Genomic DNA, 82,810 nt, shown 5'->3' on the forward strand with positions numbered 1-82,810 from the left:
CGGCCTTTACTTCCCACACCCACGTGTAGAAGCCTTCCTTGGGTGCTGCGCCCGCGTTAGCGGTAATCACCGTTTCGGGTCCTTCTGCCTTGACGGTGACGGACTTGATTAGCTCTGCGCCTTCTGGCACGGTATCGCTCTGTTCTCCCGGAGCTAGTTCGGAGACGTAGTAGACGCTTGCACGGTAGTTCACGGGCACGTCAGTGCCATCAATGTTGAGCCACTTGCCGTCCCCGTAGTTCGGGTCAGCGTTTGGAGTGAACGTGTCAGTTAGTTCAGCGCCACTGTCGATGACCTTAGCGGTATCCACATTGGACACGCCTTGTGGGCGGAAGTCGAAGATGACATCCCACGTCGGAGACTGAACAGTCTTAGCAGTGAGCTTCTCAATATCGAAAATCACATCCTGGTTACCACCACCAGGTGATGCTTTACCAAGAACAGGCGCAGGAACGTTGCTATAAGTAACCTTTGCGAATACTGAACCATTGCCGGTTGAGTGCCACTTGATTCCGTTGACCGGAGTATTGGCCGTCGTGCCAGTGTAAGTATCCGTGCCAGTTGCATCGAATACGGCCGGACCCGTGAGCTTAGCAACGAACGGATAGCCAGCTACAGGCGAGTTACTTGAGTTGAGTACCTGAATTCCGTTGAACGTACCATACATGTGGTCGGTGGTTTCAGGTTCGCCTGCCTTCCAATCAACAATGCTCTTAGCCTTGGCTTCCGCAACCATCTGGCGGGCGCGGTTTTGCACGTTAGCGGGCGCTAGCTGGAGCAACTCATTCACGTTCTGCTGAGAGGCAGCCGCCCCGAACTGTGAGTTTTCAAAGTTCACGTGTGCAAGGAAGCCAGTAGCCGCCGCGTCCACGTCAGTATCGGAATACTCTAGGGATTTCGGAGTCCACTTCTTCATGATGTAAGCCATCTGAGCAATGTTCACACTCAGATCGCCCGGACGGTTAAGACTGGGCTGGCTAGTCAGTTCTCCCGGAGTGGCGGCAACCGCCGCCGAAGGGTTTACCGCGTCGGCCTGGATACAAAGACCAGGCACAGGCTGGCCTTGGTAAGGAATCCAAGTGCCAAGCCATCCAACACTTCCGCCAATAGGCACGCCTCGCACCCAAGAGCCTGCCGCTTGAGCAGGTAGGGCATTTAGAGAGCCCGCAAAGACAAGAGCAAGCGCTGTAAAGGCCAGAGCTAGCCGGTAGGCCAGTCCTCCCTTACGGGCGCTAGGTGCGCCTTGAGCTTGCGTGGTTATAGGAATACTCATTACTACTCCACTTTCAAATAGGTTTAATGATCGATCATTAAAAGGCTCGAAAGCCCTTCACCTATTACGTAGAGTGTGCGCGCACAAAGTAGGGTGGGCACCCGATTGGGTGCCCACCCTATGAAAGCCGATTCGCAAGGTGCTAGTTACATCCAGCTATACATCCGTGATCGTTCGTCCATTTCCCGTCTTCATCGGGTTGCACCTGGTGGTGCCAGCTTCCGTCCTGGTCAGATTGGATCCATTCGGGGAAGTTTGGGTTGTAGCAGTACGGGCCGCCCCCGCACACGTCTGTGCTACCGGAGCTACTATTGCCGCCAGTGTTCCAGTCACTGTAACCGCCGCCACTGTAGCCCTCGCCGCTGTAGTCATTGCCACTGTAGCCGCCGTCGTATGCTTGTTCGTAACCACTTGAGCTTTGCTCTTGTTGTGCCTGCTGGGCTTCTGCCTTGGCTTTCGCTGCGTCATTTACGGCCTTGGTTGCTTCGTTCAAGGTTTTAGCACTCTTACTTGCCTCGTCAGCGCGAGTAAACGCGGCTTCAATGTCGGCCACGGCTTCTAGTGTTTCTGGCTTGGCCGGGTCGATTGCTTTAGCTTCTTTCAGAGCAGCGTCTAGCTTGTCGGTCACGCTCTTTTCTACGCCTTCACGGTTAGCTTTACCGGCCTGCTCGATTGCCTCGTTAAGGGTTTTCACTGCCTGGTCAAACTCGCTAGTAGCTTTGCCTGCGACTTCTTCGCGCACGTCCTTGAACGAGCCGGTGAGCTTGTCGAGCACGTTTTGAGCCTGCTCTTGCGCGCTCTTAACCGCGTTTGTGGCTTCCTTGGCTTTTTCGCGTCCTAGCGTGGATGCGTCCTTTGTCTCAATGCCTTTGAGGTTGTCTGCTTCTTCTACCGCTTCGGCAAGGGCCTTAGTGTCCGTGTCTTTTGCGCGCTGCGCTGCGAGTTCGATAAGGCCCGCCGCTTGCGTCTTGGTCTGGTCTAGTTCGGTGAGGGTTTGCTGGTAGCTCGCTTGGGCTGTTTGGTATTGCTCGCGCGCGTTCTTAGTATCTGCCTGGGTTTTCCATGCCAACCCAACCGCTACTAGCACGGCGATTAGCGCTACTGCGATAGCGGCAATAATGGGCGGGCGCTTATACCAAACCGGTTTGACCGCCAAGGCTTGCTCGGTTGTTTCTTGTGGTGGAGTGCTGGGCTGGTTCGTGCTCATGATGTTTTCCTTTACTTGCTGGTGTTGAGTCTAGTTGATTGGTCCGCGTGGTCCGACTGGTAGGGTGCCGATCTCGCGCGGTGGGACTGGTGTTTGTAGTCTTGTTCGGACTTGCTTGTTGTAGGCGATTAGGGCTTGTTCCACCCATTTGCTCCATGTGGTTGGTCCATCGTTGGCTAGGTCGGCTATGAATAGTCCGCGTGCTTCGTCTGCCACTGTTGCATCTACGCGCACAGTGATCTTTTGGTTACGCTCTTTCTGCGGTGTTGGTGTGGACTTGTTGCCTTGCGGTTGCGTTGCGGTCTGTCCGATTACGCTTTGTCCGGCTAGGGCGCTGCGCCTGGGTTGTGGCTTAGTCATTGGCTTGTCTTTCTGCGAGTTTTTGCATGTGTTTGCGTAGCCTGTTTATGGCTTGCGCGGTTTCTGATAGGCGGGTTTCCAGTTGGAGTATTTGCTCAAAGTCTTTCGTGTCTAGCACTTGTTTGACTTGTTCCCGCCACGTGTAACACCCCGCTAACATTCGTTCTGGTCCGATCCAGTATTGGAGGAAGTTAGATGTTCTTACCGTGTCGTTGTAAAGCAACTTAAGGTAGATTTCTTTATCTTCAAGACTTGCCTGGTTGTATGAGGCTAAGACTTGTTTGTTACTGACTCGACTCATTGCTTGCCTGCCTGGTGGTTTTGGATTGCGTGTAGATATTGGGTGTAGATATCGGCTAGTTCCGCTGCTTCTTGTGTGGGCCATTGTTCTAATGGCTTGCTGGCTTCCACACTGTCTGCGATTGCTACTCGCTTAGGGATGGGCGGGTTGAAGATTGTTAGTCCGCGTTGTTCTACTTCGTTGGTTAGCTCGTTCATCCAATGTCCACCACTTGTGGTGCGGGCTTCGTGTTGGTTAATGATGATTCCCCCGATTGTTAGTTCCGGGTTGTAGTAGATGCGTATCTGGTCGATGGAGCTGAGTAGTCGGGCTAGTCCGTTAGCGCTCCAGAGTTTGGAGTGTGTGACTATGAGGGCTATGTCAGTGGCGGTTAAGCCGTTAATGGTGAGTTGATCGAGTGATGGCGGGCAGTCGATGAGGCACAAGTCGTAGTCGTGGCTGATTGTGTCCAGGGCGGCGCGTAGTCTGCTTTCGCGTCCGGCTCCTGCTACTACTAGCTCGTCTCTTATTACTGGTAGGGCCTCGCCCGTGGTGGGCACTAGGTCTACCCCGTCCCATAGGCCAGGTACGGTGACTTCGCTTATGGGTAGTTGGGTGCGGCTGGAGAGCACGTCGGCCAACCCTGCAGCGTCCTCGTCTACTGGTTGGCTTGCGAGGCTACTGGTGATGTTGCCTTGCGGGTCGAGGTCTATGATTAGCACGCGCATGCCTTCGAGAACGGCGGCGCGGGCTAGGTGGTAGGTGGTAGTGGATTTACCTACCCCACCTTTTTGGTTACAAAGCGAGATGGTAAGCATGGCTTTCTCCTTGGGTGTAGAGGTCTATTAGTTGCTGGCATTGCCATAGTTGCCAGCAATGCCGGCATTGCTGGCAGTTAGAACAAATAGTTGTTGAATACGTTTGGTAGTAGGTCTAGAGCTTGGCGTTGTAGGCGTACTGAAACGTTCATGTATAGCGCGGTTGTTTGTAGGTTTTCGTGGCGCATAAGGGTTTGAACTACGCGCGCGTCTACTCCTGCTTCGAGTAGTGCCGTGGCGAAATAGTGGCGTAGCTGGTGGGAAGTCATTGTGATTCCCACTCGCGCGAAGGCGTTAGAGATGCTTGAGCCTACGGCTCTTCGTTCTACATGCGTGTTAGGGCACGTGGGGGAGGGGAACCACCAACCTCGTAGAGGATATTGCTCGGCCTCATGCAAGATGATGGGATGTACCGGCAGTGTGGCGGTTTTATCGCCTTTTCCAACCACGGTTATCATTCCGGTTGCGTGATCGAGGTCTTGTCCGCGTATCTTTGCTATCTCGTGGACTCGTAGCCCGGCAAAGGCAGCTAGCATGATGCGGGTGCGCGTTGCGTTACGCAGAGGTGACGCGAGAACTGTTCGGAGTTGTTCATCCGTGATGGGGCGCGGTTGATACTTGGGACGCTTGGGTGACGCTACACGGGACATAGGATTATCCTCACGGTGATCGCTAATCACTAGCCATTGGTAGAACGCGCGCAGATGCACGTAGTACGTATGGCGCGTGATCGCAGATGGCAGCGCGGAAAGCCACAATGTAATGTCCTCGAAATTGGCTACTTGGGCGTTCACTCCCGTTTGTCGAGTGAATTGGTCTACCACTCGCAATCGTTCATCAATCGTCCTGGGCGATAGGGAACGTGCGGACATTTCTACAGTCCATAGTCGTGCTAGTTGTTCGAAGGGAATAACAGTTTTGAGCATGACTAAAGTTTCGGTCATTAAGGCTGATAAACATGCCCAATCGCTGCAGTTCCGGGCATTGCTGGCATTGCCATCATTGCCGGCATTGCCATAGTTGCCATCATTGCCATAGTTGCCGGCAATACGGGCAAAAAGAAAAGCGAAGGGCAGGGTCAATGCAGATACGATGCCGAGAATGAGTGGGTTCTTGTGTCCAACTTGTAATGAATAGGTCGTGGGTTCGATTCCCACAGGCGGCTCTGAGCTGGCCCCCGCGAAAGCGGGGGCTTTTTGTTAACGCGTCTTTAGCACATCGTGGCACTCTGTCCACTTGCGTGACCGGATTGTGACGGCCCTGAACTCTTTCTTCCCAAAATTGTTATCTTGAAAAGCACCATCGTCGATTTACTGTTGAAGGAGGAAAGATGGCGATTCGTACCACCCATGTCGGCTCCCTGCCGCGTACCGAAGAACTGCTCAACGCAAATTTGAGGAGAAAGGAAATGGGAGAGACCATGTTCGCCCAGATCCTTCAGTCTTCGGTAAATGATGTTGTTGCAAGGCAACAAGAGATCGGAATTGACTGGGTTAATGACGGTGAGTACGGCCACGTAATGACTGAAAAACTCGATTTCGGTCCGTGGTGGTACTACTCGTTCTCGCGTTTTGCGGGGCTCGAAATGACTGACAAAGAGTATCCGCTTGCGCCGCCTGCACCCGGATCAAACATCCGTTTGGTGGAGTTCGAGCAGCGTCGAGATTGGGTGAAGTTCAAAGACGTTTATTCCGATCCGGAAGCTGCGGTAATGCCAGGCGTGAAACAGCTCTCTGAAGAGGAACAGACAAAGCAAAATTTCCCCGTTATTACAGGGCCGATCGAGTACATCGGTCATGACGCTGTAAAGCAGGATATTGATGCGCTGGTCAGTGCTCTTGAGGCTAACGGAATTGATCGCAAAGACGGGTTTATAGCTGCGGTTTCTCCCGGCTCGGCAGCCCGGCTGTCTAACGCCTTCTACGACAATGATGAAGAGGTCGTGCAGGCGTGGGCGCAAGCCCTTCGCGAAGAGTACCGCGCCATTACGGACGCGGGCCTCACCGTGCAGATCGATGATCCGTCACTGGCGGAGTCATGGGATCAGATCAATCCTGCGCCCAGTTTTGATGACTACAGGCGTTATATCCAGGTGCGTGTTGATGCGATTAATACCGCGCTGGATGGGATTGATCCTGATCTGGTGCGCCTGCATCTTTGCTGGGGTTCTTGGCATGGGCCGCACACCACGGATATTCCGTTGAAGGAAATCGTGGACAACGTTTTGACCGTCAACGCCAAATACATTTCGTTCGAGGGAGCCAATGCGCGCCACGAACATGAGTGGACGGTTTGGCGTGAAGTCGACCTGCCTTCGAACCTGGTTTTGGTTCCTGGCGTTGTCAGTCACTCTACGAACGTTGTGGAACACCCTGAGCTGGTAGCTCAACGCATTTCCAGATTCGTGGACATCGTTGGCCCAGATCGGGTGGTGGCATCCACGGACTGCGGCTTCGGGGGACGTATTCATCCCTCGATCGCGTGGGCGAAGTTGAAGTCATTGGCTGAGGGCGCGCAACTAGTTTAAGATCGCACAGAAACGAAACCTCCGCGAAAGCGGAGGTTTCGTCATGTAAAACCACGATTGCGCGAGGCAAAACTTAACAAGTAATTCGGTGCGGCAACACTGGAATCCGCGCGTTTTACGGCTTCTCTAAATTTAGTGGCCTGGGGCTCACTTGTCCGACACGGATCGTTCCTGGCCGCGACACCTGCCGTTAACTTTGCCTCCCTACAGTTTCACGCATGTGGTCGATTACGTCTGCCAAAGAACGGCGTGACACGCTGCAAAAACGCTCAGACCGGCCTGACCGGAACGAGTGGTGGCTAGCAGCAATCTTGCTTGTTCCCAATCTGATTTTCCTCGCGGTATTCACCTACCGTCCCCTTGCCGATAATATCCGCCTATCGTTCACCAACTGGAACATCTCCTCACCGACTGCGGAATATATCGGATTTGCTAACTACAAAGAATGGTGGAGCCATCCAAATACTTGGACAGTGGTCACCAACACCGTAGTCTTCACAGCGGCAACCGTGATCGGATCGTTACTACTGGGCCTGGGCCTTGCCCTTGTGCTCGACCAAAAGCTAAAGGGTCGAAATTTTGTTCGCTCGGTAGTGTTTGCGCCATACATCATCTCTGGAGCTGCAATCGGCGTTGCCTTCCAGTTCGTGTTCGACCCCAGCTTCGGCCTCATTGCAGACGTTTTTATTCGCCTAGGAAGCCAGTCACCGGACTTTTACCAACGGCCCGGCTGGGCCCTCTTTATGGTGACCTTGACTTACATTTGGAAGAACTTGGGTTACAGCTTCGTAATCTACCTTGCTGCCCTGCAAGGCCGGCGCAAAGACTTGGACGAAGCGGCAGAAATCGATGGAACCTCTGCGTGGAGGCGCCTCACCCGCGTGCTTCTGCCCCAACTGCGCCCCACAACGTTCTTTCTGTCAATCACCGTGCTACTCAACTCGATGCAGGTCTTCGACATTATCAACGTGATGACTCGGGGTGGCCCGCAGGGCACTGGAACGACCACGATGGTCTACCAGGTTTACCAAGAAACATTTGTGAATTCTCGTGCAGGATACGGCGCAACCGTTGCAACCATCCTGTTCCTCATCCTGCTGGTCGTCACCATGGTTCAAGTGCGTTACATGCAGCGAGGTGAAAAGTGAGCGCTCTACGCATGCCTCTTCGAAGGAAGAACAAGAAGAACAGTGACTCTCACGAAGAACTCAACTACGTGGGCCAGCACTGGGGATTCAAAGTCCTTGGCTACGCGGCCATGGCCCTGTCCCTAGCCATCATCCTCGTGCCCATCTACTGGATCGTGATTGCTGCGTTCAAAACTCCGGGTGATATTTACACCCATCCGGCCAATTACTGGCCTAACCCGTGGACGCTGGACAACTTTGAGACGGTTCGCAGTGACCTCGCGTTCGGAAAATACCTGCGCAACTCAATCATCATTACCGCGGTTCTCTCGGCCATCAAGATTGCGCTGGGAGTCGCCTCAGCTTACGCCCTTGCGCTTCTTCGATTCCCCGGACGCAACCTCATATTCCTGTTTGTGATCGCGTCCTTGATGGTGCCTAATCAGATCACCGTCATCTCCAACTACTCGCTCATTGCAACCATGGGTCTGCGCAACACCTTCATCGGCATAATCATGCCTCTTGCAGGCACCGCGTTTGGCACATTCCTAATGCGCAACCACTTCATGTCACTACCCACCGAAGTGATTGAGGCGGCAAGAATGGACGGAGCGCGTCCCATGAAACTTCTGTTCCGCATCGTGCTTCCGATGTCGTGGCCCACGCTGTCCGCGTTCGCCCTCATCACCATCGTCAACGACTGGAACGAATACCTCTGGCCGTTCCTCATGTCGGACGACGAGTCCACCGCACCCCTCCAAATCGGCCTGACCTTCCTCCAAAACAACGAAGGTATGACCAACTGGGGGCCCGTGATGGCCGGAACCGTACTAGCTGTCATCCCCGTACTCATCGTCTTCCTGATTCTGCAGAAGAACATGATCAAGGGGCTAACATCCGGCGCTGTCAAGGGGTAATCCCAAAACGCGCCACCAACATCTGATCCATCCCAAAACAACAATCACCTGAAAGGTAGAAAATGGACATTCGACGCATTGGCATCGCCGGCTTCGCGGCCGTCGCGCTTGGCCTTGCAGGTTGCGCCGGAACGGGCAGCGCCCCAACTGACAACGGCGCAGACAACTCCGGCGCTGACCAAGCTGGTGTTACCACCATCGAGTTCTGGTCAAACCACCCCGGATCTTCGAAGGCTCTTGAAGAAGAGATGATCGCAGCTTTCGAGGCTGAGAATCCCGACATCAAGGTTAAGCTGACCGATGCGGGTAAGAACTATGAGGAAGTGGCCCAGAAGTTCAACGCTGCGCTTTCGGGTGGACAGGTGCCTGACCTCGTTGTTGCATCCGACGTGACCTGGTTCAACTTCGCGCTGAACGATCAGCTCGCTCCGCTAGATGAGCTATTGGACCCGGCAGACACCGCTGACTACGTTCCCAGCCTTTACGACGAGTACGTGCTAAACGACAAGCACTTTGCCGTACCTTACGCGCGCTCCACGCCGCTGTTCTACTACAACAAGGACATGTGGCAGGCAGCCGGTCTGCCTGACCGCGGCCCGAACACCTGGCAGGAATGGAACGACGAGTTCGCTCCTAAGCTTGCGCAGGCCAACCCGAACGTGGCTCCGCTGGTGATTCCGGATGGTTCCTCCTACATGGACTGGTACTTCCAGGGAATGATCTGGTCAATGGGTGGCGCGTACTCCAAGGACTACACCATGTCCATGTCTTCGCCGGAATCTGTGAAGGCCGGCGAGTTCCTTAAGTCGCAGTTCGACCAGGGCTACTTCAAGGCGGTTAAGGAAGCCACCGCTCCGTTCGTATCCGGTCAGGGTGCGGCAATGCTCGAATCCACCGGTTCGCTTAAGGGTGTGAGCGAGGATGGCAAGATCAACGTAGGTACCGCCTTCCTCCCCACGCCCGAGGGTGTTCCCGGATGTCCTACCGGTGGTGCTGGCGTTGGTATCGCAGCCAAGTCTGAGAAGAAGGAAGCCGCAGCTAAGTTCCTCGCCTTCCTCACTAACACGGAAAACACGGTGAAGTTCTCGCAGTCCACGGGCTACATGCCGGTACGCGTCTCCGCTAAGGAGACCGATGAGGCAAAGAAGTACTTCGAGGAGAACCCGAACTTCAAGACCGCTGTAGACCAGCTTGAGTTCACCCAGAAGCAGGATGCAGGACGCGTCTACGTTTCCGGTGGTGGTATGCGTATTGGTGCAGCGCTAGATAAGATCGCGCAGGGCGCTGACGTTGCGCAGACCTTCAAGCAAATCGATGAGGAACAGCAGGGAATCATCGACTCCGACATCAAGCCAAAGCTCAAGTAGCGGCTTGGTAAATCGAACTATTTTGGCCTCTTCAATAAGCAGAGCTTAGCTCTGCGGCCGTGCCCCACTTAGCGGGGAGTGCAAGTGGGGCACGGCCACCCTAAGAGGCCAACAATATGGACCTAGATCCAAGTTAGATAACTACTGAAGGACAAACCGTGGCTAGTGTGACTTTTGAATCCGCAACCCGAGTCTTCTCTGGCGCCTCCAAGCCCGCAGTTGATTCGCTCAACCTCCAAATAGAAGACGGCGAATGCGTTGTACTGGTTGGGCCTTCCGGATGCGGGAAATCCACCTCGTTACGCATGGTTGCAGGCCTGGAGCCCACCACGTCTGGTCGCGTCCTTATCGGTGATAAAGACATGACAGGTGTGCGTCCTCGTTCGCGGGACGTCGCCATGGTTTTCCAGTCTTACGCTCTGTACCCCAACATGACCGTGGCGCAAAACATGGCATTTGCGCTAGAGAACATGAAGGTATCTAAGAGCGAAATTAAAGAACGCGTACAGTGGGCTGCCAGCATGCTAGAACTCGATGAGCTGTTGGAGCGTAAACCCTCCGCGCTATCTGGCGGCCAGCGTCAACGCGTGGCCATGGGGCGCGCAATCGTGCGCAAACCTACCGTGTTCTGCATGGACGAGCCACTATCCAACCTCGACGCTAAACTACGCGTCACGATGCGCGGCGAGATCGCGAACCTTCAGCGCAACCTGGGCGTAACCACGGTGTACGTGACCCACGACCAGGTGGAAGCCATGACCATGGGAGACCGCGTTGCCGTAATGCGGGACGGCCAGCTCCAGCAGGTTGATACGCCCGAACACCTCTACTCCAACCCCAACAATGCCTTCGTTGCCGGATTCATTGGCTCGCCCGCAATCACTCTTTTCAACACGACCGTGGATGACGGCCGAGCCCTCCTGGGCAGCAACGATGTGCACCTCCCGCGAAATGTCGCCGAGGCCGCCGGAGCGCAGGTAATCGTTGGCGTGCGCCCCGAAGCATGGGATGTGGTTGCGCCCTCTGAAGGCGGAATTCCGATCCGTACCAGCCACGTTGAACTCCTGGGCTCACAAGCTTTCCTCTACGGCGAAATGGTAGATGCAAACGGTGTTGTTACCGCTCCTGAACGAGTTGCGGTAATGCTTCACCGCAAGGCGCGCCCCCAGCCTGGCGACATTGTTTACGTGCGGCCACAGGAAGATGAGATCCTCTTCTTCGACGCTGAAACCGAACACGCGATCCGCTAGGCCAGGCTGCGCTGGCAACCGCTTAGTGAGTCGACATTTTGCATCTGCCGGTGTGCGCTCTCCCAGAAGAATAAGCAACAGAAAATTTGCGCTGCGCTTTCGTAATATGAAAGCAAAGAATAAGCTGCGTAGTTTTCTGGAAGTGTTTGATGGACGAGCCTTTCGACCTGCCGCCCGGCCTATACGAGACGATTATTGACGCCGGTCTCGAAGCGGCCCTGCACAAGTATGGACAGCGCGTCGTAAGTGAAGCCATTGACAACGCGGACTTCCCCTACGTCATATCCAAATACATAGCGGAACGATTTGAAAACTCCCTCTTGAAAACCAAAGGGCAACGCGAGAGGTTCCTCCTAACAGACCGAGTTCTGGAGGTCATTAACGGCGGAAACAGCGCAGACAAACCGATTGCCTTGAGGGACGGCAGAGCGCAGCTACTTACGGAAATCAAAGTTTTTGACAACTCGGACAAAACCGTGAGGCCCGATACTCCGCTTACTGACGCGGCGCTACTGACCAACGCCGAGTATGACCCCTCTATTCAAACGGAGCTTAAGAAGGAGTTTCGTTCTGCGGACCGTGTAGATGCCCTCATCGCATTCATTAAATGGACGGGGATCCGCACTATTGCTGAAGAACTCGCTGATCTCAAAGCTCGTGGGGTTCCTATCCGTATCATTACAACCACGTACATGGGGGCTACAGATCGCAGAGCTCTTGACCGCCTCGTTCGCGATTACGGCGCTCAAATCAAGATCAACTACAACACCAAATCCACGCGCCTGCATGCGAAAGCCTGGCTGATTCACCGCAACACTGGCTACCACACCGCATTCGTAGGCTCCTCCAACCTGTCGGCTGCCGCTATGCAGGACGGCCTGGAATGGAATGTGCGTCTGGCAAAAAATAACACTCCCGCGGTATTTGAAAAGTTCGAAACTACCTTCGACTCATACTGGGCCTCGCCCTCGTTTGAAATTTACGATCCAGATCGCGACGCGGCAAAACTTGACCGGGCGCTCCAAGATGGGCGTGGTTTCGAGCAGAAATCTGACGCCGAGATTGACTTCACCGCACTCGACATACGGCCCTATCCCTACCAGCAGATCATGCTGGACGACCTCGAGTATGAACGAGCGATGGGGTGCCACAAAAACCTTGTTGTGGCTGCCACGGGCACCGGGAAGACCGTTGTGGCGGCGCTCGATTACAAGGCGCTACGCGAACGCATGGCCAGCGAGCTGGGCCGGCCCCCTCGAACACTGTTTGTGGCCCACCGCAACGAGATTTTGAACCAATCCATGAGGACCTTCCGCGATGTAGTGAAGTCGCGGCAGATCATCTGGTCCACCTCCGATGGCTACAGTCTGGCACAGCTCAATGACGCTACGCTGAACCGCTACGACAACATCGCTTTCGCCTCTATCCAGTCACTTCGCCCAGACGTGCTGAACGAAATTCCGCGAGATTTCTTTGACATCATCATTATCGACGAATTCCACCACGCTCAAGCCGCCAGTTATCAGCGCCTGATGCGCCACTTCAATGCACGCGAGTTGGTGGGCCTGACCGCAACCCCTGAGCGCGGTGACGGCGTGAACGTTGCCCTCGAATTCTTCAACGGGCGTGTGGCAAGCGAACTGAGGCTATGGGACGCACTAGAAGAAGGCCTGCTGTGTCCCTTCCACTACTTCATTCAATATGACGACACGGACTTATCCGGCGTAAAAATGGTGCGCGGTGACTACGTAACCAGTGAGTTGTCGAATGTCCTGACCGGCAATGACGCGCGTGTGCGTCAGATTGTGCAGGCCATGCGCGACAAGATCTTAGACTTAGAGGGCATGCGTGCACTTTGCTTTTGCGTGGACATTGATCATGCAAAATACATGGCGCGCTCGTTTAGAAAGTTTGGCCTCAAAGCCGAGTACGTCACCTCCGCTGAATCCTCTATGGAGCGTGACAAGGCGCTTGGAGCCCTCGCTAGCGGCCAAATTCAGATCATTTGCTCAGTAGATATTTTCAACGAGGGCGTTGACGTGCCGAGTGTAGACACGGTGTTGATGCTACGGCCAACCCAATCCCCCACGGTGTTCTTGCAGCAACTAGGCCGCGGCTTGCGGCTGTCGAATAACAAGACGGTCTTAACTGTTTTGGACTTTGTGGGTAACCAAAACGAGGCCTTCCGCTTCGACCTTAAGTTGCAGGTGCTTACGGGTACGTCGCGCAAGAATCTCATGGCAGCTGTGGAGAAGGGCTTTAGTCATCTGCCTGCCGGATCGCAGATTTTCCTCGAAGAAAAGTCGCAGAAGGTAGTCCTGCAATCAATAAAGAACAATCTGAACGTATCCACGCAGAAACTACCGGCCGAAATTCGGAACGCGGCCCTTGCCGCGCGGGTTGACGCGCAGGACTACCAACTCACGGATTATTTGAAAGACTCCCACCGCGACATTGCAGACATTTACAGTCGAAAAGACTTCAGAAAGCGCCCCATTTCGTGGAAGCGTTTACTGCACGTGGCGGCCACGGGTAGCGATCTCGCCGCGGATGCTTATGAGGACGTTCGCCGCAGGCTTCGCGCTTTCGCGCACGTGTCTGACCCAGAGCGGATCGAAATCTACCTCAAGATTCTTTCCACGCCACACTACCGTTACGAGGCGATGACGGCGCGCGAAAAGTTCTACGCGCACATGCTCATGTACTCGTTTTGGCCCAGCGGTAAACGTGACGAGAAAAAGATCGCGTCCATCGACTACGCCTTGCAAGTTTTGAGATCCACACCGGACCTCGTTGATGAACTGAGGCAAATATTCGTAGCTGTTAGTGATCGTACGAAGAAGCTATACCAGCAGCCCGCTGGCGAAATGGGGCTGTGGTCACCGCTTAAAGTGGGCGCGGTGTACACGCGCGAAGAATTGCTGGCTGGCATCGGCGTTGGATACGAGTTTCAAGGCCAGGCGCCCGGCGGCGTGCGTGAGGGGGTTAAGTACTGCGAGTACACCAACACGGAAGCCTTGCTGGTGACACTTGTAAAGTCGGAGGCTGACTATTCACCTAACACTCTGTACCGCGATTTCGCGCTTACACCCACGCTATTTCACTGGGAATCGCAGTCTAGCGCAGGACCGCACACCAAGGCGGGCATGCGGTACCTGGAGGGGGAATCCAACATCGCCCTCTTCATCAGAGAACACAAGAAGGACGCGTTGGGGGAGGGCGCGGCATACACATTCGCAGGGCCAGCGCATCTGGTTGAAGCCAAAGGGGCGCGGCCGATGCAGATCACGTGGGAGCTTGACTACCCGCTGCCCCCAGACCTTTACATGTCCGCCCGGGCGGTAGCTTCCTAACTTAGCGCCACAAACCGGGTAGGCTGTCCAAACCCGCATATAATCTTGAAGGCGCACGTGACAGGGAGGAGGCGGCGTGAGCAGCAGGTTTGAGACCCAGCAGCGACTCATTGATGCAACGCGCGAGATCATAATCCTCGAGGGGGTAGAGGGATTCACGCTGGATAACGTGTGCCGCCGCGCGGGTTTTACCCGGGGCGCGTTCTACTCAAACTTTTCTACCAAGGAATCGTTGCTCGCGGCGCTCGCGGAAGACGAGTACGCAGATCTGATTGAGCGCCTTGACATGCAGGTTGAAAAATGGCGTAGCGGTGACACGGCAAAGCCAGCACAAATCGACTCCCTGTTGTTTGACGCGATGGACGCGATTGGGGTTAACCGCACTCTTTACGCCCTCCACACAGAAATGCAGGCCCGTTCGGTGCGAGATCAAGAATGGGGCGCACGCCTGGCCGACCTCAATGAGGAGTTTTTAACCGCTTTGGGGGGAGTTCTTGAAACCATCCTCGAGGCTGCAAGGCGTAAACCCGAAGCGCCGATGCGCGTGATCACTCACGCGGTGATCGGAATTGTTTTGAGGGCCGCCGCGGTTGATGCCCTAGTGGAGAGCTATAAGGAACACCAGAGCCAGGCTCGAAGCCGCATGGTTGGTCCGGCCTCACCGCCGCGGATCGAACGCACGGTGCCACAGCACCTTCCCATTGCGCAGTCGCCTGCTAAACCGATTGTTGAAACGATCATTCCGCTTCTGTACGCGATGTCGAAACCGATTTGAGCGAAACTTCTCGCCAAAGAATGTTTCCTCAATGAAGACGCACAACAATCGGCGGAAAATAGGGGGAAACGAACCACGAGTTGGAAGTTTATTGACCAAAACCAGGCTTAACCTAAAGACATTGATCGCCAGACATGGGATAATGAAGCCATGGCTTTTAAACTGATTCTGCTCCGTCACGGGCAAAGCGATTGGAACGAAAAGAACCTGTTCACTGGATGGGTTGACGTTCCGCTGACAGAACTAGGTAAGGAAGAGGCCGTTCATGGCGGCGAGCTTCTTAAGAAGGAAGGTGTCCTACCGGACATCCTCTACACGTCCCTACTTCGCCGCGCAATCTACACGGCAAACCTGGCGCTAGACGCTGCTGACCGCCACTGGATTCCGGTTAAGCGTTCCTGGCGTCTAAACGAGCGTCACTACGGTGCGCTGCAGGGCAAGAACAAGAAGGAGATCCGCGACGAGTACGGCGAGGATCAGTTCATGCAGTGGCGCCGCTCCTACGACGTACCGCCACCGGCAATCGAGGCTGGTTCGGAGTTTGCTCAGGATGGCGATCCGCGTTACGCGGGCGAGCCGATTCCGGCAACCGAGTGCCTAAAGGACGTCCTCGAGCGTCTGCTTCCGTACTGGGATGAGCAGATTGTTCCAGACATCAAGAGCGGCAAGACCGTTCTGATTGCAGCGCACGGCAACTCGCTACGCGCAATCGTGAAGCACCTTGATGATGTTTCCGACGAGGACATCTCGGCAGTGAACATCCCCACCGGCGTTCCGCTACTTTATGAGCTTGACGAAGAAACGCTCAAGCCCATCAAGAAGGGCGGCACCTACCTTGATCCCGAGGCTGAGGCGAAGATCGCTGCTGTAGCCGCGCAGGGTAAGTAAGCAAACTACAAGAAGGGGCGATGACCGCAACGGTCATCGCCCCTTCTTTGCGCTAAGAACAGTAGGGAGCGCCTCTAACTAGCAGGGACACGTAGCCTAGTCAGTGAGGAAGCGTTCACCCTCGATCAGGTACATGACATTGCGGCCAACATTGGTGGCGTGATCGCCAAAACGCTCGTAATAGCGGCCAACCAGCGTCAAGTTAATGATCTGCGCGGGGGTGAGCACAAAGCTGGGATCCAAAAGCATGCGGTGGAGCTGCACGTGCAGGTCATCCATCACGTCATCATCGGTCTGCATTTGATTTGCGAGGTCGGTGTTGGGATCCTCCATCAGCTTCGCAGTGTTCTCGCCCGCGATTCGCGCCTGTTCGCCCATCTTCGTAACAATCTCCGCGATCTCGGGCGGCAGTGCGTCGGTGTGTGCCTGCTGGCGAGCAATAACCGCAATGTTGCGCGCAAGGTCGCCCATGCGCTCTAGCGTCTTGGTCATGCGCAGGCCGGTAACGATCAGTCGCAGATCGCGGGCAACAGGAGCTTGCAGGGCCAGAAGCTGCGTGCACATCTCATCGATAATGTAGGCGAGGTCGTCAATCCGCTCATCCGCATCGATAGTCTGTTCTGCCAGTGCACTGTCATTCTCATCGAGTGCGCGTGAGGCGCGGCCAACAGCTCGTGACACCTGCCCCGCCATACGTGAAAGTTGGTTGCCGAGCTGGGTGAGCTCCTGGGTGTACATCTCCCGCATTCTTATTCCTCCAATGTGGTGCTTGAGGCCCAAAGGGAGGGCCTACTTATAGCCGAAAGTAATAACACCATGCGCGGGTGTCCCGGCTGGATGCAACAGGTTAACGAACGGTTAACGGATGCCGGATGTTTAGTGTAATCACGACAAGCGCCGGGTTTTGGCCCTATTGTCTATATTGTGGGTGGTGTAGAGACCAGTTTGCTAATTTTGGTGGCTCTTGTTGGCCTATTCGTGGGGGCCGGAGCGGGGCTTGCATTTCGCGTATCGCAATCCCAGATTCGTGAATCATCACAGGACGAGGAATTTGAGCCGCCTGTGAATCCTGAGCTTAAGTCGGCCCTCACTGCTATGGCGTCAAGCTCTGTCATTGTGGACAGTGAGAATCATATTGTGCGGGCGGACGCCCAGGCGTACACCCTTGGCCTCGTTCGTGACGAAGAGATCGCGCACAAACAAGTGCTTGAAATGGTTGAGGACGTGCGTAAAAACGGGGTGACACTGCGAAAGAAGATGCAGCTACCTCGCTCGCGATACTCGTCGGATTCCCCCATTTACCTAGATATTCGCGTGGCGGCGCTCCTTGGCGGGCGCGTGCTGATTTTGATCGACGATGAGACGAAGCAAAAACGGGTTGACGCGGTTCGCCGTGACTTCACTGTAAACGTGTCCCACGAGTTGAAAACCCCGATCGGTGCGATCGGTCTGATTGCTGAAACTCTGCAAGACAGTGACTACGATCCCGAAGTGGTTCGCATGTTCACCCCCAAGATGGCAGCGGAGGCCGCGCGCCTATCCACCCTCGTGCAGGATCTGATTGAGCTTTCGCGCCTCGAAACCGGTGATCCTCTGATGCGGGCCCAGCGGATTAACATTGACGAGGTTGTGTGGGAAGCCGTTCAGCTGGAGAGCAACCGGGCGGCCGCCTCGCATATTGATATAGAGGTGGGGGAGCCTTCTGGTGGCATCGTGTGGGGTGACCATAACCTGCTTGTCACCGCGGTTCGCAACCTGGTGGATAACGCGATTCGTTACTCGGATCCGCACACGCGCGTGAGCGTGAAAAGCTCGGTTGTGGATGACCTGGTGCGCGTGGCGGTTGTGGATACCGGAATCGGTATGGACGAGGCAGAGAAGGAACGCGTGTTTGAAAGGTTTTATCGTGTGGATCCGGGCAGGTCGCGAAATACTGGCGGATCGGGCTTGGGCTTGTCTATTGTGAAACACGTTGCTGCAGATCATGGTGGAACTGTTTCGGTGTGGTCCAAGAAGGGCCACGGTTCCACATTCACACTGGTGATTCCGCAAGCCGAGGGCGAAGAGAATGTGGATTCTGAGGATTCGGAAGAGAGCGAGGAACGCTAATTGAAGACGATTTTAGTTGTGGAGGATGAGGAATCGTTGCGCACTCCTCTTGCTTTCAGTCTGCGCAGAGACGGGTACGAGGTGCTAGAGGCGGAAAGCGGCGAGGTTGCTCTTGCAACTTTGGAGGCCGCTACTCCTGATCTGATCTTGCTTGACCTGATGCTTCCAGGAATCTCGGGCACGGAGGTGTGCCGCCAGGTGCGCCGCACTTCGAAGGTGCCGATCATCATGGTGACGGCTAAAGACGATGTGGTAGATCGCGTGGTGGGCTTGGAGCTCGGCGCGGATGATTATGTGACAAAGCCGTACTCTTACCGCGAATTGCTTGCACGCATTCGTGCGGTGTTGCGCCGGCGCGTACCCGAAATTGAAAGCGGAGACGAGGAAGATGTCCTCACTGTTGGTGATGTGCTTGTGCGCGTTGACCGACACGAAGTTGAGGTGGGTGGAGAGCCGGTTCACTTGCCGCTTCGCGAGTTTGAACTGCTTGAGCTTTTGATGCGCAACGTGAATCGCGTGCTTACGAGGACGCAGATTATCAACATCGTGTGGGGCCCGGATTACGTGGGGGACACGAAGACGTTGGACGTGCATGTAAAGCGCTTGCGTTCGCGCATTGAAGCAGATCCTTCTAATCCGCAACTGTTGCAAACTGTGCGCGGACTGGGATACAAGATGGTGGATCCCCTCGAGTAAGTGCACGTAATTGCTGGTAAAATAGGGGTGTTGAGCTAACATCAGGAGTTTTACAGCAATGACATTCAAAGTGGGCGAAACCGTTGTGTACCCACATCACGGCGCTGCCACAATCGAAGAGATTTCTACGCGCAAATTTGCTGGCAAGGACAGAACTTACCTTACTCTTCGCGTGACTACGGGGGATCTGACTATTCAGGTTCCTGCAGAGAACGTGGAGCTCGTGGGGGTTCGTGACGTGGTTGACGAAGAGGGTTTCGAAGAGGTCATGGATACGCTCCGTGAGGAGAACACGGAGGAGCCTTCAAACTGGTCGCGCCGTTACAAGGCAAACCAGGAAAAGATTGCGACCGGCGATATTGTTCGCGTTGCAGAGGTTGTTCGTGACCTGTCGCGTCGCGACGCCATGAAGGGCCTATCGGCCGGCGAGAAGCGTATGCTCTCAAAGGCTCGCCAGATTCTGACTTCCGAATTGGCTCTCTCGCGTGAGGTTGATGAGGACGAAGCGAGCGATCGCCTGGATGAGATCCTCGCGGAGGGAATTGACGAGGCGGAAGAAGAATAAACTGATCCTGCGATTTTGAGGCCGCACCTGCGGCCTCAAACTTTATGCGGGGCCGGCGTGAGAAGCTTTGGAGTGTCCAAATGGGCTGGCTGGCGCAAGGATTAGTGCGGGTGGTTTTGAGTAATGGGCAGTGTTTCCACGGTGCGAGGAGGCGTGATGAGTAGTTCGGTTTTTGCAGTCGTTACGGCTGCAGGTTCGGGATCGCGGCTTGGCCATGACACGCCGAAAGCGCTGGTGCAGCTAGCTGGAGTGTCCTTGGTGCGCCGAGCTGTGGATGGTATTCGCGTTGCGGGTGTGGATGGTGTTGTGGTGACTGCCCCGCCAACTCACTTGGGCGAGTTCGAACAGATTTTCGCTCAGGAACCAGATGTGGCTGTGGTTCCAGGCGGCAACATCCGCCAGGATTCGGTGTATAACGGCCTGCTCGAAATTCCGCGCCTCGCCAAACGGATTGGCAAGGAATTGGATGAGCGCACGCCCGTGCTTATTCACGACGCCGCCCGATGCCTCACCCCCAAGCGCGCCATTAGAGACGTCATTGAAGCGCTGGAGAGCGGGTTAAAAGCTGTCATTCCGGCGGTTCCTGTTACCGACACACAGAAGGTTGTGGAGCCGGTGGGGGCCTCCTCGAAAATTGAAAAAGTCGTTGGGCAAGTTGATCGCGCGCAGCTGCGCGGAGTTCAAACCCCGCAAGGTTTTCACTGGGAAACCGCTATGCGCGCACACGAGGCGGGCCGCGAACTGCTGGCCCAAGGTGTGGAACTAACCGACGATGCCGGGCTTGTGGAAGCTCTTGGCGAGGATGTGCATGTGACGCCGGGTAGCGCGCTGTCCATGAAGATTACAACCAAACTAGACCTGGTGGTTGCCGCAGAAATCCTGGCCCGGCCAGACCGGTATCAGAGCCTGTTGGAGGAATAACATACCGCCAACGAAACTAAATGGTCTTTAAATCCATAATTTTCTGATTTCGGGTTAAAGTCAGAAGCGTGACTACTTCATCAACTAATCACAGCTTTGGCAACGAGGCCCCCGCTAAAAAAGAAAGCATCCTAAATAAGACCGTTCTTGCATGGTCGCTTTGGGACTGGGGTTCGGCCGCATTCAACGCGGTTGCCACCACATTCGTATTTTCTGTTTATTTGACTTCCGGCATGTTTGCCGACACGGATAAGTCATCAGAGTCGCTGAGCCTTGGCCTCACTATCGCGGGTTTTGTGATCGCGCTCCTCGCGCCGATTACCGGCCAGCGTGCAGACCGGCGCGGTAAAGGCACGTTCTGGCTGGGTTTCAACACTTACGTAGTGGTGATGCTGACCGGCATGATGTTTTTTGTCCACCCCGAGTCGGTGTTTGGCCCGCTCGGCGCAATGTGGCTTGGCATCGCGCTACTTGGCTTCGGAAACGTTTTCTTTGAGTTCGCGTCCGTGAACTACAACGCGATGCTCGCGCGCGTGTCCACGCCCAAGACTATGGGCCGCGTGTCTGGCCTTGGCTGGGGACTTGGCTACGTGGGCGGCATCATTTTGCTCCTGATCCTCTACTTCGGTTTTATCGCCCCCGAGGTGGGCCTGTTCGGTGTAACGGCCGAGAATGGCCTGAACGTTCGCGTATCTATGCTGATTGCCGCGCTCTGGTTCGGGCTTTCCACAATCCCCGTGTTAATCGCGGTTCCCGGCCGTAAGGTTGCAGGCGCTGACGAGGCCGGACACGAGTCGATCATCGACTCCTACAAGCTTTTGTTTAAGACCGTAAAAGACCTATGGAACACGTCGCCGCACACAATCTTCTTCCTGATCGCGTCGGCCATCTTCCGTGATGGACTTGCGGGCGTGTTCACGTTCGGCGCTATCATTGCGGCCGGCACGTTCGGATTCAGCGCCGGTGACGTGCTGATTTTCGGCATCGTGGCAAACGTTGTAGCGGGCATCGCGACTATCGGATTTGGCGCGTTGGACGACAAGATCGGCCCGAAAGCCGTCATCTTGATCTCGCTTATCGCAATGGTGATAGATGGCATTTTGATCTTCATCCTCCACGACGCCGGCTCCGGCACGTTCTGGGTGCTCGGCCTGATCCTCACCGTGTTCGTCGGCCCCTGCCAGTCGGCTTCACGCACCTTCCTCGCCCGTCTCATTCCACAAGGTCGCGAGGGAGAGGTATTTGGCCTGTACGCCACAACCGGCCGCGCGGTGTCCTTCCTCGCACCGCTGTGCTTCGGCCTATCCGTGCGGCTTGGATCCAACTTCGTTCCCGAGGGCGCCTCGTCGCAGTACTGGGGCATCCTCGGCATTGTCCTCATCCTGTTTGTGGGCCTCATGCTGATCCTGCCGGTTAAGACCGAGCAGGCACATCTGGGTGCCTTTGAGGACTGAACGCTATGAGCGAGCCGCAGCCGCCCGATAAGGAACAGCCGCGTTTCGAAGGTCACGACCTGCACAGTCCGCAGTATCGAAAGATCTCGATCAGCCTGTTTCTAGCCGGCTTGGCAACGTTCGCTTTGCTTTATGACACGCAGCCCGTTTTGCCGCAAATCAGCGCGCATTACGGGCTGCGTCCCGATCAGGCGGCCCTGTCCATGTCCATCTCCACTATTGGCCTGGCGCTGGCGTTACTGATCGTGGGGCCCATATCCGAAGTACGGGGCCGCACCCGCATCATCTTCATCTCCCTTTTTGCGGCAGGCGCCGTGGCAATCTGCGTAGGACTCGCACCAACGTGGGAGCTGATGCTTCTGCTGCGCCTCATACAAGGAATTTCCGTGGCGGGCCTACCCGCAGTGGCTATGGCATACCTAACCGAGGAAGTGCACAGGTCTGCACAAGCCCGCGCCGCCGGCCTCTACATTGCGGGCACAGCGCTGGGCGGCATGACGGGGCGCCTCGGCGTATCCGCATTCGCGGAGGTAGTGGGGTGGCGGGGCGGCCTCATCGCAATGGGAGTGGTAGCGCTGCTCTGCGCAATCCCGGTATGGCGGTTTCTGCCCCGGTCTCAGGGGTTTATTCCCGGCGAGTCAGGGCTGGCCAACCTTGCGCATCAAACCTCCGCAATCATGCGTGACCCGGTACTACTCGGCCTGTTTTTCATTGCCGCGGTGGGAATGGGCTCATTCGTTGGTGTATTTAACATCATGGGGTTTCGGTTAGAGGCCGCCCCATACGGCTACTCTGTTGGCGTCGTAGGCCTGATCTTCCTGGTGTATGCGCTCGGATCCTACTCGTCAGCCTATGCTGGGAAACTCGCGCAAAAATGGGGACAACGCAAAGTTGAACCCTACGCGATCAGCGTGATGATCTGTGGCCTGCTCCTCACGCTCGCCGCACCCATATGGGTCATCATCATCGGCCTCGCCATCTTCACCGCTGGCTTCTTCGCCACCCACGGAGTCGCATCCGGATGGGTGGCCGCCCGCGCCCGCGCCGGCGTTGGCGCAACCGGACAAGCCTCGTCGGCCTACATGTTCTTCTACTACCTGGGCTCATCCATTTTTGGTGCGCTCGCGGGAACTTTCTGGCATTGGAACACCTGGCTCGGCGTGGTACTCATGGCCGGCGTGCTACTGTTTACCGGCTTGGGAGTGGCGCTTGTACTTAGGCGGGTCAAGCCCCTCGGAGCGCGCTAGTCTACGCGCTGCACCAGCGCGGACGCGATGCCCGCAACTCCCTCGCTCCGCCCGGCAAAACCAAGCTTGTCGGTGGTTGAAGCGCCAAAACTTACCGGAGCTCCAACAACCTCGCTCATGCGTTGTTCCGCCTCAGCCCTGCGCTCCCCGATGCGCGGGCGCTCCCCGATGATTTGCACGGACACGTTCACAATCGCGTAACCGGCCTGCTCCACCAGGCGTACCGTTTCGCGTAGGAGCGCCTCGCCGCTCGCGCCCGACCACTCTGGTCTTGACGTGCCAAAGTTTGTTCCCAGATCGCCCAGGCCTGCCGCCGCAAGTAAAGCATCGCAGCACGCGTGCGCGGCAACGTCAGCATCGGAATGGCCTTCCAAACCAACCTCGCCGGGCCATTCAAGGCACGCCATCATCATCTTCCGCCCCGAATCTGCGGGCGCAAAAGCGTGCGTGTCAAAACCAATACCGGTGCGAATAGGTAAAAGCGAAGTCATGGGGCCAGTTTAACGCCGCGCGTTGAAAACGTTATGCCCCATGCGTTCAGGCTGGGTAGGCTAAAGGCGTGAATCTTCATCTTTATGACACCAAAAGCCGTTCCCTCCAGCCACTGAAGCCCGTTCACGAGGGCGAGGTTGGCATCTATCTGTGCGGAGCCACCGTGCAGGGTAGCCCCCACATCGGGCACTTGCGATCCGCGGTAGCGTTTGACACGCTGATCCGCTGGCTAAAGAAGAACGGCATGAAGGTCACCTACATCCGAAATATCACGGATATTGACGACAAAATCTTGAACAAGTCCGCCGAGGCCGGGCAGCCATGGTGGGCATGGGCATCCAAGTTTGAACGCGAGTTCGCCCAGGCTTACGACGCTCTTGGGCTTATTCCGCCCACGTTTGAGCCGCGCGCAACCGCACACATCCTGGACCAGGTCCAGCTGGTCCAACGGCTCATCGATCGCGGACACGCATACCCGGATGGGGCCGGCAACGTCTATTTCGACGTGCATTCGCTAGATGACTACGGTTCGTTAACCCACCAGGATTTAGCGCAAATGCGCACCACGGAAGACGAGTCGCAGATCGATTCTAGTGTCGAGGCTGGAAAGCGCGACCCGCGTGACTTCGCCCTATGGAAGGCCGCTAAGCCGACTGAGCCGAGTACTGCTTCCTGGCAGTCCCCGTGGGGGCTAGGCCGTCCGGGCTGGCACTTGGAGTGTTCCGCAATGTCGCGCCGCTACCTGGGGGAGGCGTTCGATATTCACGGAGGCGGCATCGACCTGCGTTTCCCCCACCACGAGAACGAGCAGGCGCAGTCCCATGGCGCTGACTGGCCGTTTGCAAGCCTGTGGGTGCACAACGCGTGGGTGACGATGAAGGGGGAGAAGATGTCGAAGTCGCTCGGCAACTCCCTGGTGGTTGCAGACATCTTGCAACGCGTGCCCGCACCGGTGTTGCGTTTCGCTCTAGGCACGGTGCACCACCGCTCTACCGTGGAGTATTCCGAAGAAACGATCCACGCTGCAGCCGCCGCTTGGGAGCGTATTTCCGGATTCGTCCAGCGCGCCGGTGAGGTAGCGAGTGTGACCGTGAGCGAGGTCGCCGAGCGAGCTGTACCGCAAGCCTTCGCGGCTGCCCTCGACAATGATCTGAATGTGGCGGGCGGCTTAGCCGTGGTTTATGAGCGCATGAAGGCCGGTAATCAGGCCCTCACGGATGGCTCCGAGGGGGAGGCGCGCGAGGCGTTGCTGGATGTGCGCGCAATGCTCGACATTCTTGGCTTGGATCCGGCATCGCCGCAGTGGGCCAGCGATGATGCGGAGGCCGGTGGAAAAGACAAGGCTCTGGACGTCCTTGTGAATCACTTGATTGAGCAGCGGGAGCAGGCGCGTACCGCGAAAGACTGGGCTACGGCCGATTCGATCCGAGATGGCCTGGCTGCCGCTGGCGTTGTTGTTGAAGATGGAGCTGATGGCGCCAGATGGCATATCGGCTAGATCCGCGCGTTCAAGAGGTCGTGCCTCGCGGGCGCGGCCCTCTTTTGGAGCGTCTTGCCGGCCCGCTGGGCGTGGTCTTGCTCGTGTGGGTGGCATTTATCCTGCAACCGCTTGGAGGCCGGGAGTTACTGCTTAACTTTGGCGTTCCCGCACATGATTTCACGAGGCCGTGGACGTACTTTACGTCCATATTCCTGCACGGCTCCGTAGCGCATGTAAGTGGTAACACCACATTTCTTGCGCTCCTCGGGGTCCTAATCGGGCTGGAGGGGAGGCGGCGCTGGCTGGCCGTGTTCGTGGGGTCTGCAATCGGGGCGGGCCTGTTTATCAGCGCGTTCACGCCGGTGGGCCTCACTATTGGTGCGTCTGGAATCGTGTTTGGCTACTTCGGATACATTCTTGCGGCCGCCCTCGTGGAGCGAACCCCGTGGGTCAAACTGGTGCGGATCGTGGTTGCGATTATGCTTCTGAGTGCCTACAGCGCCACCATTCTCGTTGGTTTCTTACCATCTGGGGGAGTGTCCTGGCAGGCACACGTTGGTGGTTTCGTAGGCGGCATCGTGGTTGCGGTAATAGCGGAGAAGGTTGTTGAACCCAGATCCGAAAACGCCGCGCGGCGCCCTTCAAATCCCTATTAAGTCATGGCTCAGATCTTCGCTACAATAGGCGCCAGTAAATCAAGCAAAGGCAGGTAATCATGGCGGTTGATGGCGGCGCTCGCGGACGCAAGCGTGCAGGCAAAGGACCAACCAAGGGAAGTGGAGGTCAGCGTCGGCGCGGACTGCGCGGCAAAGGTCCAACCCCGAAGGCAGAAGACCGCGAATACCACGTAGCGTACAAACGCAAGCAGGAACGCGAGGCCGAGCTGGCTAAGCAACGCCAACGCGAAGCACACCGCAACCGCACTTCCATTAAGATCGCTCGCGGCCACGAACTCATTGTGGGACGCAACCCCGTGTGGGAGGCCGTCGAGTCGGGCATCGAAATCGTGCGCGTATTCATTGCTGGTGACCCCACTGATGATCGCGTGGCCAGCGTTCTCCGCGCCGCCTCTACCCAGGGCGCTTCCATTATGGAATGCACGCGCCGGGACCTCGAAAATGCGTCGGGCGAAACCGCACACCAGGGCATCGGCATTGAAGTTCCCGAATACGAGTACGTGACTGCCGCCGACCTTCTTCAGATTGCCGAGGACGACTTCAAAACTCCACTGATCATTGCTCTCGATCAGGTAACCGACCCGCATAACCTGGGTGCCGTGCTACGTTCGGGCGGCGCATTTGGCGCTACCGGCGTACTGATCACTGAAAGGCGTAGCGCCTCCGTTAACGCAACCGTGTGGAAAGTGTCTGCCGGCGCCGTTTCGCGAGTGCCCGTTGCGCGTGAGACAAATCTCGTGCGGTCGCTACGCGCATTAAAAGAGGCAGGATGCTTCGTCATCGGCCTCGACGGTGGGGCGGACGTCAGTTTGCGCGACGTTGAACTGGCAAATGAACCACTCGTTGTAGTTACCGGAGCGGAAGGTAAGGGACTCTCCCGCCTAGTGCGCGAAACCTGCGACCAAATCGTGTCTATCCCAATCAGCTCTGCAGTTGAATCCCTCAACGCAGCTGTCGCTACCGGCATCGCGCTCTACGAGATTTCGCAAAAACGAGCCGCGCAGAGCTGATCACAGTTCGTAGTCCGAGTGGCCGGCCGCTAGATGAACGGGTTGTAGAACCGTCCTCCATTAACGGTAATGAGCCAGGCAGCCAGGGCAAGCAAAGCAACCGAAAGCGCGATGGCTACCCAGTCGCGGGCAAGTAGTGGGCGACTGGTGTACCACGTGCGCGTCTTGTGTTTGCCAAACCCGCGTAGCTCCATCGCGGTAGAAATCGTTTCAATACGTTCCAGGGAGGACAGCAATAGGGGGAACAGGATGGACGCGCTGTTTTTGACCCGCGTGCCAAACGACACGTCCTTGGACGTGTCGACCCCGCGAGCCTGCTGCGCTTGAGAAATCTCGCGGTATTCGCGCTGCACGTCCGGAATGTAACGTAGCGCTAATGCAACCGAGTAGGAAGCTCGGTAGGGAACTCCGATTCGATTGAGCGAAGACGCGAACTCGGATGGGGACGTGGTGACAATGAATAGTAGCGCTACGGGTAGTACCGCAAAATATTTCAGCGTCACGTTCAACTGGTAGAACAGTTGCTCTGCAGTGAACGTGTAGCGGTTAGTCAAATGCCAAAGCGGCGTGCTGGTCCCATAAATCTCGGTGCCGTACTGCGGGGCGAAGACGAAAATCATGATGTTGTTCAAAATCATGAGGACGAAAATGAACCACAGCACGATCTTCAGTTTCGACAGCTCAATTTTTGAAGAGATCCACAAGAACACGGACACGAACACCATGAGCACTAAGAAGCGCGTATCAAAGCCCAGCATTGCCGCGATGGACGCGTTGATCATCATGATGAGTTTTGTGGTCCCTGTTAGCGAATGCATAAACGATTCGCGGGGAATATAGCCTAAAACGGCAGTTCTTTCAGCCACTGTTATCGCCCCGTTCCCAAGTGCTTAGCGAGGACTGCCTCACGCCACTCGTTTTCACGCACAATGAACTGCTCAATGAACGCGGTTGGGTCAAGTGTGCTTTCTGCCTTCGCACCGGAGCACTCGTTGGCATTATCGAGGAGGCCTCGCTGCGCTCCGATTCGAACAGCCAGGTCATAAAGCGAGGTGGTTCGCAGAGACGCCGCGTGGGTTAGCTCGGGGTCTGCTAGCACGGAGGCGGAAGAGCGAGCGGCAATCACCTTGCCGTCAGACATGACGAGTGTACGTTCGGTGTATTCGAGCGCCAGGTGCATGTCGTGCGTAATCAACACAACCGTGATGCCAGAGTCGTTCAAGCCCTTTAGGAACTCCATGATTTCGGTGTAGTGCGCCCAGTCTTGCCCGGCTGTGGGCTCATCCAAAATGATGATTTCTGGAGTTGTGACCATGACCGACGCTATCGTGACGCGCTTGCGCTGCCCGTAGGATAGCGCAGATATGGGCCATTCCCGATATGCCCACAGGCCGCACGTGCGAAGCGCTTGCTCAACGCGCCTGTTCTTCTCTTCGGCAGAAATATCGAGGCCTTGCAGGGCCAGGGAAACCTCTTCAATGATCAAGGTTTTTGAGATCATCTGATTGGGGTTTTGAATGACGAACCCGATGCGCCGGCCGCGGCGCGTAATGGGATCGTCAGTGATGTCCTCGCCATCTAGGTAGATACGACCAGAATCTGGCTTTTCGAAACCGCAAATGAGTTTGGCAAGAGTGGACTTTCCCGCCCCATTGGTGCCACAAATAGCAACTACCTCGCCGCGATAAATCTCGGTTGAGACCCCTTTGATGATTTCAACTTCGTTAATCCCGAAATTGATGTTCTCCAGCTTCAAAATCGGGTCGGGCTTGCGCGGAGTCTTGCGTGGTTCGCGCGCCCACTTTGCAAGTTCGGCCCGCGCGTCATCGCGAATCCGCACGGAGTGTACAGATTCGGGTTCGTCCGCAGCGGTGACGTTGTGGCCGGCCATGCGCAGAGCCGTAATGTAGAGCGGTTCGCGAATCCCATGATCGGTCAATACTCGCGAAGCAATAATTTCGTTCGGAGTACCGTCCGCTACGATCTTCCCGCGATCTACAACAATTATGCGGTCCACGTGTCGGTGCAAGACGTCCTCTAAACGGTGTTCGATGATGATGACGGTTGTGCCCTCCGGCGGGCGCTGGTGCAACGCATCAATCGTCTCAATGGCCTGCTGGCCAGAAGCGGGGTCAAGGGAAGCAAGAGGCTCGTCAAAAAGCAGAATCTGCACGTCGTCTACGAGCACGCCGGCCATGGACACACGCTGTTTTTGGCCGCCTGACAAGTCTTGAGGGGAGGCCTCTAGGCGGCTTTCAATACCAACGACGGAAGCCGCCTGTTGCACTCGTGAATGCATCTGGGTTTGCTCCACCAGGTCGTTTTCTAGCGAGAAAGCAATGTCTTCTGCAACTGTTAGTCCAATGAACTGGCCGTCTGGATCCTGCAGTACAGTGCCCACGATTTTAGAAAGCTCGTGCAGGGGAGTTTGGGTTGGGTCAATGCCGGCAACCTTCACCGTGCCGGAATGTTCCCCGGGGAAGCGGTAGGGGATGAGCCCGTTGATGACGTGTGCCAGTGTGGACTTACCAGAGCCAGACTGGCCTACAATCGCAACTTTCTCGCCACGGTTGATCGTCAGATTGATACCCCGAAGAGTGGGAGACGATTGCGCGCGATATTGAAAAGTGAAATCACAAAACTCAATGATGGGTTCAGGCGCAGTACCTGATGAGTTCGGTTGGTCCTGTGTCCGGGCGGCTTCCGAACTCGAGCGAGGTACAGTGCCCGTGTTAGGGGCGTCATTCGCGGGGCGAGCCTGCACGCCCGCAGCACTTGCCGCACTGCCGGCGCTTAGGCTCGCCCCATCCGAATGAAACTCAGTCACAGGAGGCTTATTCCTTTTCCTCAAGCGAGCCGGCGGACGTGCGGGTCTTCGCGTAGGCAATCACAATCAAGGAGCCAATGATAGCGGTGGTGAGGATGTTAGAAACACTCGCGACCGCTCCCTGAGTGAACACCTTCGAAGCGGGCTCAGAGTAGAACAGGATGTCCAAAAGAGGGGCTGCGATGCCCCACGACACAGCGTGCGCTACCACCACGGCAACGTTGAAACGTACCAGGCCGCCACTGTTGATTGGGCCGTCCTGCACGTTATCTTTCAGCATCATTAGGCCCATGATTAGGCCGGCAATAGCCGAAGCCACGATCCAGGACCACCAGGGGCCGTAGGAGGTGGCGTCGATCAGGAAGTGACCAATCAACCCCATAAGGCCGGCAACCACCGGTCCGTAAAGCAGTGCGAACACGGCTAGCAGCGCGTACTGGATGTTAATGGTCGTGTTTGGAATCGGCGTTGGGATTACAAGAAAACGGCCGAGTACAAAAAAGAGGGCCGCGCCAATACCCGTAGCTACCACAGCAGTGGTTGGCGAAGTCTTATTAATCATTGTTTTCCTTCTACTTGAATTTGTACTGAACGGGATGAGGGGGATTAGGCGAGGGGCGCATCATCTGGCGGATACTCAAAATCCACCTTCCACTGCGTTCCCTGCCCAACCGAGTACGCCATTGCGAACGAACCGCGGTTAATTGCGATAGCCATGTTGTCCAAAGAGTTCGTATAAATGAGCGGTTCACCAACCGACACGTCCGCAAACGAGCGTACGTACTTAAGCGGAGCTGAATAGACGTCGCCGTGCTGGTTTTCGATGTGTACGCGAACGTACTCGCCCATTTCCACACCAAGTTCAAGGAACAGTTCTCGCGGAATGTTTGTCCAAAGAGACCCGTATCGAACGTCGTGCGTGTCAATAGTGCCGAAAGCCTTGTTGTGCTCAATTTTCGGCTCCATGACGGGCAGCTTGATGGCCTTTTCAACATCGAGGGCGGGGCCGACCTCCTCGAAAGTGATCTTGCCGGATGCTAGCCGAGCACCCGTGTATGCGTAAATGTCACGTCCGTGGAATGTGTAGGAGTGACCCGAACCCGGCAGTCGGTTAACGGACTCGTCAATCTCACGAAGCTCATCCAAACCGTACGTAACCGCAATATGAGTCAGTGTCCCGTTGTCAGGCGTTACAACAAAATGGCCAGACTTGGTTTTTGCCACTACGGATAGGCGATCCGAGCCAACTCCGGGGTCAACAACGGAAACAAACACCGAACCCGCGGGCCAGTACGCAAGAGTTTGCGCGAGCCTACAAGATCCCTCCCACACGTCGTAAGGAGGAATGTTGTGAGTGAGGTCCTCAATAGGAAGACTCGAGTCCACGCCGTACGCCACGCCGTGCATGGCTGACACGGCGCCATCTGAATATCCAAAGTCAGACTGCAAAATTAGGGGCTTCATGGGTTTCCTGAACGTAGGGATCTGGGAACGGGTCCATCATACGTGCATACACGGACAGCAACTTCACGCGATCTCATAATGGACGCGTATCGTCGCGCGGCGCTCTACAAGCGCATTTGCGTGCAAATGTCCTGTTATAACGCCAATTTCTTAAAAGTGACCGAAACGTGAGATCAACAGAGAGTCAAATGTCACGAAAAGATAACGAGTCTTGACATCGAGGTTCTTCGTCGCGGATTGTTAGGTTCACTGAAAACTGCCCAAAAGGAGGATACCCGCATGTCGACGACGACATACCAGGCAATCGCCATGATCATTTACCTCGTAGCTATGATCATGATCGGCCTACTCGCCTACAACCGAACGAGTGACTTTGACGATTACATGCTCGGCGGTCGCAAGCTCGGCCCAACAGCTGCGGCCCTATCCGCTGGCGCATCCGACATGTCCGGCTGGCTCCTCATGGGCCTTCCCGGAGCGATCTACCTGAACGGTCTCATTGAAGGGTGGATCGCAGTTGGTCTAACCATTGGCGCCTGGCTTAACTGGAAGTTCGTGGCGCCGCGCCTACGCTCCTACTCGCAGGTGGCGTCCGATTCCATCACCGTTCCCTCATTCCTTGGTCAGCGTCTGCGCGACCGTTCGCACCTGATCCGCATCGTTGCGGGCATCATCATTTTCATCTTCTTCACGTTCTACGTCTCGTCCGGCATGGTGGCCGGCGGTGCCTTCTTCGAAGCGTCGTTTGGCATGAACTACCACCTCGGTCTCGTCATTGTTTCTGCAATCGTTGTGCTCTACACGTTAATCGGTGGCTTCCTTGCCGTGTCGTGGACGGACGTAGTGCAGGGCCTAATGATGGTTACTGCGCTCGTCCTCGTTCCAATCGTTGGCATCGTGCACGTGGGCGGCTTCTCCAACATGGTTAGTGCCATCAACGAGGTTGATCCCACCATCTTCTCCCTCTCCGGTGGTGCCGCTGCGGGCGTGGCCGCGATGGGCATTATCTCCGCGCTTGCCTGGGGCCTCGGATACTTCGGTCAGCCCCACATCATCGTGCGCTTCATGGCCCTGCGTTCTGCGAAAGAATCTGCTACCGCTCGCCGCATTGGCATCGGCTGGATGCTACTTGCGGTTATTGGCGCCGGCATGACTGCCCTCGTGGGTGTAGCAGTTTACAAGCACGACGAGGCTCAGCTCGCTAACCCCGAGTCGGTATTTATCTCGCTGGGCCAGCTCCTAATGCACCCGCTTATTGCAGGCTTCATGCTTGCCGCTATCCTCGCGGCCATCATGTCTACCATTTCTTCGCAGCTACTGGTCACGTCTTCTGCGGTTGTTGAAGACATTTACCGAGCTTTCACTAAGCGCGACCTATCGGGCAATGATGGTGTGCTCGCGGGCCGTGTCGTTGTGGCAGTCATCGCGATTCTGGCTGGAGCCCTCGCTTGGCCGCGCTCGGACACCATCCTTGCCCTCGTTGCATTCGCGTGGGCCGGCTTTGGAGCATCGTTTGGCCCCACCGTTCTGCTCTCGCTCTACTGGCGCAAGTTCACCTACCAGGGAGCCATCGCCGGCATGATTGCTGGAGCGGTCACGGTTGGTATCTGGGGCAATGTTTCGGGCGGCATTTTCGACCTGTATGAAATCCTTCCCGGCTTCCTTCTGAACCTGCTGTTCGCGGTCATTGTTTCTAACATGACGTACAAACCGAACGACGAGATCGAGAAGGAGTTTGACGACGCCCTCGCGGGGGTCTCGGCAGACTAACCCACATAAGTAGCGTAGCTCTTGCAAAGTGCAAGAGCTACGCTCACGTGTGCACCAGGTATCGCACGCTAAAACGGATGAAATAATTCGCGTAAAAGATATAAATTGCTTTTCCTGTGCACCAGAAGAATTCCCCAATATAGTTAGAGCAAAACCTCGCATAGCCTCGCATGCGTAAAGTCAATCAAAGGAGATCAAATGACTGCGCCGGAAGTAACGGACTTTTCCCAAATCGCAGAACGGGCGCTCATTCGGGCGCGCAAATGGGCAGACGAATCAACGAAATACCCCATTGATCCGGCCGCAAAACTCCTTGCAGACGTCCTCGAAAATGAGGGCGGCCTGGACTACACCGTCTCGTTCGTTGACGGGGTTGTGAGGCCCGAAGATCAGCAGGTGGCGGCAGACCACCTGGCTGAAACCGGTAAGAAAAACCCGGATTTCCTCCCTTGGTATCTGCGTACTCCTGCCCTCATTGGTGGAACCGTCGGCAAGTTTGTTCCAGAGGTTTCCGTGCCGGCCGCACGCCGCGTATTCCGGCAGCTGGTGGGAGACCTCGTTGTTGATGTAACTGACGACAAACTCGGCCCCGCAATCCAGCGCCTCAAAGCAGGCGGCGCCTCGCTCAATGTAAACCTTCTTGGCGAGGCCGTTCTGGGTGACAAGGAAGCCGCGAAGCGTCTAGCCGACACCAAGCACTTGCTTGAGCGCGACGACATCGACTACGTTTCACTGAAAGTTTCAGCCGTAACCGGTCCGCACAACCCGTGGGGTTACGACGACGTTGTAGATCACGCGTTCACCGAACTGCTGCCGTTGTACAAGTACGCCGCCGCGCACCCTGCCCGCAAGTTCATCAACCTGGACATGGAAGAGTACCGCGACCTGCACCTCACCATTGACGTGTTCAAGCGCCTGCTCGAGCAGCCGGAAATGAAGAACTACTCGGCAGGCATCGTGCTGCAGGCCTACCTACCGGACACGCTCAACGCTATGAAAGACCTGCAAGCGTGGGCAGCAAAACGCGTTGAAAATGGTGGAGCGCCCATCAAGGTGCGCGTGGTGAAAGGCGCGAACCTTGCCATGGAGCGCGTTGACGCCGCCATGCGGGGATGGGAACTAACCACCTGGGAATCTAAGCAGGCCACCGATGCGAACTATCTGCGCATCCTCAACTGGGCGATGACTCCGGAGCACCTTCAAAACGTCAAGCTCGGCGTTGCCGGACACAATTTGTTCACCATTGCAGCGGCTTGGGAGCTCGCCCTCGAGCGCGGCGTGCAAGACAAGATTGAAATCGAAATGCTCTCGGGCATGGCTACCCAGCAGGCTTCAGCCGTTCGCGAGGACGTAGGCAACCTCCTGCTGTACGTCCCGGTTGTGAACCCGGACGAGTATGACGTGGCAATCTCTTACCTGGTTCGCCGGTTGGAGGAAAACTCGGCGGATGAAAACTTCATGGCCTCCATTTTTGACATCGGCACCGACCTTGGCGCATTCGACAAGGAGAAGAAACGCTTCCTCGCCGCCGTTGAGCAGATGGAGCGTGAAGGTGACCGTCGCGTGGGCGCGAACCGCCACCAGGATCGCAGTACGGAAACGGCCGAAGACATTGCGAAGCCCGTGACTACTCCCGCGGGAGGCTGGACGTTCAAGAACACTCCGGACTCTGACCCGTCGCTACCCGAAAATCTGCAGTGGGCACGCGACATCGCGGCTCGCATCAAGGACTCCAAGCTCGGTAACGAAACTATCGAAGCCGCAGTAATTGACACCGAAGACGCACTGAATGAAATGCTCGATCGGGCGGTCGAAGGAGGCCGCGAATGGGCGGCACACAGTGCTAAGGAACGCTCCGACCTCCTCCACAAAGTTGGTGTGGAACTGGGTAAGCGTCGCGGTGAGCTCATCGAGGTGGTCGCATCCGAACTCGGCAAATCGCTTCAGCAAGCTGACGTTGAAGTCTCTGAAGCTATCGACTTTGCCCACTACTACGCAGAACGTGCCCTTGACCTCGAGAATCTCCAGGGTGCTAAGTTCGAACCGGTAGATGTCACCCTTGTGACTCCGCCGTGGAACTTCCCCATTGCTATCCCAACGGGCGGCACTATAGCTGCGCTCGCGGCTGGATCCGCCGCCATTTTGAAGCCGGCCTCGATCGCTCGTCGCACTGGCGCAGTATTGGCCGAATGTATCTGGGCTGCAGGTATACCTGAAACCGCCTGCATTCTCGCTTCCGTTGGTGAACGCCAGCTGGGCCGCGAGTTAGTGACTGACAAGCGCGTTGGCCGCGTCGTTTTGACGGGCGGTGTGGAGACCGCGCGGATGTTCCGTTCTTGGGATCCCACCTTGCGCATCATGGCTGAAACCTCGGGCAAGAACGCTATCGTGATCACTCCGTCAGCCGACCTTGACCTCGCTGTTAAGGACGTGATCGACTCCGCTTTCGGTCACGCAGGCCAGAAGTGCTCGGCAGCCTCGTATGTGATTCTCGTGGGATCAACCGGCTTCTCCAAACGCGTGCGTAACCAGCTGGTTGACGCCGCGAAGTCGCTGCACATCGGTTGGGGAGACGACCTCTCGGCAGAAATGGGGCCGCTGTCTTCCGAACCTGGCGAGAAACTTTTGGCCGGCCTGACCACCCTAGATGAGGGACAAAAGTGGGTGCTCAAGCCGCGTCGTCTTGACGACACGAACAGGCTGTGGAGCCCCGGTGTACGCGTGGGCGTGGAGCCGGGATCTGAGTATCACATGGTTGAATACTTCGGCCCGATCCTTGGCGTCATGCGCGTTGACACGCTTGAAGAGGCCATTGCAGCGCAGAACATGGTGGACTTTGGCCTCACCGCTGGCTTGCACTCGCTTGACCCCGATGAGATCAACTACTGGCTCAACAACGTAGAAGCGGGCAACGTGTACGTTAACCGCGGTATTACTGGCGCAATCGTGCAACGTCAGCCGTTTGGCGGATGGAAGCGCTCCGCGGTGGGCGAAACCACCAAGGCGGGAGGCCCGAACTACCTGTACGGATTTGGCGATATCAAACCCGTTGAGCCTGCCTCGGAGGGCGAGCGCGACGCCGCCTACCCGCCGGCTGTTGAACACGAAGCCAATGTGAAGGCTCCGCAGTTGCGTGAGCTCCTAGAATCTGCAAAGCGTCTGCTATCAGAAGAGGACTACGCGCGCCTCGCGATTGCCGTCGAGTCTGACCAACACGCGATCGATACCGAGTTTGGGCGTCTGCACGACCCGTCGAAGGTCGGCGTGGAACGCAACATCTTGCGCTACCTGCCCGTAGGCGCGCAGATCCGTGTGGGCAAGGACGCCTCTCTCTACGAGGTGTTCCGCGCGGTCTCTGCAGGTATCGCCCTGGGGGAGATCGTGAAGGTAGATCCGGATGACGAGACCTCGTTTATCCGCGAACTTCCAGCCGGTGCTTACACAGGCATGGACCTTACGGTGTCAACGGAAACGTTCCTCCCAACCGATCCGTCGATCATGCTGGGCAATCTTGGCGTTGACATCCTCGTTGAAAACAAGCGCCAGTTTGCTGAGCGTGTTCAAGCTGAGGTGGAAGCCGGCGAGAACCTCGACATTCGTATCCGCATGATTGGCGAGGACGGCGACGAGCTGCGACGCGCAGTAGACGGATCGATTGACGTTGCCATTTGGGATGGGCCAGTCACTACGTGCGGTCGCGTGGAGATTCTGCCGTTTGTGCGCGAGCAGGCAGTCTCGATCACCAACCACCGGTTCGGCAACAAGACCCCGCTCTCTACCCAGGTGCTGGTGTAGTAGGCGAGCGGTTTAGCTAGAAGTTTGGGCGGTCACCTCTTGGGTGATCGCCCAAACTCTTGCTCTGGCATAAAATCAGACGCTTATAGCGCGTACCAAACCGTCGAGTTTGGCGCGGCCTCGTTACTCGAAACATTCGCGGGAGCGACCTCATCAGTAGACAGCAAGATGCGTGCGTCCTCGGGAAGCGCCACGGCCTCATCAAATGCCATAACAATGTGCACGTCAGCGCGGCCAGGAAGCCGAGATATGTAGTGCAAATGGGCCTCCTGCGCGTCCAGAAGTTCAGCCCGGCCAAGTCCCAGATCTTCACGCAGGCGATACATTTTCTTGAAGAAATTCAAGGATGAGGACTCCTCGGCTTCCTGCACGTCCACGGCAAATGTCTTCCAACTTGCAGGCTGGGGGAGCCACGTGGAGCCGCCGGGAGAGAATCCGAAGCCCGGGGCGTTCGCTTCCCACGGCATGGGGACACGGCAGCCGTCACGGCCGGCTTCACGCCCCTGAGTGCGGTAGAAGGCGGGGTCCTCGCGCAGCTCGTCGGGCACGGCCATGTGTTCGGGTAGTGACAGCTCTTCGCCCTGGTAGATGTACATGGAGCCGGGCAGTGCTGCTTGAAGGGCATGAGCGGCAAGGGCGCGGCGCCGACCTAGTTCGGCGTCCGGTTGCTCCTCAAATGGGCGGATGCCATTAGGTCCCTTACCCGTCCTGGATAGTCCAAATCGGGAGGCGGCACGCACCACGTCGTGGTTTGAAAGCACCCAAGTGGTTGGAGCACCCACGGTGTCCATTTCTTGCAAAGAGTGGGCGATAACCCGACGGTAAGATTCGGCGTCTACAGGTGAAGTGAGGAAGTCGAAGTTGAACGCTTGGTTCATCTCGTCGGCACGTACGTAAAGCTCCGCGTCCTCGGGCCTGTTTAGCCACGCCTCGGCAACCAGCGCCCGGTCGCCTTCGTACTCGTCCAACACCTGCCGCCATTCGCGGTAGATGTCGTGTACGCCAGGCTGGTTCCACTGGGGAGGTTCGGGAACATCCTCGGGTAGCATGTTTCCACCCGAAACCATGTCCCAGTGGTACTGGTAGTTTGGCAGATCAGGATCTTTTACGAGGCCGTGTGCCACATCTACGCGAAATCCGTCCACGCCTAGATCCAGCCAGAACCGCAGGATGCTGCAGAACTCTTCGCGCACCCGCGGATTGTCCCAGTTGAGGTCCGGCTGGGAGGAATCGAACAGGTGCAAGTACCACGATTCATCGTTTTCCCAAGCGGAGCCAGGAGCGTCCGCGCGATCTTTCACGCGCGTCCACGCCTTCCCACCAAAAACGGAAAGCCAGTCGTTGGGCTCTTGAGGGCTCTCGCGAAACCAGTAGAGGTCACGCTCTGGCGCATCCGGTCCGCTCGCAAGAGCCTTTTGGAACCATTCGTGTTGGTCGGAGGTGTGGTTAGGCACGAGGTCAACGATTACGCGAAGCCCAAGCTCGTGGGCTCGCGAAATTAGGGCGCTAGCGTCGTCTAAGTTTCCAAACAGCGGGTCGATAGCCCGGTAATCGGACACATCGTAGCCACCATCCTTTTGCGGGGACGCATAGAACGGGGAAATCCAGACGGCGTGGGCGCCTAGATTCGCAATGTGGTCAAGGCGCGAAGTGATTCCGGCGAGGTCTCCGATCGATCCGGAGCTGGAAGCAAAGGAGCGGGGATAAATCTGGTAGATGACAGCCTCGCGCCACCATTCGAGTGAGGTGTTTGCCGGGTGAAGAATCTGCATGGGTTCGCGGGCCCCTATTCGTTTATGAGGATGTGGCCTGCTTGGCCGGAGCGGTGGTTTCACGCACCACCAGTTCTGGTTTGAACGTTGTGAGCGTCATTTCGTTTGGTGTTCGTTTGATGCGAGAGACGAGGGTGGTTACCGCTGCCTCACTTATGGCGCGTACGGGTTGACGAACGGTTGTGAGCGCGGGGGAGAGGAAGGGCATCATTGCGGAGTCGTCGAAGCCGATGATCGAGACATCTTCGGGAACGCTCATGCCCTGGTCGACGATGTAGCGCATGGTTCCAAGCGCCATGATGTCGGAGGTGCAGATGATTGCGGTTGCGCCCTGATCGAGAACGGCCTGCGCTGCCGCCTGCCCGCCCTCTACGGTGAACAGCGTTTCGGAATGGATTGGCGCGGAGTCGGGGAGCATCTGTTCCACACATTCGAGGTAGCGTTCGAACTTGATCTGTGCCGGACTGAAACGAAGCGGGCCGGAAACAAATCCGATGTGTTTGTGTCCTAGGCCCACCAGGTGACGCATGGCCTGAGTGATGGCGTCCGCGTCGTCGGTGGAGAAGTCAGGCGCATCAATCTTGGAGTTGGCCCCATTGATTGTGACGAATGGGATGTGGCTTTCGATTAAGTTTTGATAGCGCTGCGTGTTTGCCGTGAGGTCGGCGTGCAGGCCAGAAACGAAGACGAGGCCAGCAACGCCTTGGCTCATAATGGCTTCTACGAGGGAATCCTCGGTTGAGCCGGCCGCAAACTGGGTTCCAAACAGCGGGGTGTAGCCCTGCCGGAGCATTTCGGTGGATAGGTGTTGCACGAACTGCGGGAAAATGGGGTTGGTGAGCTCTGGAACGATCAATCCGATGAGCCCGCCGGAACGTGCTCGAAGTTTTTCTGGGCGTTCGTATCCGAGGAGGTCGAGGGCGCGCAGAACCGCTTGGCGAGTGTCTTCGGCAACCTCTGATTTCCCGTTGAGCACTCTTGAGACCGTTGCGGTAGATACACCGGCTTGTTGCGCAAGGTCGGATAAGCGCAGTCGCTCAGCCATCGCCACTCCTTTGTAGGCTGCTCTTACGTACATGTTTGAAAATGTTTTGCAAAAATTTGCGGGTTACATAAAACACTACATGAGGCATGGGAAAAATGAGAAAAGATTAAGCTGGTTGTCTGGAAATGCGCCTGTTCAACCCCTCTTTATAAACATCTGATTACATTCCTTACAGAAATCTCTGAAAACTCTTGCAAAAACCTGAAAGCACGTTACAATCAGGAGTGTCTAGATCGCTTGTGTGACAATGACGAACACAGTTTTAGGTTGAATCTCAAGGAGAAAAGAATGCGAAGGGGCATTGCACTAGCAACAATTGGCGCTCTGTCTGTTCTTGGGCTTTCCGCATGTGGCGGCTCAGGTACCACAGAGGTAGAAACTGACGGGTCGGCGGCAGAGTCCACCGGCCAGGGTCTAACCGTTTGGGTTGATGCCAACCGCGAGGCCGCGTTTAAGAAGGCCGCGGAAGCATACAAGAACGCTACTGGTAACAACGTTGAGCTGGTTGTTAAGGATAACGACCAGATGCGCACCGAGTTTTCCACCCAGGTTCCAACCGGTCAGGGCCCGGACATTGCGTTTGGCGCTAACGATTGGATCGGCGAGTTTGTGAACAACGGCCTCGTGGCTCCCGTTGAGCTTGGCGACAAGGCAGGGGACTTCTCGGAAGGCTCCGTTGCAGCGTTTACGTTTGACGGCCAGGTTTACGGCGTTCCTTATGCGGTTGAGAACCTTGCAATCATTCGTAATGCCGACCTCGTTGATGCAACGCCTGCCACTTTTGACGAAATGATTGAGAAGGGCAAGGCTGCGGGCACCGAGTACCCATTCGTCATCCAGGTTGGTGACGAGGGCGACCCGTACACCATGTACCCGTTGCAGTCTTCCTTCACCGGCCCGGTGTTTGAGCAGAACGCTGACGGTTCCTACACCTCGAATCTTTCCATTGGCGGCGCAGAGGGTGAAGCCTTCGCTAAGTGGCTGCAGGAGAAGGGCAACGAGGGCGTCATTAGCCCCTCCATTTCTTACGACGTTGCTGTTGATGCGTTCAAGAACGGCAAGTCGCCTTACATTCTCGGCGGCCCGTGGATGCTCGCTGACTTTGAGGGCATGAACATCGCGGTTGATCCGATTCCGTCCGCAGGCCCGAACAAGGGTGTCCCCTTCCTGGGTGTACAGGGTGGCTTCATCTCGGCTAAGTCTGAAAATGCTCTGCTGGCTAACGACTTCCTCGTTAACTACGTAGGTTCGCAGGAAGTTCAGGACGAACTGTTCGCAATCGGTAACCGCCTCCCGGCTCTGACCGCTTCGGCTGACAAGGCTGCGGCTGATCCGCTAATCGCTGGCTTCCAGGCAGCATCTGAGGGTGGCTTCCCGATGCCGAACATTCCAGAAATGGGTGCCGTCTGGACCTTCTGGGGCAAGACTGAGGCTCAGATCCTAAACGGCTCCGATCCGGCTGAGACCTGGAACAAGATGATTTCTGACATCCAGGCCGAGCTGGGCAAGTAGTTCACTTAAAAAGGTGCGGCTGATTCTTCCGGCCGCACCTTTTTAATAACAGGAACCGATGCTGATATGTCGCAAATGTTGAAAGAAACCGACGCAACACGTCGGAGGAAAGAGCGCCGCGCTGAACGCCGTAAGCGCGATTCTGTGGCGACCTCGTGGGGGCCGGGCTCCATTGTGAAGCTCATCCTCATGGCGCTTGTTAACGCGCTTGGCATTTACATTGCCGCAACCGCATTGAGTGGCGGGTCCATGGTGCTTGGCATCGGAATGCTGCTCTTGCTTGTTGCCGTTGACTGGATCTATTTCTCTAAGCGAGACAGTCTAATTCCCGCGAAGTACTTGGCTCCCGGCCTTGTCTTCCTAATCATTTTTCAAGCGTTCACGATCGTTTACACCGGTTACATCGCGTTCACTAACTACGGTCACGGTCACATACTCACGAAGGAAGCGGCAATCGAGTCGATCCTTCTGCAAAACAACACGAAGCGAGTGGAGGGTTCGCCCGAATACCCGCTCGCCATTGTGGAGCAGGGTAACGAATTAGGTTTTGCCGTTTTTGATGGGACGGAAGTGAAGGTTGGTAGCGCCGAGCAGCCGCTTGAAAAGGTGGGCGCGAAGGTCTCCAACGGGCGCATTACCGAGGTTGATGGGTGGAAGGTTCTTTCCATCGCGGAACTGGGGGCGCGACAAAGCGAGGTAACACAGCTTCGGGTGCCACTATCTGAAGACTTGAACGAGGGTGCAATCGGTACCCAAAACGGTATGACAGGCTTCGAGTTCACCTCGACCATCCAGTATGACCAGCAGACTGACACGATGGTGAACACGGAGAACGGCACCGTTTACAAGGCCGATGACACGGTGGGTTCGTTCATTTCAGAGGACGGCAGCGCCCTGGGCGTTGGCTGGCGTGTTGGCGTTGGATTTAAGAACTTCGTCGACGGGTTCTCGGATGCACGCTATGCGCAGCCATTCCTCAATGTGCTGGTATGGAACGTGATCTTCGCGTTCATGTCCGTGCTTACCACGTTCTTGCTGGGCATGTTCCTCGCGATCGTGATGAACGATGATCGCATGCGCGGGCGCAAGGTTTACCGAACCATCATGCTGCTTCCGTATGCTTTCCCCTCATTTATGACCGCGTTCTTGTTTGCGGGCATGATGAACGAAAAGTACGGCTTCTTTAACCAGTTGCTTGGAGCTTCCATCCCGTGGCTCACCGATCCGACGATGGCTAAGGTTTCGGTGCTTCTGGTGAACTTGTGGATGGGCTTTCCCTACATGTTCCTGATTGTTACGGGCGCACTCCAATCGATTCCTCACGACCTCATTGAGGCCGCAGAGATCGACGGTGCGAGCTCGATGGAAGTGTGGCGTCACGTGACGCTCCCGCAGCTCATGATTGCCCTCACTCCGCTACTTATTTCATCGTTCGCGTTCAACTTCAATAACTTCAACCTGATTTACATGTTGAATGGCGGCGGCCCGGCAATGTCGGACGCTTCCGTTCCGGTTGGACATACGGACATTTTGATTTCGATGGTTTACAAGATTGCCGGCCTAACCGGCGAGGCGCTGCCAAACTACGGTCTAGCCGCAGCCATGTCGCTGGTTATCTTCCTGATCGTTGGCGCAGTGTCCATGTACTCCTTTAAGAAGTCGAATGCCATGGAAGGAGTGGCGTGATGAGTGCTCAAACAGTTACTGCAAGTGCGAAGCCGGCTGCAACGAAGAATCGGATGCCGTTTGGCAAGTGGTTCCGCGGTATTGGTTTCCGTCACGTCGTGGGTGTCCTCGCAGCGATCTACGCGGCGTTCCCCATTCTGTACGTGTTTTCAGCGGCTTTTAACCCGAACGTTAAGACAACACTCACGGGTGCGAACTCGCTGTTCTCATCGGTTTCAACCGAGAACTTCACAGAGCTGTCCGACACGATGTTCTGGACTTGGTTTGGCAACACGATCATCATCGGCGTGGCCACATCGATTGGAACCGTATTGATGGGCGCTGCGGCGGCATACGCGTTTTCTCGCTACCGCTTCTCTGGTCGCAAGGTTTCGCTTCAAGCCCTGCTGATCATCCAGATGTTTCCGCAGCTGCTGACGTTCGTAGCTATCTTCCTGCTTCTAACCACGCTGGGTGAGGTCATTCCGGCGCTCGGTATTAACTCGAAGATGGCGCTGATCTGCGTCTACTGGGGCGGCGCGCTAGGCGCAAACACGTTCCTCATGTACGGATTCTTCAACTCCATCCCGATGGATCTAGACGAGGCCGCGAAGATCGATGGAGCTTCCCATGCTCAGATCTACTGGACCATTGTTCTACCGCTGGTCATTCCGATTCTTGCAGTAGTGGGCCTGCTGTCCTTCATCTCGGCGTTTAATGATTTCGTGCTTGCGCGCACGATCTTGACCTCACAAGAGAACTGGACGCTGGCGATCGGCATGAACATTTGGGTCGGTGGCAATGAGAAGAACTGGGATTGGTTCGCATCCGGCGCTGTGATTGCGGCTATCCCAATCTTGCTTCTGTTCCTGTTCTTGCAAAAGTACATTGTTGCCGGTCTGACCGGTGGCGCTGTGAAGGGTTAGAAGTTTCCCTGTGGTGGGGTGCTCACTTGGTTGAGCGCCCCACCATTTTTGTGCTGAGTTGCGTTGAGGGCGAGGCGGGTTGGGTGCACATGAGGCTCCGTCCTCAAATGTGGGACGAACTGTGAGCAAAGTATCGTCTTTGCCACACTTCACGTAGACTCTGGGAGGTAGAAGCTCCATTCTGCTCAGGGCAAAAGCCTTGAAAAAACGAGTTGTGCGAGGGGCAGGACCTCGCATGGAGGGTAAAAATGCCAGCGGTAATAGTCGTCGGAACGCAGTGGGGCGACGAGGGCAAAGGCAAAGCAACCGACCAGCTAGGCTCTGGGGTTGACCTGGTTGTTAAGTTCAACGGTGGAAACAATGCGGGTCACACTGTGGTGGTTGATGGAGAGAAGTACGCACTTCACCTTCTTCCCGCGGGCATCCTCACTGAGGGCGTAACGCCGATCATTGGCAACGGCGTGGTGGTGGACCTTGAGGTTTTGTTCCAAGAGATGGATGAGCTGGCTAGTCGCGGCCGAGACACCTCTCGCCTGCGCATTTCCTCGAACGCGCACATCATTCCCTCGTATAACCGCCTTATGGATCGCACTACTGAGAAGTTCCTGGGCAAGCGGCAGATTGGCACTACGGGCCGCGGTATTGGTCCCACCTATGCGGATAAGATGAACCGCATCGGCCTGCGCGTACAAGATTTGTTTGACGAGTCGATTCTGCGCCAGAAGGTCGAGGGGGCGCTGGCGAACAAGAATCACCTGCTGGTGAAGGTTTTCAACAAGCGTCCTGTTGATGTTGACGAGGTGGTGGCAGAGCTGCTGTCTTACGCTGATCGCGTTCGTCCGATGGTTGTAGACGCCTCTCTGCTGGTTAATGACGCGCTGGATGAGGGTAAGACGGTGCTGTTTGAGGCGGGTCAGGCAACGATGCTGGACATCGACCACGGCACCTACCCGTTTGTGACATCCTCGAACGCGACTGCGGGTGGTGCCTGCACGGGCGCTGGCGTGGGCCCCACGCGCATCACTTCGGTGGTTGGCGTTACGAAGGCTTACACAACGCGCGTTGGCGAAGGCCCGTTCCCCACGGAGCTTTTTGGCGACGAGGGTGACGAGCTACGCGAACGCGGCGGTGAGTTTGGTGTGACCACGGGACGGCCTCGCCGTACCGGATGGTTTGATGCCGTGGTGGGCCGCTACGCAACCCGCGTGAACGGTTTGACGGATCTGGTTGTGACTAAGCTGGATGTCCTCACCGGATATGAGCAGATTCCTATCTGTGTTGCGTACGAGGTGGATGGCAAACGCATGGATGAGATGCCTATGAATCAGTCCGACTTCCACCACGCGAAGCCCATCTACGAGTACATGCCCGGCTGGAGTGAAGACATCAGTGGTGCGCGCACGTTTGAAGAGCTGCCGGCCAATGCGCAGCGTTACATCGAGCGGCTTGAGGAGCTTTCTCGCGTGCGCGTGTCGGTGATCGGGGTGGGTCCGAGCCGTGATGCGGCGATTGTTCGCCACGACCTCGCCGCGAAGTGAAACCAAGGCGGTAAAACTGCCTTTGCTTTTACGCCGGTCCGCTTGGGCCGGCGTAAATCGTCTTACCGGCATTTGCAGATCGGCAAAAACCGCCATATTGCACAAATATGCGTTTGTATATGGCTATTTCGGACATATTTGGCTCGTCCAGAACGTGCAAAATCTTGTTAAATAAGCCATAATTAAAGGCAGTGGCCAAGACCCCTAAATGGGGTCTAGTCGATACCTTTGGGTGCATACGGCACCCAGGAAATACAACGCCCAGGAGGCTTAGGTATGACCGTAACGATTGAGGATATCAAGTCGGCTGCCCCGGCTAATGTTCCCGAAGAAGTTATCAAGTGGGTTGCTGAGATCGCTGAGCTCACCACCCCAAAGTCAGTTTATTTCTGTGACGGATCCGAGGAAGAGTGGGATCGTCTCACTTCCGAGATGGTTGAGTCCGGAATGTTCACGAAGCTGAACGAGGAGAAGCGCCCAAACTCTTTCCTTGCTCGCTCCAAGCCGTCTGACGTGGCTCGCGTTGAGTCCCGTACCTTCATTTGCTCCGAAAAGGAAGAGGATGCAGGCCCGACCAACAACTGGGCTGATCCGAAGGAGATGAAGGAGACCCTGAAGCACGTATTCACCGGTGCTATGAAGGGCCGCACTCTTTACGTAGTTCCGTTCTCGATGGGCCCGATCGGTGGCCCGATCTCCCAGCTGGGTATTGAGCTTACGGACTCCCCGTACGTTGTTGTCAGCATGCGCATCATGACTCGCATGGGCAAGGCTGCTATGGACCTCATTGCTGAAGGCAAGCCTTGGGTTCCGGCTGTTCACTCCGTTGGCGTTCCGCTAGAGGACGGCGAGAAGGGTGACTCCTGGCCGTGCAACGACGAGAAGTACATCACCCACTTCCCGGAGACCAACGAGATTTGGTCCTTCGGCTCGGGCTACGGCGGTAACGCACTGCTCGGTAAGAAGTGCTACGCCCTGCGTATTGCTTCGACCATGGCACGCCGTGACGGCTGGATGGCTGAGCACATGCTCATCCTGCGCCTCACCCGCGAAGAGACCGGCAAGCAGTACCACATCACCGCGGCATTCCCGTCGGCTTGTGGTAAGACCAACCTCGCTATGCTTCAGCCGACTATTGACGGCTACAAGGTCGAGACCGTTGGCGACGACATCGCGTGGATGCGCCCCGGTCCGGATGGCACGCTCCGCGCCATCAACCCGGAGGCAGGCTTCTTCGGTGTTGCACCGGGCACGTCTTACAAGACGAACCCGATGGCTATGGACACCATGCGCGCGAACACGATCTTCACGAACGTTGCACTCACCGATGACGGCGACGTCTGGTGGGAGGGCATCGACGGTGACGTTCCCGCACACCTGATCGACTGGCACGGCAATGACTGGACGCCGGAGAGCGGCGAAAAGGCTGCTCACCCGAACTCGCGTTTCGCAACGCCTGCTTCGCAGTGCCCGATCATCTGCCCCGACTGGGAAGCTCCTGAGGGTGTTCCGGTAGACGCAGTCCTCTTCGGTGGCCGCCGCGCTACCAACGTTCCGTTGGTTGCCGAGCAGTTCTCGCCGGAGCACGGCGTGTTCATCGGTGCAACGGTTGCTTCCGAGCAGACCGCTGCGGCTGAGGGTGCTGTTGGCTCGCTGCGTCACGATCCGTTCGCAATGCTCCCGTTCTGTGGCTACAACATGGCTGACTACTGGGGCCACTGGATTGAGATGCAGAAGGAGCTTGGCGACAAGTTCCCGAAGGTATACCAGGTCAACTGGTTCCGTAAGGACAAGGACGGCAACTTCATGTGGCCGGGCTTCGGTGACAACGCTCGCGTTCTCGACTGGATCGTTCGCCGTCGTGCGGGCGAGGTCGAGGCGATTGAGGGCCTCACCGGCTACTACCCGAAGTTCGAGGACTTCAACCTCGAGGGCCTCGACATCGACGAGAACGTTTGGGCACAGCTGTTCGAGACCGATCCGGTAGCTTGGGAAGCTGAGCTTGCTGACACGGAGAAGTACTTCGAGCAGTTCGGCGACAAGGTTCCTGCACCGGTCGTTGAGGAGCTCAAGAAGTTCCACGCTCGTATCGAAGCTGCTAAGTAATCCAACTTAGTTAAACGGGGGTCTGCGCTTTGCGCAGGCCCCCGTTCACTTTTGCGTGCAATCGGGGCCGTCTTTTGGGCGCCTACCCATTTCAGTTTTAAAAATTGGCAGAATGGAGGAGTATTGCACCGCAACAATGAGGGCGAAACCATGAACATCTTGCTGCTTGGATCCGGAGGGCGCGAGCACGCGCTGGCACTTGGACTCGCACGTAACAACACCTTGTTTATTGCTCCCGGAAATCCTGGTACTAAACACGTTGGTACCAACGTGTCTATAAATCCGAATGATCCGGATGAGGTGACGAAGTGGGCAACCAGCAACGGCATTGATCTTGTGGTGATTGGTCCAGAAGCGCCCCTCGTTGCGGGTGTGGCAGACGCAGTGCGTGCGGCGGGGGTACCTGCCTTTGGGCCGTCACAGGCGGCAGCCATGCTGGAAGGGTCAAAAGCGTTTGCCAAAGACGTGATGGAAAGCGCAGGTGTTGACACTGCCGCATCGGTAGCGTGCAAGACAATGAGCGAGGCCCAGGCCGCGCTGTCTCGCTTCGAGCCTCCGTACGTGGTGAAGAACGATGGGTTGGCAGCCGGCAAGGGAGTTATTGTTACTCCCGATATCGATGCCGCTCTAGCACACGCGAGAGGTTGCTTGGAAGCCCCCGGCGGAGCGCTGCTTGTAGAAGAGTTTATGGACGGCCCCGAGGTATCTCTATTTTGTGTGACTGACGGCAAGACTGTGGTGCCACTTTTGCCCGCGCAGGATTTCAAACGTGCTCTCGACAATGATGAAGGGCCAAACACGGGAGGAATGGGCGCTTATTGCCCGCTTCCATGGCTACCGGAAGGCTTTGCTGATGAGGTTGTCGCAAAAGTAGCGCAGCCGGTGGTTGATGAGATGGCTCGCAGAGGCACGCCGTTTGTGGGCTTGTTGTACTGCGGCCTGGTGGTGACGAGCCGCGGCACGCGGGTTATCGAGTTCAACGCGCGCTTTGGTGACCCTGAAACGCAGGTGGTGCTCTCCCTACTTGAAACGGATCTAGCGGAACTATTGTTTGCCGCAGCTACCGGCACTTTGGCTGACTTTGAATCACTGCGATGGAGTGGGGCCGCCGGGGTAGGCGTGGTTGTGAGCGCCGAAAACTATCCGGCAACACCGGTGCTTGGTGACCTCGTGGAAGGAATAGACGAGGCTGAATCGGATCCGAACACTCGCGTATACATCGCGGGCGTGAGCGAGGGCGAGGACGGCCTTGTTACGAATGGTGGCCGCGTGCTCATGGTCAGTGCCACGGGCAAAACGCTAGCGCAAGCTCGCGAACGCGCGTACGAGGGCGTAGCTAGGATCTCGATCCGCGGTTCACACCATCGCACCGACATTGCTGCTCGCGCCGAGCGGATCCGTATTCCCAGCTGAGCTTAGGCGCCAAAGCGTACAGGCGGTAGGCTAAATGAGTTCAGGGAAGGGGAGCGCCTACATGACATGGAATGGCTCTGGTGAGCAGGGCGAAAATGCAGATAACGCTTCGCGCAGTTTAGATAGGTTGTTGCGTGAAACGCGGCGCCGACTCTACGCGGCGGCAGCAAGCGCGGATTCCGAGGTGTTTGGGGAAGTCCAGGCGCTTCCAAACTCTGAGGTTGAGGCTATGGAGCGGCGCTTGCGCGGTGGTCTGCGTTCGGCTGAGCTTGACCACCGCCGGGCAGTGGCTCGCCTTGCCAGCCCTGAAACTCCCTTGCCGTTTGCCGATGCGGCCTCGGAATTCGAATCTCCTGGCCGTATCAGTGGTCGGATTGGTACTCAGTATTCGCGAGAAGCGAGCGTGGATGAGGGGGAGCGTTCGCAGCTTTTGGGCGCAAGCCTTGGCAAGCTGGGGCTTTCCGAACTGGGGTTCACAAAGGGTTTGCCGGTGGGCGAACTGCCGCGTTTCAGTGTGAAACCGGGCCAGGCAGTGGTGGTGATTGGCCAAAATGGTCGGCCCGAGGATGCTCTAGACGTGGCAAGCCGCCTGGGTGCGCGCATGAATGCTCCGTATGAGATTGTTCTGGCGGGTGCGCGAACGGTGAATCCCGGATCAGGACCGCGCGCTCGTTCGGCTGAAGAATTTGCGCAGATTCGGGAGGAGAACCCGGACGCGGTAGTGATCCTCTCGGTGGTTAACTCGTCTGTTGAATCGCATCAGCGCAACGCGGCTCGCATCATTTCTTCGACCGAGTTTGCAGCTGTGTGGGCGGTTATAGATGCGCGATCCGACATGGGCAACGTGACGCGGGCGGTTAATGACCTTCCGGGCGAGGTTGAAGCTAGCATGATCGCTCTAACTCATGTTTGGGAGGCCGCAAAGCCTGGCCAGGTGCTCGAATGTGGAATCCCCGTGGGCCTAATTGACGGGGCTCCAGCCTCAACGGCGCTGTGGTCGCTTGTTGCAGATGACGCGTATATTCGGATGGTTTCTAAGAACAAGGAGCAGTAGTGCAAAACATCGCGGGGTTCAAACACGTTTCGTCGGGCAAGGTTCGCGACCTTTACGTAAATGAGGCCGATGAGAATCAGCTTCTCGTTGTGGCCTCTGACCGTATTAGCGCCTATGACTACGTGCTGTCCACACCGATCCCGGACAAGGGCAAGATCTTAACGCAGCTTTCCGCATGGTGGTTTGAGCAGTTGGGCTTTGATAACCACGTGATTTCGATGGACGTGCCCGCAGAGGTTGCTGGCCGCGGCATGCTTTGTGAGCGTCTCGCCATGTTCCCGGTGGAGTGCGTGGCGCGCGGATATCTGACCGGCTCGGGCCTCGCTGAATATCGCGAAACCGGTGAAGTCACAGGGATTGCGCTTCCCGAGGGGCTTACCGAGGCCTCCAAACTGCCTTCGCCAATCTTCACGCCGGCAGCTAAGGCGGAACTTGGTGAGCATGACGAGAATGTCCCGTTTGAGCGGGTTGTGGAAATGGTTGGCGAGGATGTGGCGGCAGCGCTACGCGACGCTACGCTGATGATCTACTCGCGTGCGGCCGAGATTGCGGCCGAGCGCGGGATTATTTTGGCTGATACTAAGTTTGAGTTCGGCGCGCGAGAGGACGGTTCCCTGGTGCTTGCAGACGAGGTCCTCACCCCGGATTCTTCTCGATTTTGGCCGGCAGACCAGTGGGTGGAGGGCCGGGTGACTCCATCGTTTGATAAACAGTACGTGCGTGATTGGCTGACTTCCGACGCTTCGGGGTGGGACCGCGCGAGCGGCGCGCAGCCGCCAGCTTTACCAAGCGAAGTCGTGGAGCGTACGCGCGAGCGTTACATTGAAGCATTTGAGTTGCTGACCGGCACGAAGTTCAGCGCGTAGAGCGCGCATAAGAGAGTAAATAAGTGGCTCCGCAAGCCCGGTAGGCAGCGGAGCCACTTTTTATTCTAATTACAAGATTTTGCCGTAAAACCTGGCCGCTTCAAAATAGCGTCCAAATACCGCTCGCCCCCTGTTTTCCAAGGGCGGCGCTTGTAGCATTAATTTGTAAGTCAACCGCTTCGACTTACGTCGGGAAGGAAGAAGTGATGGGACGCATCAAAGTCGAAATTCTGCCAAAGTTCGAGATTCTGGATCGTCAGGGTAAGGCCGTGATTGCCGCGCTTGCGCGCGTCGATGTCACGGCCTTTAAATCTGTCCGTCAGGGGAAGACGTTCTACCTTGAAACTGAAGGCCCTGTTACCGAAGCTGATCTGGAAGTTGCGCGTGAAGTTGCAACTTCTGTTTTGTCTAATCCGAATATTGAGGACGTCGTGAGCGTTGAGGCGTTGGAGGACGAGCGGTGAAGGTTGGTGTTGTAACTTTCCCGGGCACGCTCGACTCGGCGGCTACAACTCGTGCCGTTGAACTTGCGGGCGGGCAGCCGGTAGCTCTTTGGCATGCCGATAGCGACCTGCACGGCGTGGACGCCGTGATTTTGCCGGGCGGCGCTACTTATGGCAACTACGTTCGCCCCGGTGGCCTCGCCGCGCTATCACCCATCATGACCGCCATTGCGGCGGCTGCCGAGCAGGGCCTACCCGTCCTCGGTATTGGAAATGGGTTCCAAATTCTTTGCGAGGCGGGCATTTTGCCGGGCGGTTTTGTAAGGAATGAGGACGGCCGGTACATCTGCCGCGATGAGTCGTTCAAGGTAAACGCAGATTCTGCTTGGACATCCAAGTATGAACAGGGCGAGGAAATCACGCTTCCGCTACGCACGGTTACGGCTCTTTACGTTGCTTCTGACGAGGCTCTCGAGGAGCTGGAAGAGAAGAACTTGGTTGTGCTCCGTTTTGCCCAAAACCCCACTGGTTCTGCCGCTGATATTGCGGGTATTCGGAACGAGGCTGGGAACGTGGTTGGTGTAATCGCAAGCCCCGAGAACGCGGTTGAGGCCGGTTTTGGCCCAGAAACTGCATCCGGGCCGGCAACTGGCACGGACGGATTGCGGATTTTTACCTCGGTTATCGCTAAGTAGCCCAATCTCAAAGAGTTACACGCGAGGGATTCAAGTCGGGAAGATTTCGCTTCTATAAGGCTGTGAAAAACTCGTTTTCTTAACAGCTCCAAACCCGGGTTATCCACAGGTTCGTGGAAACCTTGAAAATTCAATACACAGCTGTGGACAACTTGGTGGATAACCTGTGGATCAATGCGGCGAACGCATTTGACCTCGCAGAAAATTCGCCGGGAAATAACAACAATCACGTTAAACAGTGGCTGATATCACTAGGCGTGTTTTGTTTGTACACATGTGTAATAGGCAAGACGGAATGGCAATGGTGAACAAGGAAGAGAATATGGGCGCGCAGACCATCTCTAACGTCATTTTTGAAAACCCCCGCCCAAGTGGGGTGCCCGACACGGTTGAGAACGCGAAAGCGACTCCCAACGAGGAAATGCCGTGGCACTCGCTTGGTCTTAAAGAAGATGAGTACAAGAAGATCGTTGAGCTACTCGGACGCCGCCCCACGATTGCGGAGCTTTCCATGTATTCGGTTATGTGGTCCGAACATTGCTCCTACAAGTCCTCAAAAAAGCATTTGAAAGAACAGTTCGGTTCTAAGACCACCGAGGAGATGGGTAAGAACCTCCTGGTCGGTATTGGCCAGAACGCCGGTGTTGTGGATGTTGGCGACGGTTGGGCTGTCACGTTCAAGGTTGAGTCGCACAACCACCCGTCTTACGTTGAGCCGTACGAAGGTGCGGCAACGGGCATTGGCGGCTGTGTTCGAGACATTATTTCGATGGGTGCTCGCCCGATCGCGGTTATGGACGGCCTGAACGTTGGTAATCCTAGCCACCCCGACACTGCTCGCGTGGTCCGTGGCGCGGTTGACGGTCTAGCTGGCTACGGCAACGTTCTGGGTGTTCCTGCCATTGGTGGGGAGACCACGTTTGACTCCTCCTACCAGGGCAACCCGCTTGTAAATGCGGTTTGTGCAGGAGCTGTGCGTCACGAACACGTGCGCCTTGCCGATGCGAAGACGCCGGGCAACATAGTGGTCCTCTTTGGCGCCCGCACGGGTGGAGATGGCATTGGCGGCGCGTCGATCCTCGCCTCCGAATCATTCGAGGATGATGAGTCGATCGCACGCCCCACGGTGCAAGTTGGCGATCCGTACATGGAAAAGCAGATCATCGAATGCTTGATGGAGCTGTTCGAAGAGGGCGTGATTGAAGCTATCCAGGACCTTGGTGCGGCGGGAGTTTCCTGTGCAACCTCGGAACTGTCTTCAAATGGCGGCACGGGCATGCACATTCATCTTGAGAACGTGCTGCTACGTGACCCCACGCTGACGGCCGGTGAAATCCTCATGTCTGAATCGCAAGAACGCATGATGGCAACCGTTGCCCCGGAAAACATGAATGAGTTTTGGCGAATCGCAACCAAGTGGGGAGTGGAAGGCTCGGTAATTGGCGAGGTCACCGATACGGGACGCCTGATTATTGACCACTTCGGACACCGCATTGTTGATGTGGATCCCAAGACGGTTGCCCACGACAGCCCGGTTTATGACCGTCCATACGCGAGGCCCAAGTGGCAGGATGCGCTACAGGCGGACACTTCTGAAAATCTTGCTCGCCCGACTTCGGGTGAGGAAATCGCCGAGCAAATCAAGACGATCATCACTTCCGCTAACGGCGCTTCGAAGAAGTGGAAGACGGACCAGTTTGACCACTACACGCTGGGCAACACCGCGATGGCGGCTCCCGATGATGCGGGTGTTGTGCGGGTGGATGCAAGCACAGATCGCGGTATCGCAATGGCGATCGATTCTAATGGTTGGTTCACGAAGCTTGACCCGTACGAGGGGGCAAAGCTCGCATTGGCAGCCGCTTACCGCAACGTGACGGCTGTGGGAGCCAACCCGATTGCAATCTCGGATGGCCTTAACTTCGGTAACCCGGAGGATCCGGATGCGATGTGGCAGCTCGTGCAGGCTATGACCGGTTTGGCCGATGGATGCAAGCAGATGAGCATTCCGGTAACCGGCGGTAACGTGTCTTTGTACAACTCTTCGGGCACGCAGATGAGCCATCCGGACTCGTCTATCAACCCCACGCCAATGGTTGTCATGCTGGGTGTAATCGACGATGTTAAGCGCGCTCGCCCGTCCGGTTGGTTCGAGCAAGGCATGGCAATCTACCTGCTGGGCGATACTGCGGAAGAGCTGGACGCTTCGGCGTGGGCGCGAGACGTGCACGGTCACTTTGGCGGTTTGCCTCCGAAGGTGGATCTGGACGCAGAGATGGCGCTTGGGCGTGTAATCCACGCCCTCGTAAACACTGACGGTCCGGATGGTCAGCCTCTGATTCACGCCGCGCATGACGTGGCTGAAGGCGGTCTAGCGCAAGCATTGATCGAAATGGCAACGCGCCGCGGAATTGGCGCCAGCATCGACCTGTCGGCCTACGTAAAGTCGCAGAAGATCAGCGACTTTGTAGCGCTGTTCTCCGAGTCGACGGGCCGCATGGTTGTTGCGCTTCCCGAGGGGGCAGTTCCGGCCCTCACCGCCGCGGCTGAAGCCGAGGGCGTCAGCTGCACGCGCATAGGCCTGTCGGGCGGTACGCTCCTCACCATCGCTGGCTTTGACCAGTTGGGCGATGCGGGCGGTTTTGATGCGCAGGTGCTCGCTGAGGTTTCAGGTGAGGACATTCCGGACGGCGTGGGCCAATCCGGTCCGATCGTGTTCCGGGTGCGTGAACTTGCCGAGCAGATGGGCGCGGTGATTCCGGGCCTGTTCGCCTAACTCGTTGAACCTACAAGAGAGGGGGTCTGTGGCTTTTGCCGCAGGCCCCCTTAGGTCGACCGGTTCCGCAGAACTAAGCTGACAACTTTTCTTCGCGGCGGCCCGAACCTAAGTTCAAGTATTTACGACTGCGGCGCCGAGTGCAAAATTTTCGCTATCTATAAGTGTTTTCGCGTGTAGCGCACGAGTTACGCGGGTAACGAGCTTTCTGTCCGTGCTGGGCGCTACTATGAACGCATGAGTGACATGCCAGATCTGGAAGCGTTGAAGAAGGCTGCTGAGGCAGCAGCAGAGCAGGCCGCTGCCGCCCAAGCTGCGCTTGAAGCCGCGATGACAGCCGCCACTTCGGATGATTCCGCTATCGGCCAGATTGTCAGTGGATACCGGTTTGAGGGTGAAACCCTACCGCTCGGTGTTGCGCTAGATGATGGCGAGCCGGTGCCGGCCGCTAAAGTGGGGTTGCCGCTGGCGATGATGAATCGGCACGGCCTCGTTGCTGGAGCTACGGGTACGGGTAAAACCCGAACGCTGCAGCTGATGGCAGAGGGGCTTTCCGATGCGGGCGTGCCCTCGTTCGTAATGGACATCAAGGGCGACCTTACGGGCCTGCTTGAACCGGGGACCTCCTCGGAAAAACTCCTTGAGCGCACGGGTGGCCTTGGCCAAGAGTGGCAGGCAAAGTCATTCCCCGTAGAGCTTTACAAGCTTGGTGAGGGTGGGGTTGGGATACCAATCCGCACATCTTTGTCGGACTTTGGGCCGCTACTGTTGGCGCGCGTGTTGGATTTGAATGAGACGCAAGAGTCCACGTTACAGCTGATCTTCCACTGGGCGGACATGCAACATTTGGCCCTCATTGATGTGAAAGACCTGCGTTCCGTTGTGGGTTACTTGACGGGGGAGGGCAAGGACGAGCTCAAGGAGATTGGTGGTATTTCTGCTGCGACCGCTGGGGTAATCCTGCGCAAGGTTGCTGCGCTGGAGGCTCAGGGAGGTGACGTGTTCTTTGGGGAGCCGGCTTTTGATACCTCGGATCTGTTGGAAACCAGGGGCGGAGCAGGCGTTATCTCTGTGTTGGAGCTACCTAATGTGCACGACCGGCCGGCATTGTTCTCTACATTTGTGATGTGGCTATTGGCCTCCCTGTTCCAGACCTTGCCGGAGGTGGGGGACCAGGAAAAACCGAAGCTCGTGTTCTTCTTCGATGAGGCCCACCTGCTGTTTAACGGCGCTTCAAAGGCATTCTTAGCAGAGGCCCAGAAAACCGTTCGATTGGTTCGCTCAAAGGGCGTGGGCATCTTCTTCGTTACTCAAACACCTAAGGACGTTCCAGAGGATGTCTTAGCTCACCTGGGGGCCCGCGTGCAGCACGCATTGCGCGCATTCACTCCTACGGATGCGAAGAAGCTGAAAGAGGCGGTTTCTACATTCCCTACCTCCCCGTTTGATCTGGGTAAGATTCTCACTTCGCTGGGCACAGGCGAGGCCGTGGTAACCGTGCTGGACCGCAAGGGCCGACCAACTCCGGTTGCTCCAACGCGCTTGTACGCACCGGCTGCGAACATGGGTGAGGCGGATGCGACGGTGGTGCAGCAACATGTGGATTCCTCGCCAAATCTGGCGAAATACAAGGATGCGGTGGACCCCGAATCCGCTTTTGAACTTCTTGAACAACGCCTGGAAGCCGAAGCGCGTGCCCGCGAAGAAGAACAGCGAAGGATGGAAGAGAAGAAGGCGCTGGATGCTAAGGCTAAGGAGCTAGAAAAGGAGCTTGCCCGGCAGGCGAAAGAGCGAGAGCGGGAATATGAGAAAGCGCGGCGTGAAGCGGAGCGTGCAGAGCGCGCGGCGCAGGCGAGGCGCGAGCGGTTTGCAGACGACCTTATGCGAACAGCCGGACGCACTCTAACTAGGGAAATCACCCGTACACTTTTTGGTACGCGCAGGCGCTAACTTAGCCGCGGCCTGGATCAGCGGATCTCTTTGAAGCGTGACTGGTGAAAAACAAGAGGCTTGGCGTGCGGATCGACGTCGAAGTCGGTGACCTCGCCAATCACAATAATGTGGTCGCCGCCGTCGTAGGTGGCCCACGGCGTGGCGGTGAAGTAGGCGTGGGAATCGTTTAGGCGCGGCGCGATACCAGACGTGTTCCAGTCCGCAACAAAATCCTGATCTGATCCGCCTGCAAACTGCATTGCGGTGGGTAGCTGGCTTTCGCTAAGCACGTTCACCGTAAACGGTTTGCTGCTAAAAACGTGAGCAGCCTTTGATCCGCGGCGAATGTTGAACAGTACTAACGTTGGGTCAAGCGACAAAGAGGTGAATGAGCTTACCGTAAGGCCAAGCGGGCGATCTTCGTGTTCGTACGTAACTACGGTGACGCCCGAGGCAAAGGCGGCAAACGCGTCGCGCAACGCCCTGATGTCTACCTTTGTATCGACACTGCTAGTCATTTCAACCTCCGCACCGAGCCTAAAACATCATGTATGACTTCGCATAGGATCGTGGTCACTTTGAGAAAGTGCGACGAGCCAGAACATTGCGCCCATGCGTGCGAGGCGGATCAGAAAGGGAAGATTTGTGCGTGGGCGTAACGTATACCACTACCGGAAAATGAGAAGAGAAGCATAGAAGTTTCTACGCGAAGGTCTAGATGGTGTTTACTGTTTTATGACTGAGTTTTTCCTATTTGGAGATTCATTCGTGTGTGGCGGAAGGCTGCGCAGGATAAGAGGGAGACGAAAATGAAGAGAATCGAAGAGGTCTACGAGGAAGTCCTAAAGCGAAATCCCGCAGAACCCGAGTTCCACCAGGCAGTACACGAAGTGCTGGAAACCCTCGCCCCCGCTATTAAGAAGCACAGCCGCTACCAGGATTACGCCCTCCTTGAGCGCCTGGTTGAGCCGGAGCGCCAGATTATTTTCCGCGTCCCGTGGATTGATGACGAAGGCAAAGTCCAGGTGAACCGTGGCTACCGCGTTGAGTTCAACTCTGCGCTCGGCCCCTACAAGGGCGGCCTACGCTTCCATCATTCAGTGAACCGAAACATCATTAAGTTCCTCGGTTTTGAACAGATCTTCAAGAACGCCCTAACCGGTCAGGGAATCGGTGGAGGCAAGGGCGGCTCTGACTTCGACCCGCACGGCAAGTCCGATAATGAGGTCATGCGTTTTTGCCAGTCATTCATGACGGAGCTGTACCGTCATATTGGTGCGCAAACCGACGTGCCGGCCGGTGATATTGGTGTAGGTGCGCGAGAGATCGGTTATCTGTTTGGTCAATACAAGCGCCTGACTAACCGTTTTGAAGCCGGCGTGCTTACGGGTAAGGCCCTGGGTTGGGGCGGTTCGCTGGTGCGTACAGAAGCAACCGGTTACGGCGCAGTCCTGTTTGCGCAGTCGATGTTGCAAACCAAGGGCGAGGGGCTGGCGGGCCAGCGCGTGGTTGTGTCCGGCTCCGGTAACGTGGCTACCTACGCGGTAGAGAAGGCGGAGCAGCTTGGCGCAATCCCCGTCACCATCTCAGACTCGTCCGGTTGGGTTTACGACTCTGAGGGCATTGATGTAGAGCTGCTGCGTCAGGTGAAGGAAGTTGAGCGTGGCCGCGTGTCCGATTATGCGAGCCGTAAGAAGGGCGCGGAGTTCCATAAGGAAGGCTACGTGTGGGACGTTGCCTGCGACATCGCGCTACCGTGTGCAACCCAGAACGAGTTGAAGGAGGAGGACGCACGCACTCTCCTCAAGAATGGCTGCAAGGTTGTTGCTGAAGGCGCGAACATGCCGTGTACCCCGGAGGCCATTGAGCTGTTCCAGGAGTCGCGCATTCTGTTTGCTCCAGGCAAGGCCGCTAACGCTGGTGGCGTAGCAACTTCGGCCCTCGAAATGCAGCAGAACGCTTCGCGTGCGCAGTGGTCTTTTGACCGAGCCGAGCATGAACTTACGAAGATCATGGAGAAGATCCATGACGACTGCCTTGCAACCGCGGAAGAGTATGGCCAGCCTGGTGACTACGTGCTGGGCGCGAACATTACCGGTTTTGAGCGTGTAGCGGACGCAATGCTTCAGCACGGCGTAATCTAAGTAGCTCGACGGGTTCGATAAGCTAAAAAGCGTGGCCTTTTGGCCGCGCTTTTTACTTTGGAGGAAGCATGCGCCAAATAGATGATGCGAAGGGGCTGGAGGCCGTGACGCAGTGGCAGGAGGGCGACGCTGCGCGTCCGGTTGTGGCTCTTGCGGTCCGCTGGAGTCTGGGCAAACTAGAGACGCTACTTCCGGGTCACGCCGTGGAGGTGCGCGTACCGCCGTTCGGGGCGGTGCAAATCCTGGGAGGAACTACGCACCGGCGAGGAACTCCGCCAGCGGTAGTGGAGATGAATGCCAGCACTTGGCTTGAACTTGTGACTGGAAAAGTGGTGTGGAGCGAGGCCCTCCAAAATGGGGACATCGCGGCTTCGGGACAGCGCGCGGACCTGTCGGCGCATTTCCCACTGATTGGTTTTTAAGGTCACCACCCCGTCCTAGCTCCGCGCGCAGACCAAGGGGGCGCATCGTGGGCCGCTCTCCTGGTGCGGATACGGCTTTACTACGCGCAAAGCAAGCTAGCCGTTGATTCCTAACGCCTCGCGCACGCGGTAGCGAGCATCGCCCTGATCCCATGCGCCCAGAACCGCCTCGGCGGCTTCTTGGCATTGCTCCAGGGTGAACTGGGAGAGTTGCGCGCCAACGGCTTGTATTGCTGATGGCGACATTGAGAGCGAGGTGATCCCCATGCCGGTCAGGACAACGGCAAGCAGCGGGTCGGCTGCGGCCTCGCCGCAAACACTCACGGGCGTGCCCGTCTTTTTCCCTGCTTGTGCAATTTGATTGATGAGGGCAAGAGCAGCCGGCTGCCACGGGTCTGAGTATTCGGCCAGGTCGGGTGAAAGCCTGTCTGCCGCCATCGTGTACTGCGTGAGGTCATTGGTGCCAATGGAGACGAAATCGACTAACTCCATGAACTGCTCCGCCAGGATTGCGGTGGATGGAACTTCCATCATGATGCCGGGAATCATACCGCGTTCGCGCACCAGGCTGGCAAACCATTTTGCTTCGGGCAGGGTGGACACCATGGGAGCCATAACCCACGTTTTGTCATGCCCGTGACTCTTCGCCGCGGCGGCGATGGCGTCAAGCTGGTGCGGAAGCAGATCCGGGTAGTGTCCGGATGTGCGCAGGCCGCGCACGCCAAGGGCCGGGTTGGCCTCTTCGTGCAAAGTTGCGTAAGGGACGGGTTTGTCCGAGCCGGCGTCAAGCGTGCGGACCACAACCTTGCTGGTTGGGAACGTCCCAAAAGCGGGCTCGTAAACCTCGCGCTGCGCTTCAACGGATGGCTCGGACTGCGAGTCGAGGAAACACAGTTCGGTGCGGAGTAAGCCAATTCCTTCGGCTCCCAAACTGGCGGCCTCCTGAGCGCTCTCCCCGTCGCGCACGTTGGCAAGTAACTCGATGCGCGTGCCGTCCGCAAGACGCCCCGGGCCTTCCCACTGCTCAATTAGTTTGCGTCGCTTCTGGTCTTCCTCCAGCTGCCCCTTGGCTTCCTCGGCCGTCACCCCAACTTGGATGGTGCCAGCCCGGCCGTCTACCAGCACGTATTCGCCTTCGGAAATACTGGAAATGTGTCGGGCTGCAACGATGCAGGGAATCCCTAGTTGGCGGGCGATGATTGACGTGTGCGAGGTGGGGCCGCCCAATTCGGTGACGAGGGCGAGGAACATGTCCGGGTTGAGTCCGGCCGTGTCAGCCGGACTGAGGTCATCGGCAAAGAGGACAACTGGGTGATCCGGCTTGGGAACCCCCGGTTCGGGCCTGCCTTCAAGGTGTGCGATCACACGGTCGCGCACATCGCGCAAATCCGTGGTGCGTTGCGCCATGATGCCGCCCTGGCGTTCGAACAGGGCGACGAACTCTTCGGTTGCTTCCGTTGTGGCTTGAACAGGTGGGATACCGCGGGCAATGCGTTTCTTGATGCCTTTGCGCCAGGCCGGGTCACTGGCCATGGACGCACTTACCTCAAGCAGAGCGCAGGCGTGGCCGGTAGCTTTCGAGGCGCGCGTGCGAAGGTTGGCAACTACCGCATCGGCGGCTTCCTCAAACTGCGCCATTGCCGCCGGACGCTCGTATTCGGGCAGGTCCGGCGCGCTGAGGGCAGGAATACTGGGCCTGCGCGTCCACACCACGGGGGCGTATGCGATGCCGTCTACAACGGGCGTTCCATAAACAATTGATTGTTCCACGAGGATCACCTTTGTTAATTATCCGCAACATTTTAACAATACTCGAGTGAGGCTTATGCGGCGCTGATCGTTCATGTTCGCGCTCATTTGTAAGCAATCGCACTGAGTTGAGTGGGTAGAAAGCGCCGTTTTTATGAGAATGTATAGAAGGCGAGCTCGCGAGGAGGCGAAATGTACACGCAGACAGCACGGGTAGGTTCCGAAGTGGGACTACATGCCCGCCCAGCGGCTCTGATCGCGCGCAAGGCTCAAGAGTTTGAGGCCGCGGTTTTTGTGACCCTCGGTGATGAAACAGTCGAGGCCACATCCGGGCTGATGATCATGACTTTGGGAGCTCAATACGGTGACGAGGTTGTGATCTCTTCGGAAGATGAAGAGGCCGTGAAGCAAGTCTCGAAGCTTGTTGAGCAGGCGATAACGCCGCTGTAAAACCGGATACCGGAAAGTAAAAAGCCCGCAATTGCGGGCTTTTTTGGTGCTTTGGTAAGGCCAACTTGGGGCTTTAGGAGGCGTCGGGTGCGGCTTCGATGCGCGGGGCAAAGAACTTCTTGGTGCTCTTTAGTGCGTAGCGGCGCGTAACTGTAACGAGTACGCCGGAGATGACGGCAAACGCGATGAGTTCCGCAAACTTAGCCTGGTCTTCATCCTCGCCCTGCGGGGAGGGGTGCCCGGTGACGAGCTTCCACCCCTGGTCAACTACTTTGTTTGCTACGAGTCCGGATAGTGCGAGCGCGCCAGCGGTTGCAAGCTTGTATGGAATGTCCACGGATTGTTACCCCAATCTTGAAAGCTATGACTTCTACATCCATCATGCCTAGTTTTTGCCTGCCTCGCCAGATTTTGAGTTCATTGGGTGGGTCAGAATTAGATTGCACACGGTGTGCACGGTAGGCTTTTAGGTGCGACAGGGGAGCGGTATTCCGCTGAGAGTGCGCGTTGCGCAGACCCTCGAACCTGACGGTTAGTACCGGCGTAGGAAGTCGAGTTCTCTAAACGCACTATGGGTGCGAATCTCCTGCACGCAACTGAACCGTACATATTTTGTGAGGAGAAGTTAATGAGGCGTGTTTGGGCTGGCGTGGCAGTTGCTACGGCATTGGTTTTGGCTGGATGCTCGTCATCCACGGGCGGATCGCCAGAAGAATCTTCGCAGGCCATGGAGGCCGGTGCGGGCAAGGTCACGGTTGTTTCGTATGACTCGATGGATCTGCCCGAAGAGATGATTGCGAAGTTCAAGGAAGAAACGGGCTACGACCTAGAGGTTTCTCAGGTTGGTTCGGGCGGCGAAATGGTGAACCAGCTGGTTTTGACCAAGGATGAGCCGCTTGGCGACGTCGCATTTGGAGTGGACAACATTTCGGCTTATCGCGCGGTTGCCGAGGGCGTGTTTGCCGATGATGCGGGCGAGGTTCCCGAGTGGGCTGCCAAGCAGCAGATCGAGGGTGCCCCTGGCTTGGTGCCGTTTGATCAGGGCGATGTGTGCGTGAACATTGACCACGCGTGGTTTAAGGAAAAGGGGCTGGAGGAGCCGGCGACTTTTGAGGACCTCGCGGACCCGAAGTACAAGGACATGTTTGTGACGATGAACCCCGCTTCGTCCTCGCCGGGTATGGCATTATTTGTGGCAACGGTTGGCGCTTTTGGTGACGGTTGGAAGGACTACTGGACCAAGTTGCGTGACAACGGTGTGAAGGTAACCAAGGGATGGTCGGACGCCTTTGGCGTTGACTATTCGGCAGGTGAGGGCGCTGGCCCGCGTCCGCTGATGACGTCGTACTCGTCGTCCCCGGCATACACGGCCAATGATGATCTAACCGAGTCCACCACCGGTGCACTGCTTGACACGTGCTTCCACCAGGTGGAGTACATGGGCGTTCTAAGCGGTGCGAAGAACGTTGAGGGGGCGAAGGCATTTATCGATTTCATGCTGCAGGTTCCCCAGCAAGAGGTTGCGTCTGAGTCCAACTACATGCACCCGATCAACCCGGAGGCAAAGGCCCCGGAGGCGCTGGCAAAGTTCGGCAAGATGGCCGATAAGCCGCACCAGGTAGATGCTAAGACGATCGCGGAGAACCAGCAGGAGTGGCTGCGCGAGTGGTCTGACCTGATGGGCCAGTAACCCGGGATTCCGGCTGATCATGGCTGATTTGAGGCGGGCACTCCCAGACCGCGCTCTACCACTGGCACTGACGGTGGTGGCGGTGGGAGTGCCCGTCATCTTTTTAGCTATATTTTTCCTCGCTCCCACGGCAAACCTGGTGGGGCGAGGCTTCTTGGATTCGGCAGGATCGCTGGATCTGAGTGGATTTATGCAGGTTTTGGGCAGGCCCCGCACGTGGCGAGTGGTGTGGCAAACCGTGTGGATGGCCACGGCGGCAACCGTTTTGTCAGTGGCCATCAGCCTGCCTTCCGCGTGGATCCTGTACCGCCGAGTTTTCCCTTTGCGAGGTGCGATTCGCGGGATTGTGGCTGTCCCGTTTGTATTGCCATCAGTGGTTGTGGGCGTGGCGTTTCGCTCGCTGTTTATTGAGTCAGGTCCGCTCGGCTCGTGGGGGTTGGACGGCACCCACACGGCGATCATTATCGGCATGGTGTTTTTTAACTACTCGCTGGCGGTGCGCACAATCGGAAACATGTGGGTGCGTCTAGATCCGAAGATGGAGGAGGCCGCAGCTGCTCTTGGGGCAGGCCCGCTACGAGTGTTCTTCACCGTGACGCTACCTCGGCTTATGCCCGCATTCGCGTCCGCTGCAGCGGTTATCTTCTTGTTTTGTGCAACTTCGTTTGGTCTCGTCCTCATTCTGGGTGGTACGCGAACGCAAACGGTTGAGACGGAGATTTACTTCCTTACCAGCTCGCTGCTCGATTTGCGCTCCGCCTCAGTGCTGTCAATCGTGCAGCTGATCGTGATTGCGCTTGCCCTATGGATGGGGTCGCTTGCGCGCAGCGCTGGAGCAGCTACGCAGAAGATGCGCACGGACCTAGCTCCCCAGCCTCTTAAACGAGCGGATATTCCCGCTCTGGTTGCAACTTTGGTGCCCGTGCTAGTGCTACTGGTAGCTCCTATGGGCATGCTGGTGTGGAGGTCCTTGCATCGCTCTGGCCAGATAACGCTCGCTAACTATCAAGACCTATTCAATGCAGATGCAACAAAGTTCTTGCAAACCTCGGTGGTTTCTTCAACGGTGCGCTCTGTTGAAATCGCGCTGATCGCCATGGTGACTGCTGTAGTGATTGGCGGCCTGGTAGCGATTGTGATTACGCGCAGGCCAAGAACTCGCGCGGGTAAGGGAGCATTGAAGTTCTTGGACGGCCTGTTCATGCTTCCACTTGGGGTGTCCGCAGTGACCGTCGGATTCGGCTTCTTAATCACATTGAACCGACCGCCGCTGGATCTGCGCGGCTCGTTCTGGCTGATCCCGATGGCGCAGGCAATGGTGGCTATTCCGCTGGTTGTGAGAGTGGTAAGCCCCGTCCTCGCCTCTATCGATCCACGGCAAAAGGAGGTGGCGGGTGTGCTTGGGGCCGGCCCGCTGCGGACCCTGTTCGCAGTTGAGGGACCGTACGCTGTTCGATCACTTTCAATCGCGGCGGCGTTCGCGTTCTCAATGTCGCTGGGCGAGTTTGGTGCCACCAGTTTCTTGGCTCGCCCCGCTAATCCCACGCTTCCAGTGGCTATCTACCGGTTGATCTCACAGCCGGGCGCAACCGAGCAGGGCATGGCGCTCGCGGCCTCGGTTTTGCTGGCTGTGCTAGCCGGGTCGGTAATGGCAATCGTGGAGGCTGCAGCAGACCGCTCGTCTCGAATCGGCACCAGTGTGAAGCTTGTAGAAGGCATGTAGGGAAGAGGAACAATGGGTTTAAGCCTGGAAAACATCGACGTGTTCTACGGCGGTGTGCACGCGGTGAAAGACGTGTCTTTGCAGTTAGAGACGGGGCAGATCTTGGCGCTACTGGGCGCTTCCGGATCTGGTAAGTCCTCCCTTTTGCGTGCCATTGCAGGGCTGGAGGCTTCCTCGGGTCAGATAGTGTTTGACGGCGAGGATGTATCGAGGCTACCCGTGCACAGGCGCGGTTTTGGCCTCATGTTTCAAGATGGGCAACTGTTCCCGCACCAGAACGTGGGGCAGAACGTGGCGTTTGGATTGCGCGGCCGCATTCCGCGTGGACAGTGGGAGGGGCGGGCAACGCAGCTCCTTGAAACGGTTGGTCTGCCGGGTACGGCGAGCCGTCTGGTTACTACGCTCTCTGGTGGTCAACAGCAGCGGGTGGCGTTGGCTCGGGCCTTGGCGCCGCGGCCTCGTTTGCTACTTCTTGATGAGCCCTTATCTGCGTTGGATCGCGCGCTGCGTGAACAGCTTTCGGTGGAGGTCCGCCGCATTGTGAAGGAAACCGGCACAACGGCCGTGTATGTGACGCACGATCAGGATGAGGCGTTCACCGTGGCGGACCAGGTTGCGATCATGGAGGACGGCGTGATTTCTCGCATGGGTACACCGGCGCAGGTGTGGGCGCAGCCGCGCACAAGGTCGGTGGCTAGCTTCTTGGGTTACAGCCCGATTTTGGGGGCCGAGGAGGCCGCGGCTTTCGGTGTGGACGTGGCTCCCGGCTCGGAGCTTGCGTGCGGCCCGGGGGCGTGGAGCGTGACTGATACAGCCGGCGAGGGCGCCGCGGTGCAGGTGGTGGAAAGCCACGCGGTTCGCGGCGCCAAACAGGTTACTGTACGGCTGGATTCGGGCAAGATCGCCCGGGTTAATCTGCCAATCCACACCCGCGTGAGCGAGCCCAGCATGCGCGTCAAACTAGATGCGGAAAAATGCGCGCAGGTTACCTCAGGCCCAACCCACACCTAGTCGTGCGGGTCCAAGGAGCCGCGACATCGTCACGCGTCTAGTGCGGTGACGTCTACCTTGCACTCGTCACCGATCTTCATAGGCGCGATCTTGCCCGCTTCACGCAGTTCAACCAGTTTGGGCAGCACGCGGTCGCGCACACCCCATGGGTCTATCGTGTTCAGGTAGATTCGCGTGCCGCCCTCAAATCCGGCCAGAGTCGATATGCGCCACTTCAGTAGCAGACGCCAACGCATAGGGGAAGGCACGTCAACGGGGCGGTGGTACCACTCCTCGTTGCAAGGAACTTCGGCTCCGGTGGCGGCGTGCATTGCGTGTACGAGGTCGGAAACGCCGCGCAACTTCTCGGGGCTTGCTTCCCAGGGGTTGTGCGCTTTGCCGAGCGGCCAGATCGCGATGGACGGGTAGCGGTGTCCGATACCGGCGAGGGCGATGGCATGCTCATTTTGAGCCAGCAGCAGGCCGCGCGTGATGGCGGTGTGCAAGATCTTCTTGTAAATGTCGGGGTCGCGGCGGAGCCGGCCGAGCTCAGCTTCGGTTTGCACCGAATGCTCATCGATTGCAACTAACTGTTTGTGCAGGTGGTCGAAGGAGGCTCCCGCGGGCTTGAGCCAGTTCTGGAAGCACGCCACGTATGCCACGTGCTCGTTCAGTTGGTACAGGTCCTCCATCGCCTCGGTAGTTAGCTTCATGTACTGGTAGTGCTCCTCGGGCGTTAGCGTGCCCGAAGACGCCAGTTGCGTGTCCATAGTGGCGCCCGGCGTGTAGTGGCGTCTTGCGACGATGAGGTCGTGACCGCCGCTAAAAAACCCGGAGGCTTCGGGTAGCAGTTGCGAATCGTCCAGGCTGGCAACCTCGTCCGCGGTTTGCCCCGATGCCATGAGGCGGGCTTTGACTACCCGCATAACGTGGTCGTAACCCGCAGGGCTGGCCAGATAGTCTGCCATCCTGCGGTGCTGCGCTTCGGAGGGGACGTGCCCGTGGTTTAGGTGCCAGTACTTGTAGGAAACGATCTCAAACAGGTTGGGAACCCGGCGGAACTCCGCCACGGTTTCACGCAGGTCTTCAGCGCGCAGGTTTTCAAGCTTTTGCCAAGTTCCGTCCTCGTGCTTTACTACGCGCGCCTTTTCAGGAGGGGTTTCAAGGTAGCGGTGCTCGCAAAATGCGCAGTATTCTCCGTGGCGCTCTAAATCGATTGGAGCCTGCGTGGTTGCGGGGACGGTTAGAGGACGATGTCCGCGTCCGGGAACGGTCCACACTTCCGTTCCGGTGAGCATATTGGTTTGTTTAACAGTTCCATCGGCTAGACGCTCGATTGCTTTTACATCAGATTGCTCTTTGGACATACTCCAAGCGTAATGGATTGAGTCCGCCCGGGTGGGTATGAGGGGCCGATTGAAGAACAAAGCGGCCAAATGAGCAGAAAAAGAATGTGCCCACGCTATGCGCGGGCACCGGTATGAATCTAGAAAATGCGGTGTGAAACGCGGTGTTGGACTTGCTACACTGCACGGCCCGTACCGCTGGAGTTTGTTGGCTTACTGGGGGAGCCAGCCCTTTGCTTGCTCTTTGAGGTCATGGAGAATCTCAAGAGCCTCGTCTGCCTTATCCACTTGAACAAACAGGTGGTCGCGGTGGAAACCGGCGAGCGAGTTACAGGTGATTGATCGAGACGCAAGAATCTGCGCGATCGTTGCCGTAATGCCAATGGTTTCCAGCGAAGAAGGCACGTCGAGCGAAATTCGGGTGAAGCGCTTTTCAGTGGGCAGTCCAGCTTCGATTGCACGATCTTCAGAAATGACGATTGTTTGGCCCTCGTATTCGCGTACGGTTGCGAAGGGCTCAACGCCTTCTGGAATCTCATCAAGTGCTACAAAAACGTAGATTCCCTGCGGCTTCAACTCCATGTTTGCAAGGATGTGATCCAAAGATAGTGAACTTGTCATGTAGGCACCGTAACGCAAAATATACGTTCTGTGCGTGTCTGTCTCATGTCTTGATTCTCATTAAGCGCTCCGCTTGCGCGTTCGGAATAACAGGGGCCGGCTCTTCCAAGAAAGCCGGCCCCGGTGAGACGGTCGCGCCAGGTTTATTCTTCGAACTGCAACGCGTGCAACTTCGCGTAAGCTCCTTGCGCGGCGAGCAGTTCTTCGTGACTGCCCTGCTCAACCACGTCACCATCTTCAAGAACTAAAATCACGTCCGCCGAGCGGATTGTAGAGAGCCGGTGGGCAATCACAAACGAGGTGCGGCCCTTGCGCAACCGCTCCATCGCCTCTTGAATCACGGCTTCCGTGCGTGTATCAACAGAAGAAGTGGCTTCATCCAAAATGAGGATGTCCGGCCTAGAGATGAAGGCCCGCGCAATGGTTAGCAACTGGCGTTCACCCTGCGAAAGGTTGGAACCCTCAGCCTTCACAACCGTGTCGTATCCTTGCGGCAGGTGGCGAATAAACGAGTGTGCCTGCGCCTTCTTCGCAGCAGCGACTACCTCGTCCATCGAAACGTCGCGGCCAGCACCGTAAGCGATGTTTTCAGCAATCGTGCCTTCGAATAGCCACGTGTCTTGCAAAACCATGCCGATTCCCGCGCGCAAATCATCCTTATTAATGTCTGCAATTGAGCGGCCATTAATCGCGATCTTGCCCGAATCAATCTCGTAGAACCGCATCAAGAGGTTCACGAGCGTCGTTTTGCCGGCACCCGTGGGGCCGACGATAGCAACCATGTGGCCAGGCTCTACGCTCAAGCTGAGGTCACGAATAACCGGCTTTTCCGGGTCGTAACCAAACCGCACGTGTTCAAAGGTAATCGATGCGTCGCGCAAATCTACCGGGCTTTCCTTCGGTGCATCCTGATCCATTTCCTGCGCGTCGAGGAACTCAAAAATGCGTTCTGCGGAAGCAACCATCGACTGCGCCAGCGTAGCTAGCGAAGCAAGAGCGGAGATCGGATGTCCAATCTGGCGCGAATACTGGATGAACGCCTGCACGCCGCCCAGCGAAATCGCACCGGCTGCTACCTGCAGGCCACCCGCAACCGCAACCAGAATGTAGGAAATGTTGGACGTGAGCATCATGGCTGGGCGCATGAGCGAAGAAATCGACTGCGCTCGCACGGCTGAGTCGTACAGGCTCTCGTTCGCCCTATCGAATTGGCTGAGGAATTCATCACTCATTGAGAACGCCTGCATGACCTCGTGACCCGTGTAGGCCTCTTCAACAATGCCGCCCAGCTGCCCCGTGGCCTTCCATTGCTGGCGGAAGTAGGGCTGGGCTTTCTTTGCGATCAAACCGGCCGCAACGGTGCCAAGCGGGATTGCAATAATCGCGAGGATTGCCAGACGCCACGAAATCCAAAACATCATGAACAAAATGCCAATGATGGTCAGGAAGCTTTCAAGCACCTGCTGAATCATTTGCGTGAGCGACTGCGTAACGTTATCGACGTCGTTAGTCACGCGTGACATGAGGTCGCCGCGCCTGTGTGAATCCATGTAGGAAAGCGGGAGCTTATCGATCTTGTCTTGCACCTTCTTGCGAAGAGTGAAGCCGGTATTCTGCACGATCTTGCGAACAATCATGCCAACGCTGAAATAGGCCAAAGACGCCAATGCGTACACCGTGAAAGCAAGCAGGAGGACGCGGGCAAGAGCCTCGAAATCCACGCTTGAGCCGGGCGCGAGATTCATGGATTCCAGCATTTGCGCCAGCTGATTATTGCCCTCGGCGCGTAGCTGGGTCACGTACTCGGCCTTCGTCATGCCCTCGGGGATGAAACTGGAGGCCACTCCGTTGAAAATGATGTTTGTGCCATCACCCAGCAGCTTGGGGCCCGCAACCGTGAGGGCTACCGCAAGGGCCGTCAACAGTACGGTTAACGAGATACGTAAGCGCTCCGGGCGAAGCTCGCCAAACAAGCGCTTTACAGAGCCCCGGAAGTCTTTGGTGTCGTTTTTGTAAGCGTCGCTGCGAGAACTCATTTTGCCTCCCCAACCTGCGAGCTTGCGATCTCGCCATATAGCGGGCAATCGCGTAGCAACTGCGAGTGCGTGCCAAGGCCCTGCGCTTGGCCTTCGCCAAGCACCAGAATCTGATCTGCATCCACAATCGAGGACGTCTTTTGTGAAACAACGATCACCGCGGCCTCGCCCACATACTCAGGCAGGCCATCGCGAAGCCTCTTTTCAGTAGCTGCGTCAAGGGCGGATAGAGAGTCATCAAAAATGTACAGGTCCGCGTCGCGGTAGAGTGCGCGCGCAATCGCGAGCCTCTGCCTCTGGCCGCCCGAGAAGTTCTGGCCGCCCGTGTCTACCTCGGAATCGATCCCCTCATCGAGGGCGCAGACGAAGTCGTAAGCCTGCGCTCCCTTAAGCGCCCACTCAACCCGGTCACGGTCAATCAGCTTCTCATCCGAGCTGCCCGAAACCGTCGAAGCGATCGTGCCTGAGAATAGGTACGCCTTTTGCGGCACTAGCGAAATGCGGCGGCGTACCTCGGACAGGCGGTAGTCGCGCACGTCTTCGCCGTTCATTTGAACTTCGCCGCCAACCACGTCAAACAGGCGTGGAATCACGTTCACTAACGAAGATTTACCCGAGGCCGTTGGACCAATCACTCCGGTTACGGACCCACGCGGGAAGTTCACGGACAGGTTCTTGAGGACGGGAGCCTCGGCCCCGGGATAACTGATGGTCACATCGTTCAAGCTGAACTCAGCGGGGCCCGCCAGAGCCTTGGGGTGGCTGGGAACGTGCAAGTTGGACTCGGTTACCAGCACTTCATTGATGCGCTCAGCGGACACGGAGCCGCGCGGCACCATCACAAAAATGAAACCGGCCATCATTACCGACATGAAGATCTGCATCAGGTAGTTGATGAACGCGATCAGCGATCCAACCTCCATGCTGCCCGCCGCAATCAGGTGGCCGCCAAACCAAATGACCAGCACCTGCGCGGTCCAAATCACCAGCTGCGTGGCGGGGAACATAAACGCAAATAGAGCGCCAATCTTCATGGCTACCCCGCGCAGTTCAGTATTGACCTGCTCGTACTTGGCGCGCTCGGTTTCCTGCCGCACGAATGCGCGGATCACGCGCATACCTGAAAGCTGCTCGCGAAGCACCGTGTTCATGCGGTCAATGCGCTTTTGCTGCGTCTTAAACAGCGGCACCATCTTCCACATCACCAGGCCGATTACCGCCGCAATCAAGGGCACAACCACCAGTAGCATTTGCGAGACTTGGACGCTTTGGCGCAACGCCATCACAATCGCGCCCACACCCATCAGTGGCGCCATCACGGCCATGGTTAGTGTCATGAACGTAACCATCTGCACCTGCTGCACATCGTTGGTTGTGCGCGTAATCAAAGACGGCGGCCCAAAGTGGGTTAGCTGATCCGTGGAGAACGTTTGCGCATTCACAAACTGTTTCCGTCTCAGCCAGCGTCCCAACCTCATCGACACAACGGCAGACAAGATGATCGCCAGCGTTGAGCACACGATCTGAACCACAGTGAATGCGATCATCAACCCGCCCAGGCGCCAGATCGTTGCCGTATCGCCAACCGCGACGCCCTCATTAATGATTCGAGCATTCAAGTCAGGCAAAAACAGAGCGGCTACCGTCGCCCCGATCTGCAAAAGAAAGATACCAAGCAGTGTGGGAATGCGGCGGTGTAAAAACTTCCAAGCCAATTTGAAAAGCAAGAAAACTCCCAACAAGCATTGACCCGAATGAGAACCAGCCTTTAAGGCGCGCAAAACAGGTCAGTAGACCATAGTAACTTTAAGACATGAGCCAACTTAAGTCTTTCTCAGACAGTGTGCTAAAAGTCGCGATCCATTACGTATTTGCACGCACCCACGGTCTCGCTCCGATTAAAACAGACGAGGACTCCGGGGAGCTCGCCGGTATCCTCGCCGTCCTTGGCGTGACTGATCCGGAGGGCAGAGCCGAGCAAATCCTCGCGCTTGCGGCCGCTTCTAAGCGTCGGGCAGACGAGGGGGAGGGTTCCTCTCTTTCGGCACAAAAGTATGACCAAATTAGGGCCGAGATCCTGACTGAACTGGGGCTTAAATCCGTGCGCGGAGTGAGGCTCTGGCCACCCACTTACCAAACCATCATGCAGCGTTTTGGCGGAACGTGGGCCGGCGCGATGAAAGCGTGTGGGCTCGCGGCGTCTAGCGACGGGAAAGTTGGGCGAAGGAACGCCCGGTTTAGTGAAGCTGATCGGATTCGCGCCATCCGTGCTTACCTCGCAGATTGTGAGAGCGCACAGACCTCGGCCTCCTACGCCGGATACGCCAAGTGGGCTAAAGAAAATGGGCGGCCATCCGGCTCAAACATTCGCCAGGTCTACGGAACTTGGAACCGGGCTCTAGAGCATTTGGAAGGCCTCGAAGACGCTTAACGCGGCCTTAAATTCGGCCGGTGTTTGTGTCGCGGCCACGCAGGCGATCCAGTTCGCGACGCTCACGTTTAGTGGGCCTGCCCGAACCGCGCTCGCGGCGCGGAAGCGCCATCATGACGTACGCCTCGGGCCGCGGCTCTGAATGATCCACATACGCCTTCTGGGCAATCGGAGCGCCCACGCGCGTACGCAGAATCTGAACTACCTCTAACACCCGATCAAAACCTTGAAAACGATACGTCACAGTGTCGCCCACACTCACTTTTTGGGACGGTTTAACGGTAGAACCATTGATCTTCACGTGCCCCGCCTTACACGCGGCGGTAGCTTGAGAACGCGACTTCAGCTGCCGCACGCTCCACAGCCACGTGTCTACTCTGACGGATTCATCTCTCACATTCCCATGCTATAGGAGCTGTGGCATAGGCTAAGAGCGTGTTCGAAATTCTATCCCAAAGCGCTATCCTTACTTTCTTCCTGGTAGTGGCACTTGGTGCCGCGTTCGGCCAGATCAGGTTCTGGCACCTAAAGTTCGGTGCGGCAGGAGCCCTCTTCGTGGGCCTGGCTCTGTCCGCTGCCTACCCTGACCTTGGCCAAAACATGTCGCTACTGCAGTCCATCGGACTTGCTATGTTTACCTACACGGTGGGTGTGGCCGCTGGTAGCACCTTTATGCAGCAGCTGAAGAGCCAAGCTCCGCTGATCGGCGCGGCCGCTCTCATGACCCTCGCCGCCGGCGTCGTCACCGTTGTGGGAGGCAAACTCCTCGAGATTCCCGCCGAGCTATCCACCGGACTGTTTACCGGCGCCCTCCCCTCCGCGCCGGCCCTCGACTCCGCGCTGCGCGTCACCGGGTCTGCAACTCCGGGCGCCGGCTACGCCGTGGGCTATCCGTTTGGCGTCATCGTTGGCATCATCATCGTCACCATCGTGGTGGAGCGGCCCTGGAAGGGCGAAAAAGATACGCCTTCGCTTGCCGGCGCCGGTCTTGTAGCCCGCACCGCGCACGTTCAAAAGACCATCAACCTGCGCCAAATCGAACCGTGGGCATGCCAGGACGTGCGTCTGTCCTACCTTCGCCGCGGCGACAAGACCCGCGTGGTTGTTCCCGGCGAAGAACTCCAGCCGGATGACCTCGTTGTCGTAGTTGGAATTGAAGATCGCGTACACGAAACCATCGATATCCTCGGATACGAATCCAGCGTTCACATTGCAGACGACAGGCGAGCGGTGGACTTCGAAAAGATCCGCGTCTCCAACTCGGACATGACCGGACGAACCATCGCGGAGCTCAACATTCCCGTCAAGTTTGGCGGCATCATTACGCGCGTTACACGCGGCGATCTAGAGCTGCTAGCTAAAGACGAACTGGCGTTACAACCCGGCGACGAAGTTTCGGTTTCCGTCCCGTCTTCGCAGCTGAGCGCGGTGCGTAGTTTCTTTGGCGATTCGGATCGTCGTATCGCCGAGGTGGACGCCCTCACCTTTGGCCTGGGCATGGTGCTCGGTCTGCTTCTTGGCCTTGTGTCTGTTCCCATGCCCGGAGGCGCGATGTTCTCGCTTGGCGCAGCGGCCGGTCCGCTCGTGGTTGGCATGGTGCTTGGTGCGCTTCGCCGCACCGGCAACCTGATCTGGTCCATGCCAGAATCCGTGAACCTCACGGTGCGCCAGCTTGGCCTCCTGTTCTTCCTGGCGGCTCTCGGTCTTGGTGCCGGGCCCGCATTCAAGGAGGTCGTGGTTACCTCACTCGGTTGGAAGGCTGCGATCCTCGCCACCTCAATCACCTTGATTTCTGCAACCCTGCTTGCCATTGCCGGCCGTCTGCTGAAGCTGTCCGGCCCTCGTACTGCAGGTGGCGTTGCCGGCTTCCTCGGCCAGCCCGCCATCATGCAGGCCGCTGCCGCGAAGGTTGCGGACGAGCGCATCGAGTCGGCGTACGCCGCCCTCTTTGCTTCTTCGATCGTGTTTAAGATCCTTCTGGTGCCAGCGATCTACGCGTTCTTGGCATAACAAACAGCCCTTCGTTTCCTAAGCGGAACCGAAGGGCTGTTGCGTTAGATTACGCGAGGCGGGCGCTTATGCGCCCTTCCAGTATTCTTCGAGCACGCGCGACATCGCCAAGTGGTCGCTCACATGGCTCATTTCGCGAGCCGAGTGCATCGACAGCAGGCCAATGCCCACATCGACGGTAGTGATACCCAAACGCGTTGCCGTTAGCGGGCCAATGGTATTGCCGCATGGCACCGCGTTATTGGATACGAACGCCTGCGCGGGCACGCCCGCTGCTTCGCACATGCGGGTCCAAAGCGCCGCGCCCATCGCGTCGGAAGCGTAATGCTGATTCGCGTTCAGTTTCAGCATCGGACCCTTACCGGGCATCGGATGGTTGTTCGGATCGTGGCGCTCCGCGTAGTTCGGGTGCACAAAATGCCCGGCATCAGCAGACACGCACGTGGTGCCCGCGAGCATCTGATGGTGGCCGTCCTCATCCTTGCCCAGGCCAGCTGCGATCCGGCGTAGCGTAGATTCAAGGATCGGGCCCGACGCACCCGACCTGGTGGAAGACCCGATCTCCTCGTGATCAAATGCAGCAAACACCGCAATATCAGCAAAATCGGAAGATTCCATGCGCTCTAATGCGGTGAGGCCGGCGTGTACTGAAGATAGGTTGTCTTGCCGTCCAGCTGCGAAGAACTCCTCGTCCAAACCAAAACGAGCCGGAGCTTGTGCCGTAAACGACACGAGGTCGTGGCCCGCAATGTCTCGTTCTGATTCCAGGCCCGCAAGCTGTGCTAAATGAGTGAATAGTGACTTATCGCCCAGCGTCCACACCGGCTGCATGTGCTTTTGCCGGTCCAGCTTGAAACCTGAGTTAATATCGCGATCCAAGTGAATCGCCAGCTGGGGAACGCGCGCAATCGGACCTGTCTTAACCAAATGCTCTTTGCCGCGGCGGTCCATAATTCGGCCGGCAAACCCGATCTCGCGGTCCAGCCACGAGTTCAGCAATAGGCCACCGTACAGCTCGACGTCAATCTGACCCCAACCGTCGGGCGACTTCGAAGAGCCTGACGGCTTTACCTTCAAGCCGGGTGAATCCGTGTGGCAACCAACAATCCGGAAGGCCGGCTGGGTTACCTCCTCGGGAATGAACCATGCCATCACGGCGCCATCGCGCACAAAGAAATGGCCGCCGGGCGTGACATCCACCGGGTCGCATTCAAGCATCTGCGAATACCCGTGGGCTTTCAGCCTGGCGGCAATCTCTCGTGCTGCGTGAAAAGAAGAGGGGGAAGCCTCAATGAACTTCCCAAAATCCTCTACCTGCTTAACTTCTGCATCACTAAAAATACTCACGTATCCAAACTAGCAGTTATAGCGGTAAACATTGGTCTCGCGCTGCTCAAAACCGGCTCGACGGTACAGGCGATTCGCTGCCTCGCGGGTGGGGCGTGACGTCAAGTCCACGGTTTTCGCGCCAATCTTGTGCGCGTACTCAACCGATGCGTCCACCAGCTGGCGGCCCGCGCCCTGACCGCGAGTCTCCTCGGCCACCACGACGTCTTCAACCCAGGCGCGAATACCCGTCGGAATCTCAAACACCACCAGCGTTAGCATGCCCAAAATGTTGTCCGGATCATCATCTGGCGTGTACACAAACAGTGTTGTGGAAGGCTGTTCCAGGAAGCGTGCTACGTCCTCTTCGCTCATTGAAGTAGCAGACGATGAAAGCTGCGGCAGTAGCCTGTTCATGCCGTCAACAACAGCCTTCGATGCCTCATTCACAATCTTGATAGCCATGATGTATCCCCCTTGTGGTTGATAATTTTCTTCATTCTAAAACGAGGAGGGGGCCCGCGCGCAGAGCTGGATAAAGTGGCGCGCAACTTTTGCCCCACACTTTGGAACGATCGGAACCAGGTGCGTGAAATCGGTAGGCTTACCGCATGCGCTACATTTCTACCCGCGGAGTGCCCACCGACCAGCCCCGCACGTTTACCGAGATCCTCCTCGCTGGCCTCGCACCCGATGGTGGCCTCTACATGCCCGTCGAATATCCGCAAGTAGATGCGGATACGTTGCTTACATGGTCCAAGATTTTTCGGGAAGAAGGCTACGCGGCCCTCGCTTTCGAGGTGATGCGCCTCTACATTGATGACATTCCCGAAGAGGACCTGCGGGAAATGTGCAAGCGCGCATACAGCGTAGAAAACTTCGGTTCGCGCGAGGTTGCGCCCATGACGCAACTCTCCGATCACATTTGGCTACTGCACCTGTCTAACGGGCCAACCGCCGCGTTTAAAGACATGGCGATGCAAATGCTGGGGCAGCTTTTTGAGTACGCGCTGGGCCAGAGTGGAACAGAGCTCAATATTCTAGGGGCAACGTCGGGGGATACCGGCTCTTCGGCCGAGTACGCGATGTTGGGTAAGGCGGGAATCCGCGTCTTTATGCTCACTCCCGCCGGCCGGATGACGCCATTCCAGCAGGCGCAAATGTACGGCATTGATGACCCGGCGATTGTCAACATTGCCCTCGACGGCGTTTTTGATGATTGCCAAGACGTGGTGAAGGCAATCTCGGCAGACGCTGACTTCAAAGCGCGTTACAGCATTGGAGCGGTGAACTCGATTAACTGGGCCCGTCTACTCGCCCAAGTGGTGTATTACGTAGCCGCATGGATCCAAGCTAGTGGCACGCCGGCCAATAAGGTCTCATTCTCCGTGCCAACCGGCAACTTTGGCGATGTTTTTGCCGGCCACGTCGCGCGTAGCATGGGCGTGCCCATTGACCGGCTAATTGTTGCAACCAATGAAAACAATGTGCTCGATGAGTTCTACCGAACCGGCATTTACCGCGTTCGATCCTCGGAGCAGACTTTCAAAACTTCAAGCCCGTCGATGGACATTTCGAAAGCGTCCAACTTCGAACGTTTCGTGTTTGACCTGGTTGAGCGTGACCAGGAGCGTGTGCGTGAGCTGTTTGTGGACCAGCTGGGCGCTCGCGGGGAGTTCTCTCTGGCTGAAACACGTGAGTTCAAGGATACGCGTCGCAAGTTCGGCTTCCTCTCCGGCTCTTCAACGCACGCTGACCGGATCGACTCGATCCAGTCGGTGTACCGCCATGACCACGTCCTCATTGATCCTCACACCGCGGATGCGTGGAAGGTCGCGCGCGATGCTCTGCGTGGGGGAGCGGTGGAGCAGCCCCTCGTTGTCCTCGAAACCGCTCTTCCAGTGAAGTTTGCTGAAACCATTGAAGAGGCTTTAGGAATCACTCCGGAAGTGCCCGAACGTTTCGCTTCGGTGATGAATGCCGGCCGCCACGTGGTAGATCTGCCCAACGACCCCGAAGCGGTGAAGGCTCTGATTCGCGAGGTTGTCGACGGCTAAAGTCTCGGCGCGTAGTGTGGTAACGCTGGTGCTCGTTCACTTAGGTGAAGAGCGTTCCCCACGGGATCAGAGCCGCGCCCAAAACTACGAATAGTCCGCCGAGTGCGGCATCGATCGGTTTGTGCAAGCGCTCGTACCCGCGCACGAAAGCCGGCATCGAGGCGGCGAGGGCAACCGCGGTGAACCAACAGCTGGAAATCGCTACCATCACCAGGGTCAGCGCCCCGCCTTCCAAAAAGGTGATCGAGGGCGGCAACATCGAAGCAAACAGGGTCGTGAAAAAGATGACTGCCTTCGGATTACCAACTGTTGTGGTCAAGAAACCGAGGCGGAATGCCTTCCATGCCGGGTAGGGCTCGCTCGAGGGTGCCAGCTGCTCCTCATTAGTGCTTTCAGAGGGGGCGTCATTCCTCGCACGCATAAGTGAGGCAAGAATACGGATGCCGTAGCCTGCAAGAAATACTGCACCTACTAGGCGAACCGCGAAAAACGCAGTTTCAGAGCGTGAAATGAGGGCCATCACCCCGGCCATTGTTCCTACCGCCCACAGGGATGTGCCCGTGCCAATACCGATGCCCGTTGCTATTCCGCGGCTGCGTCCCCTTGAAAGAGTCATGCGTAGCGTTGCCAAAAAGTCAGGGCCCGGTGAAATAACCGCCAGAGTGAACGTCGTTAAGAGCGTAAGCCAAGTAGATGCAGTCACTACGCCCACCCGAGTTCGTGCAACTGATCATCGTCGATGCCAAAATGGTGGGCAACCTCGTGCACGATTGTCACCTGAATCTCGCGCCGAAGCTCGTCTACATCAGCGCACATGCGCAACAGCGGCAGGCGAAACAGTGTTATCTGGTCGGGCAAGTCGCCAAATCCGTAGTCATCGCGCTCGGTCAGGTCAACGCCCTCATAAAGCCCCAACAGGTCAGAGCCGTCCTCAGGTTCTTCGGCTACGAAAATCGCTACGTTGTCGATGTTTTCGAGCATGGATTCAGGCAACTGCGCAAGAACCTCCTCCACGAGGGCGGCGAAGGCGTCCTCGGATATGTCCAGTGCGGTCTCGCCGCGCTCATCATGATTTTCGCTCGACATGTACCCGATGTTAGCGGCCTAGCATCTGCCAATGCACGTCCAAGTTCTTGTCGAAAAATGTCCGGTGTGGCGCGGTTCACTTAAAACGAGTGGTAGGCGGGAATAAATAAAGGGCCCCAAAGGTTGAGCTTAGTAGGCTCAAGTTTGGAGCATTCGGGTTGACAGGAAAACCGCGAAAGGTAGACTTGAGTGCAACAGACTCAACTTGATTTTATGAAGGAGGCCATTGATATGGCACGTGCAGTAGGTATCGACCTTGGCACCACGAACTCGGCAATCGCCACGCTTGAAGGTGGCGAGCCCACAATCATCGCGAACGCGGAAGGTATGCGTACCACCCCGTCCGTTGTTGCATTCTCAAAGACGGGCGAGGTCCTGGTAGGTGAAATCGCTAAGCGCCAGGCAGTGACCAACGTTGATCGCACCATCATGTCGGTTAAGCGCCACATGGGCACCGACTGGGAAGTGAAGATTGACGATAAGGCTTACACGGCGCAGGAAATCTCCGCTCGTATTCTCGGCAAGCTCAAGCGAGACGCGGAGGAGTACCTCGGTGAGCCGATCACCGATGCAGTAATCACTGTTCCCGCATACTTCAACGATGCTGAGCGTCAGGCAACGAAGGACGCGGGCCGCATTGCCGGCATGAACGTAACCCGTATCGTGAACGAGCCCACCGCGGCTGCTCTCGCATACGGCCTCGAAAAGGGTAAGGAAGACGAGCTCATCCTCGTATTCGACCTCGGTGGCGGTACGTTTGACGTTTCGCTCCTCGAGATCGGTAAGGACACCGAGGATGGCGCTGAGTTCTCCACGATCGAGGTTCGCGCAACTTCCGGTGACAACCGCCTCGGTGGTGACGACTGGGATAAGGCAATCGTGGACTGGCTGATCAGTCAGGTAAAGAGCAAGACCGGTAACGATCTTTCGAAGGATCCGGTAGCGATGCAGCGTTTGCGTGACGCGGCAGAGCAGGCAAAGAAGGAGCTTTCGTCCGCAACTTCCACAAACATTTCGCTTCAGTACCTCACGATGGTTGACGGCGTGCCCGTCCACCTCGACGAGTCGCTGAGCCGCGCAAAGTTTGAGGAAATGACGGCTGACCTGCTTGAACGCACACGCGCTCCGTTCGAGGCTGTGATCCGTGACGCGGGCATTTCGGTGAACGACATCGACCACGTGATCTTGGTTGGTGGCTCCACCCGTATGCCGGCCGTTGCTGAGGCGGTTAAGAAGATGACGGGTGGCAAGGAGCCCTCGAAGTCTGTTAACCCGGACGAGGTTGTTGCGCTTGGCGCTGCCCTCCAGGCGGGTGTGATGCAGGGTGACCGCAAGGACGTCCTCCTCATCGACGTGACGCCGCTTTCGCTTGGTATTGAAACCAAGGGTGGCTTCATGACGAAGCTGATTGACCGCAACACTGCGATCCCAACGAAGTCCACGGAGATCTTCTCAACTGCTGAAGATAACCAGCCTTCGGTTCTGATCCAGGTGTTCCAGGGTGAGCGCGAGTTCGCTCGCGACAACAAGCCGCTAGGAACCTTCGAACTGACCGGTATTGCGCCGGCTCCGCGCGGCATTCCGCAGATTGAGGTCACGTTCGACATTGATGCGAACGGCATTGTGCACGTATCCGCTAAGGATCGCGGCACAGGCAAGGAACAGTCGATGACGATCACCGGCGGTTCTGCGCTTCCGAAGGACGAGATTGACCGCATGGTTAAGGAAGCGGAGGCTCACGCGGAAGAGGACAAGAAGCGTCGTGAAGACGCGGAGGTTCGCAACCTTGCGGAGCAGACCGTATACCAGATGGAAAAGATCTTGAAGGATGAGGCGGACAAGATCTCGGACGAGACCGCGAATGCTGTCAAGACCGATGTTGAGGCCGTAAAGAAGGCTCTTGAGGGCGACGACACCGAAGCGGTGAAGAAAGCGCTTGAGACGCTGAACGAGTCCGGCATGAAGATCGGCCAGGAGGTCTACCAGGCTGCGCAGGCCGAGCAGGCCCAGCAGGCTGAAGGTGAGGCCGCTGACGCTGGTAATGAAGACGAGGTCATCGACGCGGAAGTTGTCGATGAAGAAGAGGACAACAAGTGAGTGAAGAGCAAAATCGCGATCCCTTCGAGGACCGTGAGGAAGGTGCGGGGGAAGACCCCCGCACCGGCTCTGGCTCGCAATCATCCCCCGGCCAGCCAGCTGATCCGAACGATATTTCGCATTTGGAGGAGCAGCTTGCAGATGTCAACGCGGAAGCGGACGTCGATGATCCGGCGGCGCTGCGCGAAGAACTAGCGAAGCAGGGTGATGAGCTTGCGCGCGCGAGGGCTGACCATTACAACCTCACGCAAACGCACAACAACTATGTGCGCCGCTCGAAGGCGGACATGTCTAACGCTCGCAAAATCGGGCAGAGCGAGGTCGTGGAGGCGCTGATGCCGGTGCTGGACGACATTGCTGCGGCTCGTGATGCGGGCGCGCTAGAGGACGGCCCGTTCGCATCGATTGCGAACAAGTTGGAGCAGACGCTGGCTTCCCAGTTTGGGATTGAGCGCTTCGGTGCAGTTGGTGATGAGTTTGATCCAATGATTCACGAGGCCGTTATGGCGCAACCATCTTCTGATGTGCAGGTGGAAACGGTTGCGCAGGTAATCCAGGCGGGTTACAAGATCGATGACAAGGTGCTACGTGCAGCGAAGGTCATCGTGACAAACCCGCAGTAATTGCAACAAAACTTTGGAGGTGAGAAGTAGTGGCTGGACAAGATTGGATGGAGAAGGACTTCTATAAGACGTTGGGCGTGTCTAAGGATGCGTCGGAGTCAGAGATTAAGAAGGCTTACCGCAAGCTTGCGCGCAAGCATCACCCTGACCAGAATCCGGGTGATAAGAATGCGGAGGAGAAGTTCAAGGCGGTTGGCGAGGCCTACCAGGTTTTGTCTGATCCGAAGCAGCGCAAGCAGTACGACGCGATTCGTGCGATGGCTGGCGGAGGGGCTCGCTTCTCTGCGGGGCCGGGTGGTTCTGCCTCTGGGTTTGAAGATGTTTTCTCCATGTTTGGTGGTGGAGGAAACGGCTCTCGGGTTCGCTTCTCCACTTCTGGCGGCTCATCCGGTGCGGGTTTTGAAGATATCCTTTCGAACCTGTTTGCCGGTGGCGGCCAGGGTGGTCACCCGAATTTCTCGGACTACGCGGGTAGGGGAGCGTTTGGTCAGGCCGCGCAAAAGGGCGCTGACCTGTCGGCTGCTACCACTTTGACGCTACGTCAGGCCGTGGAGGGCGCGACGCTGAAAATGACCGTCGAGGGGCGATCCATGACGGTGCGCGTACCCGCCGGTGTGACGGACGGACAGAAGGTTCGTTTGCGCGGCAAAGGTAGGCCGGGCGTGAACGGGGGGCCTGCGGGCGACCTCGTGGTTGCGATCTCGCTTGAGAAGCATCCGGTGTTCAGCTTGGATGGGCAGAACTTGCGCATGAAGCTACCGGTTTCGTTTGCCGAGGCTGCGCTGGGTGCAAGTATTTCCGTGCCGCTACTCGATGGCTCTACCGTGACCGTGAAGGTACCGGAGGGTACGTCCTCCGGAGCGCTTTTGCGGATCCGCGGCCGCGGCGTGAAGAAAGGGCGTAAGAAGGGTGACCTCATTATTGAAATTGAGGTTGCTGTGCCTAAGAACATGTCGAAGGAAGCAAGGGAGGCAGTGGCGAAGCTCGGTGAGCTGACCGCTGACTTCGATCCGCGTCAAGGTCTAGAAGCAAACGCTCGTAAGTAGAGGGAGGTCATATGGCGAACAAGAGGGGTACAACCTACGTTATTTCGGTTGCTGCTGAACTTGCGGGTATGCATCCGCAAACGCTTCGCCAGTATGATCGCCTGGGCATAGTTACGCCGGCTCGCACAAAGGGCCGGGGCCGTCGCTACAGTGCAAGCGATGTCGAGCGGTTGCGTGAAGTTCAGCGCCTATCGCAGGACGAGGGCGTGAATCTGGAGGGTATCCGCCAGATTCTAGAACTGAAACAACGTCTAGATGAGAGCGCAGAGGCAATGCAACTAATGCGCGAAGAGTTAGAAGTGCTGCGCGCACTGGTGCGTGAGGAAAACGAGAAACGCTCACGCGTTTTTGCGGCCACTCCAGATGGCAGTGTGCATACGGTTCGCCGCGGCAGGCGCGTGCGTGTTTCTGGTAATGAACTGGTGCGCCATCCAAAATCAGGGGCGCTGGTACTTTTTCGTCGCTAAACCATAAGGCATTGGAACTGGGGGTGAGTTTTCTCGCCCCCAGTTTTCTGTGCTTTAGCTAAAGATGGGTTTGTGCGCGCGAGTTGGTCTGCTGGTCTCCCCAG

At 57.0% G+C, this 82,810-nt stretch carries 69 protein-coding genes, 1 pseudogene and 1 riboswitch; of the genes and pseudogenes, 44 read left to right on the forward strand and 26 right to left on the reverse strand.

What is annotated here, in order from left to right:
- The 6 genes and pseudogenes from HMPREF2891_RS00250 to HMPREF2891_RS00270 all read right to left on the reverse strand — a co-directional run.
- A pseudogene (locus HMPREF2891_RS00250) lies at window positions 1–1,273 on the reverse strand (hypothetical protein); the annotation flags it as partial.
- A 142-nt stretch (window positions 1,274–1,415) separates the two neighbouring features.
- Window positions 1,416–2,480 (reverse strand): hypothetical protein, encoded by a 1,065-nt coding sequence (locus HMPREF2891_RS00255; protein WP_070663450.1) that lies wholly within the window; start codon window positions 2,478–2,480, stop codon window positions 1,416–1,418.
- A 30-nt stretch (window positions 2,481–2,510) separates the two neighbouring features.
- Window positions 2,511–2,840, reverse strand: coding sequence for a hypothetical protein (locus HMPREF2891_RS09495; RefSeq protein ID WP_148131679.1), 330 nt, complete (start codon window positions 2,838–2,840; stop codon window positions 2,511–2,513).
- The gene (locus HMPREF2891_RS00260) at window positions 2,833–3,141 is read right to left on the reverse strand and encodes a hypothetical protein (protein ID WP_070663451.1); all 309 of its coding nucleotides are present in this window, start codon (window positions 3,139–3,141) and stop codon (window positions 2,833–2,835) included. The genes HMPREF2891_RS09495 and HMPREF2891_RS00260 overlap by 8 nt, the downstream gene beginning before the upstream one ends.
- Window positions 3,138–3,938: a ParA family protein gene (locus HMPREF2891_RS00265; protein ID WP_070663452.1), complete on the reverse strand. Its 801-nt coding sequence runs from the start codon at window positions 3,936–3,938 to the stop codon at window positions 3,138–3,140. The genes HMPREF2891_RS00260 and HMPREF2891_RS00265 overlap by 4 nt, the downstream gene beginning before the upstream one ends.
- A gap of 77 nt (window positions 3,939–4,015) precedes the next feature.
- Entirely contained in the window at window positions 4,016–4,588 is a 573-nt protein-coding gene (locus HMPREF2891_RS00270; RefSeq protein ID WP_186822267.1) for a tyrosine-type recombinase/integrase, read from the reverse strand.
- 680 nt (window positions 4,589–5,268) lie between these two features.
- Between HMPREF2891_RS00270 and HMPREF2891_RS00275 the strand changes: the two genes are divergently transcribed.
- From HMPREF2891_RS00275 to HMPREF2891_RS00310, 8 genes are all read left to right on the forward strand, one after another.
- Window positions 5,269–6,465 carry a cobalamin-independent methionine synthase II family protein gene (locus tag HMPREF2891_RS00275; protein WP_070663454.1) on the forward strand — a complete coding sequence of 399 codons (1,197 nt, stop codon included), beginning with the start codon at window positions 5,269–5,271 and terminating at the stop codon, window positions 6,463–6,465.
- 218 nt (window positions 6,466–6,683) lie between these two features.
- Window positions 6,684–7,613, forward strand: coding sequence for a carbohydrate ABC transporter permease (locus HMPREF2891_RS00280; protein WP_070663455.1), 930 nt, complete (start codon window positions 6,684–6,686; stop codon window positions 7,611–7,613).
- Between the two features lie 11 nt (window positions 7,614–7,624).
- Window positions 7,625–8,509 (forward strand): carbohydrate ABC transporter permease, encoded by an 885-nt coding sequence (locus tag HMPREF2891_RS00285; protein WP_083311172.1) that lies wholly within the window; start codon window positions 7,625–7,627, stop codon window positions 8,507–8,509.
- A gap of 62 nt (window positions 8,510–8,571) precedes the next feature.
- Window positions 8,572–9,876, forward strand: a complete 1,305-nt coding sequence (locus HMPREF2891_RS00290) for an ABC transporter substrate-binding protein (RefSeq protein ID WP_070663456.1) — start codon at window positions 8,572–8,574, stop codon at window positions 9,874–9,876.
- A 158-nt stretch (window positions 9,877–10,034) separates the two neighbouring features.
- On the forward strand, window positions 10,035–11,126 hold the full coding sequence (locus tag HMPREF2891_RS00295; RefSeq protein WP_070663457.1) for an ABC transporter ATP-binding protein: 1,092 nt from the start codon (window positions 10,035–10,037) through the stop codon (window positions 11,124–11,126).
- A gap of 149 nt (window positions 11,127–11,275) precedes the next feature.
- Window positions 11,276–14,479 (forward strand): DEAD/DEAH box helicase, encoded by a 3,204-nt coding sequence (locus HMPREF2891_RS00300; RefSeq protein ID WP_083311158.1) that lies wholly within the window; start codon window positions 11,276–11,278, stop codon window positions 14,477–14,479.
- A gap of 76 nt (window positions 14,480–14,555) precedes the next feature.
- A complete protein-coding gene (locus tag HMPREF2891_RS00305; protein ID WP_070663458.1) occupies window positions 14,556–15,254 on the forward strand; it encodes a TetR/AcrR family transcriptional regulator in 699 nt (232 codons plus the stop codon).
- A gap of 150 nt (window positions 15,255–15,404) precedes the next feature.
- On the forward strand, window positions 15,405–16,142 hold the full coding sequence (locus tag HMPREF2891_RS00310) for a phosphoglyceromutase (protein ID WP_034508785.1): 738 nt from the start codon (window positions 15,405–15,407) through the stop codon (window positions 16,140–16,142).
- A gap of 96 nt (window positions 16,143–16,238) precedes the next feature.
- Here the strand turns inward: HMPREF2891_RS00310 and phoU are convergent, their stop codons facing one another.
- Window positions 16,239–16,889 (reverse strand): phosphate signaling complex protein PhoU, encoded by a 651-nt coding sequence (gene phoU / locus HMPREF2891_RS00315; RefSeq protein WP_034508788.1) that lies wholly within the window; start codon window positions 16,887–16,889, stop codon window positions 16,239–16,241.
- Between the two features lie 177 nt (window positions 16,890–17,066).
- Between phoU and HMPREF2891_RS00320 the strand changes: the two genes are divergently transcribed.
- The 6 genes from HMPREF2891_RS00320 (at window position 17,067) to HMPREF2891_RS00345 (ending at window position 23,134) form a co-directional block, all read left to right on the forward strand.
- The gene (locus HMPREF2891_RS00320) at window positions 17,067–18,251 is read left to right on the forward strand and encodes a sensor histidine kinase (RefSeq protein ID WP_261666814.1); all 1,185 of its coding nucleotides are present in this window, start codon (window positions 17,067–17,069) and stop codon (window positions 18,249–18,251) included.
- Window positions 18,252–18,947, forward strand: coding sequence for a response regulator transcription factor (locus tag HMPREF2891_RS00325; protein WP_070663460.1), 696 nt, complete (start codon window positions 18,252–18,254; stop codon window positions 18,945–18,947).
- A gap of 58 nt (window positions 18,948–19,005) precedes the next feature.
- Window positions 19,006–19,512, forward strand: a complete 507-nt coding sequence (locus tag HMPREF2891_RS00330; RefSeq protein ID WP_070663461.1) for a CarD family transcriptional regulator — start codon at window positions 19,006–19,008, stop codon at window positions 19,510–19,512.
- A 156-nt stretch (window positions 19,513–19,668) separates the two neighbouring features.
- The gene (ispD, locus tag HMPREF2891_RS00335) at window positions 19,669–20,433 is read left to right on the forward strand and encodes a 2-C-methyl-D-erythritol 4-phosphate cytidylyltransferase (protein ID WP_034508800.1); all 765 of its coding nucleotides are present in this window, start codon (window positions 19,669–19,671) and stop codon (window positions 20,431–20,433) included.
- Window positions 20,434–20,501: 68 nt separating this feature from the next.
- The gene (locus HMPREF2891_RS00340; protein WP_070663462.1) at window positions 20,502–21,887 is read left to right on the forward strand and encodes an MFS transporter; all 1,386 of its coding nucleotides are present in this window, start codon (window positions 20,502–20,504) and stop codon (window positions 21,885–21,887) included.
- A gap of 5 nt (window positions 21,888–21,892) precedes the next feature.
- Window positions 21,893–23,134 carry an MFS transporter gene (locus tag HMPREF2891_RS00345; RefSeq protein ID WP_070663463.1) on the forward strand — a complete coding sequence of 414 codons (1,242 nt, stop codon included), beginning with the start codon at window positions 21,893–21,895 and terminating at the stop codon, window positions 23,132–23,134.
- Here the strand turns inward: HMPREF2891_RS00345 and ispF are convergent.
- A complete protein-coding gene (gene ispF / locus HMPREF2891_RS00350) occupies window positions 23,131–23,625 on the reverse strand; it encodes a 2-C-methyl-D-erythritol 2,4-cyclodiphosphate synthase (protein ID WP_070663464.1) in 495 nt (164 codons plus the stop codon). The genes HMPREF2891_RS00345 and ispF overlap by 4 nt on opposite strands.
- 68 nt (window positions 23,626–23,693) lie before the next feature.
- On the opposite strand from ispF, the gene cysS reads away from it, so the two are divergent.
- From cysS to rlmB, 3 genes are read left to right on the forward strand one after another with little or no spacing between them, the layout of a single operon-like run.
- A complete protein-coding gene (gene cysS / locus HMPREF2891_RS00355) occupies window positions 23,694–25,124 on the forward strand; it encodes a cysteine--tRNA ligase (protein WP_070663465.1) in 1,431 nt (476 codons plus the stop codon).
- Window positions 25,109–25,762, forward strand: coding sequence for a rhomboid family intramembrane serine protease (locus HMPREF2891_RS00360; protein ID WP_052038892.1), 654 nt, complete (start codon window positions 25,109–25,111; stop codon window positions 25,760–25,762). The genes cysS and HMPREF2891_RS00360 overlap by 16 nt, the downstream gene beginning before the upstream one ends.
- Window positions 25,763–25,821: 59 nt before the next feature.
- On the forward strand, window positions 25,822–26,793 hold the full coding sequence (gene rlmB, locus HMPREF2891_RS00365; RefSeq protein ID WP_070619267.1) for a 23S rRNA (guanosine(2251)-2'-O)-methyltransferase RlmB: 972 nt from the start codon (window positions 25,822–25,824) through the stop codon (window positions 26,791–26,793).
- Window positions 26,794–26,822: 29 nt separating this feature from the next.
- Here rlmB and HMPREF2891_RS00370 read toward each other — a convergent pair whose 3' ends face one another.
- From HMPREF2891_RS00370 to HMPREF2891_RS00385, 4 genes are read right to left on the reverse strand one after another with little or no spacing between them, the layout of a single operon-like run.
- A complete protein-coding gene (locus tag HMPREF2891_RS00370; RefSeq protein ID WP_261666816.1) occupies window positions 26,823–27,659 on the reverse strand; it encodes an energy-coupling factor transporter transmembrane component T family protein in 837 nt (278 codons plus the stop codon).
- A gap of 2 nt (window positions 27,660–27,661) precedes the next feature.
- A complete protein-coding gene (locus tag HMPREF2891_RS00375) occupies window positions 27,662–29,620 on the reverse strand; it encodes an ABC transporter ATP-binding protein (protein ID WP_070663466.1) in 1,959 nt (652 codons plus the stop codon).
- Between the two features lie 7 nt (window positions 29,621–29,627).
- Window positions 29,628–30,182, reverse strand: coding sequence for an ECF-type riboflavin transporter substrate-binding protein (locus HMPREF2891_RS00380; RefSeq protein WP_070663467.1), 555 nt, complete (start codon window positions 30,180–30,182; stop codon window positions 29,628–29,630).
- A gap of 44 nt (window positions 30,183–30,226) precedes the next feature.
- Entirely contained in the window at window positions 30,227–31,084 is an 858-nt protein-coding gene (locus HMPREF2891_RS00385; protein WP_070619275.1) for an SAM hydrolase/SAM-dependent halogenase family protein, read from the reverse strand.
- A 279-nt stretch (window positions 31,085–31,363) separates the two neighbouring features.
- On the opposite strand from HMPREF2891_RS00385, the gene putP reads away from it, so the two are divergent.
- Window positions 31,364–32,854, forward strand: a complete 1,491-nt coding sequence (gene putP / locus HMPREF2891_RS00390) for a sodium/proline symporter PutP (protein WP_070663468.1) — start codon at window positions 31,364–31,366, stop codon at window positions 32,852–32,854.
- 198 nt (window positions 32,855–33,052) lie between these two features.
- Window positions 33,053–36,649 carry a bifunctional proline dehydrogenase/L-glutamate gamma-semialdehyde dehydrogenase gene (locus HMPREF2891_RS00395; RefSeq protein ID WP_070663469.1) on the forward strand — a complete coding sequence of 1,199 codons (3,597 nt, stop codon included), beginning with the start codon at window positions 33,053–33,055 and terminating at the stop codon, window positions 36,647–36,649.
- A gap of 83 nt (window positions 36,650–36,732) precedes the next feature.
- Here the strand turns inward: HMPREF2891_RS00395 and HMPREF2891_RS00400 are convergent, their stop codons facing one another.
- Both HMPREF2891_RS00400 and HMPREF2891_RS00405 read right to left on the reverse strand, forming a co-directional pair.
- Window positions 36,733–38,421, reverse strand: coding sequence for a glycoside hydrolase family 13 protein (locus HMPREF2891_RS00400; protein WP_070663470.1), 1,689 nt, complete (start codon window positions 38,419–38,421; stop codon window positions 36,733–36,735).
- Window positions 38,422–38,443: 22 nt separating this feature from the next.
- Window positions 38,444–39,466, reverse strand: coding sequence for a LacI family DNA-binding transcriptional regulator (locus HMPREF2891_RS00405; protein ID WP_070663471.1), 1,023 nt, complete (start codon window positions 39,464–39,466; stop codon window positions 38,444–38,446).
- Window positions 39,467–39,754: 288 nt separating this feature from the next.
- On the opposite strand from HMPREF2891_RS00405, the gene HMPREF2891_RS00410 reads away from it, so the two are divergent.
- The 12 genes from HMPREF2891_RS00410 (at window position 39,755) to HMPREF2891_RS00465 (ending at window position 56,410) form a co-directional block, all read left to right on the forward strand.
- The gene (locus HMPREF2891_RS00410; protein WP_070663472.1) at window positions 39,755–40,978 is read left to right on the forward strand and encodes a sugar ABC transporter substrate-binding protein; all 1,224 of its coding nucleotides are present in this window, start codon (window positions 39,755–39,757) and stop codon (window positions 40,976–40,978) included.
- A gap of 66 nt (window positions 40,979–41,044) precedes the next feature.
- A complete protein-coding gene (locus HMPREF2891_RS00415; RefSeq protein WP_034508832.1) occupies window positions 41,045–42,664 on the forward strand; it encodes an ABC transporter permease subunit in 1,620 nt (539 codons plus the stop codon).
- A complete protein-coding gene (locus HMPREF2891_RS00420) occupies window positions 42,664–43,569 on the forward strand; it encodes a sugar ABC transporter permease (RefSeq protein WP_034508834.1) in 906 nt (301 codons plus the stop codon). Before HMPREF2891_RS00415 ends, HMPREF2891_RS00420 begins: the two co-directional genes overlap by 1 nt.
- Window positions 43,570–43,817: 248 nt before the next feature.
- On the forward strand, window positions 43,818–45,107 hold the full coding sequence (locus HMPREF2891_RS00425; protein ID WP_070619295.1) for an adenylosuccinate synthase: 1,290 nt from the start codon (window positions 43,818–43,820) through the stop codon (window positions 45,105–45,107).
- A gap of 276 nt (window positions 45,108–45,383) precedes the next feature.
- Window positions 45,384–47,213, forward strand: coding sequence for a phosphoenolpyruvate carboxykinase (GTP) (locus HMPREF2891_RS00430; RefSeq protein WP_070619298.1), 1,830 nt, complete (start codon window positions 45,384–45,386; stop codon window positions 47,211–47,213).
- A 150-nt stretch (window positions 47,214–47,363) separates the two neighbouring features.
- A complete protein-coding gene (gene purD / locus HMPREF2891_RS00435) occupies window positions 47,364–48,626 on the forward strand; it encodes a phosphoribosylamine--glycine ligase (RefSeq protein ID WP_070663539.1) in 1,263 nt (420 codons plus the stop codon).
- A gap of 34 nt (window positions 48,627–48,660) precedes the next feature.
- Window positions 48,661–49,680: a hypothetical protein gene (locus HMPREF2891_RS00440; protein ID WP_148131681.1), complete on the forward strand. Its 1,020-nt coding sequence runs from the start codon at window positions 48,661–48,663 to the stop codon at window positions 49,678–49,680.
- Complete coding sequence (locus HMPREF2891_RS00445) at window positions 49,680–50,546, forward strand: phosphoribosylaminoimidazolesuccinocarboxamide synthase (RefSeq protein WP_070663474.1); 867 nt, start codon at window positions 49,680–49,682, stop codon at window positions 50,544–50,546. The genes HMPREF2891_RS00440 and HMPREF2891_RS00445 overlap by 1 nt, the downstream gene beginning before the upstream one ends.
- 206 nt (window positions 50,547–50,752) lie before the next feature.
- Complete coding sequence (locus tag HMPREF2891_RS00450; RefSeq protein WP_034508853.1) at window positions 50,753–51,010, forward strand: phosphoribosylformylglycinamidine synthase subunit PurS; 258 nt, start codon at window positions 50,753–50,755, stop codon at window positions 51,008–51,010.
- Window positions 51,007–51,684, forward strand: coding sequence for a phosphoribosylformylglycinamidine synthase subunit PurQ (gene purQ, locus HMPREF2891_RS00455; RefSeq protein WP_070663475.1), 678 nt, complete (start codon window positions 51,007–51,009; stop codon window positions 51,682–51,684). Before HMPREF2891_RS00450 ends, purQ begins: the two co-directional genes overlap by 4 nt.
- Before the next feature lie 322 nt (window positions 51,685–52,006).
- Window positions 52,007–54,460, forward strand: a complete 2,454-nt coding sequence (gene purL / locus HMPREF2891_RS00460) for a phosphoribosylformylglycinamidine synthase subunit PurL (protein ID WP_070663540.1) — start codon at window positions 52,007–52,009, stop codon at window positions 54,458–54,460.
- A 237-nt stretch (window positions 54,461–54,697) separates the two neighbouring features.
- Window positions 54,698–56,410, forward strand: a complete 1,713-nt coding sequence (locus tag HMPREF2891_RS00465) for a helicase HerA-like domain-containing protein (RefSeq protein ID WP_070663476.1) — start codon at window positions 54,698–54,700, stop codon at window positions 56,408–56,410.
- A gap of 17 nt (window positions 56,411–56,427) precedes the next feature.
- On the opposite strand, the gene HMPREF2891_RS00470 is transcribed toward HMPREF2891_RS00465, so the two are convergent.
- The gene (locus HMPREF2891_RS00470; RefSeq protein WP_070663477.1) at window positions 56,428–56,910 is read right to left on the reverse strand and encodes a flavin reductase family protein; all 483 of its coding nucleotides are present in this window, start codon (window positions 56,908–56,910) and stop codon (window positions 56,428–56,430) included.
- Window positions 56,911–57,201: 291 nt separating this feature from the next.
- Here HMPREF2891_RS00470 and gdhA point away from each other — a divergent pair, with 291 nt between their 5' ends.
- Window positions 57,202–58,536, forward strand: a complete 1,335-nt coding sequence (gdhA, locus tag HMPREF2891_RS00475; protein ID WP_034509073.1) for an NADP-specific glutamate dehydrogenase — start codon at window positions 57,202–57,204, stop codon at window positions 58,534–58,536.
- 68 nt (window positions 58,537–58,604) lie between these two features.
- Window positions 58,605–58,958, forward strand: a complete 354-nt coding sequence (locus HMPREF2891_RS00480) for a sterol carrier family protein (RefSeq protein WP_070663478.1) — start codon at window positions 58,605–58,607, stop codon at window positions 58,956–58,958.
- 96 nt (window positions 58,959–59,054) lie between these two features.
- On the opposite strand, the gene ptsP is transcribed toward HMPREF2891_RS00480, so the two are convergent.
- Window positions 59,055–60,728, reverse strand: coding sequence for a phosphoenolpyruvate--protein phosphotransferase (ptsP, locus tag HMPREF2891_RS00485; protein WP_070663541.1), 1,674 nt, complete (start codon window positions 60,726–60,728; stop codon window positions 59,055–59,057).
- 171 nt (window positions 60,729–60,899) lie between these two features.
- On the opposite strand from ptsP, the gene HMPREF2891_RS00490 reads away from it, so the two are divergent.
- Window positions 60,900–61,157 (forward strand): HPr family phosphocarrier protein, encoded by a 258-nt coding sequence (locus HMPREF2891_RS00490; RefSeq protein ID WP_070663479.1) that lies wholly within the window; start codon window positions 60,900–60,902, stop codon window positions 61,155–61,157.
- A 73-nt stretch (window positions 61,158–61,230) separates the two neighbouring features.
- On the opposite strand, the gene HMPREF2891_RS00495 is transcribed toward HMPREF2891_RS00490, so the two are convergent.
- Window positions 61,231–61,494 carry a DUF4235 domain-containing protein gene (locus HMPREF2891_RS00495; RefSeq protein WP_070663480.1) on the reverse strand — a complete coding sequence of 88 codons (264 nt, stop codon included), beginning with the start codon at window positions 61,492–61,494 and terminating at the stop codon, window positions 61,231–61,233.
- Window positions 61,495–61,624: 130 nt separating this feature from the next.
- A riboswitch (TPP riboswitch) is annotated at window positions 61,625–61,724 on the forward strand.
- Between the two features lie 61 nt (window positions 61,725–61,785).
- On the opposite strand from HMPREF2891_RS00495, the gene HMPREF2891_RS00500 reads away from it, so the two are divergent.
- The 3 genes from HMPREF2891_RS00500 to HMPREF2891_RS00510 are packed head-to-tail and all read left to right on the forward strand — an operon-like array spanning window position 61,786 to window position 65,581.
- Complete coding sequence (locus tag HMPREF2891_RS00500; protein WP_070663481.1) at window positions 61,786–62,847, forward strand: thiamine ABC transporter substrate-binding protein; 1,062 nt, start codon at window positions 61,786–61,788, stop codon at window positions 62,845–62,847.
- Window positions 62,848–62,866: 19 nt separating this feature from the next.
- A complete protein-coding gene (locus tag HMPREF2891_RS00505; protein ID WP_070663482.1) occupies window positions 62,867–64,570 on the forward strand; it encodes an ABC transporter permease in 1,704 nt (567 codons plus the stop codon).
- Between the two features lie 12 nt (window positions 64,571–64,582).
- The gene (locus tag HMPREF2891_RS00510; protein WP_070663483.1) at window positions 64,583–65,581 is read left to right on the forward strand and encodes an ABC transporter ATP-binding protein; all 999 of its coding nucleotides are present in this window, start codon (window positions 64,583–64,585) and stop codon (window positions 65,579–65,581) included.
- Window positions 65,582–65,610: 29 nt separating this feature from the next.
- Here HMPREF2891_RS00510 and HMPREF2891_RS00515 read toward each other — a convergent pair whose 3' ends face one another.
- From HMPREF2891_RS00515 to HMPREF2891_RS00530, 4 genes are all read right to left on the reverse strand, one after another.
- Window positions 65,611–66,927 carry a DUF4921 family protein gene (locus tag HMPREF2891_RS00515; protein ID WP_070663484.1) on the reverse strand — a complete coding sequence of 439 codons (1,317 nt, stop codon included), beginning with the start codon at window positions 66,925–66,927 and terminating at the stop codon, window positions 65,611–65,613.
- Window positions 66,928–67,119: 192 nt separating this feature from the next.
- Entirely contained in the window at window positions 67,120–67,527 is a 408-nt protein-coding gene (locus tag HMPREF2891_RS00520; protein WP_034509081.1) for an ACT domain-containing protein, read from the reverse strand.
- Window positions 67,528–67,670: 143 nt separating this feature from the next.
- On the reverse strand, window positions 67,671–69,563 hold the full coding sequence (locus HMPREF2891_RS00525; RefSeq protein ID WP_070663485.1) for an ABC transporter ATP-binding protein: 1,893 nt from the start codon (window positions 69,561–69,563) through the stop codon (window positions 67,671–67,673).
- Window positions 69,560–71,290 carry an ABC transporter ATP-binding protein gene (locus tag HMPREF2891_RS00530; protein WP_070663486.1) on the reverse strand — a complete coding sequence of 577 codons (1,731 nt, stop codon included), beginning with the start codon at window positions 71,288–71,290 and terminating at the stop codon, window positions 69,560–69,562. The genes HMPREF2891_RS00525 and HMPREF2891_RS00530 overlap by 4 nt, the downstream gene beginning before the upstream one ends.
- An 86-nt stretch (window positions 71,291–71,376) precedes the next feature.
- Between HMPREF2891_RS00530 and HMPREF2891_RS00535 the strand changes: the two genes are divergently transcribed.
- Window positions 71,377–71,994, forward strand: coding sequence for a hypothetical protein (locus tag HMPREF2891_RS00535; RefSeq protein WP_070663487.1), 618 nt, complete (start codon window positions 71,377–71,379; stop codon window positions 71,992–71,994).
- 7 nt (window positions 71,995–72,001) lie between these two features.
- Here HMPREF2891_RS00535 and HMPREF2891_RS00540 read toward each other — a convergent pair whose 3' ends face one another.
- Window positions 72,002–72,391, reverse strand: a complete 390-nt coding sequence (locus HMPREF2891_RS00540) for an RNA-binding S4 domain-containing protein (protein ID WP_070663488.1) — start codon at window positions 72,389–72,391, stop codon at window positions 72,002–72,004.
- 38 nt (window positions 72,392–72,429) lie between these two features.
- Between HMPREF2891_RS00540 and HMPREF2891_RS00545 the strand changes: the two genes are divergently transcribed.
- Window positions 72,430–74,004: an aspartate-alanine antiporter-like transporter gene (locus tag HMPREF2891_RS00545; protein WP_070663489.1), complete on the forward strand. Its 1,575-nt coding sequence runs from the start codon at window positions 72,430–72,432 to the stop codon at window positions 74,002–74,004.
- Window positions 74,005–74,070: 66 nt separating this feature from the next.
- Here the strand turns inward: HMPREF2891_RS00545 and HMPREF2891_RS00550 are convergent, their stop codons facing one another.
- Both HMPREF2891_RS00550 and HMPREF2891_RS00555 read right to left on the reverse strand, forming a co-directional pair.
- The gene (locus HMPREF2891_RS00550; RefSeq protein ID WP_070663490.1) at window positions 74,071–75,351 is read right to left on the reverse strand and encodes a M18 family aminopeptidase; all 1,281 of its coding nucleotides are present in this window, start codon (window positions 75,349–75,351) and stop codon (window positions 74,071–74,073) included.
- A gap of 9 nt (window positions 75,352–75,360) precedes the next feature.
- Entirely contained in the window at window positions 75,361–75,795 is a 435-nt protein-coding gene (locus HMPREF2891_RS00555) for a GNAT family N-acetyltransferase (protein ID WP_070663491.1), read from the reverse strand.
- A 146-nt stretch (window positions 75,796–75,941) separates the two neighbouring features.
- Here HMPREF2891_RS00555 and thrC point away from each other — a divergent pair, with 146 nt between their 5' ends.
- Entirely contained in the window at window positions 75,942–77,387 is a 1,446-nt protein-coding gene (gene thrC / locus HMPREF2891_RS00560; protein WP_070663492.1) for a threonine synthase, read from the forward strand.
- A 40-nt stretch (window positions 77,388–77,427) separates the two neighbouring features.
- Here the strand turns inward: thrC and HMPREF2891_RS00565 are convergent, their stop codons facing one another.
- Both HMPREF2891_RS00565 and HMPREF2891_RS00570 read right to left on the reverse strand, forming a co-directional pair.
- A complete protein-coding gene (locus tag HMPREF2891_RS00565) occupies window positions 77,428–78,090 on the reverse strand; it encodes a LysE family translocator (RefSeq protein ID WP_148130888.1) in 663 nt (220 codons plus the stop codon).
- Window positions 78,090–78,473: a metallopeptidase family protein gene (locus tag HMPREF2891_RS00570; RefSeq protein WP_070619364.1), complete on the reverse strand. Its 384-nt coding sequence runs from the start codon at window positions 78,471–78,473 to the stop codon at window positions 78,090–78,092. Before HMPREF2891_RS00570 ends, HMPREF2891_RS00565 begins: the two co-directional genes overlap by 1 nt.
- Window positions 78,474–78,704: 231 nt before the next feature.
- Between HMPREF2891_RS00570 and dnaK the strand changes: the two genes are divergently transcribed.
- The 4 genes from dnaK to HMPREF2891_RS00590 are packed head-to-tail and all read left to right on the forward strand — an operon-like array spanning window position 78,705 to window position 82,706.
- On the forward strand, window positions 78,705–80,570 hold the full coding sequence (dnaK, locus tag HMPREF2891_RS00575) for a molecular chaperone DnaK (protein ID WP_070663542.1): 1,866 nt from the start codon (window positions 78,705–78,707) through the stop codon (window positions 80,568–80,570).
- The gene (locus HMPREF2891_RS00580) at window positions 80,567–81,193 is read left to right on the forward strand and encodes a nucleotide exchange factor GrpE (RefSeq protein WP_070663493.1); all 627 of its coding nucleotides are present in this window, start codon (window positions 80,567–80,569) and stop codon (window positions 81,191–81,193) included. The genes dnaK and HMPREF2891_RS00580 overlap by 4 nt, the downstream gene beginning before the upstream one ends.
- A 29-nt stretch (window positions 81,194–81,222) precedes the next feature.
- Entirely contained in the window at window positions 81,223–82,239 is a 1,017-nt protein-coding gene (locus HMPREF2891_RS00585) for a DnaJ C-terminal domain-containing protein (RefSeq protein ID WP_070619369.1), read from the forward strand.
- A gap of 11 nt (window positions 82,240–82,250) precedes the next feature.
- Window positions 82,251–82,706 (forward strand): heat shock protein transcriptional repressor HspR, encoded by a 456-nt coding sequence (locus HMPREF2891_RS00590; RefSeq protein WP_070619372.1) that lies wholly within the window; start codon window positions 82,251–82,253, stop codon window positions 82,704–82,706.
- Window positions 82,707–82,810 lie beyond the last annotated feature (104 nt).

Source organism: Actinomyces sp. HMSC065F11 (assembly GCF_001813085.1).
GTDB lineage: Bacteria > Actinomycetota > Actinomycetes > Actinomycetales > Actinomycetaceae > Gleimia > Gleimia europaea.

Coding starts and splice junctions, on each gene's coding strand:
- HMPREF2891_RS00255 (WP_070663450.1), bottom strand. CDS start 2,480: ATGAGCACGAACCAGCCCAGCACTCCACCACAAGAAACAACCGAGCAA.
- HMPREF2891_RS09495 (WP_148131679.1), bottom strand. CDS start 2,840: ATGACTAAGCCACAACCCAGGCGCAGCGCCCTAGCCGGACAAAGCGTA.
- HMPREF2891_RS00260 (WP_070663451.1), bottom strand. CDS start 3,141: ATGAGTCGAGTCAGTAACAAACAAGTCTTAGCCTCATACAACCAGGCA.
- HMPREF2891_RS00265 (WP_070663452.1), bottom strand. CDS start 3,938: ATGCTTACCATCTCGCTTTGTAACCAAAAAGGTGGGGTAGGTAAATCC.
- HMPREF2891_RS00270 (WP_186822267.1), bottom strand. CDS start 4,588: ATGTCCCGTGTAGCGTCACCCAAGCGTCCCAAGTATCAACCGCGCCCC.
- HMPREF2891_RS00275 (WP_070663454.1), top strand. CDS start 5,269: ATGGCGATTCGTACCACCCATGTCGGCTCCCTGCCGCGTACCGAAGAA.
- HMPREF2891_RS00280 (WP_070663455.1), top strand. CDS start 6,684: ATGTGGTCGATTACGTCTGCCAAAGAACGGCGTGACACGCTGCAAAAA.
- HMPREF2891_RS00285 (WP_083311172.1), top strand. CDS start 7,625: ATGCCTCTTCGAAGGAAGAACAAGAAGAACAGTGACTCTCACGAAGAA.
- HMPREF2891_RS00290 (WP_070663456.1), top strand. CDS start 8,572: ATGGACATTCGACGCATTGGCATCGCCGGCTTCGCGGCCGTCGCGCTT.
- HMPREF2891_RS00300 (WP_083311158.1), top strand. CDS start 11,276: ATGGACGAGCCTTTCGACCTGCCGCCCGGCCTATACGAGACGATTATT.
- HMPREF2891_RS00310 (WP_034508785.1), top strand. CDS start 15,405: ATGGCTTTTAAACTGATTCTGCTCCGTCACGGGCAAAGCGATTGGAAC.
- phoU (WP_034508788.1), bottom strand. CDS start 16,889: ATGCGGGAGATGTACACCCAGGAGCTCACCCAGCTCGGCAACCAACTT.
- HMPREF2891_RS00330 (WP_070663461.1), top strand. CDS start 19,006: ATGACATTCAAAGTGGGCGAAACCGTTGTGTACCCACATCACGGCGCT.
- ispD (WP_034508800.1), top strand. CDS start 19,669: ATGAGTAGTTCGGTTTTTGCAGTCGTTACGGCTGCAGGTTCGGGATCG.
- HMPREF2891_RS00345 (WP_070663463.1), top strand. CDS start 21,893: ATGAGCGAGCCGCAGCCGCCCGATAAGGAACAGCCGCGTTTCGAAGGT.
- ispF (WP_070663464.1), bottom strand. CDS start 23,625: ATGACTTCGCTTTTACCTATTCGCACCGGTATTGGTTTTGACACGCAC.
- HMPREF2891_RS00360 (WP_052038892.1), top strand. CDS start 25,109: ATGGCATATCGGCTAGATCCGCGCGTTCAAGAGGTCGTGCCTCGCGGG.
- rlmB (WP_070619267.1), top strand. CDS start 25,822: ATGGCGGTTGATGGCGGCGCTCGCGGACGCAAGCGTGCAGGCAAAGGA.
- HMPREF2891_RS00380 (WP_070663467.1), bottom strand. CDS start 30,182: ATGATTAATAAGACTTCGCCAACCACTGCTGTGGTAGCTACGGGTATT.
- HMPREF2891_RS00385 (WP_070619275.1), bottom strand. CDS start 31,084: ATGAAGCCCCTAATTTTGCAGTCTGACTTTGGATATTCAGATGGCGCC.
- putP (WP_070663468.1), top strand. CDS start 31,364: ATGTCGACGACGACATACCAGGCAATCGCCATGATCATTTACCTCGTA.
- HMPREF2891_RS00395 (WP_070663469.1), top strand. CDS start 33,053: ATGACTGCGCCGGAAGTAACGGACTTTTCCCAAATCGCAGAACGGGCG.
- HMPREF2891_RS00400 (WP_070663470.1), bottom strand. CDS start 38,421: ATGCAGATTCTTCACCCGGCAAACACCTCACTCGAATGGTGGCGCGAG.
- HMPREF2891_RS00405 (WP_070663471.1), bottom strand. CDS start 39,466: ATGGCTGAGCGACTGCGCTTATCCGACCTTGCGCAACAAGCCGGTGTA.
- HMPREF2891_RS00410 (WP_070663472.1), top strand. CDS start 39,755: ATGCGAAGGGGCATTGCACTAGCAACAATTGGCGCTCTGTCTGTTCTT.
- HMPREF2891_RS00415 (WP_034508832.1), top strand. CDS start 41,045: ATGTCGCAAATGTTGAAAGAAACCGACGCAACACGTCGGAGGAAAGAG.
- HMPREF2891_RS00420 (WP_034508834.1), top strand. CDS start 42,664: ATGAGTGCTCAAACAGTTACTGCAAGTGCGAAGCCGGCTGCAACGAAG.
- HMPREF2891_RS00425 (WP_070619295.1), top strand. CDS start 43,818: ATGCCAGCGGTAATAGTCGTCGGAACGCAGTGGGGCGACGAGGGCAAA.
- HMPREF2891_RS00430 (WP_070619298.1), top strand. CDS start 45,384: ATGACCGTAACGATTGAGGATATCAAGTCGGCTGCCCCGGCTAATGTT.
- purD (WP_070663539.1), top strand. CDS start 47,364: ATGAACATCTTGCTGCTTGGATCCGGAGGGCGCGAGCACGCGCTGGCA.
- HMPREF2891_RS00440 (WP_148131681.1), top strand. CDS start 48,661: ATGAGTTCAGGGAAGGGGAGCGCCTACATGACATGGAATGGCTCTGGT.
- HMPREF2891_RS00450 (WP_034508853.1), top strand. CDS start 50,753: ATGGGACGCATCAAAGTCGAAATTCTGCCAAAGTTCGAGATTCTGGAT.
- purL (WP_070663540.1), top strand. CDS start 52,007: ATGGGCGCGCAGACCATCTCTAACGTCATTTTTGAAAACCCCCGCCCA.
- HMPREF2891_RS00465 (WP_070663476.1), top strand. CDS start 54,698: ATGAGTGACATGCCAGATCTGGAAGCGTTGAAGAAGGCTGCTGAGGCA.
- HMPREF2891_RS00470 (WP_070663477.1), bottom strand. CDS start 56,910: ATGACTAGCAGTGTCGATACAAAGGTAGACATCAGGGCGTTGCGCGAC.
- gdhA (WP_034509073.1), top strand. CDS start 57,202: ATGAAGAGAATCGAAGAGGTCTACGAGGAAGTCCTAAAGCGAAATCCC.
- HMPREF2891_RS00480 (WP_070663478.1), top strand. CDS start 58,605: ATGCGCCAAATAGATGATGCGAAGGGGCTGGAGGCCGTGACGCAGTGG.
- HMPREF2891_RS00490 (WP_070663479.1), top strand. CDS start 60,900: ATGTACACGCAGACAGCACGGGTAGGTTCCGAAGTGGGACTACATGCC.
- HMPREF2891_RS00500 (WP_070663481.1), top strand. CDS start 61,786: ATGAGGCGTGTTTGGGCTGGCGTGGCAGTTGCTACGGCATTGGTTTTG.
- HMPREF2891_RS00505 (WP_070663482.1), top strand. CDS start 62,867: ATGGCTGATTTGAGGCGGGCACTCCCAGACCGCGCTCTACCACTGGCA.
- HMPREF2891_RS00510 (WP_070663483.1), top strand. CDS start 64,583: ATGGGTTTAAGCCTGGAAAACATCGACGTGTTCTACGGCGGTGTGCAC.
- HMPREF2891_RS00515 (WP_070663484.1), bottom strand. CDS start 66,927: ATGTCCAAAGAGCAATCTGATGTAAAAGCAATCGAGCGTCTAGCCGAT.
- HMPREF2891_RS00520 (WP_034509081.1), bottom strand. CDS start 67,527: ATGACAAGTTCACTATCTTTGGATCACATCCTTGCAAACATGGAGTTG.
- HMPREF2891_RS00525 (WP_070663485.1), bottom strand. CDS start 69,563: ATGAGTTCTCGCAGCGACGCTTACAAAAACGACACCAAAGACTTCCGG.
- HMPREF2891_RS00535 (WP_070663487.1), top strand. CDS start 71,377: ATGAGCCAACTTAAGTCTTTCTCAGACAGTGTGCTAAAAGTCGCGATC.
- HMPREF2891_RS00555 (WP_070663491.1), bottom strand. CDS start 75,795: ATGGCTATCAAGATTGTGAATGAGGCATCGAAGGCTGTTGTTGACGGC.
- thrC (WP_070663492.1), top strand. CDS start 75,942: ATGCGCTACATTTCTACCCGCGGAGTGCCCACCGACCAGCCCCGCACG.
- HMPREF2891_RS00570 (WP_070619364.1), bottom strand. CDS start 78,473: ATGTCGAGCGAAAATCATGATGAGCGCGGCGAGACCGCACTGGACATA.
- dnaK (WP_070663542.1), top strand. CDS start 78,705: ATGGCACGTGCAGTAGGTATCGACCTTGGCACCACGAACTCGGCAATC.
- HMPREF2891_RS00590 (WP_070619372.1), top strand. CDS start 82,251: ATGGCGAACAAGAGGGGTACAACCTACGTTATTTCGGTTGCTGCTGAA.